The following is a 112,353-nucleotide window of genomic DNA, read 5'->3' on the forward strand; positions in this document are numbered from 1 at the left end:
CGTCGAACAGCCGCTCGTCCAGCTCGCCGGAGTCCACTGCGGCCTGGGCGTCGGACGGGACGACGTGGAGGTCGCCCCGCGGATCGGTGAAGGTGCGGAACGCGACGTTCTCCCTGCCCTTGGCCGCGCGCGCCCGGACCTTGCCGTCGGTGACGACGATCTCGTCACCGGTGAGGAGCGTGACCTTGGTGGTCAGCCCACCGGCACGCACCTCTTGTCTTTCCGGTGCCGCTGAAACAGGAACGGCTGCCGTGGCGGCAACCACGACAGCCGTCAGCCCTGCGGCGAGATGTGATCGTTTCAACGCGAACTCCCCTGGTTCACTGTGGAGGTCAATCAGCCCTCAGTGACTGAGACACTTCACAGGGTCATCGCGTTGTACGCCAGGTCACATCAACGGTTCACAGAATGGCGCTAGGTGATCGGGGTGTTCGCCAGTGCCACGAGGGTTCCCACCACCAAGGCCGTCGCCACGGCCGGCATGAACCAGCCCGGACGCACCCGAGCACGCCACAGCGTCCAGACGGCGACGAGCGCGAGCAGGATTCCGAACACGATGCTGCCGACGTGGCCGATGTCGGTCAGCGGCCGTGCCTCTTCGCACACGGGCGGGCAGTAGACGATCGGGAAGCCGTTGGTCAGCGCCGCCCAGCCGGCGCCGAGGATCCCGGCGCTGGCGACGCCGCTGCCGTTGCCCTGAGCGCCCGCCGTGAAGGAAATCGCCCACCAGAGCTGGATGAGCGCGACGCCGACCAGGGTTGCCGCTTCGGTCAGGCTCAGCGTGCCGTGCAGGTCGAACAGGCCGACGCCGAAGTCGATGACGATGTGCAGCACGCTGACGAACATCGTCACCAGGCCGAGCCAGAGCCAGACCGGCATCCGCCAGTCCCGGCCGGACCACGCGAACTGCTTGCCTCGCATCCGTCCACTATCAGCCATGCGAAGGCGATTTGCTCCGCAGGTCACCCGACCGCTCGGTCGACGGCCGCCTCGACGTGCAGGCGCGTCGTCGGGAACACCGGGAGCGGCACGTCGGTCTGGGTGATCAGGAGCTCGATCTCGGTGCAGCCGAGGATGATCCCCTCTGCCCCCTCGAACCGTGCGATCACGTCCTGGTAGGCGCGGCGGGACTCGTCGCGGACGATGCCGAGGCACAGTTCGTCGTAGATGATCCGGTGCACGGTGGCCCGGTCCTGCATGGACGGCAGCAGCACGCGCAACCCGTGCGACTCCAGGCGTTCCCGGTAGAACGGCTGGTCCATCGTGAACCCGGTGCCGAGCAGCCCGACCGTGGTCAGACCGGCTTGCTTGATGGCGGCCGCGGTCGTGTCGCCGAGGTGGATCATCGGGATGTCGACGGCCGCCTGCACCTGGTCGAACACCTTGTGCATGGTGTTGGTGCACAGCAACAGGAAATCGGCACCGCCCGCCTGCACGCGTGCGGCGGCCTCGGCGAGCGCCTTGCCCGCGTCGTCCCACCTGTCTTCGACCTGCATGCGTTCGATCTCGGCGAAGTCCACGGAGTGCAGCACGATCTTCGCGGAGTGCAGGCCGCCGAGGCGTTCCCGCACCACGGTGTTCGCGAGCCGGTAGTACTCCGCGCTGCTCTCCCAGCTCATCCCGCCGAGCATCCCGATGGTCAGCATGCCGCCAGTCAAGCACTCCAGCGCGGGTCGCGGCCGGTGTTCGCCAGGACCTGCTCGAACTCCGACGCGTCCGCGGGCGCCTCGACGGGTGCCTTGAACACGTTCCACTCCTGAGCCATCGGGCCCATCTGCGCGACGAGGGCCGCCACCTCGGTCAGCACCTCGGGGTCGGGCTCGAAGCGCCGGCCGGTCGCCTGCGCGAGGTCGGAGGCGTGGATCGTGAGGTCGAGCAACGCCATCCCGCCCACGGTCTGCGCTGGCAGGTTCATGCTCCCGGCGATGCCCTCGTCGGCGCCCGGCTGGCCCCACGCCTCGACGAGCTTCGCCGTCTCCGCGGGGAACTGCGCGCGCCAGTCCGGGTAGGACGGTGTGTGGCTGAAGTCGGCGTCCTGCTTGGCGGCGAGCTTCTGGAACTCGACGACCACGTGCAACAGGTGGTCGAGCAGGGCGCGGACGTCGTAGTCGGCGCACGGGGTGGGCTTGGTCAGGTCGTCGTCGCCGATGGCGGCGATGACGGGCAGCGCGTGGTCACGCGCCCGGTCGAGGAGAACGCTGAGCTTCATGGGGCCGACGCTATTCGCGCGCGGGTTTCGCGTTCTTGAAAAAACGCGCCAACCTAGGATCTGCGCTGTGCAGGGGCCACGGCGTGACACTCGGGGGATCGTGGACGCGCGCGAGCTGTTCGCCCGCGTGCGGTTCCGGCGTCGACTGCCGTGCGCCGAGCTGCGGCCGTACCTGGAGCACTACTGGCTGATCGACGGCAACCTCGACGCGCCGTACACCTCACACGTCGTGCCGCACCCGTCGGTGAACATCGTCTTCGAACGCGGCCACGCGCATCCGGAGCTCGCCGGAGTGGGGCTCGGGTTGTTCAGCCGGGTGCTGGACGGGCGGATTCGCGTGGCGGGAGTGCAGTTCCGGCCCGGCGGGTTCCGGGTGTTCCGTCCAGAGCCGGTGTCCGAGTGGACCGGGCGGCACGTGCGGCTGACCGGCGTTCCCGCCGATTCCGTGCTGGACCTGGAGGACGAGGACGAGCGGGTCGCCGCGCTCGATGAGTTCCTGCTGAGCATGGGACCGACGCCTGATCCGCAGGCGACGCTCGCGATGGACCTCGTGCAGCGCATCCGGGAGAACCGGGAGATCCGCAAGGTCACCGGTTTCGCGCGGGCCGAGGGCGTGTCGGTGCGGACGATGCAACGGCTGTTCGCGGACTACGTCGGGGTGAGCCCGAAGTGGGTCATCCTGCGGTATCGCATCCACGAGGCGCTGGAACGCGCCGAGTCCGAGGTGGAGTGGGCGAGGCTGGCCGCCGATCTGGGGTACAGCGACCAGGCCCACCTCGTGCGCGACTTCACCCAGACCGTCGGCGTCTCCCCCGCGGCGTACGCGCGGGCGCTCAGCTGAAGTACTCGCCCAGCTCGACGAGGATGCCCTCGGGCCCGCGGACGTAGCAGGTCCTGAGCACGTCCTGGTAGGTCTCGACGTTCCGCACCACCTCGGCGCCGTGCGGCCGGAGCCGGGCGAGGGTGTCGTCGAGGTCGTCGACGACGAACGCGATGTGCCGCAGGCCGAGGGCGTGGATCGGAGCGTGCGAGCTGCCGTCGATGCTCCGCGGGGTCTCGAACTGGCTGAACTCGATCCGGTACCGGCCGTCCGGGGTCTGCAGCATCGCGATCTCGCTGCGCGAACCGTCGAGTCCGATGACTCCGTCGACGAACTCGCCCTCCATGTGCGCCTTGCCCTCCAGCTCCATGCCGAGCTCCTCGAAGAACGCGACGGCGGCGGCGAGGTCGGTGACGGTGATGCCGACGTGGTGCATGCTCTTGATGGTCATGCCCCGGGGACGTCGCCGCTTCCCGGGTTTCGACGTCGGAAGTGGTCCAACTTCGCGACCGCGTTGTGGCTCTGCTTTCTGGACCGCTTGGGCGGCACAGTGATCGGCATGAGCCTCGCCTTCCTGATCACCACGCTGATCGCGGTCGCCACACCCGGCACCGGTGTCCTGTACACGTTGTCGGCCGGGCTGGCGCACGGGCGCAGGGCGAGCGTGATCGCCGCGTTCGGCTGCACGCTCGGGATCGTGCCGCAGGTGGTCGCCACCGTCACCGGCCTGGCGGCCCTGCTGCACGCGAGCGCCCTGGCGTTCGAGATCGTGAAGTACCTCGGCGTCGCCTACCTGGTGTTCCTCGCGTGGAGCACCTTGCGGGACAAGAGCGAGCTCGTGGTCTCCACCGACGCGCCGAGAGCGTCGGCGTCGAAGATCATCGTCAACGCCGTGCTGCTGAACGTGCTGAACCCCAAGCTCACGATCTTCTTCGTGGCGTTCCTGCCGCAGTTCGCCACCACGCCGGCCGAGATGGTGCGGCTCAGCGCGGTGTTCATGGCGCTGACGTTCGCGGGCTTCGTGGTGTACGGGCTCTTCGCCGCCTCGATGCGCGACCAGGTGCTGTCCCGGCCGCGGGTGATGGTGTGGCTGCGGCGGTGCTTCGCCGCGTCGTTCGCCGCCCTCGGGGTGAAGCTCGCCCTCACCTAGTCGCAGGCGGCGGCACGCTGGAGCAGCAGGGTCTTCTCGCGTTCGTTGCGGGTCAGCGAGGCGGCCTTCTCGAACTCGGCCTTCGCCTCCTGCGTGCGGCCGAGCTTGACCAGGAAGTCGCCGCGGACGCTCGGCAGCAGGTGGTAGCCCTGCAACGCCTTCTCGCCGGCGATCTCGTCGACCAGCGCGAGCCCGGCGGCGGGCCCGTACGCCATCGACAACGCCACCGCGCGGTTGAGCTCGACGATCGGCGACGGCGAGATCTGCGCGAGCACCTGGTAGAGCGAGGCGATGCGCTGCCAGTCGGTGTCCTCGGCCTTGCGGGCGCGGGCGTGACACGCGGCGAGAGCGGCCTGCACGTAGTACGGACCGGGCGGCTGGTTGAGCGCCTCGGCGCGTTCGAGGGCCTTGAGGCCGCGGCCGATGAGCAGCCAGTCCCACTTGCCGCGGTCCTGGTCGAGCAGCAGCACCGGCTCACCGCCAGGACCGGTGCGGGCCTTGGAGCGCGACGCCTGGATCTCCATCAGCGCGACCAGGCTGTGGACCTCGGCCTCCTTCGGCGCCAGCTCCGCGAGCACACGCCCGAGCCGCAGCGCCTCCGCGCACAGCTCCGGGCGCATCCAGTCGTCGCCCTGGGTGGCGGAGTAGCCCTCGTTGAAGATCAGGTAGATCACCTCGAGGACGGACGCGAGCCGCGGCGCCAGCTCAGGCCCCTCCGGCACCTCGAACGGCACACCGGCGTCGGCCAGTGCCTTCTTGGCGCGCACGATCCGCTGGGCCACCGTCGAGTCGCTGACCAGGAACGCGCGGGCGATCTCCTCGGTCTTGAGGCCGCCCAGCATCTTCAGCGTCAGCGCGACCCGCGCCTCGGTGCCCAGCACCGGGTGGCAGGCGGTGAAGATGAGGCTCAGCAGGTCGTCGCCGATCTCGTCCTCGATGCCCTCGCTGGCGTCCGGCGTGGCCTCCTGGATCTCCCGCCCGATCTCCTCGACCTTGCGGTTGAAGTTCTCCCGCCGCCGGATCTGGTCGATCGCCCGGCGCTTGGCCGTCGTCATCAGCCAGGCGCCGGGGTTCTTCGGCACACCTTCGACCGGCCACTGCTCCAGCGCCGCCACGAGCGCGTCCTGGGCCATCTCCTCGGCCAGGCCCACGTCGCGCACGTACCGGGCGAGCGCGGCGATGACCTTCGCCGACTCCATCCGCCAGACGGCGTCGATGGTGCGGTGCACCGAGGTGGTAGCCCCCATGGAGGCATCAGACCACAGCCACCTCCCGTATTTCCACGACGCACGCCGGAAGGGGGATGCGCCGGACGCGTTCCACCGCTTCCTCCTGGTCGCGCACGTCGATCAGCCAGTACCCGGACACCCCGCAGGCGTGCGGCACCAGGTCGCCCGCGTCGAGCAGCACGCCCGCTCTGAGCAGGGCGTCCCGGTACAGCGCCGCCAACGGCTTCGGGCTTCTCACGAACACCATGAACCGCACCGGACCTCCTCGGTCTCGCTCCCCTTGCAGAGACGTCGAACGAGGAGGTGCCGAAATCGACGCGGAGATCACCGGTGGCGATCAGCTTGACGTGGTGAAGTCCGCGACGTGATCCCGTGCCCACTGCGCGAACGTCCGGTACGGCTTGCCGGTGACGGCTTGGAAGTCCGGCTGCACCACGAACTCGTAGTCGGCGAAGTCGTCCGGATCGCCACCCTCGTACCCACCCAGCCCGAGGATGTAGCGAGCGATCTCCTCTGGCCAGCCGAGACTGACGTAGTAGGCGAGCGCCTCTTCCACGGTGACGTCGACGAACCGCAGCTCACGCCCGATCGCCTCGCCGATGGCCGTCGCCATCTGTCGTTGCGTGAGCTGCGGCGGCCCGGACAGGTTGTAGGCCTTGCCCGCGTGCCCGTTTTCCAGCAACGCCTTCACGGCCACCTCGGCGATGTCGGCCTCGTGGATCGGCTGGCCGAACGCGTCCGGGTCGGGGTGCACGATCGTGCCGTCCGCGCGGATCGACGGCCCCCACAGGTCGATCTTGTTGGCCGCGAACTCGCCGGGCCGCAGGTGCGTCCACTCGGCACCGGACGCCTCGACGGCCTGCTCGACCGGCAGGTGGTGGCTGGTGTCGTACCCGTAGGTCACCGCGCCCGACGACAGCGTCACGATCCTGCGCACCCCGGCCTTGACCGCGCGGTCGACGACCTCCTGCGCGGTCGGCGGGTGGGCGAACAGGTAGAGCTTCTCCACGCCGTCGAACGGGATGCTCTCCGGGTCGTCGAGGTCGCCTTTCACGGTCCGCACCGGAAGATCGGCCTTGGCCGGGTCGCGGGTCATCGCCCGCACGTCCGCCTTGCCGGCGAGCCCGCGCACCACCAGCCTGCCGACGTTCCCCGTCGCGCCGGTCACCAGGATCGTCATCGCAAGCCCCCTTCGATTCCGTCCAGCAGCTTCTCGAGCCCGTAGTCGAACGAGCTCCGCACGGTGTCGGCCAGCGTGCCGCCGGTGTCGTAGGCACCGGCGTTCCACAGGCTCGTCATCGTCGGATAGCGCTCGACGTCGAAGTAGTCGTCCCAGAACAGCTGCCGCGCGCTCCACCACGAGTCACCGGACTCGCCCGTCTTCCGCTCCAGCTGTTGATCGTCCACTTCGGACGCGGCCGCGCCGTGGACGAACCCCTCGATCGCCACGTGCGCCACCGTCACCTGCCGAGGTTCGAGACCGGAGTCGGCCAGGGCGGCCAGCACGAACTCCTGTCCGTCCATCAGGCCCGGCCCGAGCGGCGGGCGCACCATCGACACGTCACGCATCCACGGGTGTGCCTGGTACACCGCGCGTGTGCGGTCGGCGTAGTGCTTGATGCGCTCACGCCAGGTGCCCTCCGGCGTGAGGTCGCGCTCCTGCAGCACGGTGTCCGCCATCAGGTCGATGAGCTCCGCCTTGCCGGGCACGTGCGTGTAGAGCGACATCGTTCCGACGGTCAGTTCCTGCGCGACGCGGGCCATCGACATCGCGCCGAGCCCCTCGCGGTCGGCCACCGCTATCGCCGCGCCGACGATCTGGTCGACGCTCACCTTGGGCTTCCTGCCGACCGGTTTCGGTTCCGGCGGCGAGCGCCAGAGCAGCGCGATCGTCCTGGCCGGGTCTCCCCCGCCGCTGCGTTCGGCGGCCATCCGTCCACCCCATTTCCGTAGGCCATACGGAAACAATACCGTATGACGTACGGAAATGGTGGGTCAGTTGTTGTACCAGGTGACGTGGACGCTGGTGGGGGTCTCTTTGCTCAGGTCAGCACACACCTCGTGGGCCACGACGAGGCCGATCCGCCGGCACCAGTGCTCGGAGCGCGGTACGTAGCCGCGGGACGCGAGGTGCGCGCGCACCACCTCGGGGGCACGGTCGCCGGTCGCGTCGAGCGTGCGCCAGCAGTTCCCGGAGCCGCACCCGGCGTCACCCTCGACCACCTGCAGAGCGGCCGGCCCCGGCAGCACGCCTTCGTCGCGGGGCTTGCTCTCCATGTTCATGATCCCCAGGAAGGCGGCGCCGACGAACCCGAGCACCACGTAGCCGGCGATCGTGAAGGCGCTGACCATCGCCGGGGCCGGTCGCGCAGCGCGCGGCAACCGCTCCACCGCCAGGCCCGCAACCGACAGCACCGCCGCCATCACGGAGTAGACCCAGTAGATCTCCAGCGCCGAGGGCACCCACGGCCCGGTCCACCCGAGCCCGCGCGGCACCACGAACCACACCAGCAGCGCCAGGATGGCCAGCCCGACGACGACCCCGGTCCGCCACGAGCGGGCCAGGGCGCACCACACCAGGATCGGGAACAGGCCGAACAGGTTGGCGTCCCTGGATGTCGCGACCACCAGGAATGCCAGCGCGACGAGCACGCCCCGCCACAACCGCTCACGCTGCTCGTTGATCCACACCGGGCCAGTATGCGGAAACGCCGCCCCCTGGGGGACGGCGTTTCCTCGTGGTGGTGGGAGCTGGACTCAGGAGCGCCAGGCGAGGGTGGTCAGCATGTCCTTGCCGCGCTCGGCGCTGCGGGGGTGGCTGAGCACGTCGTAGCGACCGGCCACGAGCTGGGTGGTCGAGGCGAAGTCGCGGCGGCCGCGCTGCGCCGAGTAGCGCATGGCGGCACCGGCCAGGCCGAAGACCGTACCGACGACCAGGCCCGTGATGATCGGGGCGAGGGCGCCACCGGTCGAGAACAGGCCCAGCAGCAGACCGACGAACAGACCGAACCAGGCACCCGACGCGGCACCGGCGCCGAGGACGCGGCCCCAGGTCAGGCGGCCCGTGACGCGTTCGACGATCATCGGCTCGACGCCGACGATGGTGACGTCGGCGACCGGGAAGTCGTTGTCCGCCAGGTGGTCGACGGCTCGCTGCGCCTCTTCGTAGGTGGCGTAGGAACCGATCGGCCAGCCCGAGGGCGGCGTGGGCAGCGCGTTGACGCCTGCGGCGTTGCCGGCTCCTGCGGTGAACGGAGTCGCGGTGGTCATTTGTGCAACACCTCCGATATGCGATCCCCTTATGTCCAGTACTACGAATGAGTGCCCGCGGTTGTTCCCCGAATTGAGCTGATGTGACTCAGCTCCCCCTCGGTGAGCGTGATGTCCAGCGATTCCAGCGTTTTCTCGAGGTTTTCAACCTGAGAATTCTCAGGTTTCTCACCGGCGTGCTCGATCGTGATCTCCGAACCCACCAAACGGCGGCTCAGGCCCGGTTCGAGACGCATGACGACGAGCTGGCGGCTGAACGGCGAGCGCTCGTGCGTGGCGACGTAGTAGTTGGCCATCCGGTAGTCGACAGGCAGCTGTTCGACGTCGTCCTCGAACGCGTGCATGCGTTCCCAGCCGTTCTCCACCTGCTTTTCCAGCACCCACAGGCGACCCTCGCGCCGCAACCGGTGCGGCCATCCGGCCTGGTCCACGACGGCGCCGTCCACGAGCGGCATCGGGTGCAGCATTCCCGCGCCGAAACCGACGTCGACGAGCTGGTCGTCCACGATCGACATGAAGTGGGTGCGCGGCCCGGTCTTCACCCTGGCCATCCGCCTGCGAACCTCGTAGCCGAGGCGTTCCAGCACCGCCGTGAACAACAACTGGTGCTCGTAGCAGTAACCACCGCGGCGGCGGCCGACCATTTTGGCCTGGATGTCGACGAGGTCCAGCGACGGCACGAGGCCGAGCATCACGTCGATGTTCTCGAACGGGATGGCGCGCACATGCGCTTCGTGCAACTCCGTCAACGAACTCGACGCCGACGCCCCGGTGCGCCCGAAGTACGCGTCAAGGTCGACCAAGTCCGTCTGCCACATGCAGTTCCCCCTAACCTTGTTGCCATTCCTCCTTCGTCAGCGCGTATTCGACCTCTCCGTATTCCGCGCCGGGAAGCGGCTCGTCCCAGTCGACGTGGAACGTGCGGACGTGCCGCAGCCCGCACTTCTCCATCACGCGCCGCGACCCGGCGTTGACGGCCATCGTGGTCGCGACGACCCGCTGCACCTCACCGGTCGTGAACCCGCGCTCGATCAGTGCTTTCCCGCCCTCGGTGGCGTAGCCGCGGCCCCAGAACTCGCGGTGCAGCCGGTAGCCGAGCTCGACCACGCCCTCGCCGACCGGCTTGAACTCGAACCAGCCGACGAAGCGCCCGGAGGCCTTCTCGACCGCCGCGTGAAAGCTCGGGCCGAGGTAGTCCTCGACCGGAGCGGGGTCGAGGAACCGCATCACCTCGGGGTCGGCGTGCAGCCGGCGCAGTTCGTCCACATCGGACGGCTGAAGTGGCCGCAGCGTCAGGCGTTCCGTTTCCACACCGGCATCTTGGCCCGCGTGTCCACCGGTTTACCGGGTCGGTGTGATCGTCTCCAGGATCGCGCCGCCCGCGTCCCGCACGACGACACGGGCGTCGGGGTGCTGGTCGATCAGCGGTGCGGCCAGGACGAACGTGCCGTTGCCGATCGACGCGGGAACGTCGGCCATGCCGGGCCGGGTGTAGGTGATCGACGCGACGCGCGGGTCGGTCACCAGCCCGACGGCCGCGCAGGACGAGCTGGCGGAGTGAGCGACCTCCCCCGGCTCCCTCCCCTGCTGCGTCCTGAAGTCGTAGAACACCCGCACGGACGCGACGGTGGTGCCGGCGACCTCGTCCATGCCGTCCGGGTCGCGCACGTCGTAGACGCTGCCGCGCAGCGGCCCACCGGCGTCCAGGCAGTACAGCAGCAGGTCGCCGAACCGGCCGAGCACGACCGTGTCGGTGACGCTGACCTTGACCGTCAGGCCGTGGGCGAACTGGCCGGGATCCGGGATCGGCCGGTCGCGCAGGCACTCGGCGAGCTTCTGCGCCTCCGGTGTGCCGCGATCGGCGGGCGGCAGCGGCCGGTCCGTCACCGACGGAGCCGGTTTCGGCACACCGCGCACGGCGGACTCCTCGCCGTTGACGAGCGCCTTCGTGCCGTTCTCGGCGCGCAGGTAGCCGTGCGGGGCGAGAAACAGGCCGTCGACGAGCGCGGGCGAGGTGTTGTTCCACTCCGGCTCGGCCATGCGCGACAGGCTGAGGAACTTCACGTCCGGCGACACGAGCCCCGCCATCGCCCCCGTCGGCGAGGTGAACAGGATCTTCACCTTGCGGCGGCCCACGTCGAGCTGTGCGGGGTCCGGGTCGGAGATGGTGGTCGTGGTGGCGGTGTTGGCGCAGAAGAACACGCCGGTCGGGCCGCGGAAGGCGGTGAGGACCGTGCCGTCCTTGCGGCTGGTGGCGATGGTCTGCCACTGCGCGGCGGGCGGATGCGCCTTGGCTGCGGCGACGCACCTTGCCAGCGCGTCCGGGGCCACCACGCCGCGTTCGACGTGGTTGACGACCGCGCGGTCCTTGCCGGCGAACTCGCCGTTCTGCTGGTAGGACGGCCCGGCGACCTCGGCGGATTCGCCGAACAGCGCCTGGGACGCGACGACGGCTCCCGCGGCGAGCACGCTCACCCCCGCGGCGATGAACAGCGGGGCCCGGTTGCCGGGTGCGGGGTTCATGCCCTCGGCGAGGCGGCGGCGGGCGCGCAGGCGGACGTCGTCGGGCAGGGTGCGGTTCTCGGGCAGCTGGTCGATCACGGCGTGTCCTCGGAGGTCAGTGCGCGGAGGTGGGCGCGGGTGCGGGAGACGCGGGCGCGGACGCTCGACTCGGCGATGCCCAGCAGCGTGGCGGCGTCGGCGGTGGAGACGTCGCCGAGCAGGCAGAGCTGGGCGATCTCGCGTTCGGACCGCGGCAGTTCCGCGATGGCGGCCACCACCACGGCCAGGCGGCGCTGGGCGTCCGTGCGGTCGGCGACGTCGTCGGCGTGGTCGCGCTCGTCCTGCGGGACGAGCTTCGCGACCAGCCGCAACGCCCTGCGCGACGCCCGCCGCTCGGTGCGGGCGCGGTTGGCGGTCACGGTGTAGAGCCAGGGCAGGGCGGAGTCGCGCACCAGCCGGGCCTCGCCGCGTTTGCGCCACGCCGTCAGGAACGTGGCGGACAGCAGGTCCTCTGCCTGCGACCAGGAGGCGGTCAGGCGGTAGGCGTAGTTCCACACCGCCTCGGCGTGGCGTTCGAACAGCTCGGTGAACGCGGCGTGGTCGCCCTGCGCGATCAGGTCCCACAGCTGCGCGTCCGGCGGCGGCCCCACGTCCGCACGCTCGGTCGTCTCAGTCATCACACTCCGCCTGGGGCCGTCACCGCCCAGTGTGCTGCGTGACCTGGGTCACGGCGTACCAGGGAGTAGCCCCTCACGGCAGGGGGACACGACGGCGATGGCAAGATCTTCGCGTGCCGATCGAGCAGCAGCCCGGCAGTGTTGAGCCGGAGACCCAGGTGTTCGCGAAGATCACGACCGAGGAATCCCCAGCAGCGACCATCCCAGCCACCACGCCCGCAGATGCTCCCGCGCCGCCCAGGCAGGCGCCCGCACGCAAGCCGAAGTCGCTGACCCGGCGGATCGCCCGGCGGATCCTCGGCCCGACCCTGATGACGAAGAAATAGCCTCGGCTAGCGGTCGGGGACCTGGCCCAGACCGCCGCAGACGCGGCAGGCGGTCCGGTCCTCGTTCAGCCCAGAACCAAGGCAACGGCTGCACTCCTTCACAGCGGAACAGTGTCCGCTTCTACTCCGAGTGGACGCAGCCGCCAAGCAGGGACCGTCACGGCAATAATGGGTGACCCCCATCGTTCACGCTCGGTGATCAGGCCGGGGTGGACGGTCCCGCCGGAATCTCGTTGGCACGTGCGACATTGCCTGCGACATTTCCCTGGACGACACCTCTGGCGTCCCCGTGCGGCAGCTTCCACCAGCCGGAACAACCACGGGGACACGGGTGCGACATCTCGTGCAGCACAAGGCCTTCCGGGCCGGGAACGGGTTGTTGCCAGGTCATGGTCCCCGTGCCCGCGCACAGCAGGCAAATGTCCGATTCGCACTCCACGCAACGTAGTTACTCCACACGGGACACTGAGAGCAATCGCTGGATCGAGGGGAGATCACCGATGGCGGTGGCAGTCGTGACGGGAGCGGGTTCCGGCGTGGGTCGTGCGGCGGCGCGAACCCTGCTGGGGGCGGGTTTTCAGGTGGCGCTGGCCGGTCGGCGCGAGGACGTGCTGCACGAGACCGCCGAGGGTTTCGCCGACAGCACCCTGGTCGTGCCGACCGACGTGTCGCATGAGGACTCGGTCGTCGCGCTGTTCGAGGCCGTGGTCGCGAAGTGGGGCCGCGTGGACGTGTTGTTCAACAACGCCGGCACCAACGTCCGCGCCACGCCGATCGAGGAGTTCAGCCTCAGCGCGTGGGAGAAGGTCGTCGGCGTGAACCTGACCGGGCCGTTCCTGTGCGCCCGTGAGGCGTTCAAGGTGATGAAGACCCACGGCGGCGGCCGGATCATCAACAACGGCTCGGTCTCGGCGACCGTGCCGCGCCCGCACGCGGTGGCCTACAACGCGACCAAGCACGCCATCACGGGCCTGACCAAGTCGCTGTCGCTGGAGGGCCGCGCGCACAACATCGCGTGCGGGCAGATCGACATCGGCAACGCCGCGACGGAGATGACCGAGCGGATGGGCCAGGGCGTGCTGCAGGCGAACTTCGAGATCAGGCCGGAGCCGACGTTCGACGTGCAGCACGTGGCCGACGCGGTGCTGTACCAGGCTCAGCTGCCGCTCAACGCGAACGTGCAGTTCATGACCGTGATGGCCACGAGCATGCCCTACATCGGCAGAGGCTGAGCCTGGTAGAGACCACCGCCGCGTTCCAGCAGGCCGAAGTCCACCAGGTAGCGGCGGATGGTCACGTGGTCGAGCTCTCCCCCGTCGCACCACGCCTGCAGCCGCTCGTTGATCTCCTTCTCCTCGTAGTACGTCCGCGGCACGAAGGCCTTCGACGCGACGTGCTCCAGAATCTTGCGGCGGCGTTCCGGCGCGACCGGCAGCGAGATCAGCTTGTCGCCGCGCACGAACGGCGCGAGCCCGTCGGCGGGCATCTGCTCGGTGAGCGTGGCGGCGAGCGGCTTGAGATCAGCCGGCCGGGCCGGGTCCCCCTCGACCAGCCCGGCCTCGCGGAGCTTGCGCAGCGCGACGCCCGCGTCCTTGACCTTGAGCCCGGACGCGGCGGCGACGTCGCTCAGCGTTCCCGCGCCGAGGACGACAGCGGCGTAAGCCCGCAGCCTCGACGGTTCGGCCAGCGCGCGCACAACGGTCTCCGGAGTGGTCATGTCTGCGAACCTAACGCCGCCGTCCATCCGTTTCAGCCGGTTTTTCAGCGTGACGGCGCGCCCTGCCACTCGCTCATCTGCCCACCAGTCCTTCGGCCATGGTGTCGAGCAGGTAGGCGTCGAAGTCCGGCTCGCCGGGCTCCAGCACGTGCCGCACCCACGCGCGGCGTTCGTGCTCCAGCGGCGGCAGCTCCCACACGCAGCCGATGAGGTCCTTCGGGATGACGCTGAAGTGCGTGAGGTCCGGATCGGTCGAGCCGAGGAACGGCTGGTCGCCGGACACCGCGGTGCGGCAGTGCAGGACGTTGTCCCAGACCCAGTTGTAGGCGTTGAGGTACATGCCAGCGGCACTGCGGTGCAGCACGGTGACCGTGGCAGGCGGGGTCGGGTCGGCGAAGTCCGGGTAGATCTTCGGCAGGAACGCGTAGGCGGCCGCGCGGACGTCGTCGGTGATCGCGAGGCCGGGAGTGACGACCTCGTAGCGTTTGACGTGTCTGCCCGCGATGACCAGCGGTTCCTTGACCGCCAGCTGCTTCTCGTAGAAAGCCATGCGTCGAACATATGAGCTATCACTGACACCTTGTGGCAGTGTGTTCGCGTGCGTGCGAGCCGGTTGGTGTCGTTGTTGCTCCTGCTGCAGACGAAGGGGCGGATGACCGCGCAGGCGCTGGCCGACGAGCTGGAGGTGTCGGTCCGCACGATCTACCGGGACGTGGAGTCGCTGCACGCCGCCGGGGTGCCGCTCTACGGCGACGCGGGCCCGTCCGGCGGCTACCAGCTGCTCGACGGCTACCGCACGCGGCTGACGGGCCTGACCGAGCAAGAGGCGGAGTCGCTGTTCCTGGCGGGGCTGCCGGGCGCGGCCGCGGACCTGGGTCTTGGCGAGGCGGTGTCGGCGGCGCAGCTGAAGCTGATGGCGGCCCTGCCGTCGTCGATGCGCGACCGGGCCTCCCGCATGGCCGAGCGGTTCCACCTCGACGCGCCCGCCTGGTACTACGACGCGGAGCCCGCGCCGTTCCTGGAGCTCGTGGCGGACGCGGTGTGGAGCTCGCGGCTGCTGGAGGTCACGTACCGGCGGTGGCAGGCGCCGGAGGAGGTGACGCGCGTGTTGCGGCCGTTGGGGCTCGTGCTGAAGGCGGGCCGCTGGTACCTGGTCGCTCTGGGCTCGACGCGGATCTCGACCTACCGGGTGTCGCAGATCCAGGCCGCTCGCGTGCTGGACGAGACGTTCGCACGGCCGGAGGGGTTCGACCTGGCGGCGCACTGGGCGGCGTCGCTGGAGGACTTCCAGGCGCGCCAGTTCACCGGTGAGGCCGTGATCCGGTTGTCACGGCGGGGTTTCGAGTCGTTCGCGTCCCACGTGCTGCCCGCCGTGGCGCGGGCGGCCGAGGAGTCCGCTGTGGACGATGGCGGGTGGGTGCGGGTGACGATCCCGATCGAGTCGATCGGGCACGCGACGGGCATGGTGCTGCGGATGGGCGGCGAGGTGGAGGTGCTCGCGCCGGACGAGCTGCGCTCGCGCGTGACCGAGGTGGTGCGGCAGCTGGCGTCGATCTACCTGCCGTAGCCGAACCGGGCGAGGTGGTGCCAGAGGTGCTTCACGACCTGTGGCGCCGCTTCGGCGGTTTCGAGGATCCGCGGGTCGATGAACCCGTCCTCGGCGATCCGCAGTCCCAGTGCGACGGACTCCGGCGAGCGGTACCCGGCGTTGCGCTGGAGTTCCTCCGTGGACAGCCGGAAGCCGTCGTGCCACTCGACCGGGCACGGCAGGTCGGAGTTCCCGGTGAAGCTCGGGTCCAGCACGAGAGCCTCGACGTCGTCGAGCGTCACGGGCCCGTGGACGTGGGCCTCGATGTAGTTGTCGAGCGGGTCGCGGTCGTCGGCGTCGGCGAGCTCGATCAGCGCGAACCGCTGGGCGGTGCCGAAGTCGACGGGGTCGAAGACGCTGTCCGGGTAGCAGAACGTGGTGCGGTCGAGGACGGCTTCCTTGAGGCGCAGGTGCGCCGAGCCGAACCTGGGCGCGCCGCCCTGTGGCAGCCGCCGGTGGTTCAACGCGCCGTACTTGGGGCGGTCGGCGGGATCCGCGTTGTCGTAGGCGCCGCCGAAGAGACGGCTCTCCCACTCCCAGCGGGCGCCGCCGGGGTGCGCGGTGAGGCCGCCGTTGCTGGTGCCGGTCTCGAACTGCGACCGGTACACACCGTCGCGGACCAGGGCGTCGAGCACGCCACGGCCGGGGTGGAAGTTCAGCGTGACGCGCAGGTCGCGCGGCATCGGCCCGCCCGCCGACCGCGCGTTGACGTGCGCGATCGCCTGCTCACAGTTCACGGACCACCTTGCACGGATTGCCGACGGCGAGCACGCGCGGCGGGATGTCGCGGGTCACGACGCTGCCCGCGCCGATCACCGCGTTGTCGCCGATGGTCACGCCCGCGCAGACGATGACACCGCCGCCGAGCCACACGTTGTCGCCGATGGTGATCGGTGCGGCGGTCTCGAAGCGCTGCCGGCGGGCCTCGTGGTCCTCCATCGGGTGCAGGGCGGTGAGCAGCTGGGCGCGCGGGCCGATGGAGACGTCGTCGCCGATGGTGATCGTCGCGCAGTCCATGAGGATCGCGTCGTAGTTGAGGAAGCTGTTGGCGCCCATGTGGATCTGGTAGCCGTAGTCGCACTGGAAGCGCGGCATGACCCACGAGCCCTCGCCGATGGACCCGAAGAGCTTCTCGATGACCGCGTGCGAGCGGGTGGCGTTGAACTCGTCCACGAGCTGCTGCGCGCGGCGGCGTTCGGCGACGAGCTCGGCGTCGGAGTCCCGGTAGAGCTCGCCGGTCATCATCTTCTGCTTCTCGGTGATCACCCGTCCAGAGTGCCCGAACGCAGCAGCGCGCGTGCTCTGTTCGCGGCGATCTCCATCAGCGCGGTGAGTTCCGCGGCGTCGAACCCCGGTGGCGGCTCGACGGCGAGCACCACAGGTGTGGTGGCCGGAAGTCCTGGTTTCGCGGGCGGCTGACCTGCGGTTTCAACCGGAACCACCACAGGTGTTCTGGTTCCGACGGGCCCGGCGACGCGCTGCTGCAGGGCGTCGAGGAGTTCCTGTTCCGGTTTTCCCTTCAGCAGCAGCAGGACGAACGGGTCGGCGTCGAGCAGCCAGCCGACCTGGAACGCGAGCGCGGCCGCGTGCCGGCACGGCAGTTCCCAGCCCTCGCAGTCGCAGTCGGGTTCGAGGTCGCCGATGCCGGGCAGCAGGTCCACACCGGACTCTTCGGCGGCCTCGACCAGCGAGCGGGGCATGTCGTTGTCCAGCAACGCGGCGATGTGGCCCGCCTGTTCGGCGACGCGGTCGAGGAACCGTCCCCATTGGACCGCCGTGAGCACCGGCACGTGGACCGTGGTGCTGTAGACGGTGTCGTCGTCGTGGACCTGGGCGTGCAGGCGGCCGGGGCTGACGGTGATCGGGCCGACGACGCCGGCATGGGCGTAGCGGCGTCCGAGGCGCAGCAGTGTCGTGTCGAGGGCGGTGTCCTCCAGGGCCTTCACCCAGGCCTTGCCCCACCACGTGGTGGCGACGCGGCGTTTCACCTTGGGGAACGCGGCGAATCCGCGTGCGGTCATCAAGAACTCCTGAGCTGGACCAGGGAAGCGAGTTCGGCGTCGGTCAGTTCGGTGAAGGCGGCCTCACCCGAGTGCAGGACGGCGTCGGCGAGGTCGCGTTTGTCCTGCAGGAGTGCGGCGATGCGTTCCTCGACGGTGCCTTCGGTGACGAGTTTGTGGACCTGGACGGGCCTGGTCTGGCCGATGCGGTAGGCGCGGTCGGTGGCCTGGTCCTCGACCGCCGGGTTCCACCAGCGGTCGAAGTGGATCACGTGGTCGGCCCTGGTGAGGTTGAGCCCGGTGCCGGCGGCTTTCAGCGACAGCAGGAACACCGGGGCGCGGCCCTGCTGGAAGTCGTCGACCATCTGCTCGCGCTGGGGCACGGGGGTGCCGCCGTGCAGGAAGCGGGTGGGGTGCTTGATGTGCTGTTCGAGCAGGCGGGCCATGCCGACGTACTGGGTGAAGATCAGCACGGAGCCGTCCTCGGCGACGATCGTGGCGAGGAGTTCGTCGAGCAGGTCGAGCTTGCCGGACGTGCCCTGCAGCGTGGCGTGGCCGAGGTAGTGCGACGGGTGGTTGCAGATCTGCTTGAGCCCGGTCAGCAGCTTGAGCACGAGGCCGCGCCGGGCCATGCCGTCGCTGGACGCGATCTGGTCGAGGATCTCCCTGGTCAGTGCCTCGTAGAGCGCGGCCTGCTCGGCGGTGAGCGAGACGGGCAGGTCGGTCTCGGTCTTCGGGGGCAGTTCCGGTGCGACGCCGGGGTCGGACTTGCGGCGGCGCAGCAGGAACGGCCGCACGACCTTGGCGAGGGTGTCGTCGGGTTCTGGCCAGCGGGTGCGGAACGCGCGGTGCGTGCCGAGCAGGCCCGGCGTCGTCCAGTCCAGGACGGCCCACAGTTCGGACAACGAGTTCTCGACCGGTGTGCCGGAGAGCGCGACGCGGGCGGCCGCGGGGATCGAGCGCAGTGCTTTGGCGGTGCCGGAGTGCGGGTTCTTGACGTGCTGGGCCTCGTCGGCGACGACCATGCTCCAGCTGTGGTTGCGCAACGTCTCCGCGTCCAGGCGCATGGTGCCGTAGGTGGTCAGCACGATGCCCGTGTCGGCGAGTGTCCGTTGTGGACCGTGGTAGCGGGTCACGGGGGTGCCCGGCGCGAACCGGTGGATCTCGCGTTCCCAGTTGCCGAGCAGTGAGGCCGGGCAGACGACCAGGGTGGGGTGCTCGTGCTGCCGGTGCAGGTGCAGGGCGATCAGGGTGATGGTCTTGCCCAGGCCCATGTCGTCGGCGAGGCACGCGCCGAGGCCGAGGCCGGTCATGTGGGCGAGCCAGCGCAGGCCGTGCAGCTGGTAGTCGCGCAGGGTCGCCCGGAGCGCGGCGGGTGCCTCGATCTGCGGGATGGTCGTGATCGCGGTGGTGAGGCTGTGCGGGGCGACGGCGACGGGTTCGCCGTCGATGATCGCGGTGCCGGTGAGGGCGGCGGTCACGGCGTGGACGGCGGTGATCGGGGCGAGCTGCTGCCGTGCCTTCTTCCTGAGCTTCGGGTCGACGAGCACCCACTGGTCGCGCAGCCGCACGACCGGCCGGCTGGCTTCGGCGATGACGTCCATCTCGGCGTCGGTCAGCGCCGCGTCGCCGAGTGCGAGCTGCCAGTGGAACGTGAGCAGGTCGTCGGCCTTGAACTTGCCGCTCGGTTCGCCGATGACGGCTTTCGCGGACAACGACGTGGTGAGGTTCTTGGGCCAGTGGACCTCGATGTCGGTGGTGAGGAGCTCGGCGACCTCGTCGTCGGTGAGCTCGGACTGGTCGAGCAGGCGGTGCAGGGGTGGCCAGGTGGCGCGGCCGATCGCGCGGATGGCGTCGAGCTCGCGCCCGGATCCGCGCACGTCGCGCGGGTAGGGGTCGGTGATGCCGCGGACCTGCACGATCGCGCGGAACCGCAGGTCCTCGGTCGTCTCGATGCGCAACGACAGCCTGATCTGCTCGTCCGCCCACGCCTTGAGCTCGGGCACCTCGCGGGGTTCGGCACCGGCGAACGGCCCGGAGCCGGTGCGGGGCAGCGCGTCGGCGACGGCGTCGAGGAACTGGCGCAGCTCGTCGTAGTCGCCGTGTGCGGCGAGCCGGCGCAGGTGCAGTTCGTCGGCGTGGTCGAGCGGGCCGATGCGCCACGTGTCGTGGCTTCCGGCGGTCACGCTCGGCACGATCCGGCCGCGGGCGACGAGGTTGAGCGCGGTCGCGGTGGCCACTCCCCAGTAACCGTCGTCGTTCAGCGCGTCCGGCAGGGCTTCCAGCAGGGGTTTTCCGTTGAACAGGCCGAGTCTGGGCGGGTCGGCAGGCGCGAACATACTATGTACCGTACACCATACGGTACGGTAGGGTCACGTCCGTGATCGAACACACGGGCAGTGGTGATCCCGCGCGGACGCTGGCGTTGCTGTGGCGCACGCAGGAACGCACGAGCCGCAAGGGCAAGCCGGACCTGAGCGTGGACCGCATCGTGCAGGCGGGCATCGCGCTGGCCGACGCCGACGGGTTGAAGGCGCTGTCGATGCGCCGCGTGGCCGAGTCGCTGGGTGTGGGGACGATGTCGCTCTACACCTACGTGCCCGGCAAGGGCGAGCTGATCGACGTCATGGTCGACACGGTGCAGGCGGCGACCGGCCGCGAGGTGGTCGAGGGCTGGCGCGAGCACCTGACGTACGTGGCGCGCGAGAACCTGGCCCTCTACCGGCGGCACCCCTGGTTGTTGCAGGTCGCGCCGTCTCGCACGGTGCTGGGCCCGCAGGTGGCGGCGAAGTACGACTTCGAGCTGCGCGGCCTGGACGGCATCGGCCTGTCGGACGTGGAGATGGACTCGGTGCTGAACCTGGTGCTGGGGCACGTGCAGAACTCGGCGCGGGGGCTCACGGCGGCCGCGGTGACGGAGAAGGAGACCGGGCTGACCGACCAGCAGTGGTGGGACGCGGCGGTTCCGTTCCTGATGACCGTGTTCGACCCGGCCCGCTACCCCGTCGCGTCGCGGGTCGGCAACGCGGTCGGCGAGGCGCACCAGAGCGCGTTCAGCCCGGAGCACTCGTTCGAGTTCGGGCTGTCCATGATCCTCGACGGCATCGCCCAGCTGATCGCCACGCGCTCCCACCCTGCTTCCTGACCGCACGGGACCCCGCGTACTCCACGGCGGCGGCTATGGCGGTGAGGTGGCGGGCGGTTACGGGCTCATGACACCCGCGCGGGATGCGCCGGTAATTCCCGCGCGGTGTCCCTCAACTGCCTACAGTTACGCCACGCGCCGTGGTGACGATCACCGCGACGCGTGGACAGCACCGCCACAGGGAGGCCCGCTCGTGGTGATCGACTCGCAGCCGCGGCAGGCGCTGGTGCGCCGGGTCACCGGTCTCGCGCGGTCGACACCGGGCCGGTTGAGCCTGATCGTCGTGGTGCTGGTGGTGGCGAGTCTGGCCAGCGGGTGGCTGTCGACGTGGAGCGTGAACCGGCAGGAACGGGCGCTGGAGGACCTCGCCACCCGGTCGGAGCCGCTCGCGCACGCGGCGCAGGAGGTCTACCGGGCGTTGCAGGACGCGGACGCGACGGCCGCGAGCGCGTTCCTGTCCGGCGGGCTGGAGCCTCCGCGGCTGCGCGAACGGTACGAGGCCGACATCGCCCAGGCCCAGGCCGCCCTCTCGGTGGCGACGGCCTCCTCCCCCGACCTGACCGCGACGCTGTCCGCTCAGCTGCCGGTCTACACGGGACTGATCGAGACGGCGCGCACGAACAACCGGCAGGGCTTCCCCGTCGGCGCGGCGTACCTGCGCGAAGCCTCGGGGCTGATGCGCACGCAGCTGCTGCCGTCGGCCCGGGAGCTGTACCGGGCGGAGACGGACCGGGTGGCCCGCGCGCAGGACGAGGCGACGTTCCCGTGGGGTTCGGTGCTGGTGGCGCTGGCGTTCGTGATCGCGCTGGTGCTCACCCAGCGGTATCTGACCCGCAAGACGAACCGGCTGCTCAACATCGGCCTGCTGGTCGCGACGGCGGCGGCGGTGCTGTCGCTGCTGTGGGTGACGACGGTGTCGGTGCTGGTGATGAACGACGTCGCGGACTCGCGTACGGCGTCGCAGAAGGCCGACGTGCTGGCGCAGGCGCGGATCGCGACCCTGACCGCGCGGGGCGACGAGACGCTGACGCTGGTCGCGCGGGGCGCCGGTCAGACCTACGAGAAGAGCTTCGTCGAGGTCTCGGAACGGCTGGAGGGGCAGCTCGAGGAGGCCAAGCGGCTGGAGGACACCGAGGCCGTCGACCAGGCGATGCGGCACTTCCGGCAGTGGCAGCAGGTCCACCAGCGCATCCGCGAGGCCGACGACGCGGGTCAGTACAACGACGCGGTGGCGTTGATCGACAACCCGTACTTCGACTCGCTGGACCAGGACCTGGTGCGGGCGATCGGCGAGGCGCGGCAGGACTTCAGCGACGAGGTGGCGGTGGCGCGGGGGTCGCTCGCGGGCACCGTGGTCGGTGTGCTGGTGCTCGCGGTGATCAGCGCGGTGGGATCGACGATGGGATTGTGGCAGCGGCTCAAGGAGTACCGGTGAGACGACTGGCGCTGGTATCGATCATGTTGCTGAGCGCGTGCTCGGCGGGTCCTGCGCCCAGCGAGGTCGTGCCGCGCAGCGCCGCGGCACCGCAGCCGGCGGGCGCCAGCACGGTCACGGCCGCGCCGAGCAGTTCGGCGGGCCCTGCGCCGTCGTGCGACGCGACGGCGAGCCTGCGTCCCGGCCCGTTGCCGCCCGCGGGGCAGATGCCGGCGGGTTCGAACATGGACCGGATCCTCAAGCGCGGCCGGTTGATCGCCGGGGTGGACCAGAACTCCTACCTGATGGGGTTCCGCAACTCGTTCACCGGCGAGATCGAGGGCTTCGACGTCGACGTGGTGCGGCAGATCGCCAAGGCGATCTTCGGCGACGAGAAGAAGGTGCAGTTCAAGGTCGTCACCTCGGCCGAGCGGATCCCGGTGCTGCAGCGCGGCGAGGTCGACCTGGTCGTGCGGACGATGACGATCACCTGCGAGCGGCTCCAGCACGTCGACTTCTCGTCGGTCTACTACCAGGCCGGGCAACGGGTGCTGGTGCGCCGCAACTCCGGCATCACCGGCGTGGACAGCCTCAAGGACAAGAGGGTGTGCGTGGCGTCGGGGTCGACGTCGCTGGGCAACGTGGTGAACCGGGTGAAGACGACGGTGAGCGTGCCGAACTGGACGGACTGCCTGGTGATGCTGCAGCAGGGGCAGACCGACGCGATCTCCACCGACGACACGATCCTGGCGGGTCTCGCGGCGCAGGACCCGTACACCGAGGTGGTGGGGTCGCGGTTCACCGAGGAGCCGTACGGGGTGGGTGTCCCGAAGGGGCAGGAGGACCTGGTCAGGTTCGTCAACGGCGTGCTGGAACGAATGCGCGCCGACGGGTCGTGGAACGGGATCTACCGGCGTTGGCTGAGCACGCTGGGCCCGGCACCAGCGCCGCCCGTCGCTCGTTATCGGGACTAGGGCCGTGGAGGGGTCGCGACGATGAGTGAAGAACTGGATCTGCCCGAGACAGGGCCCGCGACGTCACCGGGAACCGCACCCTGGTCGGTGTCGCAGGAGGTCTCGCGGTCGAACTCGGGCCGCTCGCGCCGGGGCAGCGCGCGGTCGATGAGCCGCGGCAGGCTGGGAGCCGGTCTGGTCGAGGTGCCGCGGGTGCCGTACCGGGATCCGAAGACCGCGGTGCTGCAGAACCCGGAGGTGCCAGAGGCCAAGCGGTTCTGCTCGAAGTGCGGCAAGAAGGTCGGGCGGCGTAAGGACGGCAAGCCCGGCAGGGTGGAGGGCTTCTGCCCGCAGTGCGGCCACGCGTACTCGTTCACGCCCAAGCTGGAACCGGGTGAGGTGCTGCACGACCAGTACGAGGTGCTGGGGTGCCTCGCGCACGGTGGCCTTGGGTGGCTGTACCTGGCGCTCGACCACGCGGTGAGCGACCGGTGGGTGGTGCTGAAAGGCCTGCTCGACTCGGGTGACGCCGATGCGATGGCGGCGGCGATGGCGGAGCGGCGGTTCCTGGCCGAGGTCGAGCACCCGAACATCGTGAAGATCCACAACTTCATCCGGCACGAGGACCGCAAGACCGGCAAGACCGTCGAGTACATCGTGATGGAATACGTCGGCGGCGAGTCGATCAAGGACATGATCACGAAGCGGCGGCGGGAGGGCCGCGGCGACGAGGCGTTGCCGCTGGCGCAGGCGATCGCGTACGTGCTGGAGATCCTGCCCGCGGTCGGCTACCTGCACGGTGTGGGGTTGTTGTACTGCGACTTCAAGCCGGACAACATGATCCATACCGAGGAGCAGCTCAAGCTGATCGACCTGGGCGCGGTGCGGCGCATCGACGACCACCACTCCCCCATCTACGGCACGATCGGCTACCAGGCGCCGGAGATCGGCACGATCGGGCCGTCGGTGTTCTCCGACATCTACACCGTCGGGCGCGCGCTGGCGGTGATGAGCTTCCCGTTCGACTTCCGCGGCCGCTGCAAGGACCGGCTGCCGACGGTGGAGGAGGAACCGCTGCTGGGCCGGTTCGAGTCGTTCCACCGGCTGCTGCTGCGGGCCACGAACCCGAACCCGGAGCTGCGGTTCTCCAGCGCGGAGGACATGGCCGACCAGCTCACGGGCGTGTTGCGCGAGGTGCTGGCGATCGAGGACGGCGTGCAGCGGCCGGGCCCGTCGCGGCAGTTCACCCCGGAACGGCGCCGGTTCGGCGTGGAGGGCGCGCTGGACCTCGCCGAGGTGGCTGTGGCGCTGCCGGCGCCGAGCGTGAGCACCTCCGACGCCGCCGCGTCCTGGCTGGCGACGGCGACGACGTCGGATCCGGCCGGTCTGCGCAAGGCACCGGAGCTGACCGTGGAGGTGCGGCTGCGGATCGTGCGGGTGCTGATCGAGTCCGGCGACACCGAGGCGGCGCTGCGCGAGCTGGAGGCGCTGACGACGCCGTCGATGTTCGACGAGTCCGAGCTCGACCCCGAGGACTGGCGGCCCGACTGGTACCGAGGTCTCGCGGCGCTGACGGACAAGCGGCCGCAGGACGCGCTGGGGTTCTTCGACGCGGTGTGCTCGGCCGTGCCCGGCGAGGCGGCGCCGAAGCTCGCGCTGGGCGTGTGCTGCGAGGCCATCGGCGATCTGAAGGCGGCGGCGGGCTGGTACGAGCTCGTGTGGCGCACGGACCACGCGTACGTGTCGGCGGCGTTCGGGCTGGCGCGCGTGTTGCTCGCGTGCGGTGACCGGGCGCGGGCGGTCGAGGTGCTGCTGTCCGTTCCGGACACGTCCTCACAACATCTCGCGGCGCAGATCGCCGCGGTGCGCGCGCAGCTCGGCCACGGTGATGCCGAGGACCTCGTGGCGGCCGGGGAACGGTTGCACGCCTTGGACATCGACCTCCATTCGCACACGCAGCTGTCGGCGGAACTGCTGGAGGCGGCGTTCGACTACGTGACCCGCAATCAGGCCGCCGAGGGCAGGGTGCTGGACTGTGCACTCTCCGAACACGAGCTTCGGCTGGGTCTCGAGCGGCGCTACCGCACGCTGGCCCGGTTCGCGGCCACGCCGGAGGAACGGATCGCATTGGTGGACCGCGCGAACGCGGTAAGGCCGAGGACGTTGGTTTGATGGACACCCTGAAGTGCCCGGAGTGCTTCGCGCCCGTAGCGCCGGAGGACCGGTTCTGCGAGGCGTGCGGGCGCAACCTGCTGGTCCGCCGCACGCCGCTGGGCGGGCCGACCGGTCCCGCGCAGGCCTCGTGCATCCTGTGCGGCTCGCCGGACATCGACGACGAGGACTACTGCACCCAATGCGGCCGGCACCAGCCGTCGGCACGCGACCGGGTCGAGTACACCCTCGGCGCGGTGTCGGGCGTGTCGGACCGGGGCAAGCGGCGGGCGCGCAACGAGGACTCGATGGCGTTCGGGCACGTCGCGGGCAAGGGTGTCGCCGCTGTCGTCTGCGACGGTGTGGCCTCGTCCGAGCGGGCCGAGCAGGCGTCGCAGGCCGCTGCCGACGCGGCGGTGGACGTCCTGCTGAACGCGTTGATCGACACCGCGGACCCGGAGCAGGCGATGGTCGACGCGGTCGCGGCGTCGTGCTTCGCGGTCGAGCAACTGGTGGAGAACGAGCCGGTCGAGGCGGGTGGCCGGGGTGTCGCGCCGTCGTGCACGTTCGTGTCGGTGCTGGTCACGGAGAAGTCGGCGACGATCGGGTGGGTCGGCGACTCGCGCGCGTACTGGCTGTCCGACGAGGGCTCCAAGCAGCTCACGACGGACGACACGTGGGCGGCGCAGCTGGTCGCGGAGGGTGTGCTGACCGAGGAGCAGGCGCGTACGGACCGTCGTGCGCACGTGCTGTCGCGGTGGATCGGCGCGGACGCCGGGCAGGTGGTGCCGCAGGTCGTGACGATGCAGCCGACCTCGCCGGGCGTGTTCCTGCTCTGTTCGGACGGGCTGCACAACTACCGGCCGCAGCCGGAGGACCTGCAGTCGTTGCTGCCGTGCGGGCCGGAGGAGTTCGTGAAGGTCGCTCTCGAGGCCGGTGGCCACGACAACATCACGGTCGTGCTGGTGCCGTTCGCTCCCGCTCAGTGATGGAAGCATGGTCAACATGACCTCCGTGGACATCACCACACGCGACGGCACTGCCGACGCCTACCTGACCGGTCCCGCCGGCTCTGGACCGTTTCCCGCCGTGCTGCTGTACATGGACGCCTTCGGCCTGCGTCCGCACCTGCGCACGATGGCCGACCGCCTGGCGTCGGCGGGGTACGTCGTGCTGGTTCCCAACGTCTTCTACCGGGCCGGACGGGCGCCGGTGGTCGAGCTGCCCGACTACATCGACCCGGCGGCACGTCCTGAGCTGTTCGAGCGGATCATGCCGCTGCTGAGGTCGTTGACGCCGGAGGCGCTGATGCGCGACGCCGAGGCGTACCTGCGTTTCCTGGCCGACTCGCCGCTGGTGGCGGACGGTCCCGTGGGCATCACCGGTTACTGCATGGGCGCGGGTCTGGCGTTGCGCACGGCGGGCACGTTCCCGGACCGGGTCGCCGCGGCGGCGGGCTTCCACGGTGCGAACCTGGCCACCGAGGCCGGTGACAGCCCGCATCTGCTGGCGGACCGGATCACGGCGGAGCTGTACTTCGCGCACGCCGATCAGGACGCCGCGATGCCGCCGGAGCAGATCGAGCGTCTGGAGAAGGCGCTCGCCGAGGCGGGTGTGAAGCACCGGTGCGAGGTGTACGCGGGTGCGCGTCACGGCTACACGCAGGCGGACACGGCCGCGTACGACGCCGAGGCCGCGGAACGCCACTGGGACGCGTTGCTCGATCTGTTCTCCCGGACGCTCACCCCGTAGAGTGATCGCGCCGCCGCCCTCCGTTACGTTTTGGAGGCGTACGGGATGGGCACTGGTAGGCGTTCGTTCCTGTTGGGAACGGCGGGAGCACTGGCCGCGGCGGGCACGGCTTCGGCCGCTCCCGGCGGGCTGACGTGGGTGCTGACGAACAACGTCGGGTATGAGGCCGAGGGGCCGAAGCGGGCGGTGATCGCGTGTTCGACGCCGGGCGTGCACCGGTTCGAGCTGGCCGAGCACGGCAGCGGCAGGGTGGTGCATCGCGGCACGGCCAAGCACGTCGGGCCGGTGGCGGACTGGAAGGCGAACCAGTTCCCCGCGGTGCCGTCGTTCTACTCGGTCGCGGACTTCTCAAACTTCACACGTTCTGGTGAATTCGTGCTGTCAACGGACGGTGGGGTGTCGCGGCCGTTCGTGATCGAGCCGCTGGTGCTGGAGCGGCGGACCTTGCCGCACGTGGTGCGGTTCTTCAAGGACTCGCGGTCGTTCGGCGAGTACGACCGGGTGGACCGCTCGCTGCCCTACGAGCCGGATCCGTCGATCAGGGTGGACGCGCACGGCGGGTGGTACGACGCGGCGGCGGACTGGTCGAAGCACTTCACGCAGCTGTCGAGGTACTCGTTCTGCAACACCCTGCAGCTGCCGTTGACCGCGTACGTGCTGTGGGCGGCCTATGACGAGCTGACGCGGCGGGCGAACCCGGATTTCCGGCACCTGCGGGAGCTGCTGCACGACGAGGCGGTGTACGGGGCGGACTACCTGGTGCGGGTGCAGATGCCGGGCGGGTCGTTCTACGGGTCGGTGCGGCAGCCGCAGGACGACGACATCGGCATCGACCCGGCGAAGCGGTTCCTGCGCAAGGGGCCGCTGAACTACCGCGAGGGGTGTGGGGTGGCGATCGCGGCCCTGGCGCGGGCGGCACGCGGCACGGTGGACGGGGAGTTCCCACGGTCGCGGTACCTGGCCGCGGCAGAGGCGGCGTTCTCGTTCTTGCAGGCCAACAACGTGCGGTTGACCAACGACGGCAAGGAGAACATCCAGGACGACTACAACGTGCTGCTCGCCGCCGTCGAGCTGGTCAAGACCTCCCCGAAGCCGGAGTACCGGGCCGAGGCGGACAAACGGGCGGCCGCTCTCGTGGCGCGGTTGATGCCGCGCGGGCATTTCCGGGCCGATGACAAGGATCGGCCGTACTTCCACCCGTCGGACGCGGGCATGCCGGTGGTGGCGTTGCTGGCGTACTCGTCGATCGCGGGCCCGGAGGTGCTCGCGGCGGTGCGGAGGTCGCTGGAGTTCGAGCTGTCGATCACCGGCGCGGTGCCCAACCCGTTCGGGTACGCCCGCCAGGCGGTGCAGACGGCGGCGGGTGAGCGGTTCGACGGGTTCTTCTTCCCGCACGACGCGGCGGGCACGTGGTGGCAGGGCGAGAACGCGCGCCTGGCGTCGCTGGCAACGGCGGCGAGACTGGCGGCCGGGAAGTTCGACGCGGCGTTCGCGGCGCGGTTGCGGTCCTACGCGGCGGACCAGCTGAACTGGATCGTGGGCTGCAACCCGTTCGACGTGTGCATGCTGGAGGGCAGCGGGCGGACGGCGCCGATCTACCTGGAGTACCCGGACGGATCGGCCGTCGGGTCGTGGCGGTGGATCCGGGCGGCGGGCGGGATCGTCAACGGGATCACCGGTCGTGCCGCGGACGGGCGTGGGATCGAGTGGGATCCGGGGGTGGCGTCGTCGGGTCCGAACACGGACTGGCGGTGGCTGGAGCAGTGGATCCCGCACTCGACGTGGTTCCTGTACGCGGTGGCCGCGGGCTCGCGATGAGGTCGAGCAGCGTCATCGCGTCGTGGTCGGGGGTGCCGGGCGTGGCGAGGTAGACGACGAGGCGCTGGCCCTGGCCGCGGTTGAGGGTCAGCGCCTCGTGCGACAGCGTCATTTTGCCGACCTCGGGGTGGTAGGTGGTCTTCTCGCCGTCGCCGATGGTGCGGACCTCGTAGCGTTCCCAGAACCGGTTGAAGTCGGGGCTCTTGACGATCAGCTCGCCGACCAGCGAGGCGAGGTCGGGCGCGTCGGGGTCGGTGCCGGCGATGGCGCGCAGCTGGGCGACGCACGCCTGGGCCTTCTGCTCCCAGTCCGCCCACAGGTCGCGGGCGGCGGGGTGCAGGAACGTGTAGCGGATGGTGTTGCGCTGGCGTTCGGGCCAGTCCTCGATGCCGTGCAGCAGCCGCAGCCCGCCGGGGTTGGCGGCGAGCAGGTCGTTGGTGCGGCTCACGACGTAGGCGGGGTTGGGCCGCAGGGTCTCCAGCAGCCGCAGCATGGTGGGGCGGACGCGGCGGGAGGGCAGTGGGCGGGGTTCGGGTGCCTGCCGTGCCGCCTGGGCGGCGAGTCCGCGCAGGAAGTCCCGCTCCTCGCAGTTGAGGCGCAGCGCACCGGCCAGTGCCTCGACGACCGCAGGGCTGGGCCTGGTCTCCTTGCCGCGTTCGAGCCGCACGTAGTAGTCGATGCTCACGCCGGCGAGCGCGGCGACTTCCTCGCGGCGCAGGCCGGGGGTGCGGCGCGGGCCGGTTCTGGCGGGCAGCCCGACGTCGGCCGGGCTGATGCCGCCGCGGCGTGCTCGCAGGAACCTCCCGAACTCGGTCATGGTCTTCAGTCTGCCAGCGGGAGGCCGTGCGTCCCTGGCCGTGTCACACCCCCTCTCGCGCACCCCTGAAGATCGCGGTCTGCTGCGCGCCCGCGATGCCGACCAGGCTTGATCAGGTGACGACTCTCGCACCACCGCACCAGACAGCGGGTCCGAAGCCGGTCCTGGCGACGGCTTTCCTGGGCATCTTCCTGATCAACCTCGACTCGATGGCGATGAACGTCGCGCTGCCGCGCATCGGGCTCGAGTTCGGCGGCAGCACGGCGGCGCTGCAGTGGATCGTGGACGCCTACCTGGTGATGTTCGCGGCACTGCTGCTGTCCGCTGGCGCTTTGTCGGACCGGGTCGGGGCGAGCCGCGCGTTCGGTGCCGGTGCCGCGGTCTTCACCTTCGCGTCGGTGGCGTGCGGCCTCGCGCCGGGGCTGGGTGAGCTGATCGGTGCGCGGCTGCTGCAGGGCGGTGCGGCGGCGATCATGCTGCCGTCGTCGCTGGCGCTGGTGCGGCAGGCGTTCCCGGACGCGGTGGCGCGGGCACGGGCGATCGCGCTGTGGACGGTGGGCGGGGCTCTCGCGATCGCCGCGGGCCCGCTGGCCGGCGGGGTGCTGACCGGGACGCTGGGTTGGCGGGCGATCTTCTTCGTCAACCTGCCGGTCGGGGTCGCCACGCTGCTGGTGCTGGCCCGCACGCCGCGGTCGCCGCGGGTGGCCCGGCCGCTCGACCCGCTCGGGCAGGTCACGGCGATCGTGGCGCTGGTGGCGCTGACGTTCGGGGTGATCGACGGCGTGCAGCCGGTGGCGCTGGGTGTGGCCGTGGTGGCGGCGGTCGCGTTCGTGCTGGTCGAGTCGCGGGTGGCGGCGCCGATGATGCCGCTGGGCCTGTTCCGTTCGCGCACGGTGACGTTGTCGGTGGTGATCGGTTTCGTGGTGAACGCCGCCTTCTACGGGCTGGTGTTCGTGCTGAGCCTGTACTTCCACGACCGGCTGGGGCTCTCGGCGATGGCGGCGGGGCTGGTGTTCGTGCCGATGACGGCGGTGGTCGCGGTGGCCAACCTGGTGTCGGCGCGGGTCGCGGCCAGGTTCGGGCCGCGGCTGCCGATCGCCGCGGGCCAGCTGATCTGCGCGGCGGCGATGGCCGCGCTGCTGTGGGTGGACGAGGGCACCGCCCTGCCGGTGATCGCGGTGCTGCTGGTTCCGATCGGGTTCGGGCTGGGCTGCGCGGTGCCGTCGCTGACCGCGGTGTTGATGGGACACATCGCGGCGGACCGGGCCGGCATGGCCGCCGGGGTGCTGAACTCGTTCCGGCAGACCGGCGGCGCGCTCGCGGTGGCGGTGTTCGGGGCGGTGGGCCTGCGGGCGGGGCTGGGTGCGGCGGTGGTGATGCTGGTGGCCGCCTCCGCCGCGGCGTGGCTGTTGCCGCGCCGATTTACCGCCGGCTAACTGCGGCGGGGCACCGTCGTGGCGTGAGATTCGTTTCTGTCGCGGCGGTGGCCGCTTTCGCGCTGGCCGGTCTGTCGTCCGGGGTGGCGCACGCGGAGTCGGCGCCGGGGTGCGGCCCGGTGACGCAGATCGGCAAGACCGCCTACATCGGTGGTGACTCCCGCAACGCGAAGGCGTCGGTGAAGCAGTTCAAGGGCTGTGGCAAGAACTGGGCGTACGTCTACGTGTGGGACTCGTTCGCGAGCCAGGTCGGTGACTTCCAGATCACGGTGGCCATGAGGGTGTCCGGTCTGGTCAAGGGCCAGAAGACCTACCCGCGCAACAAGCAGGAGGGGTGGTCGGAGGGCACCGACTCGCTGACGCAGTGCACCAGCGCGCTCGGTGCCTTGAAGGACTTCGTGATCAGCGACACCTGGCTGACCGCCGAGACCGACCAGAGGTGCTGACGATGAGGCGTTCGTTCGTGGTGGCGGCGGCACTGATCGCCGCGGTCACGCCGGAGGTCGCGCACGCGGAGTCGGCGCCGGGGTGCGGTCCGGTGACGCAGATCGGCAGGACCGCGCACATCGACGAGGGCGGTGGCCCGGTGGCGTCGGTGAAGCAGTTCAAGGGCTGTGGCAAGAACTGGGCGTACGTCTACGTGTGGGACTCGTACCACAACAAGGGCAACCGCTACTACGTCACCGCGGCGATCCTGCCCGGTTCGCAGGGGCACGTGAAGGGCGCCAACCGCGACCGCGAGGTGTGGTCGCACGGCACCGACACGTTGTCGATCTGCACGCAGGCGCAGGGGTCGCTGGTGGACAACCCGGAGTACGCGTTCTTCGCGAACACCGACAAGCGCTGCTGAAATGAGCTGATGCGCAGGGCGGTGTTGATCGCGGCGGCGGTGGTTGTCACCATCGTCGCCGTGGTCTTCGCCTTTCAGCGCAAGCTGATCTACTTCCCCTCCCCCGGCCCGTTGCCGTCCGCCGAGGAGGTTCTGCCCGGTGGGCGCGATGTGCGGCTGGTGACGGCGGACGGCCTGCTGCTGAACGGCTGGCACTTCGAGGTGTACGACGCGCCGGCGACGGTGATCGTGTTCCCCGGCAACGGCGGCAACCGGCTGGGGCGGGTGCCGCTGGCGCGGTCGTTGACCGAACGCGGGTTGTCGGTGCTGCTGTTCGACTACCGCGGCTACGGCGACAACCCCGGCACGCCCTCGGAGGAGGGCCTGACCTACGACGCGCGGGCGGCGTTGGACCTGATCGACGGCCCGGTGATCTACTTCGGCGAGTCGCTGGGCGCCGCGGTCGCCGTCGAGCTCGCGACCTACCGGGCTCCTCGCGGGCTGGTGCTGCGGTCGCCGTTCGCGTCGCTGGCGGCGGTCGGGTCGCACCACTACCCGTGGCTGCCTGTGAAGATGTTGTTGCGGGACAAGTATCCCCTGCTGGAGCGGGTGTCCGCGGTGGACGTGCCGACGGTGGTGCTGCTGGGCACGGCGGATTCGGTGGTGCCGCCGGCGCAGAGCCGTGAGGTGGCCGCGGCGGCGCGCGCGAAGCTGGTCGAGATCGCCGGCGCCGATCACAACGACGAGGTGTTGCTGTCGGGTCCGCAGGTGGTCGACGCGGTGCTGTCAGTCGGCTGACGGCGCGATCTCGCCGGAGCCTCTGCGCACGAGGGCGGCGGGGACGACGGCGTGCACGGGTGGTGAGGTGTCGCCGTCGATGCGGGCGAAGATGAGCTCGGCGGCTTTGCGGCCGATGCCGGGCACGTCCTGACGCACGACGGTGATGCCGGGTTCGAGCATGTCGGCGAGCGGGAAGTCGTCGAAGCCGATGAGGGCGACGCGGTGTTGCAGGCCGCGGGCGCGCAGCACGCGCATGGAGCCGACGGTGACGAGGTTCTGGGCGGTGAACAGGGCCGTGGGTGGTGTGCCGAGGTCGAGCAGTTCCTTCGTGGCGGTCTCGGCGAGGTCGGCGCCGTGCAGGTCGGTGCGCACGAGTTCCTCGCGCAGGGTGAGCCCGGCCTGGGCGAGGCCTTCGAGGTAACCGGTGTAGCGCTCCTGGCTGGTCCACAGGGTGCGGCGGTCGCCGAGGAAGGCGATGTCGCGGTGGCCGAGCGCGGCGAGCTGCAGGACGGCTTCGCGGGAGCTGTCGCGGTTGGTGGTGGTGACGCAGTCGGTGCCGCCGAAGGTGGGTGGCCGGTCGACGAGCACCATCGGGGTGCCGCGGTCGCGTTCCTGCTGCAGGGCGTCCTGGTGGCCGCCGGCGGCCATGACGACGACGCCGTCGACGCGGCGCGCGGACAGCGACAGCAGCAGTTCGCGTTGCAGGGAGTGGTCGTCCTCGCTGCTGCCGGCGAGCACGAGGACGCCGTTGTGGCGGGCGCGGTCCTCGACGGCGCGCAGCAGCGCGGAGTCGAACGGGTTGGAGAGGTCCTCGAACAGCACGCCGATGGTGGCGCTGCGGCGGTCGGAGCGGCGCAGGCTGCTGGCGGTGAGGTTGGGGCGGTAGCCGAGGGTGCGGGCGGCGGCGCGGACGCGTTCGACGACTTCGGGACCCGCGCCGGGCAGACCGTTGATGACGCGCGAGACGGTCTTGGTGCTGACCTTCGCCAGCGCCGCGACGTCGCGCATCGTGGGTTCGCGTCTTTCGCCTGCATGATCCATGTCCACCCACCTCGGGTAACGCTTGCGTAACGCCCGCTTGTCGCGTCTTCTCTGCGAAAGCTAGCGTCAACGATGACGTAACGGAACCCCCGGTTCTCCATCTTTCGCGTAACCGAGCCTCTCCATCAGCTCTCGCCTCACACGGCCGGTTACGTCAACGTTGACGTAGGAGGAGTCATGTCGCGCAGAGCGTTCGGGCTGACAGCGGCGGCGGTGCTGGCGCTGTCCGTGGCGGCGTGCGGGAACGGCGGTTCGTCGGGCGGCAGCACGCTGGTGGGCCTGGTGACCAAGACCGACACGAACCCGTTCTTCGTGAAGATGAAGGAGGGCGCGCAGAAGGCGGCCTCGTCCTCGGGTGTGACGGTGCAGTCGTTCGCGGGCAAGCAGGACGGTGACAACCAGACGCAGGTCGACGCGATCGAGAACCTGATCGCGTCGGGTGCGAAGGGCATCCTGATCACGCCGAGCGACTCGAAGGCGATCGTGCCGTCGGTGGACAAGGCGCGGGCCGCGGGACTCTTGGTGATCGCGCTGGACACGCCACTGGAGCCGGCGTCCGCCGCGGACGCGACGTTCGCGACCGACAACTACAAGGCGGGTCTGCTGATCGGTCAGTGGGCGAAGGCGAAGTTCGCCAAGGACGGCAAGCAAGCCAAGATCGCGCTGCTGGACCTCAACCCGAACCAGGTGTCCGTCGACGTGCAGCGCGACCAGGGCTTCCTGGAGGGCTTCGGCGTCGACGTCAAGGACAAGAACAAGATCGGTGACGAGTCCGACCCGCGGATCGTGGGCCACGACGTGACCAACGGCGACCCGGCGGGTGGCCGCACGGCGATGGAGAACCTGCTGCAGAAGGATCCCGGCGTCAACCTCGTCTACACGATCAACGAGCCCGCCGCGGCCGGCGCGTACGAGGCGTTGAAGGCGGTGGGCAAGGAGAAGGACGTCGTGATCGTGTCGGTCGACGGCGGCTGCCCCGGTGTGCAGAACGTGAAGGCGGGCGTGATCGGCGCGACGTCGCAGCAGTACCCGCTGAAGATGGCGCAGCTGGGTGTGGAGGCGGTGGCGAAGTTCGCCAAGGACGGGTCGAAGCCGCAGAACACCGACACGGGCGTCACCCTGATCACCGACCAGCCGGCCGACGGGGTCGAGTCGAAGGACTCGGCGTTCGGCCTGCAGAACTGCTGGGGCTGAGACGATGACGACTACGGCTACCCGGCCGCCCGCTCCGTTGCCGGAGCAGCGGGACCGGTCGGTGCTGACCCGGCTTCAGCACCTGTTGCACGCCCAGGCGACGATCGGGCCGGCGGTGGTGCTGCTGGTGGCGGTGATCGTGTTCGCGCTGCTGTCGGAGCGGTTCCTGACGCCGGGCAACATCTCGTTGATCCTGCAGCAGGTCGCGGTGGTGGGCACGCTCGCGGTGGGGCAGACGATCGTGATCCTGACGGCGGGCATCGACCTGTCGTGCGGGGCGATCATGGTGCTGACGTCGATCGTGATGGCGAAGGTCGCGGCGGGCACCGGGCTGCCGGGGCTGCCCGCCCTGCTGCTGGGCTTCGCGGTCGGCACGCTGTGCGGCCTGCTCAACGGTCTGCTGGTGACGAGGCTGAAGCTGCCGCCGTTCATCGTCACGCTCGGCACGCTGAACGTGTTCTTCGCGGTGAACCTCTGGTACTCGGGCAGCGCGACGATCCGCGGCACGGACATGCCGTCGTTGCTGCTGTGGACCGGCCAGACGATCAACATCGGCGGCACCCGCATCACCTACGGCTCGATCATGCTGGTGGTCCTGGTGGCGGCGATGGCGTTCGTGCTCAAGAACACCGCGTGGGGCAGGCACGTCTACTCGACCGGTGACGACCTGGAGGCCTCCCGCCTGTCCGGCATCCGGACCGCTCGGGTGCTGCTGAGCGTGTACGCGACGGCGGGGCTGATCTACGCGGTGGCGGCGTGGACGCTGATCGGCCGGATCGCCTCGGCCAGCCCGCAGGCCGGGCAGACCGACAACCTGGACTCGATCACCGCCGTGGTGATCGGCGGGACGTCGCTGTTCGGCGGCCGCGGCGCCGTGGTGGGCTCGCTGATCGGCGCGTTGATCGTCGGTGTGTTCCGCAACGGCCTGGCGCTCGCGGGCGTGGACGTGCTGTGGCAGACCATGGCGGTGGGCGTGCTGATCATCGTGGCGGTCTCGCTGGACCAGTGGATCAGGAAGGTGAAGGCATGACCACGCCGGTGCTGCAGGCCACTGGCCTGGTGAAGCGGTACGGCAAGGTGACGGCGCTGGCGGGCGCGGACCTGGAGCTGCTGCCCGGTGAGATCCTCGCGGTGATCGGCGACAACGGCGCTGGCAAGTCGTCGCTGATCAAGGCCTTGTCGGGGGCGGTCGTGCCGGACGAGGGCGAGATCCGCCTCGACGGTGAGCCGGTGTCGTTCTCCACGCCGATCGACGCGCGCAAGGCCGGGATCGAGACGGTTCATCAGTCGCTGGCGGTGTCGCCGTCGCTGGACATCGCTTCGAACCTGTTCCTGGGCCGCGAACGGCGCCGCAAGGGTGTGCTGGGGTCGGTGTTCCGGATGCTCGACCGCCAGGGCATGCGCGAGGAGGCCCGCCGTCAGCTCGACGCGCTGGGGATCATGACGATCCAGAACCCCGGCCAGGCGGTCGAGACCCTGTCGGGTGGCCAGCGCCAGGCCGTGGCGGTGGCGCGGGCGGCGGCGTTCGGCAGCCGGGTCGTGATCATGGACGAGCCGACGGCGGCGCTGGGTGTGCGGGAGTCCCGCGCGGTGCTGGACCTGATCCTGCAGGTCCGCGACCGCGGGTTGCCGGTGATCCTGATCAGCCACAACATGCCGCACGTGTTCGAGGTGGCCGACCGCATCCACATCCAGCGCCTGGGCCGCCGCAAGGCGGTGGTGGACCCGAAGTCGGTGTCGATGTCGGACGCGGTGGCGATCATGACCGGGGCGATGGAGCCGCCGGAAGCCGCCTAGGCGGTGCCGAAGGGGTTGTCGATGACGTACCGCCACCGGCCGTCCGCGCCTTTGCGGGCGACGTCGGTGGCGGTGCCCGTGGTGCCGCCGATGGTCCAGTCGACGATGAGCAGCGCGATGCCGTCGTGTTCGTAGACGTGCCTCGGCGTGAGCTCGATCGGAAGTCCTGTGGCGAGGAACCGCTGGTTGGCCTGCCGGCGTGCGGCGCCGGTGACGGTGGTGCCGGGTTCGGGGACGAACAGGCCGCCCGGTTCGTAGACGTCGTCGACGGCGTGGGCGTCTTTGGCGTTGAACGCGGCGGCGAAGGCGTGGGCCACACTGACGGGGTGGATGGTCATGGTGTGAGCGTTGCCGCTCGCGAAGTGGGTCACCAAACGGTGACCTGGGACCGGCCGACGGCGGACTGTCCGGTGGAGGTGGCGCTGGCGGCGATCAGCGGCCGGTGGGCGACGTTGATCCTGCGCGACCTGATGGACGGCCCGCGGTCGTTCTCGGCGTTGCGGGCGGGGTTGCCGTCGTTGAGCGCGAAGGTGCTGACGGAGCGGCTGGAGTCGTTGGTGGCGCAGGGGTTGGTGTCGTGTTCGCGCTCCCCCGGCTTTCCGGTGCGCACCTCGTATGCGTTGACGTCTGCCGGTTTGTTGTTGCGGCCGTTGCTGGATCAGCTGTATCGGACGGGTGAGGCGCTATTGGGCGAGGTCGCGGATCACTGACTCCAGTGGCGCGATGACGTTGCGGGAGGCCATGAGTTCCTCGGAGACGAGGACCCTGTCGTGCTTGAGGCGGCGCCAGAACTGTCCTTCGACGGGGATCTGGACGACGTCGAGCTTGAAGACGGGCCTGCGGCGGAGTTCCTGTTCGAGGTCGGTGACCAGTTCGTGGACGGAGTTCGAGAAGCTGATCCTGATGTCGTCGCGCCGCCGGGTGTTCTCCGGTGTGGTGAAGGCACCCCACTGCTGGTAGGCCTCGCGCAGCTCGACGGGCAGGCCGACCGGTTCGCGGCCGTGTCCGGTCGAGCTGCAGTCGCGCCACCACCGGTCCCAGTCCTGGACGAGTTCCGGCGGGTACAGCAGGCCGGTCAGCCGCGGGACCGGTGGCGTGAGGCGCGGTATCGAGTCGGCGGTCGGCGTGCTGATGCCGAGGGCGTCACGGACGAACAGGGCGAACGTGCCGCCGTCGCCGCTGGAGATGACCCACGTGGAATCCCCCGAGAACTTCATGCTCCACGGTAGCGGTTCACAGCGGCACGGCGTCGAGCGCCTTGTAGATGCGTTTGTCGCTGACGGTGTACCGGGTGCCGATGGTCTGGGCGAAGTACGACAGCCGCAGCTCCTCGATCATCCACCGGATCTCGTCGAGCTCGGGCGCGGGTTCGTCGGCGGGTGTCTGTGCCCGCAGCTCCCGGTACTCGGCGTGGACCTGGTGGACCTTCTCGGTCCACTCCAGGTCGCGGCGCGGGTTCTCGGGCAGCTTCTCGATCCGCCGCGCGATGCCCTTGAGGTACCGCACGAGGTCGGGCAGCCGGTCGTACCCGGTGTGGGTGACGAATCCCTTGTACACCAACGAGTTGAGGTGTGCGCGGATGTCGGCGACCGAGTCCGGCGGGCCCTTGAGCGCGGTGAGCTTCAGTTCGGCCTCGTGGGCGGCTTCGAGGACCTTGCGGACTTCCTGGACGACGACCCAGGTGGTGTCGTTGAGCGCCGCCTGGACCTTCTTCAGCTGCGCCGCGTAGGCCTTGGCGTCCCAGGCGGGTTCGCCCATGAGCCGGTCGACGGCGGCCATGATGCAGTCCGACAGCAGGGCCGCGACGCCGCCGTGGGGGTTGCGGGTGAGGGCGAGCTTGGCGGCGTTGTCGAGGTGGCGCTGCAGGTGTTTGACGGGTGAGTTGATGCCCATCAGCAGCAGTCTGCGCACGCCGCGGCGGTGGGCGTAGGCCTGGCGACCTGGGGTGTCGAGGACCTTGATCGCGACGGCGGAGCTCTGGTCGACCAGGGACGGGTAGGCGGTCACGGTGATGCCGGACTGGCGTTGCTCGATCGTGCGCGGCAGGGAGTCGAAGTCCCAGGTCGTCAGGCCGGTGCGTTCGAGGTGGCCGGCGGCCTGGCTGAGGGACTCGCGGACCTCGTCGCGCAGTTTTTCCTTCAGCGCGGCGATGTCCTTGCCCTCGGCGAGGGTGCGGTTGTGCTCGTCGACGACCTGGAAGGTGAGCTTGAGGTGCTCGGGCACGGCGTCGAACTGCCAGTCCTCGCGGTGCACGGTGACGCCGGTGAGTGCTTTGAGCTCGCGTTCGATGCCGCCGAGCAGGGACGTTTCCGCGGGGTTGATGCGGGCGAGCACGGCGGTGGCGACGTCGGGGACGGGGACGAAGTTGCGGCGGATCTGCTTGGGCAGCGAGCGGATGAGCGCGACGACGAGGTCGTGACGCAGGCCGGGGATCTGCCAGGAGAACGCGTCGTCGTCCAGGGTGGTGAGCGCCGGCAGCGGCAGCTGGACGGTGATGCCGTCGTTCTTCGAGCCCGGTTCGAAGTGGTAGCTGAGCGGCAGGGTGAGTTCGCCCTGGCGCCACTGGTCGGGGTACTGCTCGGGGCTCACGTCGGCGCGGTCGTTGACCAGCATGTCCTTGGTGAAGGTGAGCAGGTTGTTGTTCTTCTGCTTCTTCCACCACGAGTCGAAGTGGCGGGCGGAGACGACCTCGGGGCCCACGCGCTGGTCGTAGAACTCGAACAGGGTTTCCTCGTCGACGACGATGTCGCGGCGCCGTGCCCTGTTCTCGAGCTCTTCGACTTCTTCGAGCAGGGCCCGGTTGGTGTGGAAGAACTTGTGGTGGGTGGTCCACTCCCCCTGCACGAGTGCGTGGCGGATGAACAGCTCACGGCTCAGTTCGGGGTCGATGCGGCCGTAGTTGACCTTGCGGCCGGCGACGATCGGCACGCCGTAGAGGGTGACCTTCTCCAGGGCGACGACGCTGCCGCGCTTGGCTTCCCAGTGCGGTTCGGAGTACTGGCGTTTGACGACGTGCTCGCCGAGGCGTTCGGCCCATTCGGGTTCGATCTTGGCGACGATGCGGCCCCAGAGGCGGCTGGTTTCGACGAGTTCGGCGGCCATCACCCATTGCGGTGGTTTCTTCGCGAGGGCGGAGCCGGGGAAGATCGCGAACTTGGCGTTGCGGGCGCCGAGGAACTCCGTCATGGGACGGCGTTTCTCGCCCGGTGCCTGCTTTTTGAGGACGTCCTTGACGCCGATGTGGCTGAGCAGGCCGGACAGCAGGGCGATGTGGATGTTGCGGGGGTCGCCGGGCTGGTCGTTGAGGTGCATGCCGATCTGCTTGGCGACCTGCCGCAGCTGCAGGTAGATGTCCTGCCATTCGCGCACGCGCAGGTAGTTGAGGAACTCGTTCTTGCACAGCTTGCGGAACTGGTTGCCGCTCAGCGCTTTCTGCTGTTCCTTGAGGTACTGCCAGAGGTTGAGGAACGTGACGAAGTCGGATTCGGAGTCGACGAACCTCGCGTGCTGCTGGGTGGCGGCTTCCTGCTGGTCGGCCGGGCGTTCGCGGGGGTCCTGGATGGACAGTGCCGCGGCGATGATCATGACTTCTCTGAGGCAGCCGGTGGTGTCGGCTTCGAGCACCATGCGGCCCAGGCGCGGGTCGACGGGCAGCTGAGCGAGCTTGCGGCCGGTCGGGGTGAGCTTCTGCTCTCCTGCGCCCTTCTGGGCGGTGCTGATGGCGCCCAGCTCCTGCAGCAGGCCGATGCCGTCGTTGATGTTGCGCGAGTCCGGCGGGTCGATGAACGGGAACTTCGCGACGTCGCCCAGGCCGATGTTGGTCATCTGCAGGATGACGCTGGCGAGGTTGGTGCGCAGGATCTCGGCGTCGGTGAACTCCGGGCGTGCCTCGAAGTCCTCTTCGGAGTACAGGCGGATGCAGATGCCTTCGCTGACGCGGCCGCAGCGGCCCTTGCGCTGGTTCGCGCTGGCCTGGCTGATCGGTTCGATCGGCAGCCGCTGGACCTTGAGGCGGTGGCTGTAGCGGGAGATGCGGGCGTTGCCGGGGTCGATGACGTACTTGATGCCGGGCACGGTGAGGCTGGTCTCGGCGACGTTGGTCGCGAGCACGATGCGGCGGCCGCTGTGGCGCTGGAAGACACGGTGCTGTTCGCCCACCGACAGCCTGGCGTAGAGCGGGAGGATCTCGGTGTTTTTGAGGTCTTCTGCTTTGAGGGCGTCCGCGGTGTCGCGGATCTCGCGTTCGCCCGACAGGAACACGAGGATGTCGCCGGGGCCTTCGGCCTGCAGTTCGTGGACGGCGTTGATGATGCCCTGGGTCTGGTCGTCGTCCTCCTCCAGCGGCCGGTAGCGGGTCTCGACGGGGTAGGTGCGGCCGGAGACCTCGATGATCGGGGCGTCGCCGAAGTGGGCGCTGAAGCGCTGCGGGTCGATCGTCGCGGACGTGATGACGATCTTGAGGTCGGGCCTGCGGGGCAGCAGCTGCTTGAGGTAGCCGAGCAGGAAGTCGACGTTGAGGCTGCGTTCGTGGGCCTCGTCGATGATGATCGTGTCGTAGCGGCTCAGCGTCTTGTCGGTCTGGATCTCGGCGAGCAGGATGCCGTCGGTCATGAGCTTGACCAGGGTGTCGTCGCCGGACTGGTCGGTGAAGCGGACCTTGTAGCCGACGGTGTCGCCGAGCTTGGTGCCCAGCTCCTCCGCGACGCGTTCGGCGACGGTGCGGGCGGCGATGCGGCGGGGCTGGGTGTGGCCGATCTGGCCGGTGATGCCGCGGCCGAGTTCGAGGCAGATCTTGGGCAGCTGGGTGGTCTTGCCGGAGCCGGTCTCGCCGGCGACGATCACGACCTGGTTGTTCGCGATCAGGTCCTTGATGTCGTCCTTGCGCTGGCTGACCGGGAGTTCTTCCGGGTAGGTGATCTTGGGGACGGACTCCCTGCGCAGCGCGACCTTGAGTGCGGCCTCGTCGATCTGGGCGGCGATCTCCTCGGTGATCTTCTTGGCCGCGAGCGGGTCCTTGACCTTGCGTACGCCGTCGAGGCGCCTGGCGAGCCGGCGTTGATCACGCGGCATGAGCTCGGGCAGGCGTTTGTGCAGTTCAGCGAGCGGGGTGTCCATTTGCGCTCAAGGATAGTCAGGCCGGTCGAATCGTTCGCGCCAATAACCGCCCGACCCGCTCGCCGGGGTGGGGTCCCGTCCCGCCGCAGAGGCCCGGCAAAGTCCAGCGTGTAGCTGCCGAAACTGCCTTGAACGGGGCGGCGGGGCCGTCGCCCGCAGACATGGAAGCGCTCTCATGCCCATTCGTAGCACCGCCAGAGGCGGCAAAGCGGGCATATCGGATACTTCGATGCTCACGGGACCGGATGGGCGCGGGTGACGCCACCGAAGCCTCACCGGCACCAACACGACTTTGCCGGAGGTGGGGTCCCGCCGCCGGGCGCGCCTGTCTCGCGGTGTGCACTTCGCGTGGCGCTTTTCGGGGTGGTGGGCGTTGTCCGGAAAAGCGTCGTGATGGTCCGTCCGGCGGTGCTCAGGAATTGTCAGACCTCTCCGATAGCGTCGTTCACATGGATCTCGACGTCTTCTGGGACCTGCTCGACCGCTCCGCTGCCGTGACCTCTGACCAGCATGAACGCACCGTGTGGCTGACCTTGCGGCTGGCCGGGTCACCACCGGGCGACATTCTCGGTTTCGAGACGTTGTTGAGCGCGTCACGTGGCCGGGTGAACACGTTCTCACACTGGCACGCGGCCTATGTTCTGTGTGACGGGATGTGTTCCGCTGAGCAATTCTTCTCGTTCCAGTCGTGGCTGGTGGGGCTGGGCCGGTCGGTGCTGGGTTCGGTGGCGGCGTGTCCGGACGCGTTGGCGGACGTGCCGGCGGTGCGGACGTTGCTGGCGGTCGGGGCCGAGTCGTGGCCGGACGGCGCGTGGCCGTTCTGGGCCGGGCTGGGGCGGGTGGCGCACGACGCGTTCTTCGCCGCGACGGGCCGGTCGCTGGAGAACGCGCTGAGGGTCCTGGGCTGTGTGCGGGTGAGCGACGCGGGCCCGTTCACCGGTTCGGTGTGGGATCTGGACTCGCCGGTGGAGGCCGCGCTGCGGTTACCGCGGCTGTGGCAGCTGTCGGGCGGGCTGGAGGAGGCGGCCTGACCAGGCACGATCGGCGGCCGCCGAAAATTGTCAGACCCCCTCGCTAGCGTCTGCCGGCATGGACCTGAACGCGTTCTGGGCCCTGATCGAGCGGTCGGCTGCCGAGACCTCCGATCAGGACGAACGGCTGGAGTGGCTGGCAGCGGCCCTGGCGCCGGCGCAGGCGGTGGAGTTCGCGCGGCGCCTGGACGAGGTGCGGCGCCGGGTGGACACGTGGGCGCACTGGCACGCGGCGCACCTGATCTGCGGCGGGTTGTGCTCGGACGACGGGTTCTTCTACTTCCAGGCGTGGCTGGTCGGTCAGGGGCGCGAGGTGTTCGAGGCGGTGGCCTCGTCGCCGGACGCGCTGGCCGACGTGCCGCACGTCCGGTTCCTGGCCCCGCACGACCTGGAGACGTGGGCGGACGCGGACTGGCCGGACTGGGAGGGCCTCGACTACGTGGCGGCCGAGGCGTTCGGCGGCGATCTGGACTCGGCGCTGGCCTCGCTCGGCGTGGAGGTGCTGGTGTCGCCGGAGCCGCCGGGTGAGCAGTGGGATTTCGCGGATCCGGCGGAGATCTCGGCCCGGATCCCAAGGCTGGGTGCGTTGTTCGGGAAGGTGGGGGTGGCGTGATGGACGTGCCGGTGGATGTCGTGGTGTGGCGGGCTCCCGGCCCGGCGTCCTCTGCGGAGGCGGCGGCGCGGTACGCGGAGCTGCGAGCATCGCCGCTGGGCGCGTTCGATCCGGCGGTGGCGGCGTTCGTGCGCGAGCTGCGGCAGACCTCGCCTGATCCGTCGTCGCCGGTGTCGTGGAACGAGGCGCTGACGGTGGGGTCGGACGCGGTGATCGTGCACGTGGTGTGGCCGGGCCGCCGGCAGGTGCTGGATCTGGTGGCGTTGCTGGCGGCCCGGCACGGCCTGGTGTGTTACGAGCCGGCGCGCCAGGTGGCGATGTCCTGACGCAGCGCGGTCTTCGTGTCCTCTGGCGCGAAGGAGGCGTCGACGGCGTTGAGGGCGATCGCGGCGAGCGTGTCGTCGTCGAAGCCGAGCTCGTCGCGCAGCAGCCGGTACTCGTCGGTGAGCGTGGTGCCGGTGGAGGCGGGGATGTCGGTGTTGAGGGTGACGATCAGCCCGGCGTCCATGAGCAGTGGCAACGGATGAGAGGAGACGGATTCGACCAGTCCCAGCGCGACGTTGGACGACGGACACACCTCGAGCGGAACGGCGCGGTCGCGCAGCAGCGCGACGACGTCCGGGTCGTCGAGCGCCCGGAACCCGTGCCCGATCCGGTCGGCGAGCCCGACGGTCACCGCTTCGAGCACGCTCGGCGCCCCGCAGCACTCCCCGGCGTGGTGCACGAGCCCGACCCCGGCGTCTCGCGCGGCACGGAACACCGCGGCGAACGGGGTGAGCGGGTAGTCCTCCGCACCGGCCGTCCCGATGGCGACGACCTGGGGGTGCGCGATCGCGAGCCGAAGCGACTCCTCGAATCGCGCGACCGACCGCTTCCTGGGGTGGTCCACGATCACACGGCATTCGATGCCGTGGGCGGTCTGTCCTGCGGCGAGCCCGGCCAACACCGCCTCGAGCGGCATGTCCGGATCACCGAGCCGTTCCCCGTGCGCTGCCGCGGTGAACGTGACCTCGGCGTAGCGGGTCCCCTGCGCTGCTTCCTCGGCGCAGAACTCGTACGCGATCCGGCTGAAGTCCTCGGCCCGCCGCAGGCAGTCCCGCACCGCGCCGTTGTGCGCCGCGAACTGCTCGAACCCCTCGAACGGCCCGGCGTGCGCCGCCACCTCGACCCCGTGGTGGTCGGCGAGTTCGGCGAGGGTGTCGGCCCGCACCGTGCTCTCCAGGTGCACGTGCAGGTGGGCCTTGGGCAACGCGGCAAGATCACGCATGTGCGGCGACGCTACCCAAGCGCCGCCGGGCGGCGCCCACCATTTTCGGCGCGCCCGGTGGTTGGTGCCGCCCGGTGGCGGTCAGGGCTGGTGGCGGGCGGGTTCGCCGTCGGCGGACCGGGTCGCGAAGCACGCCGAGAGCGCCGGGCGCGAGGTGAGCCGCTCCGGGTTGGGGGGCGCTGCCGGTGATGAGCCGGGCCTTCTCCGGCTGAGGAGACCGGCGTGGTGGCGTGGGACGCGCCGTCCGTGCCGGGCCGCTGAAGCACGGAATTCGCCGCGACAACGGGTGCGGGACGCCGCTAGGTTCCCGGGCCATGCCTGATGTTGTGCAGACGCGCCACGGCGCGACGGTCCTGATGTGCGCGCCGGACGGTCCGCCGATCGCCGACGAACAGTCCGCTGTGGACCTGATCGGAACGTTGTGGGGCGAGGACGTGCAGTGGCTGGTGCTGCCGGTGGCGCGGTTGACCGAGGACTTCTTCCGGTTGCGCACGCGGGTGGCGGGTGCGGTGGTGCAGAAGCTGCAGCAGTACGGGTTCGGGGTCGTGGTGGTCGGGGACATCTCCGGGCACGTGGCGGCGAGCTCGGCGTTGCGGGACTTCGTGTTCGAGTCGAACAAGGGGCGGCAGCTGTGGTTCGTCGCGGATGAGGCGGAGCTGGACGCGCGGCTGAGCGCGTGACCACGGAGAAACCCCTATTGCAAGTGAGTTGCAATAGGTAGGCTCGCGGGTATGGACATCCGCCGCTCCCTGTCGAACCACTCCGGCCCGCGCCGGTCGCCGCACGAGGTGCTGCGTCGCCTCGCCGAGCGGATCGGGCCGGACGTGCGGCCCGAGGAGCCGGTGCGGGAGCTGGAGGAACGGGTCGCGGGCCTGCTGGGCAAGCAGAAGGCGTTGTTCTTCCCGTCGGGGACGATGGCGCAGCAGACGGCGCTGCGGGTGCACGCCGAGCGGACGGGGCGGCACGCGTTCGCGGGGCATCCGCAGACGCATCTGCACGTGTGGGAGAACCAGGGGTACAGCGCGGTGCACGGCCTGAGGTTCCATCCGGCCGGTGATCGCAACGAGTTGCTCACGCTGGACGACCTCAAAGCCGTGCGCGAACCGCTGGCGGCGGTCGTGTTCGAGCTGCCGCAGCGGGACATCGGCGGGCAGCTGCCGGCGTTCGAGGATCTCGTGGCGCAGACCCGGTGGGCCAGGGCGAACGGCGCGGCCGCGCACTGCGACGGCGCGCGGATCTGGGAGGCGCAGACCGGGTACGACGCGACGCTGCCCGAGATCGCGGCGCTGTTCGACACCGTGTACGTGTCGCTCTACAAAGGACTCGAAGGCACCAGGGGCGCGGTACTGGCCGGTGACGAGGCGGTGATCGGGCACGCGGCGGTGTGGCGGCGCAGGCTGGGCGGGGCGATCGTGGACGCGTGGCCGCTGGCGGCGATCGCGTTGATGGGCATGGACGAGAACCTGCCGCGGATGGCGGAGTTCCGGCGGCACGCCCGGGCCCTGGCGCGGGCGATCAACGCCGACGGGTTCGCGCACACCGTTCCGGAGGTGCCGCAGACTCCGGTGTTCCACGTTCATCTGCCGATGTCGCGGCACGACGCGCAGCAGGCCGCGCGGAACCTCGCGGCCGACACCGGGATCAAGCTGTTCCTGTACGCGCGGTCGAACCCGGATCCGCGCCGGTGCAGCTTCGAGGTCAGCGTGGGGATCAGCGCGCTGGAGTTCACGCCGGACGAGGTGGCGGAGTTGGTCAGAGGGCTGCCGTCACGGGTGTGAGAACCGTGCTGTCACCCGTTCGGACCTGCGGATTTGTGAGGCAGCTCTCAGTTCGAGCGGTTAACTCTAAACAAGATCCCCTCCGGTAGGGCTGCACCAGTCGGAGCAGCCCGCTAGGCCGTCGGCACGGTCGAACCCGGAAGTTTCCGTTGTGTTTCCACGCTGGTTGAGCTGCTCTTTTGTTCCACCATGCGGGCAAAAGCCGCTCTTCTGACCAGCGCAGCAGCTCAATTCGTGAAGCAATCTCGGATTCTGGGAGTGGCCCTTCCCATGCACTCAGAGCAATACGATCACCACGCCCGGTCATCGAGACGAAGGTCGGGCTGTTCCACGGTGGTCGACCCGGCACCCCTGTAACGCCGGACCGATCGCTCCCTGCACCGGAACAAGGAGCGTTCCATGAAGCGCAAAACCCTGGGCATCACCACCGCCCTGATGTCCGCGGCGGCCCTGGCCTCCGCGGGCACGCTCGGAGCCAACGCGGCACCGCAGCCGGTGAACCCGCTGCTGGCCAAGCAGGAAGCACTGCACGCCGCGGCCGAGCAGGCGGGGACGATCTCCTCCGCCCTCGGACTGTCCGGCGGCGAGCAGCTCGTGCCGCGCGACGTCGTGCGCGACGCCGACGGCACGCACCACCTCCGGTTCGACCGGACCCTCAACGGGCTCAAGGTCATCGGCGGCGACATCGTCGTCGCGCAGAAGGCCGGCCAGGTCACCGGCGTCACGAAGGCGACAGAGGCCTCCCTCGCCGGCCTCGACACCTCCGCGCCCGCCGCCGCCCGCTCCGACGCGAAGCTCGTGGTCTTCGCGCTCGACCACGCCCCCGTGCTCGCCTGGGAGACCGTGAAGCACAGCGTGAAGGACGACCAGACCCCGAGCGAACTGCACACCTTCACCGACGCCAAGACCGGTGAGACGCTGCTGACCTACGACGACATCCACGTCGCCGAAGGCACCGGCCAGTCCACCTACAGCGGCACCGTCGGGCTGAACACCACCCAGTCGGGCAGCACGTTCCAGCTCAAGGACCCGGCGCGCGGCAACCAGGCCGTCAACAACCTCAACAACAGCTCCGGCACCGGAACGCTGTTCACCGACGCCGACAACAAGTGGGGCAACGGCACCTACACCGACAAGGCCACCGCGGGCGTCGACGCCGCCTACGGCGCCGCCCAGACGTGGGACTACTACAAGAACGTCCACGGCCGCAGCGGCATCAAGAACAACGGCGTCGGCGCGCTCAGCAAGGTCCACTACGGCAACAACTACGTCAACGCCTTCTGGTCGGACTCCTGCTTCTGCATGACCTACGGCGACGGCGCCCAGAACCGCAACCCGCTCACGTCCATCGACGTCGCGGCACACGAGATGTCGCACGGCGTCACCTCCGCCACCGCCGGCCTCGTCTACTCCGGCGAATCCGGCGGCCTCAACGAAGCCACCAGCGACATCTTCGGCTCCACCACGGAGTTCTACGCCGCCAACAGCGCCGACGCCGGCGACTACCTGATCGGCGAGAAGATCAACATCCGGGGCGACGGCAAGCCGTTGCGCTACATGGACAAGCCCTCCAAGGACGGCCGCAGCCTCGACTACTGGTCCTCCAGCGCGGGCAGCGTCGACGTGCACTACTCCTCCGGCATCGCCAACCACTTCTTCTACCTGCTGTCGGAGGGCAGCGGCCAGAAGACCATCAACGGCGTCGCCTACGACTCCCCCACCTACGACAACCAGCCCGTCACCGGCATCGGCCGCGCCAAGGCCGAGAAGATCTGGTACCGCGCGCTCACCACGAAGTTCACCTCCAGCACCAAGTACGCCGCCGCCCGCACCGGCACCCTCGCCGCCGCGGCCGACCTCTACGGCGCCTCGTCGCCGGAGTACGCGGCGGTCAACCGGGCCTGGGCCGCGGTCAACGTGAAGTAAGGACCCGCCACAAAGAAGACCGGGGCCCGGACCGCACCCCTGCACGGTCCGGGCCCCGGCACATGTCACGGCTCCAGATCGGTCGCCGCCAGGAACGACCCGTCCATGTGGAACGGCACCGACTGGTGCTCGTGCACCACCAGCCACCGCCCCTCGCACCGCCGCACCCCCACGGTGATCCGCATCCACATCGAGAACCCCTCCGGATAACCGACCGGCACCGCCGCCATCCGCGCCAGCCCGTGCACGAACCCCACGTCACCGGACACCTCCACCGACAGGTCGCGGTGCTCGACGGTGATCGGCCCGGTGAACCCCGCCATCCACCCCGCGAGCGCCTCCGGATCACGCGCGTCCACACCGGTGTTGCGCAGCGGCGGCGCCAGCGTGAACGTCACCGCGTCCTCGGCGAACCGCGCCACGATCCGCGCCGGATCCCGCAGCCGCATGCCCTCCTCGAGCTCGGTGAACAACGCCCGGATCCCGGCCTCGTCCCGCACCAGCGTGTGAGTCATCACGAACCTCCATCAAGTCGGCTGACACACCGGTGTCGAGACACGGCCCGCGGCCTCGACATGGCGGTGAGAGGATTTTTGGCGCCAGCCAGCCACGAGCGGAGGCCGGAAGTGAAGTACCTGATCCTGATCTACAGCAACCCGAAGTCGCGGGCCGCGTGGGAGAAGCTCACCGACGAACAGCAGATGCAGTTCGGGCAGGCGCACTACGACCTCACCGACAAGCTGCGCGCATCCGGCGAGCTCGTCGTCAGCGAAGGCCTCGCCGGACCAGAGACCGGCAAGGGCGTCAGCATCCGAAACGGCGAGGTCGTCGTCACCGACGGACCGTTCGCCGAGGCCAAGGAGTACCTGGCCGGGTTCTACCTCGTCGAGGCCGACACGATCGACCAGGTCATCGCCCACGCCGCCACACTGCCCGACGCCCACAACGACGGCATCGAGATCCGCCCGATCTTCGACATGTCCACGCTGGACGACATGTGAGGACCACCGCACGCATCGAGGGCCTGCTGCGCGAACTGGCGCCGCAGGTCCTCGGTGTGCTCGTGCGCAGACACGGCCAGTTCGACGTGTGCGAGGACGCCGTCCAGGAAGCCCTCCTCGCCGCCGCCCAGCAATGGCCCGACGAAGGCATCCCCGCCAACCCCAAGGGCTGGCTCATCACCGCGGCCAGCCGACGCTGGATCGAGCAGTACCGGGCCGACACCGCACGCCGCCAGCGGGAGGAGAAGGTCGTCGCACTGACACCTCCCCCACCCGACCCCGTGCCCGCGCAGGACGACACCCTCACGATCCTCGCCCTGTGCTGCCACGAAAACCTCACGACGGCCTCGCAGATCGCCCTCACCCTCCGCGCCGTCGGCGGCCTCACCACCGCGGAGATCGCCCGCGCCTTCCTCGTACCGGAAGCGACGGTCGCGCAACGCATCAGCCGCGCCAAGCAGAAGATCAAAGGAGCCCGGTTCCGGCCACCGAAAGACCTCACCGCGGTCCTGCACGTGCTCTACCTGATCTTCACCGAGGGCTCCACCGCCAGTTCCGGCGACGACCTCGTCCGCGTCGACCTCACCGCCGAGGCCATCCGGCTCACCCGCCAGCTCCACCGCAGAAGGCCCGACGACGGCGAAGTGACCGGACTGCTCGCCCTGATGCTGCTCACCGACGCCCGACGCCCCGCCCGCACCGACACCAACGGCGCCCTCATCCCCCTGTCCGAACAGGACCGCGACAAGTGGGACCGGCAAGCCATCGCCGAAGGCACCGAACTCGTCCGGCACGCCCTCCAGACCGCGCAAATCGGCCCCTACCAGCTCCAAGCCGCCATCGCCGCCGTGCACGCGGACGCCAAAACCGCCGACGACACCGACTGGCACGAAATCCTCGGCCTCTACGACCTGCTCACCGCCATCGCACCCGGACCCATGGTCGCCCTCAACCGCATCGTCGCCGTCGCCATGGTCCACGGCCCACAACGAGCCCTCGACGAACTGTCCACACTGGACCTCGACCACCACCGCGTCCACGCCGTGAAAGCACACCTCCTCGACCTGCGAGGAGACCACGACGCCGCAGCCGGAGAATACGAGAAAGCCGCCAAACTGACCCTGAGCGTGCCGGAACAGCGCTACCTCAGGTCCCGGTCGCGCCGCCCACGGTAGCGTCCGACGACGGCTCCTCCTGCGGCGGCGCCTTCGGCACCACACCCGACAGATCCCCGCCGTTGTCGTTCACCCGCAACACGAACGGCCGCGTCTGCGTGTACTGCACCACCGAAATCGAACACGGATCCACGACGATCCGCTGAAAACCGTCCAGATGCACACCCAGCGCGTCCGCCAGCACCGCCTTGATCACATCACCGTGCGAGCACAACACCCACACCGCACCCGGCCCGTGCTCCTCCGCGATCCTCGCATCGTGCGCCCGCACCGCCGCGACAGCACGCGCCTGCACGAAAGCAAGCCCCTCACCGTCGGGAAAAACCGCGGCCGACGGGTGCTGCTGCACCACCGCCCACAAAGGCTCGTTCAGCAGATCCTTCAACGCCTTGCCGGTCCACGCGCCGTAGTCCACTTCGGACACATCCGGCTCCGCCACCGCCTCCAGCGCACGATCCGCCAGCAACGGCGCCAGCGTCTCCTCGCACCGCTGCAGAGGAGACGACACCACCGCGCTGATCGGAACGTCCTTCAACCGATCCACGAGCGCCGCGGCCTGCGCCTGCCCGCGTTCGTCCAAACCGACACCCAACGACCGACCGGCGAGAACACCGGACCCGTTGGCGGTCGAACGAGCATGTCGAAGCAGGATCACCGTGGCCACGACACCCACCCTAGATGGGCTGCAGCAACCCCATCGACAGCAGCCCCATCAGCACCAGGCCCAGCATCAGCCGGTACCACACGAACGCCGAATAGGAGTGCTTCGACACGTACTTCAACAGCCACGCGATCGTGGCATACCCCACCACGAACGAGATCAACGTCGCCACGATCATCTGCGGAACCGACGCCTGCACACCCTCACCCGAGCGCTCCAGCACGTCCGGAATCGAGAACAACCCCGCACCGAACACCGCCGGAATCGCCAGCAGGAACGAGTACCGCGCCGCCGCCTCACGCGTCAGCCCCAGGAACAAACCCGCCGTCAACGTGCCACCCGAACGCGACACGCCCGGGATGAGCGCCAGCGCCTGCGCCAGCCCCATCCCGATCGCGTCCTTCATCCGCAGCTCGTCCCGCTGATGCTTCGCCAGCTGGTCCGCCAGACCCAGCAGCAGACCGAACACCACCAGCATCGTCGCCGTGATCCACAGATTCCGCGCCGACGTCCGGATCTCGTCCTTCAGCAGATAACCGAGAACCGAGATCGGCACGGAACCGATGATCACGTACCAGGCGAGCCGGTAGTCCTTCTCCTTGCGCGCCTCCGCGCTGAACAAGCCGCGGAACCAGGCGGCGACGAACCGCCCGATGTCCTTGGCGAAGTAGATCAGCACCGCCACCTCGGTACCCAGCTGGATCACCGCGGTGAACGAGGCGCCCGCGTCGTTGCCGAAGAACAGCGTCGACGTGATGCGCAGGTGCGCACTGCTGGAAATCGGCAGGAATTCCGTCAGTCCTTGGACCAGTCCGAGGACCAGAGCCTGCAACCAGCTCAACTACCCACTCCTGCCAGATCCAGAGCTTCGGCCGCGGTGCGAAGGCCCGCGATCCCCTGCTCGAGATCTTGCAGCATCGGCGAAACGGACAGCGTGGTGACCCCCGCGGCGGCGAGCGCCTTCATCTTGTCTGCTATGCGCTCCTTCGGGCCCAACAGCGACGTCGCGTCCAGGAACTCCAGCGGAATCGCCGCCATGGCACCGGTGTAGTCACGGGCCAGGTACTTCTCCTGGATCTCCTCCGCCTCAGCCGGGAAGCCCATCCGCACCATCAGGTTGTTGTAGAAGTTCTGCTTGCGCGAACCCATACCGCCCACGTACAGCGCCGCATACGCCCGCACCGGGTCCGCACACGCCTTCCAGTCGTCACCGACGATCAGCGGCGCGGTGGGCACGACGTCGAACCCTTCGAGGGTCTTGCCGACCTTCTCCCGACCGGCCTTGATGTTCGCCAGCGACTCACCCGAGTGCTCCGGCGAGAAGAACACAGCGAGCCACCCGTCCGCGATCTCACCCGCGAGCTCCAGGTTCTTCGGCCCGACCGCGGCGAGGTAGATCGGGATCTGCTCCCGCACCGGGTGCACCGTCAGCTGCAACGCCTTGCCAGGACCGTCCGGCAACGGCAGCGTGTAGTGCTCACCCTCGTAACGCAGCTTCTCGCGGGACAGCGCCTTCTTCACGATGTCCACGTACTCACGCGTACGAGCCAGCGGCTTGTCGAACCGCACACCGTGCCAGCCCTCCGACACCTGCGGACCCGACACACCGAGACCCATCCGGAACCGGCCACCCGACAGGGTGTCCAGCGTCGCCGCGGTCATCGCCGCCATCGCCGGCGTCCGCGCCGGGATCTGGAAGATCGCGCTGCCGACGTCGATGCGTTCGGTCTGCGCGGCCACCCACGCGAGCACCGTCGGCGCGTCGGAGCCGTAGGCCTCCGCGGCCCACACCACCGAAAAGCCGAGGCGGTCGGCCTCTTTGGCCAGCTCAAGGTTCGCGGCGTCGTTGCCGGCGCCCCAGTATCCGAGGTTCAGTCCGAGCTTCACGAGCCGAGACCCTACCGGTCAGTAACACCGATTGCCAGGCTCAGCCGATGATCACCCCTTAGCATCGCGCACGTGGAACAGCGATACCTCGGCCGCAGCGGCCTCCGCGTGTCCAGAACGGCACTGGGCACGATGACATGGGGCCGCGACACCGACGCGGACGAGGCCGCCACCCAGCTCATGGCCTTCGCCGACGCCGGCGGCACCCTCATCGACACCGCCGACGTCTACACCGACGGCGAAGCCGAACGCATCCTCGGCTCCCTCCTCGGCGAAGTCGTCCCCCGCGACGAACTCGTCATCGCCACCAAAGCCGTCGCCCGCCGCACCGAAGGCCCCTTCGGCGGCGGCGCCTCCCGAGGAGCACTGCTCACCGCACTCGACGGCTCCCTGCGCCGCATCGGCGTCGACCACATCGACCTCTGGCAACTGCACGCCTGGGACGCGGGCGTACCGATCGAAGAAACCCTCTCCGCACTCGACCACGCCGTCACCTCCGGCAAGGTCCGCTACGTCGGCGTCTCCAACTACAGCGGCTGGCAGCTCGCCACCGCCGCCATGACACCCTCCGCGCACCCGCTGATCTCCACCCAGGTCGAGTACTCCCTGCTCGAACGCGGCATCGAACGCGAGGTCGCACCCGCGGCCCTGCACCACGGCATCGGCCTGCTGCCGTGGGCACCCCTGGGCCGCGGCGTGCTGACCGGCAAGTACCGCAACGGCACGCCACCGGACTCCCGCGGCGCCTCCGCGCACTTCGCCGGCTACGTCGAACAGCACCGCAACGAACGCGCGGCCCGCATCGTGCAGGCCGTCGCCACCGCGGCGGACGGCCTCGGAACCTCACCGCTGTGCGTCGCGCTGGCGTGGGTGCGGGACCGGCCCGGCGTCGTCGCTCCCGTGGTCGGAGCACGTGACACGAACCAGCTGATCGCGTCGCTGGAGGCCGAGCAGCTGACGTTGCCACCGGCGATCCGTGCCGCGTTGGACGACGTCAGCGCCATCGAGCTGGGATACCCCGAGCGCCCGATGCCCTGATGTCTGGGAGGTTTTGCTGACTTGAGCGTAGCCGGGGTCGTGGGTGCCGGCTGGGTTTGTTTTTAGTCAACACTGAAGCTATAGAGCTAAATACCCAAGGCGGCCGAACGGGTTTCACCCCACCCCTTGCGTGACCTCCGACCGAACGTCGTGGATGCTGGTAGACCACGACGTATCTCAGGAGGACCCGATCTTGCGCCGGCTCGCTGCTCTGCTCTTGACCACCGCCGCGCTGACAGCGTGCGGACAGAGCGAGGGGTCCTCCGATCCACTGCAGATCGCGGAAACGCTCGAGGCCGCCAAGCCGGCCCACTCCCCCGCCCAGAACGGAACCGTCCCCGGCGACGTCACGCCCGGCGGATCGTTCACCGAGGGCGACACCACGCTGAAGTTCCAGGTCAACGGCCGCAAGGTCGAGCTCGACCGGCTGCGCAGCGCGGTGTTCGAGATGACCACCGACGACAAGGGCGCCGAGGTCAGGGGCGCGGGCCTGCGCGCGGGCGACGGCGCCACCAACGGCGTCGCCGACCGCTACGGCCGCCTGCTCGTCGTCGACACCCGCGGCGGGGAGTTCATCGCGTTCTCCGTCAATCCGCTGATCATGCGCCAGCGCTACCCCGTTCCCGGCGGCCCGTACGGCATCGCCTACGACGCCAAGCGCGACATCGCGTGGATCACGCTCACCGAGCGCAACGAGGTCGTCGGACTCAACGTCGCCGGTGGCGAACCGACCGAGAAACACCGGTTCCCCACCGTGCGTCAGCCCAACACGGTCAGCGTCGACCAGGAGACCGGACGCGTCACGGTCACGTCCGGCGACAACGGAGGGATACAGGTGATCTCGCCATGAACGAAGGGGTGATCGACGGGGACTGGGAGTACCGGCCGCTGCGTCTGCCGCCCGGCATCTCCCGCCGCACCGCGACCACGCAGCTGGCCATCCACGCCGAGTTCGCGGGCTGGGAACTGTCCCGCACGCTGCTCTACGGCGACGGCTCCCGCAAGGTCTGGCTCCGTCGCAAGCGCCAGCCCTCGCTGCTGCCGGGCCTGATCACCTGACGGCCTCGCACTCCCCCACGAAGCCCGCCGGAAAGCCCCGCTCGAACGGGGCCGCCGCCACCGCGCGCGCGACCGCTTCCGGCGGCAACACCACCTGAGCCGACGAGCTCGCTCCCTCACGCCCTGGCGTTTGAGGCTGCATCCACTTTTCTGGAACGCACTCCTGGTTGGTGACTGAATTCAGTCAACACTGAAGCCATCGTGAGTGACGAGCTGAACGCGGGTGGAAGAATCCCTGTCATGCCTCGCCCGGAGAAACCGCTCGACCCGTTCGCCGGGCCCGTCGAACAGTTCGCCTTCGACCTGCGCAAGCTCCGCGAGAAGGCCGGCTCCCCCGGCTACCGCGAGCTGGGCAAACTCAGCCACTACTCCCCCAGCACCCTCGCCGACGCCGCCCGCGGCCAGCGGCTGCCGAGCCTCGCCGTCACGCTCGCGTTCGTCCGGGCCTGTGGGGGCGACGAGGAGGAGTGGGAACGACGCTGGCGCGAGATCGGCGCCCAGGACACCGACCAGCCCAGGACGCCCTCCCCCTACGTCGGCCTCAAGGCGTTCACCGAGCAGGACGCCGACCGCTTCTTCGGACGTGAACGGCTCGTCGGCAAGCTGCTCGGCAAGCTCGAGCACCACGACACGGTGCTGGTCATCGGCGCGTCAGGGTCCGGCAAGTCCTCCCTGCTGCGGGCCGGCCTCCTGGCCCGCGTGCACGGCGAGCTCATCACCCCCGGCACCCACCAGATTCCCCAGACCGAAGCTCTGCTGGTCGTCGACCAGTTCGAGGAGATCTTCACGCTCCCCACCGCGACGAGTTCATCGCCGAACTCACGCGCCGCGAGCACCAGACCGTCATCGGCATGCGCGCCGACTTCTACGGCCACCTCGCCCGCTACCCCGCCCTCGCCAACGCCGTCGAGGACGCGCAGGTCCTGGTCGGCCCGATGACCACCGACGAGCTGCGCAAGGCCATCACCCAGCCCGCCGTCGAGGTCGGGTGCGCGCTCGAAACCGGTCTCGTCGCCCGCCTCATCGCCGACGCCACCGGCGAACCCGGCGTCCTCCCCCACGTCAGCCACGCGTTGCTGGAGACGTGGCACCGCAAGCGCGGCAACACCCTCACGCTCACCAGCTACCACGAGAGCGGCGGCATCGCCCGCGCCGTCGCCAACACCGCCGAGAACGCCTTCACCGGGCTCGACGAACGGCAACAGGCCCAGGCCCGGCAGATCTTCCTGCGCCTGGTCAACCCCGGCGACGGCACCGAGGACACCAAACGGCACGTCAAGCGGTCCGAGCTCGCGGCCGACGAGGTCGTCGAACACCTCGCCAACGCGCGCATCCTCACCGTCGACGACGACAGCGTCGAGATCAGCCACGAGGCCGTCATCCGCAGCTGGCCGCGTCTCAAGGACTGGCTCGCCGAAGCACGCGACGACCTCCGGGTGCACCGCAGGCTCACCGCCGCGGCCGCCGACTGGGAGGCGCACGGCCGCGACCCCGGCTCGCTCTACCGGGGCGTGCCGCTCACCAGGGCCACCGAGTGGGCCGCCCGCGAGCCCGGCGCCCTCAACGCCGAGGAACAGGCGTTCCTCGACGCCAGCAAAGCCGCCGCCCAGCACGACCTCGACACCGAGAAGCGCCGCACCACCACCCTGCGCCGCGTCGTGGCGTTGCTCGCCGCGCTGCTGCTCCTTGCCACCACCGCGACCGTGTTCGCCGTGCGCGCGCAACGGCAGACCACCGAGCAACGCACCATCGCACTCGCCCAGAAAGCCATCGCCGAGGCCAACGGTCTGCAGGACCGCGACCCCGGCCTCGCAAGCCAGCTCCGCCTCGCCGCCTACCGCCTGACCGGGCTCCCCGTCGCGCGCGACAGCCTGCTCAGCACGTTCGCCGCACCCCAGGTCACCGTCGTCCCCGGCCACACCGACGCGACGTCGTACGCGCTGTTCAGCCCCGACAACAAGCTCATGGCCACCGCGGCGGACGACAAGGCGCTGATCGTCTGGGACGCCTCCGACCCCCACCACCCCACCGAGCTCGGCCGCGTCCGCGCCGGTGACAACGCCACCCACAACATGGCGTTCAGCCCGGACGGCAAGACCCTCGCCACCGCGAACTGGGACGGCCGCATCCACCTGTTCGACCTCACCGACCCGCGCAAGCCCGTCGAGAAGGCCCGCGTCACCGGCCACGACGGGCAGGTGCAGGCGGTGCAGTTCACCCCGGACGGCCGCACGCTCGTCAGCAGCGGCCAGGACAGGACCATCCGGATCTGGGACATCTCCGGCCCCGCCACCCTCGTGCGGACCATCCAGGCCCACGACCAGCTCGTGCACGGCATCTCGCTCAACCGCGCGGGCACCACGATCGCCTCCGGCTCGTGGGACGGCACGGTCAAGCTGTGGGACCTCGCGACCGGCGCTCACCTGAGCACGATCGACCCCACCACCGGCCCGTTCTCCGTGGACGCCGTCGCCTTCTCGCCCGACGGCCGCATCCTCGCCACCGCCGCCGACAACGGCGACGTGCAGCTGTGGGACGTCACCGATCCGCGCGACCCGAAGCAGATCACCGTCGCCACCGGGCACCTCTTCTCCGTCCACACGCTGGCGTTCTCCCCCGACGGCAAGTTCCTCGCGAGCGGCGGCGGCGACAAGACCACCCGCGTGTGGGACGTCACCGATCCCCGCGACGTCCGGCTCGCCACCGCACTGGCGGGCCACACCGACACCTTGTGGTCGGTCAACTTCAGCCCCGACTCCCAGCGGATGGTCACCGCCACCACCGACGCCGAGGTCCGCGTGCTCGACCTGGCGAACCTCAACTACGCGCACCACAAGCGGACGGTGTGGAAGCTCGACTACGACAAGCGCGGCCGGTACTTCGCCACCGTCTCCTCCGACGGCACCATCAAGCTGTGGCGCCCGCAGGACCGGCACGCGGAGGAAATCGCCTCCCTGCCCAAGCTCACCCCTGACGACGAGGCGATCACCGTCGAGCTTCACCCCGACCGCGACGTCCTGTTCGGCTCCACCATGGCCGGCAACGTCCTGTGGGACGTCAGCGACCGGGACCACCCCCGTGAGCTCAGCAGGGCGATCACCAGCGGCGCGACGATCGTCGTCGCGGCCTTCAGCAACGACGGCAAGACCCTGGCCGCCTCCGACCAGAACGGCACGATCGGGCTCTGGAACGTCACCGACCCCGCCAACCCGGTGAAGACCGGCAGCTTCTCCGTGCCGAAGACCGACACCGTCTGGCAGATCGAGTTCTCGCAGGACGACCGCACCCTCGTCATCGCCAACGGCAGCCGCGAGCTCCAGCTGTGGGACGTCCGCAACCCCGCGGCGCCCCGCGCGCACCCGGCTCTGCGCACCGACGACAACCCGGACCCGATCCGCCGTGGCGGCCAGGCCGGGCGTGAAGAGGTCATGACCGTCGTCATCCACGGCACCGTCATGGCGTTCGCGAACATGGGCAGCAGCGGCGCCCTCTACGACATCAGCGACCCGGCCCAGCCGCGCAGGCTCGGCAGCCTGCCCAACGACGGCGGACCGCTGCAGCGCCTCGCCTTCTCTCCCGACGGCACGATGCTCGCGGCCGGCACGACCGACGACCTGGTCCGCGTGTGGGACGTGCGCGATGCCCGCAACTCCCAGCTGCGGGCAGTGCTGCACGGACACACGGAACGGGTGTGGGGCGTGGCCTTCGCGCCGGACAACCGCACCCTCGCGACGGCGGGCGCGGACCGCACCGTCCGCGTGTGGGACATCGACGTCGAGGCCACCGCGGCCCGCGTGTGTTCGACTACGACGCCGCACCTGTCCACTCGTCATTGGGAGCACTACTTCCCCGGCGTCGAGCCGAGGCCCCTCTGCTGATCAACACCTCTCTCCTTCCCTTTCGACCACCTTTGTAGTGCGGAAACGTTGTGCGGTGTCGATGTCGGGGCGTCGTACAACAACGTCCGCGCAACGAGGGTGGCCGACTGGGTGAAGGTGATGCTTCAGTCAACACTGAAGCAATAAAATGCACCGAACTGGTTGCAGATGTGATCAGATTCCTTGTCATGGAGCTCGTGCCGCACGATGTCGGGGTCGCGCACAGCGCACTGCCGCACGACGAAACGTCCGCCCGCGCCCTGCTCGCCGAAGCCGCAGCGCAGGGCCTGCACACAGTGGTCGTCACAGCCGAGGAAGGCGACGACCGCGCCATCGCCGTCCTGCGCGAACTGCGCGCGGAATGGCACACCGAGGGCGGTCGGATCACCGCCCAGCTCGACACCGACGCCCAGGGCCAGCTGGCGCACCTGTGGAGCCTGCCGGAGGAGGGCAGAGCCGCGTGGCTCGCGGCGTTCCCCCGCCACGACGACCCGAACTGGTGGATGCACCGCCTCCTGGTGCTCAACCACCACCCGGAGTGGGCACCGCTGAAGGACTGGCTCGTCGGCGAGCACGTCCGGCTGTTCGGCCGCCCGCCCGGCCGCGCCCGCCGCTCTCCCGTCTAGGGCAGGCCGAGGGGTTTCCGCGACCGGAGCCGCCGGAACCACGGCATGGGGTCGCCGTCCTGGGCGGCCCCATCAGGGCGCACGACCGCGTACGTCAACGCGTTCACGTGCGGCACGCCCACCGCGATCAGGTTCTCGTGCCTGCCCGCGATCCACATGACGCTGGTGGCGGCGATGTTCGCCACCACGTCGAGGACGGGGGCGGGGAAGCGCACCAACGCGGGGCCGCCGGGAAGTTCCGCGATCCCGGCGACGTGGTGCCCGGCCTTCTCCGGGAACAACCTGATCGGCACCGGTGTCCAGCACTCGGCGTGCTCCACGGCGCGTTCGGCCCTCCGCTGGCGTCGCATCGACGCGAGCAACATCGGGAAGTCCAGCAGCGGGAGAGCCACGAGCGCGGCCGTGACCAGGCCGGTCGGCGCCAGCGGAGACACGCTGAGCGCGACCAGCACGCCGGCGACCACGAGGGTGACGACGAACATCACCCAGGTCGTCTTGAAGACCCAGGTCGCGTTGATCACCTGCCGCACCGCCGGGTCGTCCCGGGGACGGCCGAGCGGGCGGTCCAGCCGCTCCTTCGCCCGGTACTCCCCCGTGCCGACCTCGGCGGGCCGCATCGCCGTGAACCCGGCGGCCCTGATCATCGCCCTGCCCTCGGCGTCCGGACCGCAGACGAAGACCTCTCCCCGGTCCAGCACCATGTCCGGCAGGTCGTGGAACGAGCCCTTGAGCACGAGCCCGTCGGCCAGCAGCACGTCCCATGGCTCGTCGTCGTTCTCGGCGACCGCGGCCGGCAGGCGCCGCCACGGCCCGTCCAGCAGGCCGCTCCGCTTCGCGCGGGTGCCCGCCATCCCGATCAACGGCCCGACCACGGTCATGAGCAGCAGGAACGCCAGCACGACGAGCGCGGCCACGTTGCCGGGAGTCATCGGCAGGAAGAAGCAGACGACGAACGTCAGGACCGCGATGAGCGAGTGGATCCGTTGCTCTGCGGGCAACCGCGTGTCGCGCAGGATCAGGCGGGTGGACCAGTCGTCGATCGCGGGCACGTCGGTCCGCGGTTCGAGGTAGTTCACGACTCCCCTAGCGCGGCAGGCCGCTGAAGTCCGGCTGGCGCAGACGCTGGATCCACGGGACCGGAGCCTCGCGCGGCGTGTCGCTGTCCGGCTGGATCGCCGCGATCGTCAGCACCGGGAGCCGGGGCAGGCCCACCGCGATCACGTCACCGTGCACGCCCGCGATCCACATGGTGCCCGTGTCGGCGATGTTCGCGATGACGTGCAGGGTCGGGTCGACGAACTGGACGAGCGCGAGCCGTCCGCCCTCCATGGTCGCGAGGCCGGCCACGACCGAGCCCGGCTTCCACGGGAAGAGCGTGATCGGCACCGAGATCCAGCGCTGCGCGGCGTGCAGCCCCTTGACCGCGTCGCGGTACCAGCGGCTCAGCTCGATCAGCGACGGCAGCATGAGCAGGGAGAGGACCACGACCAGTCCGCCGACGACGAGCCCGGCCGGGGCGATCGGCCACAGGCTCATCAGCACGATCACCACGCCGATCGCCGCGGGGATGGTGGCGCCCAGCGTCGAGCGGGTGCCCGCCACCACGCCGGAGAAGGCCTTGAGGACAGCCGGGTCGTCCAGCGGACGGCCGATCTCGTGCGGTTCCGCCGGCTCCTCGGCCACGAACTCGGCAGGCCGGGTCACCTTGGCGTTCGCCGTGTCGGCGAGGCCCGCGACCCGCACCACCGCCTTGCCGTTCGCGTTCGGTCCGCAGAGGAAGATCTCGCCCCGGTCGCGTACGACGTCCCGCAGGTCGTCGCCCATGAAGCTCTCGAGCACGACCCCGTCGGGCAGCTGGACGTAGACGGCGTACTTGTCGTCGGGGTGGTTCACCACGGTCGCCGGGCACTGCCGCCACGGCTCTTCCAGCAGTCCCCTGCGCACCGGCAGGGTCTCGACCCGGTGCATCACCGGGCCGATCGCACCCAACAACAAGAACAGCGACAACACCACGATCGCCGCGATGTTGCCGACCTCCATGGGCAGGAACAGGCAGCCCACGAGCCCGGCGAGCGCCACCAGCGCGATGATCGACAGCGTGCGCCGCACGAGCCCGAGCTCCTGCAGGATGAGGCCGGTGGACCAGTCGTCCTTCGCGGGCACGTCCGTCCGCGGTTCCAGGTACTTCAGCACCAGCCCCCCAGCTATGCCTTGGCGGCCACCTCACGAATCAGGTTGGCGAGTTCGTCCGGCCGCTCCAGGGGAAGCATATGTCCGGCATCGGCCAGAACGACCGAGGTACCACCGAACTTCACCGCGTCCGTCTCCGGCACGAGCCGGTCCTCGTCCCCCACGACGGCGACGACCGCCTTCTCCTTGGCCACGGTCAGCCCTGCCTCGCGGTCGTACCGGTCCACCGCGGGCCGGAACAGCGCCACGGTCTCCGGCCACTGCCCCCACACCATGTCCGCGGTCAGCTCGACGTCCTCGTCGTTCGGCTGGTCCCCGAAGAGCCACCACCGCAGTCCCGCGGTCTTGGTGGGCTCGATCTTCTCCCGCACGGCCCGCACGATCGGCCCGAACGCCCGTTCCAGCTCCCTGACGAGCTTCCCCACCGCCTTCGGCCACGCGAGCGACGTCTCACTGCGCCCGCTCGCCGCCGTGGACACGAACACGTTGCCCAGCACCCGCTGCCGGAAGAGCCGCGGCCTGCGCTCGGCCATCGCCAGCGCCGCCATGCCGCCCATCGAGTGCCCGGCGATCACGACCTGCCCCTGCGGCACCGCGCGCTCGATCAGCTCCCCCAGATCGTCGCCGAGCTGCTCGATCGTCGCGGTCTCCTTGGTGGCCGCGGCCGACTTGCCGTGCCCGCGGTGGTCGTAGGCGATGACCTGGAAGTCCTGGCTCAGCGCCGCCACGACCTTGTGCCAGCTGCGGTGGTCGAGCGCGTAGCCGTGCGCCAGCACGACCGTCACCGATGCATCGGGGTCGCCCGTGCGCACCACGTTGAGCTCGGTCCCGTCCTCCAGCCGCACCATCGGATTCCTTTCGCCGTGTCGTCTGTTCGTCCTAACGAGACAACACGGCGAAAGGACACGGTCTAGACCCTTCCGAGCACCACATCGGGCGGGAGCTGGCCGCCGCCCACGCCCGGCACGCCGCGGAACTTGTAGGCAGAGGCCTGCCCGCCCGGCTGGATGATCCAGGCCTCCCCCGGTGCTCCTTCCGCGAGCACCTCCTGCACCGCCTCCGCGATGTCGTCCGGCGTCAGCAACGGGAACTCGACGGCGTCGAACTCCTCCTTCGCGGCACCGAGCAGCAGCGTGTCCACGAACCCGGGACACAGCGCGGTGACGACGATCCCGTCGTCGGCCAGCGCCCGCCCGGCAGCCCGCGCGTAGCCGACGACCGCGTGCTTGGTCAGCGTGTACAACGGATCCGCCGGCATGGCGGCGAGTCCGGCCAGCGACGCGGTGATCACGATCTTGCCGCCGCCCTGGCGCCGCAACGCGGGCACGGCGGCGCAGAGCCCGAACACGACGTGGTCGACGTTGACCCCGACCAGCTTCCGGTACCGCTCCACGTCCAGCGCGTCGTCCACACCGGCCTGCCCGCCGCCGACACCGGCGTTGAGGTGCACGACGTCGAGCCGTCCGAGCTCCTTCTCGACCTGCTCGACGACCGACGGCATCACCGCGGGATCCGTGACGTCACCGGCGATCGCGATGCCGCCGGCGGAGGAGGCGACGCGTTGCGCCCCGGCCGCGTCGAGGTCCACCACCGCCACCCGTGCGCCGAGCTTCGCGAGGCGTCGCACGACGGCGGCGCCGATTCCGCCCGCACCGCCGGTGACCAACGCGACCTGACCGGTCAAGTCCACAGTGGACAAAACACTCTCCTCAGCTGTTGCGCAGGAAACGGTCGAGAACCCGGACGCCGAACTTCAGCGCGTCCACCGGCACGCGCTCGTCCACGCCGTGGAAGAGCCCGGAGAAGTCGAGGTCCGCCGGGAGCTTCAGCGGGGCGAAGCCGAAGTTGCGGATGCCGAGCTGCTGGAACGACTTGGCGTCGGTGCCGCCGGAGAGCATGTACGGCAGCACGCGGGCGCCGGGGTCCTCGGCGATGATCGACGCCGTCATCGCGTCGACCAGGGCGCCGTCGAACGTCGTCTCCACCGGCGGCAGGCCGATCCACTCGCGTTCGACGTCCGGGCCGAGCAGCTCGGCGAGCTCGCGGTCGAACGCCTCCTCGCGGCCGGGCAGGATCCGGCAGTCGACGGTCGCCTCCGCCGTCGACGGGATCACGTTCGCCTTGTAGCCCGCCGACAGCATGGTCGGGTTGGCGGTGTCGCGGATCGTCGCGCCGATCATCCGCGACAGGGCGCCGAGCTTGCCGATCGAGCCCTCGATGTCGTCGTCCGGGAAGTCGAGCCCGGTGATCTCGCTGACGCCGTCGAGGAACTCGCGCACCGACGGCCGGATGATCACCGGCCACTGGTGCTGGTCCAGCCTCGTGACGGCGGCGGCGAGCTTCGCGACCGCGTTGTCGCGGTGGATCATGCTGCCGTGGCCCGCGGTCCCCTTGACCCGCAGCTTCAGCCAGCGGATGCCCTTCTCTGCGGTCTCCACGAGGTAGGCGCGAACGTCGTCCTTGAGCGTGATCGAGAACCCGCCGACCTCGCTGATCGCCTCGGTGACGCCCTCGAACAGCTCTGGCCGGTTCTCCACCAGCCACTTCGCGCCGAAGAGACCACCGGCCTCCTCGTCGGCGAGGAACGCGAACACGATGTCGCGCGGCGGCACCACTCCTTCCCGCTTGAAGTGCCGGGCGAGGGCGAGCGTCATGCCGCACATGTCCTTCATGTCGACCGCGCCGCGTCCCCACACGTAGCCGTCCTGCACGGCACCGGAGAACGGGTGCACCGACCACTCGGAGGCGTCGGCGGGCACGACGTCGAGGTGACCGTGCACCAGCAGCGCGCCACGACCGGGATCCGCACCGGCCAGCCGCGCGATCACGTTGCCGCGGCCCTTCGCGCCCGACTCGACGTAGGTGGTCTCGTACCCGGCCTCGGACAGCTTCTCGGCCACCCACTCGGCGGCCTTGCGCTCGCCCACCAGCGTCGCGGGATCACCCGTGTTCGTGGTGTCGATCCTGATCAGCTCGCTGACCAGGGTGACCGCCTCGTCCTCTGCCAGTGCCAGTGCGTTCCCCAATGTGCTCACCCCGTCTTCCTACCACCAGTCAGAAGACAGACCACCCCGTGAGAGTGGTGAATTGGTCCAGCGCGTCGACCCCGGCGACGGAGTTGCCGCGCGCGTCCAATGCCGGGCTCCAGACGCAGATCGCGCACTTCCCCGGGACGACGGCGATGATCCCGCCGCCGACACCGCTCTTGCCGGGCAGGCCGACCCGGTAGGCGAACTGGCCGGCCGCGTCGTAGGTGCCGCAGGTGAGCATCACGGCGTTGACCCGCTTCGCGCCCCTCACGCCCAGCAGGCGCGTGCCGTCGTTGCGGACGCCGTGGCGTGCCAGGAAGAGCGTCGACCGTGCGAGGTCGGCGCAGCTCATCGCGATCGAGCACTGGCGGACGTACTCGTGCAGCACGACGTCGACGGAGTTGCGGATGTTGCCGTAGGAGGCCATGAAGTGCGCGAGCGCGCGGTTGCGGTCGGAGTGGTCGAGCTCGGACTTCGCGACCTCCGGATCCACGTCCAGCGAGGGATTGCCGCTCTCCTGCCGCAGGAACTCGAGCAGCCGGTCGGAGGCGCCGAAGCCGAGGTGGTCGGTGACGACGAGCGCGCCGGCGTTGATGAACGGGTTGCGTGGGATGCCCTGCTCGGTCTCCAGCTGGACCAGCGAGTTGAACGGCGATCCGGACGGCTCGCGGCCGACGCGGGACCAGACGTCGTCGTTCTGCGCCAGGGCCAGAGCCAGCATGAACGCCTTGGAGATGCTCTGGATGGAGAACGGTGTGCGGTAGTCCCCCGCGCCGAAGACCTCGCCGTCCAGTGTCGCGACGGCGAGGCCGAAGGCGTGCGGGTCGATCCTGGCCAGTGCCGGGATGTAGTCGGCTACTGCGCCACCCGGCGTGACCTCGGCGGCAATGCGGTCCACCAGCTGTTGGAGCTCCATGCCGCCAATCCCATCACGGGACCGATCAAGCCACCGGGAAGGTGTAGAAGGCGGTGTTCTGACCGGCCTTGACCGTGCACGGGACCGTGATGGTGCCGAGCCACGTCGGAGAGCCGTCCGCCTGGCGCGGCGTGAGCTTCAGCGTCGCGTTGCCGAGCGAGATCGTGGCCGTGCCGGCGTTGGCGAGCGTCATCGCCGGAAACGTGCCGGTCGCCGTGACGTCGAACGTGCCGCCGGAGGGAACCGGGGTGTACGGAATGGTCGACACCGACGTCAGCGTCTGGGTGGCGCTGCCGTTGGTCACCGGCACGTTGCTGGTCATCGTGCCGTCGACCGACTTCGCACCGAGCCAGTTCAGCGTGGTGGTGGCGTCCTCCGACACCGTGCTCTTGACCGTGGTGTGGGACTCGGCGGTGGGCACACCGACCGTGGCCGAGTCGGGCAGGTCCGCGGAGCTGACCGTGGTCGGCATGTCCTGCGCACCGATGATCGAGAAGTTGCAGGAGTAGGTGATGTTCAGCTCGGCGGTCGCGGCCGAACTGGTGCCGGCCGTCGCCACGCTCAGCGCTCCGGTAGCCAGAACGCAGGCAGCGGCGCGTGCGAAAAGTCCGGTCTTCATCTGCAGGGACCTCCATCAGTACGACATTGAACTGCAAGAAGGCGGTGTTGCTTTACTCGTGAGTAAAGTAGTCACGAGGCATTCCGCAATGCAAGAGAAAACCCGCTTTTGTCACTCGCGTACGAATTGACCGGAAGCGATTTATCAGTCCCGATCCAATAAATAGTGGGCGCGCAGCGCGAGCTCGAGCGTGAACCGCTCCTCGGCGTCGTGCATTCGGTCGCCGAACAGTTCGTCCAATTGGTTCACCCGGTAGCGAACCGTCTGCGGGTGCACCTGCAGCCGGGCGGCCACCTCGGGCGCGCCGCCGCGTGCCGACAGCCAGACGAGCAACGTTTCGGCGAGCTTCGTGCGCTGCCGGTCGGTCAGCGGGGCCAGCGGCGCCAGCGCCCGTTCGGCCAGCTGCCGGGCCAGGACCTCGTCCGCCAGCACGGTCAGCTCGACCAGATGATCGGCGCAGTCGAGCACGGGCCGGTCCGGCAGGACCTTCTCCTTCGCGAGCGCCAGCACCCGGCGGGCGCAGGCCAGCGACTTGCGCGCGTCGGCGGGCGCGACCGGCACCCCGACCGCGGCCCGCCAGCCCGGCAACGCCCCGCGGACCCACCGCGAGACCGCCGCCGGGTTCGGCACCAGCAGGTACGGCGTCGCGTCCTCGAAGTTGACCAGCACGTCCGGCGGCAGGTCGTCGGCCGGTGCGGCAGACGGCTCAAGCGCTACCGCGCACAGTCGGTCGGGCATCGGCCAGGCCGCCGCCTGCGCCGCGTCGAGCACCGCCTGCCAGTTGCTCGCCGGATCGCCGACCAGCAGCTCCATCAGCTTGCGCCGCTTGCGTTCCAGCGTTCCCGCCGCGCTCGCCTGCGCGGCCGCGTACCCCTCGACCGACAAGCTGACGAGCTCGTCGACGTGGGCGATCATCGCCTCGCCCAGCACGGACATGAGGTGCAGCGACAGCTCGCGCCGTTCGGCGAACGCGCACACGTGCCGCCACGCCACCCGCGCACCGATCCGGTACGCCGCCTGCAGGCTGTCCAGGCTGCGCCCGGACTTGAACTCCCACGCTCCCAGCTTGCGGTGGATGTCGTCGTGCGGATCGCCGGCGGAATCCGGATCGGCGATCCTGTCGACGAACTTCACCAGCGCCTGTCGAATACCGTCGACGACGTTGTCCCTGAACTGGCTGTATTCGGGAATCGATTTCTCGATCGCTTCGAAAATGCTCACCGAGACGGGGGCGACTTCCATTCGGAGCAACGGTGCCAGCTCCCGCGGGACCGATCTGCGTGGATCGTCCAGCTGAGTCATCCTCGCGAGTGTAGGACGAAAACGAAACGCGGTCGTTCAGCCAACTGGACCAAGTGGTTCACAGGAAGAACAGCCGTGCGACGGCATCGCGTGCCACCAGAAATCCCGCGATGCCGAGGATCCAGCCGGTCGTGCTCGCGCCCTTCTCCGCGAACCACGTGCTGATGCGGGTGAGGAACGGTTCGATCCGGCTCCTGAGGGCGAGCCTGCCGCCGAGGAGCAGCACCGCCGGCACGATCATGACCAGGCAGTACCCGGCAAGCAGCAGCCCGATCTGGGCAGGGCCGAGGTCCGCGGCGCTCATCATGCCGATCGCGCCCAGGTACGGCAGCATCGTCGCGAGCTCGACGACGCCCGCCAGCACGGCGATGCCCGCGAGGGCGGCGGCCGACCCGTTGGCGTTGAGCCGGTTCTGCCACTTCCCCGTGTTGACCTTCTTCTTGCTGTCGAACCGGAAGCTGATCGCGAACAGGAACACGCCGATCACCAGCTGGATCCACAACGCGACCTTGCCGTCGAGGTGGTCGACCACCTGCGAGGCGCCGAGCACGATCAGCACGCCGACCACGAAGTAGAAGATCGTGATCGTGCCGAGGTACACGCCGAACCTGCTGAGCCTCAGGCGCCCCGGCGTGAGCATCAGCCAGATCGGGATGAACAGCGTCCCGATGCTCGTCGAGTCCAGCAGCGCCAGCCCGGCCAGCGCGGCCACCAGTCCTGGCGTCATCCGTTCCCCCAAGTTTTTAGCACGATCGTGATATTACAGGCCGCGCAACCACCGAGCCGATCACGGCGTCAAGGCGGTGATCCGCACCGCGACCGGCTGCACCCCGGACGCGCCGCACGACTCCACCTGGCGCGGGGAGATCACCGAGATCGCCGGGCGCTATCACCCGTGACGGAAATTCGCGCGCGTTCCGGGCGGCGGCCGTGCCACGGTCGTCGCATGGAAGACGAGCTGGACGAAGTCGCCCGCGCCGCGGGCTTCTCGGGCGTGGTCCGCGTGGAGCAAGACGGGCAGGTGTTCGAGAAGGCCTACGGACTGGCTCATCGGGGCTACGGCATCGCGAACACCGTCGACACGAGGTTCGCGATCGCCAGCGGCTGCAAGGGTTTCACCGCGCTGGCAGTGGTGAGCCTGATCGAGGACGGCACGCTGAGCTTCGGCACGAAGGTCCGGGACCTGCTCGGCGACGACCTCCCGCTGATCGACGACCGGGTCACCGTCGGGCATTTGCTGGCACACCGGTCCGGCATCGGCGACTACTTCGACGAAGAGGTCATCACCGACATCAACGCCTACGTCCTGCCGGTGCCCGTGCAGAACCTCCTCGACATCGAGCAGTACGTGCCGATCCTCGACGGCTACCCGCAGAAGTTCCCGCCCGGCACCGCGTTCGCCTACAACAACGGCGGTTACGTCGTGCTCGCCCTGATCGCGGAACGGGCGAGCGGCGTCGGGTACCACGACCTGGTGCGGCACCGGGTGTGCGAGCCGGCTGGCCTCGCCGACACCGAGTTCCTGCGGTCGGACTCCCTCGGCGAACGCACCGCCGTCGGGTATCTGCCGATCGACGGCGAGTGGCGGACCAACGTGTTCCACCTGCCGATCCGCGGCGGTGGCGACGGCGGGATCTACACCACGGCGGCCGACGTCAGCACGTTCTGGCGGGCGTTCTTCGACGGGCGGATCGTGTCGCGGAGGTGGGTCGCCGAGATGGTGAGACCGCACAGCGAGGTGCCGGAGGAGTCGTTGCGCTACGGGCTCGGGTTCTGGTTGCACGGGTCGACCAGCCAGGTGCAGCTGGTTGGGTGGGATGCCGGGGTGTCGTTCAAGACCGTGCACGAGCCCGATTCCGGAATCACGCGCACGGTGCTCGGCAACACCTCCGACGGCGTGTGGCCGGTGGCGCGGTTCCTCAGTGGTATTCGCCCGTGAGCATCGCGGTGGCGAGCTCGACCCGTGACCGGTAGCCGGTGCGCTGGAAAAGCCGGGTCAGCTTCGCCTCGACGCTCTTCTCCGTGGTCCTGAGCACGCCGGCCAGCTCGCGGTTCGTCAGTCCCTCCGCGACGAGCGAGGCGAGCAGCCGTTCCTGTTCGGCCGTCGTCGCCGCACGGCCCGGCACCACGACGCCGTGCTCGCGCATGAGGTGCCGCAGGACAGCCCTGGGCAGCAACGCGTCCATGGTGCCGAACAGCTCGTAGGCCTCCAGCATCGTCCGCGCGTCGCCGAGTCCGTGCGAGGCCAACGCGGTCAACGTCAGCGCGGTCTCGTGGGGCTGGTCGCGTTCGGCGACGAGCCTGCGCACCTCGGCGGCCGCGGACCTGTCGTGCCAGGTCACCGCGCGGGCCAGCAGGTGGTTGCGGTGCGCGCGGCCGGTGTCCATGGTCCCGGCGATGTCCGCCAGCCGTTCGACCCGGAACTCGGCGTCCTCCCGGTCGCCGTCCTCCAGCGACATCATCGCGAGCCGCAGTTCCAGCTCGTCCGTGCCCATGACGATCGCGTGCTGCGCGGTGAACGCGAGCCCGCGCTGCAGCACCTGACGGCTCTTGTCCCGTGCGCCCAGCACCAGTTCGAGGTCCGATTCCGGCACGTCCAGCAGGTGTGCCAACACGTTCTGTCCTGCGCGCGCGTCGGCGATGACCTCGCGCGCACGGGTCAGTTTCGCGCGCGTGATGAGCATCGTGGCCAGGTCGCGTGCCAGCGCCGTGTGCGCCGCGACCTGGCCGAGGGTCGACCCGGTGACGAGTGCTTTGCGGGCGTGCCCGAGCGCGTCGTCCCACCGCCCCTCGGCGACTTCCAGCAACGCGAGGTCGGCGGCTTGCCGCGGCTGGTCCGCGAGCATCCGCTCGGCGCGCTTCGACTCCCCGATCAGCATCAGGCACCGCGCCATCGCGGCCCGCAACGACGGCCGGTGCCGGTCCACCGAGTAGAGCGGGCACACGCCCGGATCGTTGATGACGCGCTCGAACTCGGCCATCCGCCCGGACACCAGCGCCGAGCTCATGCCGAAGATCTCGCCGAACGTCACGGTCGCCGCGTTGCCCAGCCGCCACATGGTCCGCGTGCTGGCGAGCAACGTCGCCGCTTCGTCCCAACGGTCCGTGTAGCACATGGCCACCGCACGGCCGATGAATCGCGCCGCCGTGCCACCGGGAAGCGAGCGCCAACTGCTGTCGGCGACCTTGCGCAGTGCGGCCCTGTCCCCCGACGCGCACATGCCGACGAGCCGGATCAGGTGCAGCTCCTGCGTTTCGTGCGCGGTGAACTCGTCCGGCAGCTCGAGTGCGGCGTCCACACTGGCCATCGCGGAGATGAAGTCGTTGTGGGCGGCGCAGGCGACGGCGTGCATGAACAGCGCCTCCGCGCGTTGCGCCGGGTTGGTCGCCCGGCCGGCGGCCGCGCGCAGCCAGCGCCGGGCGGCCGGGTCGCGCAGCACGGCGGCACGACCGGCGGCGAGCAGCTGCGTGGCTGCTTTCTCCGCGTCGGCGAACCCGCCGGCGTCGATCAACCGGTCCGGGAGGTAACCGGGGTCCGCGCAGAACGCCCTGCCCTCCCAGATCGCGCTCACGGCGCGCCATCCGAGGTCGTGGCGCTCATACGGGCCGAGACTGGCCGCGAGCGCGTTGGCGAGCACAGGGGCGCGGAACCGCCAGCCGTCGTCGTGCTTCGTCAGCACGCCGGCGGCCTCCAGTTCCGGCAGCGCGCTCGTGTCGCCGAGCAGCTGTTCCGCCGCCGGGCCGAGCGGATGCAGGATCGCCATTGCCTTCGCGGTCTGCCACGCCGCCTGCCCGAGCAGCCGGATCCGTTCGACCGCGGGATGGCGGTGGCCGGTGCCGCGCGGCTCGTCCACCAGGTAGGCGGTGCGGTCGATGATCCTGAGCGCACCGCCGCGCAGGTACCCGTCGACCGCGAGATCGATCAGGCCGGGCACGCCGCGGCTGTCCCGGTGCAGCGTGCGCACCAGGTCGGGGTCCCCGGACACATTGAGCAGGCGGGTGAACATGTGGCTGACCTCGGCCCGGTTCAACGGCGAGAGCGGCACGATTTCGGTCAGCGCGCTGGCCTTCAGCGCGTCGGAGAGATCCGTGTGGTCGGGGCGCACGGGCGTGCGGTAGCTACCGACGACACAGGTCGCCATCTGGGGCAACGCGTTCAGAAGAGCGCGCAGCACGTCGTGGCTGAGGCGGTGCAGGTCGTCGAGGAACAGCACCGGTGGCCGCGACCAGCGGGCCAGTTCCTCCCGCACACGGGCGACCACAGCCTGGGGGCGGTTGTGGTCGGCGCGCAGCAGTGGCACGTCTGCTGTGCGCACACGCTGATGTTCGAGCGTGTCCCGGACCTCGTTGAGCAGGGCGGTGCGGCCGATGCCCGCGGCTCCGGTGACCAGCACCAGCCGCGTGCTCCCCGACAGCAACGGCCACACCACGCTCGTGTGTGCGTCATCTCTGGCGATCAGGTTGTCGGTGTGGCTCAGAGTTCCCGTCATCCGGTGGCTCCTCGGTCGTCGAGCCTGCCTGCCAGGCTCGCGGCCGCCAGTTCCACGCGCGACCGGACGCCGGTGCGCAGGAACAGGCGGGTCAGGTGGTGCTCGACGGCCTTCTCGCTGACCTCCAGCTCCGTGGCGATCTGGCGGTTCGTCTGCCCGGCGCGCACGAGCTCCACGATGCGCAGCTCGGTGTCGGTGAACCCGCCGGGCGTCGCCGTCCTGCGCGGTGCGTTGACACCGAACTTGCGCATCAACGCGGAAACCCTGGCGGGCAACAGGAACGACGACCCGCCCTCCTTCGCGATGGCGTGCAGCTCGCGCACCACGTGCCGGGGGTCGTCGCAGAACTGGGCGAGGATCGTGCACGCCCACAACAGGTCCGGCCGGTGACCTCGCTGCCGCACGACGTCGGCGCCTCTGGCCGCCTCCGCCGGGTCGCCGTGGAGCAAACCCTTGGCCAGCAACAGGACCTGCAGCGTGCAGCGGCAGTCGTCCTGCCGGTGCAGCTCGGCGATCTCGGTCATCAACGTTCGAGCGATGGCCATGTCGCCGTTGCGCAGCGCGATCTGCAACGCCAGCAGCATCAGCCTGCCGACGCCCGGCCTGACGTTCGCCCGTTTCGCGCGTTGGAGCGTGCGCCAGGCGAGGTTGACCGCGGCCTGCGAGTCGCCGGCGCGGTGCAACAGGCCGCACTCGACCATGGCACGCAAGGGCGCGTAACGGACCGCACGGCTGATCTTGGCGAGCCACGCGAAGGCCTGCCGGTGCTCGCCGCGCGCCGAGTGCATGGCGGCGGCGAGCACGCGGCCGTGGTGGTGGGCGGGCATCGGGCGTTTGGTGAGTTCGAGCTGACGCACTCCCTGCAACGCGGCCGTGAAGTCGGCGTTGGCGTAGTCGCGGAGCACGCGTTGGTAGAGCTTCAACGGGCCGTGATCCGGGGTGCGGTACCGATGGCCGAGCACGAGTTCCAGGACCGTGGCGACGTCACCGGCCGTGCCCGCCTCCGCGATCTCGTCGAAGCGTTCTCTGGCGTGGTCGTCGCGGACGAACCTCAGTGCCGTGCGGCAAGCCTGCGCGTCGAACCGCAACGCGTGGTAGATCGCGTTCAGCTCGGCGTTGGTGATGACCGTTTCCTCGTCGTGCGTGTTCATCGGCAACGGCGTCCAGTCAGGACGTTCGCCGAGCCACCACCGCGCGAGCGCCGTGGCGGGACCACCGGTGACCGCGGGCTGTTCGCCGTTGAGCAGCAACAGCATCGCGGCCGCGTCGGTGTTCGTGTCGTCGCCGATCCGCTCCTTCAGAACGGTCGCCAGGAGCTCGTCCTGGCCGGTGCCGATGAGCACGGCGAAGGTGAGGAAGAACAGCCGGCCGCACGGCTTGTCCCCGGCGGCGGTCATCCTGACCGCGGCGGCGAGCCAGCGGCCCGCCCGTTCCGGATCGCCGGCCTGGATCTCCAGCGCGCGATCGGCGAGCCAGCGGGCCCGTCGTGGCGCGTCGGGGAGGTCCGGTCCGGCGAGCGCGACCAGGTCGGGATCGGCGGTGTCGGCGGCGAGGGCGACGTGCATCCGGCGGACCTCGTCCTCGCCGGCCTGGTCGATGATCGCGTTCGCGAGCGCCGGGCAGAGGACCTCGAGGTCCGCGGTGAGCACGCCGCGTTCGACGAGCTCGTCCAGTGCGCGACCGCAGGCGTCCAGGTCTTCCTTGAGCAGCGTCAGGTCGGTGACGTCGATGCCGCGGCGCACGACGCACAGCAGCGCCACGCGGTGGGCGAGGCCGTGGACGTGCTCGAGCAGCGGGTGGCCCTGCGGCAGGCTGATCCTGTCTCCGGAGAGGAAGAGCCGGTCGCCGACCGACATCAGGGGAAGCGCGCCGAGGGTCGCGAGGACCGTGCCGGGGTTGCCGTAGAGCGGTCCGAGCGCCGTTCGCAGGGCCTCGACCACGCTGTGGTCCAGCGGCTCCCGTGTGGTGATCAGCTCGGTCACGACATCGTGTGACAACGTTGACAAATCGATGATGACGTCCGCGACCTCGGCCAGCTCGGCGTGATCCCGGCAGACGGCGACGACGAGGCAGCCGGGCATGCGCATCGCCGTCGTCGTGAGGACCGGGTCCTGGAGCCGGTCCGCGTCGTCGATCAGCACGACGGCGCGTGCTCTCGGACGGTGGCTGACCACGGTCACGCCTTCGGCCCGCCACATCGCGGCGGCCTGGCGCAGCAGCGTGGTGCGTCCGCTTCCCGGCTCACCGCGCACCACGGCGAGACGTCCGCGTGAGGCGGAGGCCTCGAACGCGGCCCGCAGCGCGGCGAGCTCCCCGTGGCGTCCGCGCAGCACTTCCTGCACGTGACGACTCCCCTCGGCTCGGACGGGATCCGGCGGGCCCCTGCCACCCGCCGGATCCCGGTGGTGGCCGCGCCCGGCTCGGGCGGCGGCGAAGCTGGACCGGGTCGGCCACTGGGGCGAGATTAGGTGAGAGCGCGACCGTCGCGAGTGGACGCGGGGAAACCCCTCAGATGGCGAGCATGACATCTGTCATGGGTTTCTGATGTGTCGCGACACTGCCTTCGAGTGCCATTTCCCGAGATCGTGGGCTTATGACGGCGATCGAGGTACGGGGGCTGACGCGCCGGTACAGCGGGGGTTTCGAAGCTGTGCGGGGCGTCTCATTTGATGTGGAGCGGGGCGAAATGTTCGCTTTGCTCGGCACGAACGGTGCGGGAAAGACCTCGACGGTGGAGGTTGTGGAAGGGCTCTCACGTCCGGCGGAGGGCACGGTTTCGGTGCTGGGGCACGATCCGTTCCGGGAGCGCTCTCTCGTCCGGCCGCGAGTGGGCGTGATGCTGCAGGAAGGCGGTTTCCCGCCCGATCTCACCGTGACGGAGGCCACAAAGATGTGGGCAGGGACGCTGACTTCCCCGCGTCCCGTTGATGAAGCGTTATCGCTCGTTGACCTGACACATCGGGCTTCGGTGCGGGTGAAGCAGCTCTCCGGCGGTGAACGACGGCGGCTGGATCTGGCGCTCGCGTTGCTCGGACGGCCCGAGGTGTTGTTCCTGGACGAGCCGACGACCGGACTCGATCCAGAAAGCCGGCGCAACACGTGGGAACTGATTCGCGGACTTCTGCGCGAGGGCGTCACCGTGCTGCTGACAACGCATTATCTGGAGGAGGCACAGGCGTTGGCCGATCGGCTGGCGATCATGCACCGCGGCCGGATCGTGGCCCAGGGAACGGTCTCCGAGGTCGTGGACGCGTATCCCGCTCGCATTTCGTTCGTGCCGCCCGCGGGGATTCCGCTGCCGGTCGTGGTGTCGGAGGACGGTTCGGGGCGGGTCACCGTGCGGACCAACAATCTGCAGGAGACGTTGCACGAGCTCCTGGCGTGGGCTCATGCCCATTCGGTGGAACTGTCCGGTTTGGACGCCCGGTCGGCGTCGCTCGAGGAGGCGTTCCTGGCGATCGCGGAGGAGGCGGCATGAGGGCCACGGCTGTCGGGCAGGCCGAGCTGAAGTTGTTCTGGCGCAACCGCACGGCGCTGTTCAACTCTCTCGTGATGCCGGTGTTGATCGTGCCGTTGCTGATGTCCGTGGACGCGGACGGCGTGCCGTTGATCGTGGGGCTGACCGGCTTCGTTCTGCTGATGGCGGTCTACTACAACCTCGTCACCACGTTCGTCGCACGACGTGAAGAGCTTGTCCTTAAACGTCTCCGCGTCGGCGAGCTGACGGATCCGGAGATCCTGTTCGGCGCGTCCCTGCCGTCCGTTGTGGTGGCTTTGGGGCAGATGGCGTTGTTCGCGGTGATCGTCGGGGTGATAACGGGTGTCGCCCTGCCCGCGCGGCCGTGGTTCCTGGTCGTCGGTGTCGTCGGCGGCGTGACCGTCTTCGCGCTGCTGGCCGCCGTGTCGTCGGCCTTCACCCGGACCGTGGAGATGGCGCAGGTGACGTCGCTGCCGGTGCTGGTGGCGTGCCTGCTCGGCTCGGGCCTGTTCTTCCCGCTGTCGGTGCTGCCGGACGGCGTCGCGACGGTGCTGCGCCTGCTGCCGTTGAGCCCGGTGCTCGACCTGCTGCGGGCCGGCTGGTCGGATGGCCCCGTGCTGCGTCCGCTGATCGTCCTGGCGGTGTGGATCGCGCTCGGGACCTACGCTGTACGACGCTGGTTCCGCTGGGACCCTCGGAGGTGAGCTTGCTCGGCTGGTGGCGGTCCCGTGGCAACGCGGCGCGGTTCGACCTGTTCGTCCGCGCCACGTTCTACCTGAGCTACCTGGTGCTGCCACCGCTGCTGTTGATCAGCATGGCCGAGGAGGTCGGCACGGCCGCCCTGGCCGTGATCTCGGTCGCCGCACTGGGCCACCTCGCGCTCAGCATCGCGCTGGTCCACTACGGCATCGAGCACCACCTCGGCAAAGCCCCGTTCCCGCGACAGCTGCTGACGATCTTCCTGGCCTTCACCACCGTCCTGCTGATCAGCGGCGAGCTCGCGTTCCCGCACCCGACCCCCGGCAAGCCCGACGGCCCGGCCGACGGCATCACCCTGATCGTCCTGATCCTGACGGTCACGACCCTGTCCGCGGTGGTCCGCCCCCGCACGGTCGTCCTGGCGTGCGTCGCCGGCGGTGCCTACGTGGCCCTGACCGCCTCACCGGGCCGCACGATCTACACCTTGGCGATGCTGCTGATCATCGCCTTCGCCTTCCGCACCACCCTGTGGATGCTGGGCCTGGTCTGGGAGCTCGACCGCTCCCGCGAGGTCCGCGCCAGCCTCGCCGTGGCCGAAGAACGCCTCCGCTTCGCCCGCGACCTGCACGACGTGGTGGGCCGCAACCTCTCCGCCGTGGCCCTGAAAGCGGACCTGGCCGCCCAGCTGGCCCGCCGCGGCCGCCCCACGGCCATCGACGAAATGCTGGAAGTGCGCCGCATAGCCCAGGAGTCACTCGACGAACTGCGAGCCGTGGTCAGCGGCTACCGCACCGCCGACCTCTCCGTGGAACTGGCAGGCGCCCGTTCCCTCCTGGCCTCCGCGGGCATCGACTGCCGCGTGATCGGCGAGGTCGACGTCTCCGACGAGCCCGCGGCCGCCCTGGGCTGGGCCGTCCGCGAAGGCGTGACCAACGTCCTGCGCCACAGCGAGGCCAGCACGTGCACAATCACGTTGCGCGGCAAGGTGCTCACCATGTCCAACGACGGCGTGGCATCATCCGACTTCCGCTTCGGCAGCGGCCTGAAGGGCCTCCACGAACGCATCTCGGCCCTGGGAGGCACAGTGACCGCGGCGCCGGAAGCTCCCCACCGCTTCGTCCTCACCGTGGAGCTCCCGTGATCCGCATCCTCCTGGCCGACGACGAACACCTGATCCGCGGCGCCATGGCGGCCCTGCTGTCACTGGAAGACGACCTCCAGGTGGTGGCCCAAGCCGCCACGGGCGCAGAAGCCCTGGCCACGGCCCGCGTGGTCCACCCAGACGTGGCCGTGATCGACCTCCAAATGCCCGACCTCGACGGCGTCTCCGTGGCCAGGGCCCTGTCGTCAGAACTCCCGTCGTGCTCCACGATGATCGTCACCAGCCACGGCCGCCCAGGCCACCTGAAACGAGCCCTGGCAGCAGGCGTCCGAGGCTTCCTCCCGAAAACGGTGTCGTCCGACGTGCTGGCCACCGTGGTCCGCACCGTCCACTCGGGCGGCCGCTACGTCGACCCGGCCCTAGCCGCCGAAGCCATCAGCGCAGGCGACAGCCCGTTGACCCCACGAGAAGCCGACGTCCTGGAACTGGCCCTCGAGGGCGCCCCGATCGACGAAATAGCCCGCCGCGCCTCCCTGTCCCCAGGCACAGTCCGCAACTACCTCTCCTCAGCCGTGGGCAAAACCGGCGCGTCCAACCGCCACGAGGCAGCCCGCACAGCCAGAGCCCGAGGCTGGATCTAACCCTCGTCCCACCACCGAAGAACCCGCATGGCACACAGGGTGAGCCACTTGGACGGCTCCCCTTCCGCCACATCGATCTCGAACCACACCCGCCCAGGATGCCGCCCGTCCTGCAACCAGGTCCAGTCCGCCTGCCTCTTGGCCCTGATCATCCCAATGGCCTCAGCCATCCGCGGATCCCGCCGCCCAACCTGCCGAAAGTAGTCCGCGGCGTTGAGCACGCTGTACCCCCACCGAAACGGCGACCGGAACTGCCCAACCCACTCCCCCACAACCTCCCCGGTGGACAACCGCCGAAACAGCCCCCGCTCCAGCAGGTACTCCTCACCGGCCCGCCTGACCTCACTCATCCCGCCATGCGCAAGCAGCCCTTTGAGCGCGTTGAGCGTCGAGTGAAACGAAGACCTCCTCGCCCCCTCAACCCACTCGCAGTTCCACCCACCGTCCTCAAGCTGATGCCGCGCAAACCACCGGGCAATCCCGTCAACATCGGCCCCGAGCCACACCCCGTTGGCCAACGTCCAAGCGTTGATGCAGCAGTCGACCTCCCCACCCCAGTAGGGCAGCCCTTGGTACTCCCACCGACAGTTGGCCTCCAACAACTCAACCGTCCCCTGCAGCACCCCGGCGTCCACCCCCCACTCCCGCAAGGAGTTCAACGACCAGGTAGTAGCCGTCCACGGCTGCCCACCTTCGTCCCCACGAAACCCGCGCGGAAAGAACGCCCCGCCGTCCCACATCCCATCGGCCCCCTGCTCCGCAAGCAGCCGAGCCCCAAACCCCTCAACGGCAACCCGAGCCCGCGTGGCCTCCCAAACCTCCGGCGGCGCACCCACCAGGTCCCGCTCAACCTGCCACCGCAGGGCCGGGTCAGAGTCGAGCAACCACTCGATCAACTCCCGCACGCCGCGACTCTAACCCGCCCAGCCACCACCCACCCTCCAGCCGCCCACACACCCCGCTGAGTCGCACCGTGGCATCACGTACGTCATCGCTTGAACCCCTGCTCTGACCAGCGCAAACACCCGCGCAGCACCCCGATTTTGGCGTGCGGCGACGATCATGTAATCTATGCACACACCACGGCGCGAGCCGCGGCAGAACTGAATACGTCCGGGTGGCGGAATGGCAGACGCGCTAGCTTGAGGTGCTAGTCCCCGCAAGGGGGTGGGGGTTCAAGTCCCCCCTCGGACACTGGCTTTATCCCTACCAACGGGCCGGATGCTCGCATCGAGCATCCGGCCCGTTGCGTTGTAGACGATTTCTACATTGAGCGCCTCATACAGTCTTTGCAGCTCGTCGGGGTTTGCCTGCCTGATTACCTTCTTCACGTCGCCGAGCGAATCAATCATGGCGTGGATCTCGGCCGCGCTTCGCCCGACGCGTTTCGGCACCCCGCTCAGCTCGGCTTGAGCCGCCGCGCGCTTCTCCTGTGCCTCGTTCATTGCCTCGACAAGTGCGGACGGGTCGATCCCTGCCGCGATCGCGTCCTGGAATCGTCGCAGCTTCGCTTCCGCGTCGGCGAGACGCTTCCTCGCGGCAGCGTGGTCCGGCGTGCCGGTCTCGCCGTTGTCCTGGGACGCGACGAGAGCCGCCACCGTGTTGTCGACGTTCATCGGATCGAAGAGGTGATCAATCCACTTGTTGAAACGCTCCATCGCCGCAGACTCGGGCAGGTACACGTTCGTCGGGTGTCCCTTCAACGCGGGCGAACCCGGCACCATCGTCCGAAGTGCACAGCGGTAGTAGGTCCTCGGACCGCGCGGTGTGCCCTCCATCCGACGACTGCAATAACCGCACTTCACGCGTCCCCGGAGCGGGTAAACACGCTTGGTCCGCTTTGGTCCCCTCACCAGCTTCTTTCCGGCCGAGAATCCACCGGCAGCGCGCGACCGGCGAAGCAACTGCGCTTGAACGAAGTCCTCGACCTCGATGACGGTCGGATGTGCTTTCTTCCGAGAACGGACCACCCGATCAGGAGCAGCCTTGCGGAACCGCACTACGTGACCCGCGCCGACGTCCTCCGGGTCGAGAAGCATCTCTTGACGCGTCCAGCGCCCGAAGAACGCAAAGCCGGTGTAGCGCGGGTTCTCCAAGATGGCTCGAACTGTGCTGCCCTGCCACCCGTCAGCGAGCCGATGCCGGTTCTGGTCCGGCCGCCTCGCTGACGGGCACGGAATGCCGTCTCGGTTGAGGCCGTTCGCGATGGCTCGGTCTCCCATCTCCCCGGTCAGGTACTCGGCGAAGATCCGCCGTACGACCGCCGCGCTCGGCTCGTCGATCGCCAGCACGCGCAGCCGGTAACCCTCTGCCGCCTTCCTCGGGTTCGGGTGCGGTCCGGCGTCGACGACCGTGTACCCATACGGTGCGCGTCCGCCCTGATGCCGTCCCTCGTTGACGACCTGAGCATCCATCGCCGCCCGAACGCGTGCCTGCACGTGCTGACGCTCCGACTCGCTCATGCCGCCGAGCACGCTCATGAGCATCTTGTGGGAGGGGTTCCGCGAGTCGAACTTGCCGCCGAGTTCCGGCACCCACAGATCCACGCCGTAGGCGGCGAACTTCGGTGCGATCAACGAGAACTGGTTCCCGAACCAGCACCGCGTCCCTTCGCCGACCACAACCGCGTTCCAGCCTCGGTTCTTATCCTTCAGCGCTGCCAAAAGGCGTGACGCTTCCGGCCGCCGCTCCCACGGCACCGAACGCGACTGACCGACGTCGAAGAACTCCTCGACGATGACGCCGCCCAACGGTTCGACGAACTTGTGGGCGTTGCCGTACTGCCAGCCCCGTGACGTTTCCGGGTCTTGGTTGTCCTCGGTTGAACACCGACCGAGGAACGCGAGCGGTCCGATACCGTCGCCGACCGCTTCGACGACCTCGACGCCGAGCAGGTCGTCGAACGCCGCCCACGGGTCTTGACTGATTTCAACAGTCATCTGCCCTCCCTTCCCGAGGCGCGTCGAGCGCCTCGACCTCGGTGACTCTGATCAGTACTTCTAGCAGTATGCGACTTACCTCCCTGGTGAGGACAGGTAGTTCAGCGGGTGGGTTGAATCTGAGTTCGCCGCTCGGCGGCTCGTCGGCGATCACGATCGCACCCCGGCAGCGTCGCCCGACGTGCCGATTTCATCATTGGAAGCGATGCGCTCGACCGCCGCGCGCAGGTCGGCTGTCAGGTAGCCGCGTACACGTCGGGTGCCCTCATCGGTCGGGACGTACTGGCGTGTCGGCCGACAACCCAGCTCGCCCATGTCGACGCCGAGCGCGGTCACCTCGACTTCGAGCGCCTCGGCGAGTTCAGCGGTCGGCACGAAGTCTCGTGAGTTCACCTCGTCGCCGAGGTAGTCGACGACCGACGCGAGCGGTTCGGGTAGTTCGACCTCGGCAAGGCTCGCCACGGTGCCGGTTCCAATAGCCTTGACCGCCTCTGAGCGGTCGAGCATCGGTGGGACGTTCCGCCCTGCCGCGTGTCCGCTCAGCGTCCCTTCGGCCTCCCGCAGGGTACGGCCGCGCTCGCAGATCTCCCGCCAGTCCTCGTTGGGCATGTAGTAGGTCCGCACGGTCAGCGCGAGCACGTCGGCACCGGCTTGGGTCTCGCCGTCTGGCCGCAGGATGCCCACGCCGCGATGGGACGGGAGTAGACGGCTGCTGTCGTATCCGCGCGTGTTCATCTGTTCGCCGAGAATGATGTTGCTGTCGCGGAAGTCCATGACGCGCAGGGCGAAGCGGGAGCCGAGCACGGCGCGAAGCTTGGTCGGGATGGTCTTGCTGTCCGGTCGCTGTGTCGCCAGAACGAGGATGATCCCTGCGGCCGGCGCCTTCTTCGCGAGCCACGTCAGAAGCTCGCCGATGTACTCCCCCGCCGTTAGCTTCTTCCCTTGCACCTCAACGGGAGTTCGGTCCTCCAGTGCGATGTGGACCTCGTCCACGATGAGCGCCGTGATCGGCATGGCCAACGACTGATCACGGGACATGTCCGGCGTCACCTTCGACTCGGGACAGGTCACGTCGTCGAGGTCCTGCATCCGCCGGTAGCGGTTCTGGACGTCGGCGACCAACTCGACGAGCCAGTCCAGGAACGCGAGCACGTGTTCGGCGTCGTCACCCGCCATGAACCGATGGGCGACCTTCTCGGCGGCTTTCCAGTCCTTCCCGTTCTTGAAGTCGGCTACGTACAGCCGAACGTGCGGGTCCAAGATCAAGCCCGCGGCCGCCAGTCGTTCGGCCATTGTCTTGCCCTGTCGGGGAAGCGCGCCGATCAGAAGCGATGTCCACACCAGTGGCAGCGTGATCCGCCTTCCGCGCGCGTCGGTGCCGAACGGCACCGGCCGCCACGCGTCCCACCGCTCGACCGCCAGCAACGGCGTGCGGATCGGCGGCTTGGCGTACGGGTCCTCATCGGCAACCCACATCGCGACGCGTCCGGCGTGCCCGCCGTTGCCTCGTACGCGCTCGACACTGAGTTGGATCTCGTCGACCGCCAGAGCCGACGCGAGGTCTTCCCGATGCTTCACGACGTCGGCCGCCTTGCGGGTGGCGGGGAGATCGACGGTGACCGCCCATCCCCCGCCCTGGTGCTTCGCTCGCTCGACGAGCCGCAGGCTCTCGTCCTTGCCGATCAGCTTCGCGTCACGGAACGCGTCCACCAAGATCTGTGGGTCCATCGTCCACGCGAGCGAGCGTGGCCCGGCGAGAGCAGCCTTTCGCCCTGGGTTGCCGTCCTTCTGCCTGCCGAGGATCGCCAACGCCGCCGAGCCGACGACGCCGGCAATCCACAGCACCCGATGCCCGTAGACGAGATCGAGGATCGCAAGGGACACAACGGAAACCGCGACCACGACGCCGGTCACCTTCCACCGGAACAACGTCAGTCCCCGGATCTCCGCGAACTTGTCCGCCAACTTCTCCGACTGCTCCGCAGCCTCGCGGTAGTCATTCACTCGCACCCATCGCCGCCAGCCGCGTACGGCGACCACCAGACCGCGAAAGGTCGCTCGGACGAAGCGGAGCGGCGACCGGACCAACCACGAGACCCCGTCCTTCGCCGCGTAGCCGAGCGCCTGCCTCGACTTCAACGCCGCCGGAACGAAACGCGAACGCTGCCACCAGCCGATGACGCGATGAGCCGGTGGCGGTTGAACCGCGTCCGCCTGGTCGTCGACGAGTTCACCTTCGAATACCGGTCCCACCGGCACCATCTCGCCGTTCACGACTGCACCTCAGCGTTCAGCGCCGCAGCCAGCCTCGACGACAGACCACGCGAACACTGCGTCACCTCACGCACCCACGCAGGCGTGACCGTCACGTCCGGTGTTCGAGCCGCCCTGGCAATCGCGAGGTAGTCCGCGAACGACGTCCTCGGATTCGCCCGCTCCTGCGCTGTCCGTCGAGGACTCGGCGGAGCCTGCGGTTCCGCCTGCCCTGCCGTGAACGCGGCGACCGCCGAGCCGAGCTTGTCTCGAAGGTCGGTCACCGCCTCGGCGGCGACGAACACGACGAGCGGCGGCACCGAGTGCAGCACCACCAGCGCAGCCGATCCGGCCGCGTACGCACTCCAGGTGTTCATGACGTACGTCGCGCCGAGCGTGAACCACTTCGCCGCCCGCACCCAGCCACCCATGCGGACGCCGTGCCGGGCGGTGACCTGCTCGGCCCGAAGGATCGCCAGGAGCACCAGCGACACCATCGGGTCGAGCAGCCACGCCGCGCACCAGGCAAGCGACCACACAGGAGAACCGGCCGCTGCGAACTGCTGAACGTTGGTCATCGTGAACGCCAGCCCGAGCAGGATGCCGGTCCAGCACAACCGATCGACCTGCACCGCCACGCGCTCGATCGGCTCGCTCATCGCCGTTCACCGCCTCGGCGACGCGGCTCGTACGTCGTCACGGTCAGCGCCTTGGTCAGCGTGTACGACGCGAACAGCGCGGGAACGGCGAGCACCGCGACGAGCAGCCAGCCGCTACCTCGTTGGGTGATCACGATCCACTGCGCCACGACGATCAGCGCGGCGTTGAACAGCACCCGCCCGGCGAGCGAGACGAACCGTGCGCCTGTGCGTGCCGCGCTCGCCGCCGCTTTCGCCCGACGGGACGCCATCCGCCAGACGAGCACCAGCACCAGGAGCGCGCCGACGCCTGCCATGACTTGAGTCGGGGTGAGAGTGAGAGCGTTCATGAACGCGGCCCCCTCTCGAAACGGTCACCGCGTCGGAGCCAGTGCGGGTACAGCTCCCGCCGGTCGTCATCGGTCAGCGCACCCCACACACCAGTGGTGTCCTCACCAGCCGTCCGCAGCTCCAGTTCCAGGCACTCGTCCCGCACCGTGCACCCGGCACAAGTGCGCTGAGCCAGTTCACGGTCGGTCAGCTCCTCACCGGCGTCTGGCGGTTCGTTCGTGAACGCCCACATGCACAGGCCGTCGCGCTCGACAACCTCGGCAAGCTGGTCGGTCGGCACCCAACGCAGGCGGTCCAGTGACCACGCGATGCCGATCAGTCGGTCGTCAGTCACGGAGCACCCCTGGACCGGCGCTTGCGAGCAGCGGCAGAAGCGCACTCACGGGGATGACGACCTGGCCGTGCCGACGTTCGGTGCGCAGCTTGCCGAGCCGGATGGCCCGGCAGACCTCGGAACGGTCGACACCGAGGACCCACGCCGTCTCACGGATCGTGTGAGCGGAAGTAGACAGAGAAGTACGCATGAGGAATAACCTTTCTAAGAGAATGATGATTTCAATATCGTGAGTGTTGATATCAGCACTCGTGAAGGCGTGCTTGATCGCAAATGGCGTGTGAAACGCCGTGTCACGCCGCAGCGCGCGAAACAGTGACTAATCTCAGCGCCGAGGGCGGAGCGCGGAGGAATACGTGTCGGAGGATTGGGCGGCAGTCGCCAAGGCGATCAACCAGCGCGTGAATGAGCTGGGATTGCAACAGAAGGAACTCGCCAAGCGGTCGCACGTGTCACTCGCGATCGTCCGCGAGGTCCAGCACCACCTCGTGGAGCGCCGGCGGAGCCCTCGAACCCTGGAATCCCTGTCCACAGCGCTGGGTTGGCACCCGCAGCACCTGGACGCAGTGCTGCACGGCCGCACGCCTCCGGCCATCGACGACCCAGTGGTCGATCTCGCCGACACGCTGTGGTCGCGAATCGACCGGGTCGAAGAACGGCTCGAAGACATCACCGACCGGCTTGACGCTCTGAAATCCGACGTCGCTTCCGTTGCGAACCAGCTCGCCGAAGTCGCGAAGCATGTCCGCGGCCGCCGGTAGCTGACTGTTTCGGCTGGTTGAGCTGCTGTTTTCCATGGCACTAATTCCACTGCGGAATGGCGCCGGGGCCCACACAACAGCCACACAAAACCACCACAAGTTCCCAGCACATCGCGCTCCGGGGGTAGCGACATGAGCTTGTCGAACGGCTGGACTGGCGCCGATGCATGCGCGTTGCAGGACGCGCTACGACTCAGTCAGGAGGCGTTCGCCGAACACCTCGGCGTCCACTCGCGCACAGTCGGCTACTGGCACAAGAAGCCCACCTCACGGCCGAACCCGGAGGTCCAGCAGGTCTTGGACGTGGCGCTTGAGCGCGCATCTGACGAGGTGAAAGCACGCTTCGCAGAGGCTCGCGCAGGCTCACCGCCCGCCGCGACCGCCGCAACGTCCGAGGCCGAACAGCGACTCGCCGCCGATCCGAACATCGTCGCCGCACTCGACTGGCTCGACGAGCGTGCCGCACGCGAACCCGGCACGGCTCGCCGTGCGGTGGCGTCGCGCCTGGCTCAGGTGGACGTGAATTCGTTGCGGGACAGGGGAAGTCGGCGCGGACGCGTCGACCAGCACGCCGTCGCTGACGCACTCGCGACCTACTACGGTCGCCGCTCTGACGGCTACGGCAGGTACGCCGCCACGTTCGGCCACGTCGAGGCCAACACGAGCATCCTCACCCGCTCGGACTGGCTGGACCTCGATTGTCCGATGGACGCCAGCCATGACCGGCTCGCGCTCGTACGGACTGCGGGAGACGTACCGGTCTCCCTCGACGAGCAGGCGTTCGACCAGGCCGTCCAGCGCCTCGCCGAATCGCTGACGCTCGGCGTCCGGTTCATCAACATGCCCCTCTACCGCCTGCTGAGCGCGGACATGGGTCCGCAGTCGATCGGCGGCACGGTCGGAGTCACCTCGTTCGCCGAGTACATCGTGACGATGGATCTTCTGGAAGGTGAGCTGGTCGACGCGCTGACCAGCGGCACCGAGACGTGCACTCTCCCCCTCCGGGACCGCTACCTACCGGACCTCGACGCCGTGCTGGACGTCGGCGGACGTCTCACCGCCGGCGGCACGCTCGCGCTGTGTGCGTTCGCTCGACCAGCTGACCCGTTCCGCGGCCCGGCAGACTACGTTCTCCTGGTGCAGGAGCGCTCAGGTCACGTCATCAACGCCGCGCGTCGGCTTGCCGTGATCCCGAAGGGCTTCCACCAGCCGCTGACCGACTTCCGAGCGGACGCTCAGGTTGGCGCCACGATGCGCCGAGAGATGGAAGAAGAGCTGTTCGGCCGCCACGACATCGACAACACGGTGGGCGACCAGCGCAGCGCGGACCCGATGCACCCGAGCCGCCTTTCCGAGCCGATGCGTTGGCTCCTCGGCGAGCCGGGCCGTCTACGGATGGAGTGCACGGGTTTCGGCCTGAACCTCGTCAGCGGGAACTTCGAGTTCCCTCTCCTGATCGTCGTTGACGACGAGGAGTTCTGGCAGCGGTACGGCGGACTGATCGAAGCCAACTGGGAGACCGCGAACCTTCGCCAGTACTCCAGTGCCGATCCCGAGCTCGTCGAGGAGCTTGCTGCCGACGTGGCGTGGAGCAATGAGGGCTTGTTCGCGCTCCTGCAAGGGCTTCGCCGACTCAAGGAGATCGGCGGTAGCCGCGTGAACGTGCCAGCGATCGAATGGGAGATACGGTGACCGCGAACTGGAGCCAGGGCAACGCTGCAGAGGACGGAAGCGCCACGCGCGGCTGGCTGGTCGGGCACTTCATCGACCCGTCAGAGGGCGTGCGATCCTCAAAGGACGTTGAGGTCAAGTGGTTCAATCACCCGGCCGGTGACAAGCGTGTCGAGTGGACCTCGGACGACCAGCGAACGACCCTGGTTCTCTTGGTGCAAGGGAACTTCCGCGTTGACCTCACCGAGGGCAGCGCGACGATGACGCGCCAAGGTGACTACGTCATGTGGGGTCCCGGTATCGACCACTCATGGGAAGCCATCGAGGACTCGGTGGTCATGACGGTTCGCTGGCCATCCCAGACGTGATCAGTCGCTGAGCCTCCACTCAATCGGTGGCAGGCTCACGCGGTCGCCGCCGATCTCACGTAGCCGACGCAGACCCTGGAGCAACGCGAACAGCCCTTCGTTGCTCCAGGTCTCCTGTGTGATCAACTCGCTCACCAGGTCGCCGTCGAGGCTGGAGTACAGCCGCAAGCCGGAAGCCTCCCAATTGGCCTCGATGTGGCCACCGAACCGACGCCAGAACTCCTCGTCGTCGATCACGACGAGACTCGCGAACTCATAGTTCCCGCTGACGAGGTTCAGCCCGAAGCCGGTGCACTCCATCCGCAACCGCGCCGGTTCCTCGGCGAGCCACTTCATCGGCTCAGACCATCGCGCCGGATGCATCGGTGCCACTGCCGGACGCGCGTTGCCAGCAGTCGCGTCGACATCGTGACGGCCGAACAGTTCCTCCTCCAACTCGCGTTGCAGAGTCGCCCCGATTGCCGTCTCGGCGCGGAAGTCTGTAAGGGGCTGATGGAAGCCCTTTGGGATCACCGCCAGCCGTCCAGCCGCGTTCAGCACTCGACCAGACCGCTCCTGGACCAGTAGGGCGTAATCCGAAGAACCGCGGACTTGATCATATGGCCGAGCGATCGCACACAGGGCCAGAACACCGCCTGCGCACACACGGCCCGATAGATCCTGCACCGCGTCGATGCTTGGCAACTGCTTGTCTCTCAAGGGAAGTCGGCCTGCGAGATCTCCTGCCACGATCGCATCGGTCAGCTCTCGTTCGAGCAGATCGGCGGTCAGCGCATACTCGACGAACGGCACAACACCTACACGGCCGCGAACACGCCGGTGTCCGGCGTCAACGTGCAGCAGCCGATAAAGCGGCAGGTTGGCGAAGCGGACCCCTAGCGCGACAGACTCAGCAATCCGCGATGCCGCCGTAACCCCCTCGAAGTCCTCCAGCGAACTGCACTGGCGGGCGTCATCGGCAAACGTCAGCCGATCGTGTGAGCCATCGAGTGGGCAGTCCAAGTCGAGCCATTCGGCACGGGTCATGATGCTGGTCAGGATCTCGGCGGTAGCACAAGTCGCCCGGTAAACACCGTGCACGCCGTAGTAGTCGACGAGCGCGCGAGCAAGCGCTGTACGCCCCACCGTGGCTCGACGCGCGCCCACATCCAAGAACCGCCCCTGGTCCAGTTCCGCGAGTCGCGCGCGCACCTTTGACCGACTCGTACCTGGCAGCCACCCTGTCCGGGCGTCCAGCCAGTTGAGAGCCACAGCCAACTCGGACTCCTCGCGCGGCCATCGCCGAGGTTCATCCTCGGCAGACGACCGTGGTGCCCCCAGCAATTCATCGACACTCACGCCGAAGATCCGTTCGAGCAGCCGCGCAGTCACCGGCTGAACCGGCCCAAGCGGCCCACCGTTCGGCATACGGCCAGCGATCAACCGTTGCAGGTGTCGAACGCTGATCGTCCCCGGCTCGCCGTGCTCGCGTGCGAACTCCTCGGCGTAGTCAACGAACTCCTGGAGAGTGAGACGACGGCCCCGGATCAACTGCTCCAGCAGCGTGCGGAACTGCGGTGCAGCCTTCTCCGGCGTTGAACGCCCCATGTCGCCACCAAGTCGTTCTCGTGTCGTTCCGCTGATCCAGCGCTGACAGAAACCTGATTTTAGTCACAGCTGAGCCAGTTCAGAGCCAGCAACGAAGACCGCCGGCGGTGACCACCACTTGGAACCGACACAACGAAGGCCACGCCATGGACTGGACGTCATCCACCCCGTACAGCCGAGAACTCGGCGACGAACTACGCCGCTTCCGTGAGACCTGTACTCAGCACACGGGGGCAGGACTGGCTGAACTGCTCGGCTGGGACGCGAGCAAGGTCTCCACGATCGAGAAGGGCAAGGCCCGTGCTACCGACCTCGATCTGGCCCAGTACCTCACGGTGTGCGGCAAGGCCCGAGATACCATCGACGAGTTCACCCGCCGGTACCGTCGCGCATTCGACCTCTGCTTCGCGCAGGAGCTAGGCGAAAACCGCACTCTGATGCTGGCCGAGCGCACGGCCGACACCATCACGGGCTACAGCCCCATGAGCGTTCCCGACCTACTCCGTACGGCAAGCTACGCGGAACAGTCATTGCGACTCACAGGCACCTCGGCAGACGACATTCAGTCTGCGGTCGACTCCCAGCTGAAACGCCAGGCCATCCTCTACGCCCATAACCGGCCTGACATCACGTTCTACGTGGCAGAAGCTGCCGTGCGCTGCCAGCACTTCGAGCGCAACGTAGCGAGGGGACAGATATCGCACCTCATCCGTACGGCAAATATCCTGCGGATCATTCCCACCGGCAGCATCGCATTGCTCAGCGCAGCCTTCACGCTGTACGAGTACGACAAGATGCCAGCCGTCGTGTTCACGGAGACCCACGTCGCGAACGTGTTCCTTCAAGACAAGTACTCCGTCGGACGATGCAGGTCCGCGTTCGACGTGCTGGACTCAGCAGCGTTGAACGCGCCCCAATCGCGAGAGCTGCTGATCCAGATACTTGACGAAGAGCACCCCATACAGCCGGAAAGTGCAATTGCCACCGACGCGCCTTCCGAATGGGTGAGTTGAGGTGTCAAGGAAGGCCTCCGCGTTCCCGTACAAGGGGTTCAAGTCCAACCTGCAACATCGCGCAGTAGCGCGAGCCCTCGCGTCATGGCGAGAGGAATCCGGGAAGAGCCTCAAGGAAGCCAGCGACGCGGCCAAGTGGTCAGTCGCAAAGACCTCCATGATGCAGAATGCCGCATACCCGATCTCCGAGTTCGACGTGGCGATCCTTGCACTCGTTTACGGCATTGAGGACGACAAGCGTGCAGCCGTTTACCACGGAGCGCAACGCGCCCGTGACCCACAAGCCTACGATCGACTGCCCGGCGCCGAACCGTGCATCGGATGGGTCTACGGCGAGATCGCTGTTGAAGCGAGCCATCTCCGCATTGTCGCCACCGACGCATTCCCCTATGTCGTGCGGACTGAGGGTTACGCGGACGCGGTACAGAACTACTGCGCAGACAGCACCACTCTGTGGCAGCGCCACCAGTACGGCAGCACCGTTCGCGAACACATCACCCGCAGGTTACTCCAGGAAGAATCGCTACATCTGCACTTGGTCGTAAGCGAAACGCTCCTTCGATGCGTGGTCGGCAACGCACTTGTCATGGTTGACCAGCTGCTATGGCTTATGGAGCTGACACAGCGCCCTAACATCAAAATACAGGTCACACCTAATTCTGTTGGCAGGTTGGCCGCGGCAAGTCCGTTCAGCATCATGACGTTTCGCGAAGACAGGTTCGACGACGTCGTCTACATCGAGAACCCTCACGGCTCCACGTGGCTCGAAGCCCAGGATGCCCTGGAGCCGTACGCATCTATCTTCGACAGACTCGCGACAAATGCGCTCTCTACCGATGACACGGTCGAGTACATCGCCGAGGCCGCGCACCTGCTCCAGGCGACGAACGCAGAGGTGTAGCTCCTTGTAGAATCAGCGCAGCTCAAGGTGCATATCGATGGCAGTTCGATCCCCAGTCTCAGAGTTTTTAGGTCGGATGCTCACACCGAGCGTCCACCCTTCGTCGTTGCAACCTTACGACTCGATCGAGATTTCATGAATACTGTCTAGCTCCATTTCAATGGACGTTCCAGAACTCGGGACAACCTTGAACTTTGTTACCCCGTCCTCGGTATCACCCTCTACCAGCTCAGCACGCGGAACATAGACCGAATATCGCCCAAGCTCCAAGTCGTGGCCAGCGATTCGCGTTGTAAGCAAATCCCCATTTGATGCCCGCAGGGATCCCGGAGATTCCCTAAAGGCTTCTCGAATCACATCAGGGTTCGGGGATTCGAGATTAATATGGGAGCCTTCCATTGCCACTCGCTTGCCATTCAGAAGGTCTATAACACGCTGCGATTCCTTCACGTCACGTTGCGTCCAACGCCGCGGCATCGGGAAGGATTCCCCCAGTCGAGATTGAATCTCGTTGAGGTTTACAGCGAACTGCACGACGTCGTCTGCAACCCATAGTCTATCTGGGACAGGAACTGGCTTCGTGGTCAAGTCACCGAGTGATACAGAAAGAAGATACGGAGGCAAGGCAAACCGTTGAAACCTAAGGATCGGCAGCACTGCACCAGGTAGTAGCGGCCTTGACCAGGTAGCCGTCAGATTCAATGCAAATCGCCGTTCCGCAGGGATAACCTTCAGTTGGACCTCAAGTACGCCCAGCAGATCGTTTCCGCGCAATGTGACACCTTTTGTTCCAGCAACACGAGTGAGCCACTGGATCGGAAGGCTCGCTACACGACGGCCGGAAGGATCCTCAAGCATCAGACGGCCACCAATATCTACCTCCTCCTCATTAGCTGGACCGATTTTGAGGTGACCAGACCCGAGGTTTCCCCCGAATCCGTGCGGGGCCGAGATCACCACATCACGAACTTGACTTGGCAGTAACTCGATCTCGTCACCCCACTCCAATGCAGCACCGAGACGCTCCAGTATGTCAGGCTGCTCGTCGCCCACCACTACGGTGAACTGCAAGGTGATTGGGCTATCCTTTTCGGCATCTCGATACTTCGGCCGCAAGATCGTATCAACAATCCTCCCATCTTTAACGGAAAAATCCACACGATAGAAGGGGTTTGATTCGTTGATTTTTCGGCGAGGAGTTCAATGCGCGGACTAGCGGCACCCATGCCGAAGACGGTCGCCTCCGCAATGACAGCCTGCTCATCCTTAAATTCGCGAAGAAGATCCAGAAATTCTTCTTCAGCACTCATAAAGTGCCTGACTATTGAAGGATAGCTAGCAAGGTTTGCTTCGAGCCAGTCACCGCCCCTCCAATAAAGCGGAAATGGATATCCCGAGGCAAGGTCATCAAACCAATCCCTCTCGGTCCGATTCGGGATCATGGGCGTTACGAGCGTCCAAGAAGCAGGGTCCGATTTAGCCGCAGCGTCCAGGCTTGCCTTGATCTTACCCTTTCGAGTCTTCGATTCCGAGAGTCGATTCAGATAGTACTTCGACTGCCAGATATGTAGTTCATCCCCAACTCGGAGCTGGTGATCGCGCCCACCATCCCCGCCTCTTCCATCGATTCTCTCAGAGTCTTTATGGAGAGTACTGAGCAAGGTGCTAATAATCTTCTCAAAGCGCTCTCCGCTCCCAACACTTTTCCAGTCAATCCCATCCCTCACTTACTTCACTACCCCTTTCACCCTTTCTAGCCGCCGCATACAACTCGATCCACCGCAAGAACCTGCCAGTGTTGTTTTCCCCAATGATGTACTCGCCAGAAGGCAAGATAGCCATTCCAAGATCCGTGGCCACTACACGCAGAAAGTCGCCTTCAGCAGCGATTAGCTTGGTACGAAGAAGGTTTCCGCGCACCTCAGCGGGCGACACTCCACGCCCCTGAAGCCACGCATGCATTTCCGGGTTTTCCAGATTGTAGGACCCCTCTTGGCAAATTCGTTGAACTACCACAAACTCTTCTGCGGAAATAAATTCAGGTTGCCAAGAGTTCATCGGTGGAGCACTACTGAGTTGCGCCTCAGATCCTCCCACAAAGTAGGCGTGCCATCCGGCCGAAGTACCCTGCCCAAGCAGCAGCGGATGGAACAGCTCCAGGTCAAGGTCTTCTCCCCAGAGGTCAGTAATGTCGTAAAGTTCATCTATCCGGTACCAAAGAACTTCAAGCAACACAATTAGCGGGTTTACCGGCGAAGAACAGTAGAACGGCCACCACTCTCCAGGAATCAATCCCGGAACGCTCGGGCCGTCAGCGAGTCGCCCCACGTATGGGCGGCCGTTCATCTTGGCAAGTGAATACTTACCAGAGATGATCAACTGCGGAAGCTCGGCTGGACTATAAGCCCTAGTTCCTAGATTCTCCTCAAGCAGGTTGACTAGTCCGTCTCGAAACGCCTCCTCGGTCGCATATCCATGCAAACCGATCACGATTCGAATCACTGCCGTCTGCTCTTGCAGCAATGTTTGAAGAATGCTGCTATCTCCAACAGAAAGGCTACCCAGATTATCGACCGGCGCCACTCGGCCCGTGATCTGAGCGAAAGTTTTGAGAGCCGATCCGACGTCTGTACTCCCAATGTCCGGATCGTCTTCCAGATTATGTTCAAGCACTCGCACCGACTGCAGCTGCTCCAGCGCGTCACTCATCTCGCTTTTACGAAGCGTCTTCTTTACCTCAACGACCGCGATCACATCTTTGATGTTCCACTCGTAGGAATCAGTGAAGGGTATTTGAACTCCTTGCCCCCTCACAACCATGCAGTCAAGTTGTCCGGATCGGTTTCCAAGTCCATCTACAGCGAATCCAGTTACAACCCGCAGGTCTATTCTTCCCGGAATTGCCTTTCGCAGAATCTCCGCCGAGAGCCCCTCATACATGTCACCAATCGTTGGGGCGTGAGTCACGTCGCTCGCTGCAAGTAGCGGCAGCGAATCATCCACAATTTGCGCGAGCAGATCAGCGACGGTCCGGATCATCTTCACCTACCTGTGTCACGTCAGGACTAGAAGCACCAACGGACTAGCCGACGCCACCTGTGCTCCCAGTCACAGCACTGTAGGCGACGTCGCCGGCCTACATGGGCTGCGCCACGGTGTCGGCCACATGTTCAGATGCCGGCTGAGCTGGCTGAGATCGGTGAACCGGCGGGTGTGCTGCTTGATCGACCGCGTTCAAGCAACACAATGTTCAGATGACCACATCCATGGCTCAGCAGGCGTCGACCGCAGACTGGATTGCGGCGATCGGACAAGCGGCGGGCGCCTTGTTCACTGCAGCCGCCGTGGCCGTCGCACTCGGAATCGCGCTTGCTGATCGTCGGCGTCTTCGGCGTGAGGAAGACGAGCGTGGGAAGCGCAACGCCCGCATGGTGCTTGTACGGGGGACTGGTTCACATCCAGTTGGCCAGGACGAACACGGCTACCAGAGCGAGCTACGAATCTACTTCACCAACCATAGCGACCGGCCAATCTTTAACGTCTATGCCGAAGCCTGGCCTGTAGGCACTTCTCTTGACGAGCAACCCCGGTGGGCCGTGCACTCCGAGGTCGTGCTGCCCGGACAGCCAGCAGAGCCCACTGAGTACTTCGCGATGAAGGTGACCACCAAGGAGCCGCCGCCAATCTCCATCGCAGCGTGGCGCCTCCGCTGGACCGATGTCGACGGTCGCCAGTGGTACGGAGATGAACCTCGCCAGGTGCAACCACTTCCGTTCTCAGGACAACCTCCAGGGCGCTACACGGGTCGCGCCGCGGAGGCAACTCCCACCAAGGCGTCACGTGGTTGGCAGAAGCTGATCCAGAGGATCAACCGGTCAGACCGTTCAACGTGAAGTCCGCGCCACCAGTAGCGCCCAGCTCCCCTTGCCCGCGTGGGCGGCTCGAACGCCGGTACCCGCTCTAGTTGTCCCGTCCCACCCGAACCCACACCTCGGAAGCAGCAAGATGGCCAGCGACGGCAAACGGGACGGGGTTGACCACCCCGTCCCGCCTTCACGAATCAGCCTATCTACGCAGGTAGATACAGATATCCTGCTGTCCCCTTGCTCCTCTCGGCCGCTTCGGCTTGTGGGACGGCCGGGACATGTCGCGCAGCAGACCTCACGCCAGTTCGAGCCGTAGGGATAGAGCGCAAGTCGCTCCTCGGACACCAAAATGTCGCAAATTTGCGACGTCCACGTGGCAGGTGCTCAAGTCCACTTGAGCACCTGTTTTGCGTTTCCGTGCCACCTGCAGGTGGCGTTCGATGACCATTTCCTACATCCGCCCGATCGTTCCGGACCCCGCGCCAGGAAAAGTGGCGGCCACCTCCGCCCGCAGTGTTGGTCAACCTCTCCCGCTCATCGCCATCCCCGCATCGCGGCCGCCGCGGCTGACGAACGTGCTGTACCGGATGGCCGCCGTCGACCACCGCGGCCGCGTCGCAGACCGCCACATCACAGCCGCGTTGGACTGGAACGCCGGCACCCGGCTCAGCATTCGCGAACACGACGGCCTCTTGGTCGTGACCGCGGATCCGCACGGCGTCTTCCAACCCACCAAAGAGGGCTATCTCCGGCTCCCCGCCGACGCCCGCCGCGCCGCTGGCTTGGGCTCCGGGGACCGGGTCCTCCTGACGGCCCACCTCGACCGCCAGACGGTCACGGTGTTCCCACCCATCGCACTGGACCAGTTGCTGCTTCCGGCACTGCCGGGTGGTGAGGACGCATGACCGGCGCACCGACGCAGGCTGAACTGGACGCCGCGCGCCTGGTTCTCGACCGGATGGGTGTGACCGCCGAGGACCTGCTCAACTCGGTCAAACCGCCAGCCCCGACCTTTGCCGAGTACATCCCGGTCGTGGCCACAGCCGTTGGCGATGGCACCCGCCGCGCCTACAGCCCGTACTGGAACCGCGTGCTCGAGCAGTGGGCGGACATCTCGCTCAGCGACCGCACCCCAACAGATATCCAGCGGCTCGTCCAGCACATCAAGGCCAATCTCACCGTTCGACGTAACACCCGGAACGGCAACTCCGCCGCCGAGCACCTCATCGCCGCCCTGCGCTGCCTCTACCGCCACGCCGTCAACGACGAACTCATCGACGAACGTTCCAACCCCGCCGCCAAGGTCCCCAAACCCCGGCGACAGCCCAGCAATCGACGGGCGTTGTCAGGCAAGCAGATGGACCAGCTCAACGACGTCGTCTCGACGACCGGCAACGACCCCCAACTCGACTCGCTGATCATCCGGTTTCACACCGAAACCGCCGCCCGACGCGGCGGCGCCCTGGCACTGCGTCCCAGAGACCTCGACGAGGAGCAGTGCATGGTCCACCTCCGCGAGAAAGGCGAAACCTCCCGCTGGCAGCCCGTCTCCCCCACCCTGATGTGGCACCTGCTCCAGCACGTCGAACAGCGCGGCGCACCCATGAACGGCCGCCTGTTCCGCTACGCGGACGGCCGCCCGATCACCTACCACCGCTACGACAACCTCTGGAGCCGCGTCGGCGAAAACCTCGCCTGGGCGGGCAAGCAAGGCGTCAGCACCCACTGGCTCCGCTACACCACGCTCACGTGGGTCGAACGGCACTTCGGCTATGCCGTCGCCCGCGCCTATGCCGGACACAACGACACCAACACCGACGCGGGCAGCACTACTACCTACGTCCGCGCCACCCTCGAGGAGATTGCGACGGCACTGGCCGCGCTCACTGCGGCCGCGGCCAGGTCGTGGAAGACAAAGAGTGGTGCGAGCTCGAAGGAACCTGCCCGCTGGTCAGTGCCGTTGTGCCAGTTCCACAGCGCGACCAGGTCGGGATGCAGTGGTTCGGGCAGGCGCGAACTCAGCTCGATGTAGGCCTCCGGCGTCGCTCCCGGCCTCAACGAGGCGTAGGTGCCGGGGGCTTTGCGCTGGATGAGCTCGCCGAGTTCGGTGAGCCTTGCTCGCAACGCTCATCGCTATCCTCTGACCTCGATTTCGTCGATCAGTGTCCATGCGGTGCCGCCGTTGACGCGTACTTTGACGAACCTGGCGTTTCTCGGCGAGTCGAGGATCGACCTGTACACCTTCGTCTGCATGCGCGCGCTCACCGCCGGCGTGGTGATCGCGTCGAGTGAGACGAAGCCCGAGTTCGGCGAGCCCGACACCAGATATTCGACGCTTTCCGGGAGGAAGGCGTAGTCCTGTCTGACCTGGAACCACCGGCTGGTGATCTCCTTGATGGGCTTGCAGCGCCGAGGTCGATAGTGAACCGGTGTTCGGGCTGCTGCCCAAACGAACGGTCTACCGTGCTCCGAGCTCCGGCGGACGCTGCCACTCATCGCTGCCGGAGTAGTTCATCCACATGTCAAGGCCGTCGCCGCCCACCGTGACGAACCACGAGCCGTCGTCCTGCTTGATCAGCCGGCGAACCCTCTTACCCTCGACGAGCACAACAGCTCGAACGCCCACTCGTACCAGACCGGCTGCCGCGCCTCGGCCCACACGTGGAACACCTCGACGTCTCCGGCGGCCAGCTTCAACGCCAGTGGCCCTTGCGGCGATCCATCCTTGCCGTGCCACGTGACGACCGGCGGCGATCCCCAGTCCAGATCGATGCTGAAACGCCGGGGTTCGACGGAGGCACCACCGGTGCCGCGGGCCAGAATCGCACCGCGGGTCACGGGCACCGCGCGATGCACGTGCACAAGGATGTTCTCAATGACAACCGCTGCATCCACCCTTGCCTGCAAGGTGATCTTCAGCGGCGTCCGGTACGCATCGAACGCGTTGTGCGCGCGAACCCATGTCGACCAGGTGTCGCGATCGGGAGGGATCTGGCCGCTCAGCCGCAAAGGGTCGTCGATGTAGACGGTCTCGCCGACCCAGTCCGGCATTCCAGCCCAGATGATCGACCTGTCGCGCTCGCAATGCGTGATCAGCGGATCGACGTTCCAAGTTCGTCGCGAATGCTTCTCGAGCCAGGCGATGTGCGGGCGCACCAGAGCTCCGAGCGGCGCGCCGACCGCAACTCCCAGCAACGCGCCGACGATGAGCAGCTGCACCCTCCGACCCCACCGCCTATGCACCGGACTCGGATGTCGGCCACCATCAACAAGCCGATAGCCATGCGGTGGCCGACCACCCAGGAAACGCCCCTACAGCCGCGTCTGAGACCGCATCGCCGCCAGCACCCGCTGCCGCGCCCTCGCCACCTCACGCTGCGCCTGAGCACCCAGCAACACCATCAACGCCTCATGCACCAGTCTCCCGAGTTCCACTGGGCCGCCCGCTTCTGGCAGCCATACCTCGATGTCCAGTGCGTTCAGCCGAGCCACGACCTCGCGGAACTGATCACCGTGAAACGCACGTTCGTACTCACCGACTACAACTGCGTCGAAGTCACGATCAGGGCCCGCGGCAGCCGCCAGCAACGCCGTGGCTTCCGGACGGTCCAGCCACGACCACCGCCGCGACACGCCCACATCGAAGAACTCCGCGACGACAGAGCCGACACCCTCGATCAACTCATCCGACACGGCTCGCTGCCACGCACGCGACGTCTGCACATCCTGAAACGTGCTCGTCGACATCCGGCCGTAAAACGCAAAGCGCAGGCCAGGCTCCTCAGACGGTGCCGCTGGACGGCGACGTCCCGTCAACGCGGCAACCAGTTCGGCGTTCGTCAACGTGGCCACAGACAGCTCCCTCGGTCAAAACCGAGACCCAGCTGCCAAAGGCATCGTGACGACGTCCTGTCCATCTCCACCCGAACAGACCAAGAGCGAGCCACACTAGATATCGGGCCAGCTCCCCATCACGGCAAGCCAACCCAGATGTCACCTAACGGTGCAGCAGACCCGGCCGGCAGCCGGGCTAACGGTGTTTGTGGCGAATGCCGTTGCGTGCTTCGCGAGTAAGACAACAGCGGAGAGTCAGCTGGTCTTGCGGACCAGGTTGGTGTAGCCCGCCAAAGCGAGCGTGGCCAGACCCCACACCGCAAGCTGTACGCCCCAGATCGCCACGGTGAAGGCTTGCCCTCGTCTGGACGTGGTGTCGAGGTCACAACGCCCACGCACGCCAGTCGTCGCTAAGGGCAGGCCTCGGTCCAAACCAAGACCTACAAGTTCGACTGAAGAGCACGGCACTCCAGATGCGGCGGCCCCAGCGCCAGCAGGTAGAACACGTTCCGCGGCATGGTGGCCAGGGCGAGTGTTGACCTGGCCAGCCCACCACCCCATCGCCCCGGCCACGATGAAGACCAAGAGGAGGGCTGCCGCCGTACGGCGGGCTCGATAACCGTATCCGGCCAGCAAACCCCACAACCAATGGAACGAGCGGGTCAATCGCCCGGTGAGTGCATCAGGGCTGCGGCGGCGCAAGTCATCCTGCTGGGCAATAAGTATCCGGCGAACGTTGCTGTCGTGCCCGGCGGCCCGTTCAACAGCAGCCAAGCTCTGATAGGCCGAAGCGTGATACGCAGGAGTGTGGCAACGAATCAGATGCAGCCACTCCCGCCAATCCGTCCCCTGACCGAGAGCTGCGTACGAAAGACCGTCGAGTCGTACCCGTCGTAGGTGCTCACATGTGGCGCCCTGTCCACGATCAGGACAAACCAGGCCTGGTGGAAGCGACATCGTGGTCTTGACTTCCATCTCCCACAAGTTCAGCAAGACGGCACCAGGCTGAGCGACAACCTTAAGGTCAACCACTCCGCCACCGAACCCGTCGACACGGGCGCGAATTAGATTGACAATGCCATCCTCGTCGTCCCCGATGAGTCGGATACCTCCGCGTACGAATAGGAGACCGTCAATGTGAATGCGGCTGGCAGACACAGCAGGACCACCAGAGGCGGAAACCTCCATATCCTCCAGGTAGACATCGCCAGCGATGTGGGCGCCGGTTAGGTTGATTGCACCGCCTACGCCGCGTCCGGCAATCCTGCCTCCCCTACGTATGTACAGTCCGCCCTCGACGCGGATGTTGCTGGCGTTCAGAGCGACGCCAGACGGGCTAATGACCTCTACATCCGTCATCTCGAAGTCGGCACCGATATGGGCGCCGGTCAGGTCGACCGTCCCACGCTCACCAGATCCAGCGATCCGAACCCCATCCCACAGGAGCAGCGGGCCGTTGACACGAATGCCATAAGCGTCGATACCGGCGCACTGGCTGGCCTGGATCACCAGGTAAGGCAGCGTTGCGCACTTGGCCCGGATCTGCTTGTCAATCGCACAACCATTCAGCCACAGTCCCGCGACAGCGTGGACCATGTCGAGGTCTAACTCACCAACGATCCGCGCTCTCGCCAACCGCACTCCACGCGGGTCCAAGTCGCCACGGCGACCAAGTAGTAGTTCCCGGATCAGCTCAGCTCGCACCAGACGGCTGCGAGCCGTGCTGGCGGCCAGTCTGCCAACGTCCATCTCGCCGCAGTCCAACCAGTTCCCGTGGCAGGCAGCCTCAACGAGCTGCTGCTCACGGTCGGAAAGATCGGCAAGTAACTTAGTCGGCGCTGGCTCAGTCACCTACGGATCATGCCTGTATTCCAGGAGAGCCCGCAGGACTTCCACAGATCGCCGCCCTGATCACCGAGCCTCAGGCCGGGGTGCGGTCGCTGGCCGACATCGCGAATCCGGCGGCGGTGTGCGCCTACGTCACCGAGTTGGCGGAGGTCTCCAACGCTGGCGAGCGCTACGCCTAGTCCTCCGGGTGCCGCTGGCCACCTGGCCAGCGCTGAGCCGCACCTGTTGCCGCACAGAACGCAGGGGACTTGCAGGAAGGTGCCGAGTTGGAACAAGGTCACGTGCATGACGGCGCAAGCGAGACCCGCTGCGCCACAGCACACAACGCGTCAACCCGACGCTCACCAGCGCGTGCACACCAGATGCGAGACACACGGAAAGTGCACACCTAAGCCGCGACGTCGCCGATCACGCCGGGAAGTGCATCGTGCGGTCGGCAAGAAGACTCGACACCGTCCACAAGAGCGTCCGCGCACGGGTCGAGCACGCCATGCCGCACATGAAGTCCTGGAACATCCTGCGCAACTGTCGCTGCAAACCCGACGGCGTCTGGCACACCACCCGAGGCGTCGCCCAGATGCGCAACCTGGCCATGACGCCCTGAACGATCACGACGACAGATGATGTCGCTGCCACACCTGCCCGCCAAGAAGCTTGATCATTACGGGACAACCTTTAGCACGGGCACAACGGGAAAACAGCGGTTCCAATGATCTCGGAGACGAGTTAGGGCAAGGTCGTCATGGTCAGAATGCCAATGCGCTTTCACCGTTCTGCAAGTCGGCGCGACAACCCCCCTAACTCCTGTTCCCTGGGCACCATGGAAGGCCGCACCAGCCATCTTCACGGTCGCCACCGCGGTTCCAGGCCGGCACGGTCCTGCGTGCGGTGAAGCGCCCCGACCGCGAAAATCTCAGCGAGCACGCGTGGTCACCAAGAGGGCGCCGTGTTGCCATCGGCATCGAGCCCCAGAGTGAGCAGGGCGTCATCCTTCCGCGCCTGGGCCAGCGCAGCCCACGCCGACTCGCTCGAGCCGTACCCCTGCCAGTCCGACGTCATGTTCACCGCGCACAACGCCAGCCGATCGGCTTCGGCTCGGTTTCCTCGTTCGGCGAGCTCACGGCTGAGTTGCTCCAGGCCGTCAGAAGATCCCGCCTCGGCCGCGCGGTACGCCAGTACCTCCGCCTCCGCGAAATCTCCGCGTTTCGCGTGGTAACCGGCCAGCGTGGCGTACGCGTCGGCCACCTCGTACATCGTCCCTTCGAGGTCGTCGTCGGCGTGGCTCACGGCGACGTTCACCTCGGCGGGCTCCGGTTCGTCGCTGGGTGCGGGCCGCATATCCGTGTGGAGATAAGCGACCAGGTGTTCCTCGTCCAACCTTCGCAGAACGAATTCCAGCTCGCGTACGACCGTCGCCGAATGGGTCTGCGCGAACGCAGCCAGCCGGCGCGCGATCACTTCATGATCGTGGATGTCCGTCGGAGCGTGACCGAGATCGATTCCCACCTGGTCCAGGACAACCTTGATGGCAGAGGGGTAGTCACGAAGGCTGATCCGCGTCAGTGCCACCCGCAAGGCCTCCTCGACGCTCTTCGGCAGACCGACACGATCGAGCAAACGTGCTGCTTGCGGCTTTCTGTCATGCTGCGCCCACCGGTCCGCGAGTTCCACAGCCGCCTGCGAATGACCGGAGCCCAACAGCACGAGCGCCACTTCCTCCGCTTCGTCGTGATCATCCACCTCGTCCAGTTCGAGAGCGAACCGCGTCATCGCAGCGGCTCTCATGTGATCAGGCAGGCTGGCGACCATCGCTCGTGCCTCTCCTTGGTCTTCTATGGCACGCCATCCCGCAATCGAGACCACGGCCTTCCACGAGCCCAGCTCCACTGCCTTTCGCGCGAGCGCCTCAGCGCCTTCGCTGTCTCCTGCCCGTTCCAGGGTTGTCGCGAGTTCGTCGAGTGCGTCAACGTCGCCGCCTTCAGCAGCTTCCCAGAGCAGCTGTTGCACGAAGGGGTCGTGCTCGCCACCGCGTCCGCGACGCCACATCGCCAGCGACTTCAGTGCGTCCGCGTACCCCAGTTCCGCCGCGCGTCGCGCCAGGGTCTCCGCTTGTTGCCGCGCTCCCTTCCGCTCGCAGTGCATTGCGATCGCGTACAGGCCCTCGCCGCCGACCTCCGTACCGACCGCCTCGTACAACCGGGCGGCGATCTGCATTCGAAGCCGCGCCGCCGCGCTTTCCGCGAGTCTCACGCGGTTGTCGGTCCTAAGATCACTCTCCATCGCCGCGGTCCAGAAGCCCTCGGGTGGAAACTCGAATATGCGGCTCGTGCGCCCCTCTTCGTCGAGGACGTCGTCCAAGCGGTAGCCGAGGGCGCTTAGGCGCAGAACCGGTTCGCTGGCGACGCCGGGAGCGATGAGGTCCGCGATCGCTGTGCCGAACCACGACGGATCATCAGCCGACTGCTCGGCTTCCTCGGAGTTCAGGTAGCAGCGTGCCGCAGCGCTCAGGAAGTCCTCGGACAGGATTTCCTCATGCCCGAGGCGGCGGGCGTCCATGGCCGCGTGGATGATCGCCTGTTGTGCGGGGCAAGCGGTTTTATACCGGCGCAACAGCTCTGGAGCGCCGGCGAGGTACTGGGTGACGTTGGTGCCGGTCGCACGGTTCGCTGCTGCTGCGAGTAGTCGGTCCCCTGATCTCCGCGCCTCGGCCACCTCCGCGTTGGTGAAGGTGTCGGGAACTCTCACGTAGCCGCCCTCGATCAGTCGCCGGGCCGCGACCAGCTCGTCTGATTTCTCCGGTGCTGGTTTTGCCGTGATCTGCGCCCAGTACCGGTGCCACAGCGTCGCCATCACGAGCACCGGACCGCGGGTTTCGTCTGCCAGGAGCTCCCGTAGTGCTGTCGCGATCGCCGCTCGCAGAGAGGGATCCGGTTCCAATAGGTACCGCTGCGCCTCGTTGAGCCAGACCACCGTCCGCGGGCCCACCCGACCGAGCTCGTGGAGAAAACGCCTGGGCGGCAGCGGGTTCACCGCCGGCCACACCTGCCAGCCGGACTCGGCGAGGCTCGTCGTGGCGGGCTCCATCGGGACGGGTCGGTGCAGTGCCTCGTACAGAGCCCTGGTCTTTCCCGCTCCGGATATGGCGACGAGGACGGCGATCCCAGACTTGGCCTGGGGCCCCATGGCGTCTTCGAGCAGTTCGTTTAGCCGCGCGTCATGCGCACGGAACCGGTACTCGGAAAGTTCCAATGGCGTGTGAACGCTCGAAAGCGTGCCATGCACCTCCAGCGCACCCGCGTCGAGTTCGCCGATTGGTACTCCAACATGCCCGCGAGCCTCGAGCGCTGCGACCTCCGCCACTTCCCGCAGCGGCACCACCGCGGACGCGTCGAGCACGTGGGTGCTCGGTACCAGCAGCTTCCACCCCCGCTTTCGGCTCTTGATCAGAGTCGACGCCGAGACGTGCTGCCAATAGCACGTGGAGCTCTCGTTGTCGGCCAGCACGACGATGACCGGGATCGAATGGCTGAGCCAGTACTCGACGTGGTCTTGGTCCGGTCGGAACCACCAGCCGCCCTCGGCCGGGGACTCGAACCAGCTTCGGCCGCTCTTGATCTGCACGGCCAGAAGGAGACCGAGCGACTTGCCGTCTTCGACGATCTCGAAGTGTGCATCGATGCCGAGGTCTTCCTCTCCCGGCTCGCGGAACACCCAGTGCAGGTCCCGACGGCGAGCTCGGTCAGCGCCACGCCGACTCGACTGATCCTCGAACTTTCCGTACGGCGGGTCACGAAGCCGGCGCCGCTGCGACGGGCCGGCCGATCTCGGCCTTGGTCAGTTGCCCCGCGCGGTGGACGCAGCCGTCGTGGAACGCGATGCGTGCGTTGGCCGCTGTGCCGTTCCGCCAGATGCGATCAGCAGGCTCCGCGTCCCCCGCAGTGCGGATGCCGCAAGCGAGGGCGGGCAACCAGGTGCTCCCCGAGATGTCCGCAGAGCACTGTCCCTGCGCGATTCCGTACACGAGGATGATCTCAGCCACGCTCCGTAGTATGGCGAAACTTGGCCGTCATTACGGTGCACACCGCAATCTTGATCGCCTGAGGGGGCGCCTGGCGCTGGTGCGGGGTCGCCGTCCGCGCGCACACCTCGGTGCGGTGCTCACATCGAAGCTGGGAAGGTGTTCGCCCGCCCTGCCCGGAGGGCCGGTGCTGGTACGACCGAGTGCTCTTGAGCTCGCCGGCGCGCTGCCTCGTGGCCAAGGACAGCTTGGTGCTCGATTCGCAGTGGGCCTTGCTCGTAGGGACGTCCCGTACGTTGGCAAGCGCTGGGTCAACCAGCTCGCCGAATATGACCGTGACCAGGGCATTTCCTACTGGACGAAGAACTACCGCACCGGGATCGAGCTCGAAGATCTCGAGGCACTCAACCGCCGCTTCCCTTAATACCACCCGATCTTCACGCTCGGCAAGGCCGTGTGCATGCCGAAAACTACGTCCATGCAGCTCAAGGCGCATGGTGATACTCGTGGATGCCTCATCCGAGAAGATCACGTCGGTCTATGATGAGGCGTTAGGCTGAGGCCGGTCCTGCAGGGTGTGGCGCGCCAGCGAGCGATCGGCGGGCTCGGTGCTCGCTGTACTGTCGCTCGTACTCACGCAGCCCCGTGCGTGCCGAAAATTACGTCCGCACAGGTTAAGCGGCATGCCGATACTCGTGGAGGACTCCGCCGAGACGGTCCCGTCGAAGTACCGCAAGGCGTTCGCTCCGGTCAGTTCCAAGGGGCTGGGGCCGGGCTCGCAAGGGTGCTGCGGCGGCGAGGGATCGGTGGGCGCGGTGCTGGTTGTAGTGCTGCTCGTACTCACGCAGCGCGTGCCGTAGATGCGCCTCGTTCCAGATCAGTGTGCGGTCCAGGAGCTCGCCGCGCAGCGACTTGACCCAGCGTTCCATGACCGCGTTCATGCGGGGCACCCGCACGCCGCTCAGAATCGTCGGATCCCAGCGCCGACGAGGATCTCGTCGATCAGTGCCGGGTACTTGCCGTCGCGGTCGCGAATAAGGAACCTGATCCGCGCGACGTATCCAGTGTCCTCGAGGTCCATGAGCAAGTTTCGGATCGCCTGGGTGACCCAGGCATGGGTCGGGTGTGCGGTCGTGCCGACTACCCATACACGCCGACTGGCGTGGTGGATAACGGCGAGAATGTACTGGCGCTGACCAGCCAGCGTGACCGGCTCGACGAAGTCCATCGCCAGAATCGCCTCCGCCTGCGAACGCAGGAACTCCGCCCAGGTAACGGTCGTCCGGCGCGGGGCCGGATCGATGCCGGCGGTTTTGAGGATCTCCCACACCGTCGATGCGGCGATCGCGACACCGAGCAGCGTGAGCTCATCGTGGATACGTCGATACCCCCACGAGGGGTTCTCGGCCGCCAGGCGCAGGACAAGACGGCGGATCGAAGCGACAGTGCGCGGACGCCCAGGCCGACGGTTCACGCTCATGCAGACATGGCGGCGCGTCAGCAAAGTCGCGATGCCACCTCAGCACCGTATCCGGACTGACCAACAACCGGAGCCGACGCAACGTCGCACGGGCCAACGGCACAAGCAAGGCTGCGGAGCAACGCCCTGTCCTCAGACCGCAATAGTGGGCGCTGATCGCCGAGTTGCCGGTGCAGGACCGCGAGTTGATGGCGTAGCGCGAGGACCTCGACGTCCTTCCCACGATCGGTCATGCGCAGAAGCCACAGCGCGGCGAAGGCTTGAGAGACAGCGAGGTAGGCGAAGCGGACCAGCACGGCCGCGATCATGCCGGATGATGACCGTTACCCAACGATGCCCGTTGACCTGCACGGACGTATTTCCCGGCACGCACAACGCGGCACCAATGTCCCCTGCCAGCGATACGACGACGTTCCTCAATGCGACAGAGAATGGAATAACATTGCTCACTGATTCAGCTTCTCGACACCAGCCCATATGACCGTCCGAGTACTGGGCATGTCCAGCACGTTGGGTCAGCTCGAGACCTTCGAGAGCGAGACCGCTGCGGACAGCGCTCTGGAAGGCGCCACTCCAATCGCGGAGAGCCTGCCCCCATCGAGGGAACCGAATTGCACGCCGAGCGAGACCGCCCTCATCCTGGTAGCATCCGCACCCCATTTCACGCACCAGAGGAGCATCAAGTGACCTCGGTCAGAGTTTCTTTCGCCAGCGCACAGGTGGACGAGAACGCACACACCGCACGAGAGCTTCTCGACAGCAAGGGCATCTGTATCCAACTCGAACACGGCATCGAGCTCAGGGTGGCCCGCTGCTACTTCGAGCGCCATTTCGACCTTACGCAAATAATCGTGGAAGCCCTAGTCACCGTTCCCGTCGACGTGGCCGCCACCGCAGCGGCGGCTGCGATCGGAGGGTTCGTCAAACGTCGTTTCCGCGGAAAGGTGAAGCCGATCTCAGTCGAGACGGACCCCGACGGAAAGCTCAACACTGAGGAGCAGGAACAGCTGATCAGACTTCTGTTGGAGAGGCTGGAGACAGACGACCGCCCTGACGACACAGAGAACGGTGAGACCAAGGAGTCCGCGTGATCTTCGCCCGCGCGGCCGCACAGGTTCTCATCGAGCTCGGTATCGACATAACCGCCTTCGAACATGATCCGGCCAACAAAGAATACCGGAGCCGGGTTCACGACGCGTTCTTCGGCAGGCCCGATGATCACCCACCCGACGAGCATGTCGTCGCGGAGGTGCTGAGGCACGAGCAGAGGTCCGGTCACCACCTGTTCGACATGTCGAACCTGGGACCGTCCTTCGCTCAGGGGGATATCGCGACCACGTTGATGCTGACCAGACAGACCAAGTCCGCTTTGCTGATGTTCAAGAAGATCTTCCTCCGGCACATCGATTTCTCAAATTATATCGAGCGCCTACTGGTCGTCGTACCCAGCACTCACCAGGACGCGTACGTTCACCCGTTCCGCGACCAGCGCTACATCGTGCTGCCTTACGGACTCGTTCAGGCCTTGGAGTTCGTCAACGAGACTTTCCTCATCTCTGATCTTTTCAAACAGTACGGAGACGACGACGGCTTCGACAGCTTGGCTATGCCGGTTGTGCGCCAAGTCAACGAGTTGAGGCATGGCGTACTGGAGAACGCGCGACACACACCGGTCCTGTTTCCCTCACTCGCGGCTGCGCTTTCCAACCTCCAACTGCTCGACGCCCTGTGCAGCCGCACGTTCGCGACATTGTTCGTCGTCGCACACGAGGCCGTACACGCTGAAGAACGGCACGATGTCCTGTTCGACCCGCTGAACGACGCTCATCCCGCCGCGGCAACGGTGCGCATGTTCGTCGAAGGCTGGTCGGTATCACCCGGCACCGCGTTGGAGCTGAGCACGGACGAACGTGCCTACTTCTTGTTCGACCCAGTCGGCGCATGGACAAACATGTCAGCGGCGATCGCCACATACTTTCTCATGCTCGGCAAGGCGCGCTACCGCGACAAGGAGAAGCTAGCGGTGGTGGGCGCCCGTGTGCGGAACCTGTCCGACCACCACCTCGGAAGCGGTAACGCGGCGACGTTCGGCGTTGGCGGAGTCATGATCGCCGAGATCGAGAAGTTGTTCGACAAGTGGCTCGGTGCGGAACGCCCCAAGCCGTCTGATGACTACAAGGCGTGGTGGCGCGAATACCTGTACCTAGGCCCGAAGGTTCAGCGCTACCTCATGACGAAGATCGCGACGGCAATCCAGGAGAAGAAGTTCCCGACGCCGATGTCCACCGCGCTTGCAAAAGATCGTCCCCTGCACGACCCGTTCGAGTTGCACCGCGAACCCCCTTCGCTGACGAAGGTCGACGACGCGCTCGCGGTGCTGACGCAGAAGCTCGACCAACTGAGGCCCTCAACGGGGTCGCCGATCGAGGAAAGGGCGGCGTTCGCGGCCGGGCTTGACGGGGTGTCCAAACTAGCGGCCGGGCTCGGCCAGTGGGACGTGGCCATCACGTGGTCAGCTGAAGCCGTGCAGCTGCTCAGGGTGCTCGCTGCCGAGGACCCACAGAGGCTCACCGACATGCTGGGGCTCGCGCTGATCGGCTACAGCGCGGTGCTCAACATGTCGGTACAGGATCCCAAGGAGAAGCAGTGCCGTCAGACCGAGATCGTCCGGACGACTCTCGAGGAACTCAGGACGGACATCACCAAGGGCATGATGCTGATCGCCGAGAGGTTCAGGGCCGAATTCAGGATCGAGGAACGGCTGTCCACTTGTGCTGAGGCGATTGAGATCTTTCGCGAGTTGAGCGCGAAACACGGCTCGACCGATGATCTGCGCAATCTCATCGGTGCACTCGGCAATTACGCCGGTGTGCTGCTTGACGATCACCGGCACGACGAAGCTGAAGCGGCTGCAGAGGAAGTGGTGCAACGTTGCCGAGAAGCAATCTCTGACATCAGCTTTCTGCCAGATCTCGCACGATCGCTGTACACCGCGGCGTTCCTGATGGCCAAACGCAAAGACGGTACCCGGAAGGCGGAAGCCGTTGCAGCGCTGAAGGAATCCGGAGCCTTGTACGTGCGGCTCGTGCTCTCCAGTCAGGGCGATCATCTCGGGGTGTTGACTGAGGTGATCAAGCTCCTGGAAGAACTTGGCGAACCGGAGGCAGCCGCCAGATTCATCAGGGCCGTGAAATCACGCTGAGACGGAGCCAGGAAAGCGTGCAGGAATACAGACTGCGGATCGCCCGGCTAATCGCCGACCAGCCGGGCGATCACCCCCAGGTTATGAGGCGAGCGGAACATCACCTCCGAGCCCCACAAAGACTTTCCGAGTAGCCCTCGTGCGGTGTGTGATCAACTTCGGTTGGCCAGGTGGTGCGTCCGTGTTCGTGGTGCAGTAGGACCACTGCAGCGGCGACGATGCTGTGCGTGCTGAAACTACGTCCATGCAGGCTAAGCAGCATGGCGATACTCGTGGATGACTCCGCCGAGACGGTCTTGCTGACCTACGGTGAGGCGTTCGATCTGGCCAGGTTCGAGAGGCTGCAGCCGCGCCCTCAGGGGTGCTGCGGTGGCGAGTGATCGGTGGGTCCGATGCTCGTTGTAATGCCGCTCGTACTCGCGCAGCGCGTGCCGTAGGTGGGTCTGACTCCAGATCAGCGTGCGGTCCAGCCGTTCGGTGCGAAGGGTCTTCACCCAGCGTTCAATGATGAAGTTCATGCGGGGCATCCGAACACCGGTCAGCACCGTCGCAATTCCAGCAACGCCGAGGATTTTGGCGATCAACTCTGGGTATTTGGCGTCGCGGTCACGAATGAGGAACCTGATCTGCGCGAGGTATCCGGTGTCGTCCAGGTCCATGAGCAGGTTGCGGATCACCTGGGTAACCCAGGCATGGGTCGGGTGTGCGGTCGTGCCGAGTATTCGTACACGCTGGCCGGCGTGGTGGATGGCGGCGAGAATGTACTGGCGCTGCCCGGTCAGCGTGACCGTCTTGATGAAGTCCATCGCCAGGATCGCCTCAGCCTGCGAACGCAGGAACCCGGCCCAGGTAACGGTTGCCCGACTCGGCGCCGGATCGACGCCCGCCGTCTTGAGGATCTCCCACACCGTGGAGGCGGCGATGTGACACCCAAGAGCGCGACTTCACCGTGGATGCGTCGATAACCCACGAAGGGTTCTCAGTTGCCAGACACAGGACGAGGCAGCGGATCGAAGCGACCGTACGCGGACGGACGTCCAGGTCCTCTGTTCACGCTCGCACGGGCATGACGGCGCTTCATCAGATCGCGATGCCACCTCACCACCATGTCCGGGCTGACCAACAGCCGGAGCTGGCGCAACCTCACGCGAGCCAGGGGCGCGAGTAAAGCGGCGAGCAACACCCTGTCCTCTGGCCGCAATCGTGGGCGCTGATCGCCGAGCCGCCGGCGCAAAACCTCGAGCTGATGACGCAGAGCGAGAATCTCGACGTCCTTGTCCCGATCGGACATGCGCAGCAGCCACAGCGCGGCGAAGGCATGGGAGACGGCGAGGTAGGCGAAGCGGACCAGCACGGCCGCGATCATGCCGGATGACGACCACAAACCATCAACGCCTCCTGACCTGCACGGACGTATTCGTCGGCACGCACAAGGTCGAAAACCGATGCACTTCGCAGCCTAAGACGCGCGTCCCGATCGTAGCTCAAGCGTCTCTTCAGTCGCGCCGATATCCGTACCGGGTGCCGGCGGTCTCGTTGGGCCATGTCGCACAATGGTTTATTCGTGCGCCTTCTACGCGGACATTGCCTCGCGGCGGCGTGGTCCGGCGTACCGGTCTCGCCGTTGTCCTGGGACGCGACGAGAGCCGCCACGGGATTCACCAGAATCCCGTGAGGTAATTCATATTTCGGCCGTCTTTGCCTCACCGCGGTGGCGCCCTGTCCCTCGACCACCGCGGGCGGTTTGCCCTTCCGCGACTTGTGGAGCGTCAGCCATCCGTTCCACCGGGTGGGTTTGGCGAGGCATTCCCGGACGCGGTCCGGGTCTGCGGTCAGTGCGGCGTGCGCCCCGACGGCGCACACGGCTTCCCCTCTGTGACTTCGTGGCGTGTGGTGGTGGAGCCGGGAAATGTTCAGGGTGTGGGAGGCGCCGTCGGTCGGAAGCTGGCCGTCGTGCCGGCGGCGAGGACGGCGACGACCACGCCGAACCCCACGCTGGCCGTCCGCAGGCCGACCAGCTGCACGGCCAGGCCTTCCCCCACGATCGGTGCGGAGATGGCGATGTAGGCGACGACGAAGAAGCTGGATGCGACCTCGGCGCGCCGGTCGGGTGGGCTCGTGGCGGTCAGCAGCGCGAGGGCGGTGCGGAAGGTGGTGCCCTGGCCGAGTCCGGCGAGGGTGGTGGCGACGAGCTGGAGCGGGAGCGACCCGGCCGCGAGGGCTCCTGCGAGCACCAGCGCGCCGAAGGCAAGGGTGGCCGATCCGACCGGTAGGGCGTGCGCGCGCAGCCGGGGGACGAGGACGGTCTGGCCGAAGGTCGACACCGCGAGCAGCCAGCAGACCAGAAGGCCGGCCGGGACGGCGAGCAGGGTGCGCAGGAACAGCGGTGTCACGGCGGTGAACAGGCCCAGCACGGCGAAACTGGCGAAACCGGCGATCGTGGCCTTGGCGAAGGTCGTCCGCATCGCAGCGGGCACCGTCAGGCGTGTGATGCGCAGTTCGCGCGGGCTGCGGGCGGTGACGGGCTCGGGCATCGCCCGGATGCCCACGCCCACCGCGACGACCAGCAGCAGGTGGAGCAGGAGGGCAGGTGCAGCGGGGCGGGTGCGTACTGCGCCAGCAGACCGGACACGAGCGGTCCCGCGCCGAGCCCGCCCATGTTGGCCACCGCCGCGATCAGGGTCGCGCGACCGCGGTCATCGTCGGAGTCCACGAGCGTGGCGGTCGCGGTGCCGGTGAAGATGCCCGCAGACAGCCCGGACAGCAGTCGTGCCGCGATCAGCAGGCCGACGTCGTCCGCGAGGAGGAACAGGACTGTGCTCAGCACGGCGCACGCCAGGCCGGGGAGCAGGGTGCGCCGTCGCCCGATCACGTCCGACGAGCAGGAGCGCGGCCAGGACGCCCACCGCGTAGGCGGCGAAGACCACGGTCGTGGTGAGCGTCGAGAAGCCGATCGCCCGCTGGTAGAGCGGGTACAGCGGAGTGGGCAGCGTGGTGCCGGACATCGTGACGGCGAAGGCCTCCGCGGCGGCCACCGAACGGAAACATTAATGGATACGTTGTTCCCGATATTGTCGGGTACGGCAAGCCCGGACATACTGGGGCGCGTGCCACCATCCCCGAACAGCCGCGGCGCGACCTCGACCGGCCGAC

Annotated in this window: 112 protein-coding genes, 1 tRNA gene and 4 pseudogenes (2 of these 117 only partly in view); 54 read left to right on the forward strand and 63 right to left on the reverse strand. The window is 68.0% G+C overall.

Annotation, left to right across the window (positions count from 1 at the left end):
• The 4 genes from IEZ09_RS01140 to IEZ09_RS01155 all read right to left on the reverse strand — a co-directional run.
• Nucleotides 1-211: the beginning of a S8 family serine peptidase gene (locus IEZ09_RS01140; protein WP_229812140.1), read on the reverse strand. The gene continues 2,849 nt to the left of window position 1, outside the view; the window shows 211 of its 3,060 coding nt (coding positions 1-211); it begins with the start codon at nt 209-211; its stop codon lies beyond the left edge, outside the window.
• A 203-nt stretch (nt 212-414) separates the two neighbouring features.
• Nucleotides 415-921: a hypothetical protein gene (locus IEZ09_RS01145; protein WP_189251612.1), complete on the reverse strand. Its 507-nt coding sequence runs from the start codon at nt 919-921 to the stop codon at nt 415-417.
• A 41-nt stretch (nt 922-962) separates the two neighbouring features.
• Entirely contained in the window at nt 963-1,646 is a 684-nt protein-coding gene (locus IEZ09_RS01150; RefSeq protein ID WP_189251613.1) for an aspartate/glutamate racemase family protein, read from the reverse strand.
• An 8-nt stretch (nt 1,647-1,654) separates the two neighbouring features.
• A complete protein-coding gene (locus tag IEZ09_RS01155; protein WP_189251614.1) occupies nt 1,655-2,209 on the reverse strand; it encodes a TIGR03086 family metal-binding protein in 555 nt (184 codons plus the stop codon).
• A 67-nt stretch (nt 2,210-2,276) separates the two neighbouring features.
• Here IEZ09_RS01155 and IEZ09_RS01160 point away from each other — a divergent pair, with 67 nt between their 5' ends.
• Nucleotides 2,277-3,050: a helix-turn-helix domain-containing protein gene (locus IEZ09_RS01160; protein WP_229812141.1), complete on the forward strand. Its 774-nt coding sequence runs from the start codon at nt 2,277-2,279 to the stop codon at nt 3,048-3,050.
• On the opposite strand, the gene IEZ09_RS01165 is transcribed toward IEZ09_RS01160, so the two are convergent.
• Nucleotides 3,043-3,480 (reverse strand): VOC family protein, encoded by a 438-nt coding sequence (locus tag IEZ09_RS01165; RefSeq protein ID WP_189251616.1) that lies wholly within the window; start codon nt 3,478-3,480, stop codon nt 3,043-3,045. The two genes, IEZ09_RS01160 and IEZ09_RS01165, sit on opposite strands and share 8 nt — an antisense overlap.
• A gap of 108 nt (nt 3,481-3,588) precedes the next feature.
• Between IEZ09_RS01165 and IEZ09_RS01170 the strand changes: the two genes are divergently transcribed.
• Entirely contained in the window at nt 3,589-4,179 is a 591-nt protein-coding gene (locus IEZ09_RS01170; protein WP_189251617.1) for a LysE family translocator, read from the forward strand.
• On the opposite strand, the gene IEZ09_RS01175 is transcribed toward IEZ09_RS01170, so the two are convergent.
• The 10 genes from IEZ09_RS01175 to IEZ09_RS01220 all read right to left on the reverse strand — a co-directional run bounded on the left by IEZ09_RS01175 (nt 4,176) and on the right by IEZ09_RS01220 (nt 11,857).
• Nucleotides 4,176-5,426 carry an RNA polymerase sigma factor gene (locus IEZ09_RS01175; RefSeq protein ID WP_189251618.1) on the reverse strand — a complete coding sequence of 417 codons (1,251 nt, stop codon included), beginning with the start codon at nt 5,424-5,426 and terminating at the stop codon, nt 4,176-4,178. The two genes, IEZ09_RS01170 and IEZ09_RS01175, sit on opposite strands and share 4 nt — an antisense overlap.
• A gap of 7 nt (nt 5,427-5,433) precedes the next feature.
• Entirely contained in the window at nt 5,434-5,664 is a 231-nt protein-coding gene (locus IEZ09_RS01180; protein WP_189251619.1) for a YciI family protein, read from the reverse strand.
• An 81-nt stretch (nt 5,665-5,745) separates the two neighbouring features.
• Nucleotides 5,746-6,588 (reverse strand): NAD(P)H-binding protein, encoded by an 843-nt coding sequence (locus tag IEZ09_RS01185; RefSeq protein ID WP_189251620.1) that lies wholly within the window; start codon nt 6,586-6,588, stop codon nt 5,746-5,748.
• The gene (locus IEZ09_RS01190) at nt 6,585-7,340 is read right to left on the reverse strand and encodes a TetR/AcrR family transcriptional regulator (RefSeq protein ID WP_189251621.1); all 756 of its coding nucleotides are present in this window, start codon (nt 7,338-7,340) and stop codon (nt 6,585-6,587) included. The genes IEZ09_RS01185 and IEZ09_RS01190 overlap by 4 nt, the downstream gene beginning before the upstream one ends.
• Nucleotides 7,341-7,403: 63 nt before the next feature.
• Nucleotides 7,404-8,099 (reverse strand): hypothetical protein, encoded by a 696-nt coding sequence (locus IEZ09_RS01195; RefSeq protein ID WP_189251622.1) that lies wholly within the window; start codon nt 8,097-8,099, stop codon nt 7,404-7,406.
• A 66-nt stretch (nt 8,100-8,165) separates the two neighbouring features.
• Nucleotides 8,166-8,678 (reverse strand): YflT domain-containing protein, encoded by a 513-nt coding sequence (locus IEZ09_RS01200; RefSeq protein WP_189251623.1) that lies wholly within the window; start codon nt 8,676-8,678, stop codon nt 8,166-8,168.
• Nucleotides 8,679-8,719: 41 nt separating this feature from the next.
• The gene (locus IEZ09_RS01205; protein ID WP_189251624.1) at nt 8,720-9,496 is read right to left on the reverse strand and encodes an arylamine N-acetyltransferase family protein; all 777 of its coding nucleotides are present in this window, start codon (nt 9,494-9,496) and stop codon (nt 8,720-8,722) included.
• Nucleotides 9,497-9,506: 10 nt separating this feature from the next.
• Nucleotides 9,507-9,989 (reverse strand): GNAT family N-acetyltransferase, encoded by a 483-nt coding sequence (locus IEZ09_RS01210; protein WP_189251625.1) that lies wholly within the window; start codon nt 9,987-9,989, stop codon nt 9,507-9,509.
• Between the two features lie 30 nt (nt 9,990-10,019).
• Nucleotides 10,020-11,279, reverse strand: a complete 1,260-nt coding sequence (locus tag IEZ09_RS01215; RefSeq protein WP_189251626.1) for a hypothetical protein — start codon at nt 11,277-11,279, stop codon at nt 10,020-10,022.
• The gene (locus tag IEZ09_RS01220) at nt 11,276-11,857 is read right to left on the reverse strand and encodes an RNA polymerase sigma factor (protein ID WP_189251627.1); all 582 of its coding nucleotides are present in this window, start codon (nt 11,855-11,857) and stop codon (nt 11,276-11,278) included. The genes IEZ09_RS01215 and IEZ09_RS01220 overlap by 4 nt, the downstream gene beginning before the upstream one ends.
• A 113-nt stretch (nt 11,858-11,970) precedes the next feature.
• Between IEZ09_RS01220 and IEZ09_RS01225 the strand changes: the two genes are divergently transcribed.
• Entirely contained in the window at nt 11,971-12,183 is a 213-nt protein-coding gene (locus IEZ09_RS01225) for a hypothetical protein (RefSeq protein ID WP_189251628.1), read from the forward strand.
• A gap of 500 nt (nt 12,184-12,683) precedes the next feature.
• Nucleotides 12,684-13,415 (forward strand): SDR family oxidoreductase, encoded by a 732-nt coding sequence (locus IEZ09_RS01230; protein WP_189251629.1) that lies wholly within the window; start codon nt 12,684-12,686, stop codon nt 13,413-13,415.
• On the opposite strand, the gene IEZ09_RS01235 is transcribed toward IEZ09_RS01230, so the two are convergent.
• On the reverse strand, nt 13,397-13,900 hold the full coding sequence (locus IEZ09_RS01235; protein WP_189251630.1) for a DUF2087 domain-containing protein: 504 nt from the start codon (nt 13,898-13,900) through the stop codon (nt 13,397-13,399). The two genes, IEZ09_RS01230 and IEZ09_RS01235, sit on opposite strands and share 19 nt — an antisense overlap.
• A 73-nt stretch (nt 13,901-13,973) precedes the next feature.
• Complete coding sequence (locus IEZ09_RS01240) at nt 13,974-14,450, reverse strand: hypothetical protein (protein WP_189251631.1); 477 nt, start codon at nt 14,448-14,450, stop codon at nt 13,974-13,976.
• A 48-nt stretch (nt 14,451-14,498) separates the two neighbouring features.
• Here IEZ09_RS01240 and IEZ09_RS01245 point away from each other — a divergent pair, with 48 nt between their 5' ends.
• On the forward strand, nt 14,499-15,467 hold the full coding sequence (locus IEZ09_RS01245; protein WP_189251632.1) for a helix-turn-helix transcriptional regulator: 969 nt from the start codon (nt 14,499-14,501) through the stop codon (nt 15,465-15,467).
• Here the strand turns inward: IEZ09_RS01245 and IEZ09_RS01250 are convergent.
• From IEZ09_RS01250 to IEZ09_RS01265, 4 genes are read right to left on the reverse strand one after another with little or no spacing between them, the layout of a single operon-like run.
• Nucleotides 15,455-16,171 (reverse strand): DUF3626 domain-containing protein, encoded by a 717-nt coding sequence (locus tag IEZ09_RS01250; RefSeq protein ID WP_189252169.1) that lies wholly within the window; start codon nt 16,169-16,171, stop codon nt 15,455-15,457. The two genes, IEZ09_RS01245 and IEZ09_RS01250, sit on opposite strands and share 13 nt — an antisense overlap.
• A 43-nt stretch (nt 16,172-16,214) precedes the next feature.
• Entirely contained in the window at nt 16,215-16,733 is a 519-nt protein-coding gene (locus IEZ09_RS01255) for a sugar O-acetyltransferase (protein ID WP_189252168.1), read from the reverse strand.
• A 17-nt stretch (nt 16,734-16,750) separates the two neighbouring features.
• Nucleotides 16,751-17,509 carry an SWIM zinc finger family protein gene (locus tag IEZ09_RS01260; RefSeq protein ID WP_189251633.1) on the reverse strand — a complete coding sequence of 253 codons (759 nt, stop codon included), beginning with the start codon at nt 17,507-17,509 and terminating at the stop codon, nt 16,751-16,753.
• Nucleotides 17,509-19,827 carry a DEAD/DEAH box helicase gene (locus tag IEZ09_RS01265; protein ID WP_189251634.1) on the reverse strand — a complete coding sequence of 773 codons (2,319 nt, stop codon included), beginning with the start codon at nt 19,825-19,827 and terminating at the stop codon, nt 17,509-17,511. Before IEZ09_RS01265 ends, IEZ09_RS01260 begins: the two co-directional genes overlap by 1 nt.
• A gap of 41 nt (nt 19,828-19,868) precedes the next feature.
• Here IEZ09_RS01265 and IEZ09_RS01270 point away from each other — a divergent pair, with 41 nt between their 5' ends.
• The 7 genes from IEZ09_RS01270 to IEZ09_RS01300 all read left to right on the forward strand — a co-directional run bounded on the left by IEZ09_RS01270 (nt 19,869) and on the right by IEZ09_RS01300 (nt 28,721).
• Entirely contained in the window at nt 19,869-20,633 is a 765-nt protein-coding gene (locus tag IEZ09_RS01270; RefSeq protein ID WP_229812143.1) for a TetR/AcrR family transcriptional regulator, read from the forward strand.
• Between the two features lie 193 nt (nt 20,634-20,826).
• Nucleotides 20,827-22,068 carry a GlnX family signal transduction membrane protein gene (locus tag IEZ09_RS01275; protein WP_229812144.1) on the forward strand — a complete coding sequence of 414 codons (1,242 nt, stop codon included), beginning with the start codon at nt 20,827-20,829 and terminating at the stop codon, nt 22,066-22,068.
• A 23-nt stretch (nt 22,069-22,091) separates the two neighbouring features.
• Complete coding sequence (locus IEZ09_RS01280) at nt 22,092-23,021, forward strand: glutamate ABC transporter substrate-binding protein (RefSeq protein ID WP_189252171.1); 930 nt, start codon at nt 22,092-22,094, stop codon at nt 23,019-23,021.
• A gap of 21 nt (nt 23,022-23,042) precedes the next feature.
• Nucleotides 23,043-25,172, forward strand: coding sequence for a serine/threonine-protein kinase (locus tag IEZ09_RS01285; protein WP_189251635.1), 2,130 nt, complete (start codon nt 23,043-23,045; stop codon nt 25,170-25,172).
• Nucleotides 25,172-26,140, forward strand: a complete 969-nt coding sequence (locus tag IEZ09_RS01290) for a PP2C family protein-serine/threonine phosphatase (protein WP_189251636.1) — start codon at nt 25,172-25,174, stop codon at nt 26,138-26,140. Before IEZ09_RS01285 ends, IEZ09_RS01290 begins: the two co-directional genes overlap by 1 nt.
• Nucleotides 26,141-26,156: 16 nt before the next feature.
• Nucleotides 26,157-26,903: a dienelactone hydrolase family protein gene (locus IEZ09_RS01295; protein ID WP_229812147.1), complete on the forward strand. Its 747-nt coding sequence runs from the start codon at nt 26,157-26,159 to the stop codon at nt 26,901-26,903.
• A gap of 45 nt (nt 26,904-26,948) precedes the next feature.
• Nucleotides 26,949-28,721 (forward strand): glycoside hydrolase family 9 protein, encoded by a 1,773-nt coding sequence (locus IEZ09_RS01300; RefSeq protein ID WP_189251638.1) that lies wholly within the window; start codon nt 26,949-26,951, stop codon nt 28,719-28,721.
• Between the two features lie 16 nt (nt 28,722-28,737).
• Here the strand turns inward: IEZ09_RS01300 and IEZ09_RS46120 are convergent.
• A pseudogene (locus tag IEZ09_RS46120) lies at nt 28,738-29,538 on the reverse strand (helix-turn-helix domain-containing protein); the annotation flags it as partial.
• Between the two features lie 116 nt (nt 29,539-29,654).
• Here IEZ09_RS46120 and IEZ09_RS01305 point away from each other — a divergent pair.
• From IEZ09_RS01305 to IEZ09_RS01320, 4 genes are read left to right on the forward strand one after another with little or no spacing between them, the layout of a single operon-like run.
• Nucleotides 29,655-30,974: an MFS transporter gene (locus IEZ09_RS01305; protein ID WP_229812148.1), complete on the forward strand. Its 1,320-nt coding sequence runs from the start codon at nt 29,655-29,657 to the stop codon at nt 30,972-30,974.
• A gap of 23 nt (nt 30,975-30,997) precedes the next feature.
• The gene (locus IEZ09_RS01310) at nt 30,998-31,420 is read left to right on the forward strand and encodes a hypothetical protein (RefSeq protein ID WP_189251640.1); all 423 of its coding nucleotides are present in this window, start codon (nt 30,998-31,000) and stop codon (nt 31,418-31,420) included.
• Between the two features lie 2 nt (nt 31,421-31,422).
• A complete protein-coding gene (locus IEZ09_RS01315) occupies nt 31,423-31,824 on the forward strand; it encodes a hypothetical protein (protein ID WP_189251641.1) in 402 nt (133 codons plus the stop codon).
• Nucleotides 31,825-31,833: 9 nt separating this feature from the next.
• Nucleotides 31,834-32,601, forward strand: coding sequence for an alpha/beta hydrolase (locus tag IEZ09_RS01320; protein WP_189251642.1), 768 nt, complete (start codon nt 31,834-31,836; stop codon nt 32,599-32,601).
• On the opposite strand, the gene IEZ09_RS01325 is transcribed toward IEZ09_RS01320, so the two are convergent.
• Nucleotides 32,590-33,624 (reverse strand): LacI family DNA-binding transcriptional regulator, encoded by a 1,035-nt coding sequence (locus IEZ09_RS01325; RefSeq protein WP_189251643.1) that lies wholly within the window; start codon nt 33,622-33,624, stop codon nt 32,590-32,592. The two genes, IEZ09_RS01320 and IEZ09_RS01325, sit on opposite strands and share 12 nt — an antisense overlap.
• A gap of 177 nt (nt 33,625-33,801) precedes the next feature.
• Here IEZ09_RS01325 and IEZ09_RS01330 point away from each other — a divergent pair, with 177 nt between their 5' ends.
• From IEZ09_RS01330 to IEZ09_RS01340, 3 genes are read left to right on the forward strand one after another with little or no spacing between them, the layout of a single operon-like run.
• Nucleotides 33,802-34,818, forward strand: coding sequence for a sugar ABC transporter substrate-binding protein (locus IEZ09_RS01330; RefSeq protein ID WP_189251644.1), 1,017 nt, complete (start codon nt 33,802-33,804; stop codon nt 34,816-34,818).
• 4 nt (nt 34,819-34,822) lie between these two features.
• On the forward strand, nt 34,823-35,848 hold the full coding sequence (locus tag IEZ09_RS01335; protein WP_189251645.1) for an ABC transporter permease: 1,026 nt from the start codon (nt 34,823-34,825) through the stop codon (nt 35,846-35,848).
• Nucleotides 35,845-36,615 (forward strand): ATP-binding cassette domain-containing protein, encoded by a 771-nt coding sequence (locus IEZ09_RS01340; protein WP_189251646.1) that lies wholly within the window; start codon nt 35,845-35,847, stop codon nt 36,613-36,615. Before IEZ09_RS01335 ends, IEZ09_RS01340 begins: the two co-directional genes overlap by 4 nt.
• Here IEZ09_RS01340 and IEZ09_RS01345 read toward each other — a convergent pair.
• Nucleotides 36,612-36,953, reverse strand: a complete 342-nt coding sequence (locus IEZ09_RS01345) for a DUF4440 domain-containing protein (protein WP_189251647.1) — start codon at nt 36,951-36,953, stop codon at nt 36,612-36,614. The two genes, IEZ09_RS01340 and IEZ09_RS01345, sit on opposite strands and share 4 nt — an antisense overlap.
• 39 nt (nt 36,954-36,992) lie before the next feature.
• Here IEZ09_RS01345 and IEZ09_RS01350 point away from each other — a divergent pair, with 39 nt between their 5' ends.
• The gene (locus IEZ09_RS01350; RefSeq protein WP_229812149.1) at nt 36,993-37,325 is read left to right on the forward strand and encodes a winged helix-turn-helix transcriptional regulator; all 333 of its coding nucleotides are present in this window, start codon (nt 36,993-36,995) and stop codon (nt 37,323-37,325) included.
• On the opposite strand, the gene IEZ09_RS01355 is transcribed toward IEZ09_RS01350, so the two are convergent.
• Together IEZ09_RS01355 and hrpA are read right to left on the reverse strand one after the other, a co-directional pair.
• Entirely contained in the window at nt 37,299-37,832 is a 534-nt protein-coding gene (locus tag IEZ09_RS01355) for a hypothetical protein (RefSeq protein WP_189251649.1), read from the reverse strand. The two genes, IEZ09_RS01350 and IEZ09_RS01355, sit on opposite strands and share 27 nt — an antisense overlap.
• Nucleotides 37,833-37,848: 16 nt before the next feature.
• Entirely contained in the window at nt 37,849-41,730 is a 3,882-nt protein-coding gene (hrpA, locus tag IEZ09_RS01360) for an ATP-dependent RNA helicase HrpA (protein WP_189251650.1), read from the reverse strand.
• A 449-nt stretch (nt 41,731-42,179) separates the two neighbouring features.
• Here hrpA and IEZ09_RS01365 point away from each other — a divergent pair, with 449 nt between their 5' ends.
• From IEZ09_RS01365 to IEZ09_RS01375, 3 genes are read left to right on the forward strand one after another with little or no spacing between them, the layout of a single operon-like run.
• Nucleotides 42,180-42,761, forward strand: coding sequence for a DUF4240 domain-containing protein (locus tag IEZ09_RS01365; RefSeq protein WP_189251651.1), 582 nt, complete (start codon nt 42,180-42,182; stop codon nt 42,759-42,761).
• Between the two features lie 58 nt (nt 42,762-42,819).
• A complete protein-coding gene (locus IEZ09_RS01370; protein ID WP_189251652.1) occupies nt 42,820-43,374 on the forward strand; it encodes a DUF4240 domain-containing protein in 555 nt (184 codons plus the stop codon).
• Nucleotides 43,374-43,700 carry a hypothetical protein gene (locus IEZ09_RS01375; RefSeq protein ID WP_189251653.1) on the forward strand — a complete coding sequence of 109 codons (327 nt, stop codon included), beginning with the start codon at nt 43,374-43,376 and terminating at the stop codon, nt 43,698-43,700. Before IEZ09_RS01370 ends, IEZ09_RS01375 begins: the two co-directional genes overlap by 1 nt.
• Here IEZ09_RS01375 and add read toward each other — a convergent pair.
• The gene (gene add, locus IEZ09_RS01380; protein ID WP_189251654.1) at nt 43,667-44,641 is read right to left on the reverse strand and encodes an adenosine deaminase; all 975 of its coding nucleotides are present in this window, start codon (nt 44,639-44,641) and stop codon (nt 43,667-43,669) included. The two genes, IEZ09_RS01375 and add, sit on opposite strands and share 34 nt — an antisense overlap.
• A gap of 314 nt (nt 44,642-44,955) precedes the next feature.
• Between add and IEZ09_RS01385 the strand changes: the two genes are divergently transcribed.
• The 3 genes from IEZ09_RS01385 to IEZ09_RS01395 all read left to right on the forward strand — a co-directional run bounded on the left by IEZ09_RS01385 (nt 44,956) and on the right by IEZ09_RS01395 (nt 48,345).
• The gene (locus IEZ09_RS01385; RefSeq protein WP_189251655.1) at nt 44,956-45,321 is read left to right on the forward strand and encodes a DUF4180 domain-containing protein; all 366 of its coding nucleotides are present in this window, start codon (nt 44,956-44,958) and stop codon (nt 45,319-45,321) included.
• Between the two features lie 51 nt (nt 45,322-45,372).
• On the forward strand, nt 45,373-46,419 hold the full coding sequence (locus tag IEZ09_RS01390) for a threonine aldolase family protein (protein WP_189251656.1): 1,047 nt from the start codon (nt 45,373-45,375) through the stop codon (nt 46,417-46,419).
• Between the two features lie 399 nt (nt 46,420-46,818).
• Complete coding sequence (locus IEZ09_RS01395) at nt 46,819-48,345, forward strand: M4 family metallopeptidase (protein WP_189251657.1); 1,527 nt, start codon at nt 46,819-46,821, stop codon at nt 48,343-48,345.
• Between the two features lie 65 nt (nt 48,346-48,410).
• Here IEZ09_RS01395 and IEZ09_RS01400 read toward each other — a convergent pair whose 3' ends face one another.
• Nucleotides 48,411-48,860, reverse strand: coding sequence for a YybH family protein (locus IEZ09_RS01400; RefSeq protein WP_189251658.1), 450 nt, complete (start codon nt 48,858-48,860; stop codon nt 48,411-48,413).
• Nucleotides 48,861-48,971: 111 nt separating this feature from the next.
• Here IEZ09_RS01400 and IEZ09_RS01405 point away from each other — a divergent pair, with 111 nt between their 5' ends.
• Together IEZ09_RS01405 and IEZ09_RS01410 are read left to right on the forward strand one after the other, a co-directional pair.
• Nucleotides 48,972-49,346, forward strand: a complete 375-nt coding sequence (locus IEZ09_RS01405) for a YciI family protein (RefSeq protein WP_189251659.1) — start codon at nt 48,972-48,974, stop codon at nt 49,344-49,346.
• Nucleotides 49,343-50,521 carry an RNA polymerase sigma factor gene (locus tag IEZ09_RS01410; RefSeq protein ID WP_229812150.1) on the forward strand — a complete coding sequence of 393 codons (1,179 nt, stop codon included), beginning with the start codon at nt 49,343-49,345 and terminating at the stop codon, nt 50,519-50,521. The genes IEZ09_RS01405 and IEZ09_RS01410 overlap by 4 nt, the downstream gene beginning before the upstream one ends.
• Here IEZ09_RS01410 and IEZ09_RS01415 read toward each other — a convergent pair.
• Genes IEZ09_RS01415 through IEZ09_RS01425 form a run of 3 tightly spaced genes read right to left on the reverse strand, consistent with a single transcriptional unit; the run spans nt 50,493 to nt 53,069 of the window.
• Entirely contained in the window at nt 50,493-51,185 is a 693-nt protein-coding gene (locus tag IEZ09_RS01415) for a histidine phosphatase family protein (protein WP_189251660.1), read from the reverse strand. The genes IEZ09_RS01410 and IEZ09_RS01415 overlap by 29 nt on opposite strands.
• A 10-nt stretch (nt 51,186-51,195) precedes the next feature.
• On the reverse strand, nt 51,196-52,023 hold the full coding sequence (locus IEZ09_RS01420; protein ID WP_189251661.1) for an undecaprenyl-diphosphate phosphatase: 828 nt from the start codon (nt 52,021-52,023) through the stop codon (nt 51,196-51,198).
• Entirely contained in the window at nt 52,020-53,069 is a 1,050-nt protein-coding gene (locus IEZ09_RS01425) for an LLM class F420-dependent oxidoreductase (RefSeq protein WP_189251662.1), read from the reverse strand. The genes IEZ09_RS01420 and IEZ09_RS01425 overlap by 4 nt, the downstream gene beginning before the upstream one ends.
• 72 nt (nt 53,070-53,141) lie before the next feature.
• On the opposite strand from IEZ09_RS01425, the gene IEZ09_RS01430 reads away from it, so the two are divergent.
• From IEZ09_RS01430 to IEZ09_RS01455, 6 genes are all read left to right on the forward strand, one after another.
• Nucleotides 53,142-54,107, forward strand: coding sequence for an aldo/keto reductase (locus IEZ09_RS01430; RefSeq protein ID WP_189251663.1), 966 nt, complete (start codon nt 53,142-53,144; stop codon nt 54,105-54,107).
• Between the two features lie 193 nt (nt 54,108-54,300).
• On the forward strand, nt 54,301-54,957 hold the full coding sequence (locus tag IEZ09_RS01435; protein ID WP_189251664.1) for a YncE family protein: 657 nt from the start codon (nt 54,301-54,303) through the stop codon (nt 54,955-54,957).
• The gene (locus tag IEZ09_RS01440) at nt 54,954-55,166 is read left to right on the forward strand and encodes a DUF5703 family protein (RefSeq protein WP_112225096.1); all 213 of its coding nucleotides are present in this window, start codon (nt 54,954-54,956) and stop codon (nt 55,164-55,166) included. The genes IEZ09_RS01435 and IEZ09_RS01440 overlap by 4 nt, the downstream gene beginning before the upstream one ends.
• A 240-nt stretch (nt 55,167-55,406) precedes the next feature.
• Entirely contained in the window at nt 55,407-56,105 is a 699-nt protein-coding gene (locus IEZ09_RS01445) for a helix-turn-helix domain-containing protein (RefSeq protein ID WP_189251665.1), read from the forward strand.
• Nucleotides 56,018-59,044 (forward strand): WD40 domain-containing protein, encoded by a 3,027-nt coding sequence (locus IEZ09_RS01450; protein WP_189251666.1) that lies wholly within the window; start codon nt 56,018-56,020, stop codon nt 59,042-59,044. Before IEZ09_RS01445 ends, IEZ09_RS01450 begins: the two co-directional genes overlap by 88 nt.
• Nucleotides 59,045-59,232: 188 nt before the next feature.
• Nucleotides 59,233-59,670, forward strand: coding sequence for a hypothetical protein (locus IEZ09_RS01455; RefSeq protein ID WP_189251667.1), 438 nt, complete (start codon nt 59,233-59,235; stop codon nt 59,668-59,670).
• Here the strand turns inward: IEZ09_RS01455 and IEZ09_RS01460 are convergent.
• The 9 genes from IEZ09_RS01460 to IEZ09_RS01500 form a co-directional block, all read right to left on the reverse strand.
• Nucleotides 59,667-60,746, reverse strand: coding sequence for a hypothetical protein (locus IEZ09_RS01460; RefSeq protein WP_189251668.1), 1,080 nt, complete (start codon nt 60,744-60,746; stop codon nt 59,667-59,669). The genes IEZ09_RS01455 and IEZ09_RS01460 overlap by 4 nt on opposite strands.
• 7 nt (nt 60,747-60,753) lie before the next feature.
• On the reverse strand, nt 60,754-61,863 hold the full coding sequence (locus IEZ09_RS01465) for a hypothetical protein (protein WP_189251669.1): 1,110 nt from the start codon (nt 61,861-61,863) through the stop codon (nt 60,754-60,756).
• Nucleotides 61,864-61,874: 11 nt separating this feature from the next.
• On the reverse strand, nt 61,875-62,708 hold the full coding sequence (locus IEZ09_RS01470; RefSeq protein WP_189251670.1) for an alpha/beta fold hydrolase: 834 nt from the start codon (nt 62,706-62,708) through the stop codon (nt 61,875-61,877).
• A 62-nt stretch (nt 62,709-62,770) separates the two neighbouring features.
• Nucleotides 62,771-63,550 (reverse strand): SDR family oxidoreductase, encoded by a 780-nt coding sequence (locus IEZ09_RS01475; protein ID WP_229812222.1) that lies wholly within the window; start codon nt 63,548-63,550, stop codon nt 62,771-62,773.
• Between the two features lie 19 nt (nt 63,551-63,569).
• On the reverse strand, nt 63,570-64,886 hold the full coding sequence (locus IEZ09_RS01480) for a M20/M25/M40 family metallo-hydrolase (RefSeq protein ID WP_189251672.1): 1,317 nt from the start codon (nt 64,884-64,886) through the stop codon (nt 63,570-63,572).
• A 28-nt stretch (nt 64,887-64,914) separates the two neighbouring features.
• Nucleotides 64,915-65,805: a glutaminase gene (locus IEZ09_RS01485; protein WP_189251673.1), complete on the reverse strand. Its 891-nt coding sequence runs from the start codon at nt 65,803-65,805 to the stop codon at nt 64,915-64,917.
• Nucleotides 65,806-65,830: 25 nt separating this feature from the next.
• Nucleotides 65,831-66,424 carry a DUF6801 domain-containing protein gene (locus IEZ09_RS01490; protein ID WP_189251674.1) on the reverse strand — a complete coding sequence of 198 codons (594 nt, stop codon included), beginning with the start codon at nt 66,422-66,424 and terminating at the stop codon, nt 65,831-65,833.
• Between the two features lie 144 nt (nt 66,425-66,568).
• A complete protein-coding gene (locus tag IEZ09_RS01495) occupies nt 66,569-67,726 on the reverse strand; it encodes a PucR family transcriptional regulator (protein ID WP_189251675.1) in 1,158 nt (385 codons plus the stop codon).
• A gap of 58 nt (nt 67,727-67,784) precedes the next feature.
• Nucleotides 67,785-68,453, reverse strand: coding sequence for a GAP family protein (locus tag IEZ09_RS01500; protein ID WP_189251676.1), 669 nt, complete (start codon nt 68,451-68,453; stop codon nt 67,785-67,787).
• A gap of 219 nt (nt 68,454-68,672) precedes the next feature.
• Here IEZ09_RS01500 and IEZ09_RS01505 point away from each other — a divergent pair, with 219 nt between their 5' ends.
• Nucleotides 68,673-69,665 carry a serine hydrolase domain-containing protein gene (locus IEZ09_RS01505; RefSeq protein WP_189251677.1) on the forward strand — a complete coding sequence of 331 codons (993 nt, stop codon included), beginning with the start codon at nt 68,673-68,675 and terminating at the stop codon, nt 69,663-69,665.
• Here the strand turns inward: IEZ09_RS01505 and IEZ09_RS01510 are convergent.
• Nucleotides 69,646-72,216 carry a LuxR C-terminal-related transcriptional regulator gene (locus IEZ09_RS01510; RefSeq protein ID WP_189251678.1) on the reverse strand — a complete coding sequence of 857 codons (2,571 nt, stop codon included), beginning with the start codon at nt 72,214-72,216 and terminating at the stop codon, nt 69,646-69,648. The genes IEZ09_RS01505 and IEZ09_RS01510 overlap by 20 nt on opposite strands.
• Nucleotides 72,213-74,558 carry a helix-turn-helix transcriptional regulator gene (locus IEZ09_RS01515; protein ID WP_229812151.1) on the reverse strand — a complete coding sequence of 782 codons (2,346 nt, stop codon included), beginning with the start codon at nt 74,556-74,558 and terminating at the stop codon, nt 72,213-72,215. Before IEZ09_RS01515 ends, IEZ09_RS01510 begins: the two co-directional genes overlap by 4 nt.
• A gap of 251 nt (nt 74,559-74,809) precedes the next feature.
• Between IEZ09_RS01515 and IEZ09_RS01520 the strand changes: the two genes are divergently transcribed.
• Genes IEZ09_RS01520 through IEZ09_RS01535 form a run of 4 tightly spaced genes read left to right on the forward strand, consistent with a single transcriptional unit; the run spans nt 74,810 to nt 78,136 of the window.
• A complete protein-coding gene (locus IEZ09_RS01520; protein WP_189251679.1) occupies nt 74,810-75,694 on the forward strand; it encodes an ABC transporter ATP-binding protein in 885 nt (294 codons plus the stop codon).
• Entirely contained in the window at nt 75,691-76,398 is a 708-nt protein-coding gene (locus IEZ09_RS01525; protein ID WP_189251680.1) for an ABC transporter permease, read from the forward strand. The genes IEZ09_RS01520 and IEZ09_RS01525 overlap by 4 nt, the downstream gene beginning before the upstream one ends.
• Nucleotides 76,395-77,534 carry a sensor histidine kinase gene (locus tag IEZ09_RS01530; RefSeq protein ID WP_229812153.1) on the forward strand — a complete coding sequence of 380 codons (1,140 nt, stop codon included), beginning with the start codon at nt 76,395-76,397 and terminating at the stop codon, nt 77,532-77,534. The genes IEZ09_RS01525 and IEZ09_RS01530 overlap by 4 nt, the downstream gene beginning before the upstream one ends.
• Nucleotides 77,531-78,136, forward strand: a complete 606-nt coding sequence (locus IEZ09_RS01535; RefSeq protein ID WP_189251681.1) for a response regulator transcription factor — start codon at nt 77,531-77,533, stop codon at nt 78,134-78,136. The genes IEZ09_RS01530 and IEZ09_RS01535 overlap by 4 nt, the downstream gene beginning before the upstream one ends.
• On the opposite strand, the gene IEZ09_RS01540 is transcribed toward IEZ09_RS01535, so the two are convergent.
• The gene (locus IEZ09_RS01540) at nt 78,133-79,041 is read right to left on the reverse strand and encodes a prenyltransferase/squalene oxidase repeat-containing protein (protein ID WP_440590316.1); all 909 of its coding nucleotides are present in this window, start codon (nt 79,039-79,041) and stop codon (nt 78,133-78,135) included. The genes IEZ09_RS01535 and IEZ09_RS01540 overlap by 4 nt on opposite strands.
• Before the next feature lie 206 nt (nt 79,042-79,247).
• On the opposite strand from IEZ09_RS01540, the gene IEZ09_RS01545 reads away from it, so the two are divergent.
• Nucleotides 79,248-79,330, forward strand: a tRNA-Leu gene (locus IEZ09_RS01545).
• Here the strand turns inward: IEZ09_RS01545 and IEZ09_RS01550 are convergent.
• The 6 genes from IEZ09_RS01550 to IEZ09_RS01575 form a co-directional block, all read right to left on the reverse strand.
• Nucleotides 79,312-81,075: a recombinase family protein gene (locus tag IEZ09_RS01550; RefSeq protein ID WP_189251682.1), complete on the reverse strand. Its 1,764-nt coding sequence runs from the start codon at nt 81,073-81,075 to the stop codon at nt 79,312-79,314. The two genes, IEZ09_RS01545 and IEZ09_RS01550, sit on opposite strands and share 19 nt — an antisense overlap.
• A gap of 150 nt (nt 81,076-81,225) precedes the next feature.
• Nucleotides 81,226-83,337: an FtsK/SpoIIIE domain-containing protein gene (locus tag IEZ09_RS01555; protein ID WP_189252177.1), complete on the reverse strand. Its 2,112-nt coding sequence runs from the start codon at nt 83,335-83,337 to the stop codon at nt 81,226-81,228.
• Between the two features lie 8 nt (nt 83,338-83,345).
• On the reverse strand, nt 83,346-83,987 hold the full coding sequence (locus tag IEZ09_RS01560) for a hypothetical protein (RefSeq protein WP_189251683.1): 642 nt from the start codon (nt 83,985-83,987) through the stop codon (nt 83,346-83,348).
• Nucleotides 83,984-84,316, reverse strand: coding sequence for a hypothetical protein (locus tag IEZ09_RS01565; protein ID WP_189251684.1), 333 nt, complete (start codon nt 84,314-84,316; stop codon nt 83,984-83,986). The genes IEZ09_RS01560 and IEZ09_RS01565 overlap by 4 nt, the downstream gene beginning before the upstream one ends.
• Nucleotides 84,313-84,651 carry a WhiB family transcriptional regulator gene (locus IEZ09_RS01570; protein ID WP_229812154.1) on the reverse strand — a complete coding sequence of 113 codons (339 nt, stop codon included), beginning with the start codon at nt 84,649-84,651 and terminating at the stop codon, nt 84,313-84,315. The genes IEZ09_RS01565 and IEZ09_RS01570 overlap by 4 nt, the downstream gene beginning before the upstream one ends.
• Entirely contained in the window at nt 84,644-84,841 is a 198-nt protein-coding gene (locus IEZ09_RS01575; protein ID WP_189251685.1) for a helix-turn-helix domain-containing protein, read from the reverse strand. Before IEZ09_RS01575 ends, IEZ09_RS01570 begins: the two co-directional genes overlap by 8 nt.
• Before the next feature lie 166 nt (nt 84,842-85,007).
• Between IEZ09_RS01575 and IEZ09_RS01580 the strand changes: the two genes are divergently transcribed.
• From IEZ09_RS01580 to IEZ09_RS01590, 3 genes are all read left to right on the forward strand, one after another.
• Nucleotides 85,008-85,412 carry an XRE family transcriptional regulator gene (locus IEZ09_RS01580; protein WP_189251686.1) on the forward strand — a complete coding sequence of 135 codons (405 nt, stop codon included), beginning with the start codon at nt 85,008-85,010 and terminating at the stop codon, nt 85,410-85,412.
• A gap of 132 nt (nt 85,413-85,544) precedes the next feature.
• On the forward strand, nt 85,545-87,104 hold the full coding sequence (locus IEZ09_RS01585) for a transcriptional regulator (protein ID WP_189251687.1): 1,560 nt from the start codon (nt 85,545-85,547) through the stop codon (nt 87,102-87,104).
• Entirely contained in the window at nt 87,101-87,451 is a 351-nt protein-coding gene (locus IEZ09_RS01590; RefSeq protein WP_189251688.1) for a signal peptidase I, read from the forward strand. The genes IEZ09_RS01585 and IEZ09_RS01590 overlap by 4 nt, the downstream gene beginning before the upstream one ends.
• On the opposite strand, the gene IEZ09_RS01595 is transcribed toward IEZ09_RS01590, so the two are convergent.
• Entirely contained in the window at nt 87,452-89,038 is a 1,587-nt protein-coding gene (locus tag IEZ09_RS01595) for a transcriptional regulator (protein WP_229812155.1), read from the reverse strand.
• 107 nt (nt 89,039-89,145) lie between these two features.
• On the opposite strand from IEZ09_RS01595, the gene IEZ09_RS01600 reads away from it, so the two are divergent.
• Together IEZ09_RS01600 and IEZ09_RS01605 are read left to right on the forward strand one after the other, a co-directional pair.
• Nucleotides 89,146-90,051 carry a helix-turn-helix domain-containing protein gene (locus IEZ09_RS01600; protein ID WP_189251689.1) on the forward strand — a complete coding sequence of 302 codons (906 nt, stop codon included), beginning with the start codon at nt 89,146-89,148 and terminating at the stop codon, nt 90,049-90,051.
• A gap of 1 nt (nt 90,052) precedes the next feature.
• A complete protein-coding gene (locus IEZ09_RS01605) occupies nt 90,053-90,952 on the forward strand; it encodes a DUF5753 domain-containing protein (RefSeq protein WP_189251690.1) in 900 nt (299 codons plus the stop codon).
• Nucleotides 90,953-91,066: 114 nt separating this feature from the next.
• Here IEZ09_RS01605 and IEZ09_RS01610 read toward each other — a convergent pair whose 3' ends face one another.
• Together IEZ09_RS01610 and IEZ09_RS01615 are read right to left on the reverse strand one after the other, a co-directional pair.
• Nucleotides 91,067-92,110: a hypothetical protein gene (locus IEZ09_RS01610; RefSeq protein ID WP_189251691.1), complete on the reverse strand. Its 1,044-nt coding sequence runs from the start codon at nt 92,108-92,110 to the stop codon at nt 91,067-91,069.
• A 552-nt stretch (nt 92,111-92,662) separates the two neighbouring features.
• Nucleotides 92,663-93,991, reverse strand: a complete 1,329-nt coding sequence (locus tag IEZ09_RS01615) for a DUF6602 domain-containing protein (RefSeq protein ID WP_189251692.1) — start codon at nt 93,989-93,991, stop codon at nt 92,663-92,665.
• 215 nt (nt 93,992-94,206) lie between these two features.
• Between IEZ09_RS01615 and IEZ09_RS01620 the strand changes: the two genes are divergently transcribed.
• The 4 genes from IEZ09_RS01620 to IEZ09_RS01635 all read left to right on the forward strand — a co-directional run bounded on the left by IEZ09_RS01620 (nt 94,207) and on the right by IEZ09_RS01635 (nt 97,174).
• Complete coding sequence (locus IEZ09_RS01620) at nt 94,207-94,845, forward strand: hypothetical protein (RefSeq protein WP_189251693.1); 639 nt, start codon at nt 94,207-94,209, stop codon at nt 94,843-94,845.
• 413 nt (nt 94,846-95,258) lie between these two features.
• Nucleotides 95,259-95,723 (forward strand): hypothetical protein, encoded by a 465-nt coding sequence (locus IEZ09_RS01625; protein ID WP_229812156.1) that lies wholly within the window; start codon nt 95,259-95,261, stop codon nt 95,721-95,723.
• Complete coding sequence (locus IEZ09_RS01630) at nt 95,720-96,850, forward strand: tyrosine-type recombinase/integrase (protein WP_189251694.1); 1,131 nt, start codon at nt 95,720-95,722, stop codon at nt 96,848-96,850. The genes IEZ09_RS01625 and IEZ09_RS01630 overlap by 4 nt, the downstream gene beginning before the upstream one ends.
• A 150-nt stretch (nt 96,851-97,000) precedes the next feature.
• Entirely contained in the window at nt 97,001-97,174 is a 174-nt protein-coding gene (locus tag IEZ09_RS01635) for a hypothetical protein (RefSeq protein WP_189251695.1), read from the forward strand.
• 218 nt (nt 97,175-97,392) lie between these two features.
• On the opposite strand, the gene IEZ09_RS46125 is transcribed toward IEZ09_RS01635, so the two are convergent.
• The 3 genes from IEZ09_RS46125 to IEZ09_RS01645 form a co-directional block, all read right to left on the reverse strand.
• Nucleotides 97,393-98,037: a hypothetical protein gene (locus IEZ09_RS46125; protein ID WP_229812157.1), complete on the reverse strand. Its 645-nt coding sequence runs from the start codon at nt 98,035-98,037 to the stop codon at nt 97,393-97,395.
• Between the two features lie 93 nt (nt 98,038-98,130).
• Complete coding sequence (locus IEZ09_RS46130) at nt 98,131-98,670, reverse strand: recombinase family protein (RefSeq protein ID WP_229812158.1); 540 nt, start codon at nt 98,668-98,670, stop codon at nt 98,131-98,133.
• 237 nt (nt 98,671-98,907) lie between these two features.
• Complete coding sequence (locus IEZ09_RS01645; RefSeq protein WP_189251696.1) at nt 98,908-100,503, reverse strand: hypothetical protein; 1,596 nt, start codon at nt 100,501-100,503, stop codon at nt 98,908-98,910.
• Between the two features lie 454 nt (nt 100,504-100,957).
• Between IEZ09_RS01645 and IEZ09_RS46135 the strand changes: the two are divergent.
• Nucleotides 100,958-101,104: pseudogene (locus tag IEZ09_RS46135) on the forward strand (IS5/IS1182 family transposase); the annotation flags it as partial.
• A gap of 326 nt (nt 101,105-101,430) precedes the next feature.
• Here IEZ09_RS46135 and IEZ09_RS01655 read toward each other — a convergent pair.
• Nucleotides 101,431-104,223: pseudogene (locus IEZ09_RS01655) on the reverse strand (DUF4365 domain-containing protein); the annotation flags it as partial.
• A gap of 64 nt (nt 104,224-104,287) precedes the next feature.
• Entirely contained in the window at nt 104,288-104,539 is a 252-nt protein-coding gene (locus IEZ09_RS01660; RefSeq protein WP_189251699.1) for a hypothetical protein, read from the reverse strand.
• A 262-nt stretch (nt 104,540-104,801) separates the two neighbouring features.
• On the opposite strand from IEZ09_RS01660, the pseudogene IEZ09_RS01665 reads away from it, so the two are divergent.
• Nucleotides 104,802-104,942, forward strand: a pseudogene (locus IEZ09_RS01665) (lysine 2,3-aminomutase); the annotation flags it as partial.
• Nucleotides 104,943-105,192: 250 nt separating this feature from the next.
• Here the strand turns inward: IEZ09_RS01665 and IEZ09_RS46140 are convergent.
• Nucleotides 105,193-105,459 (reverse strand): integrase core domain-containing protein, encoded by a 267-nt coding sequence (locus tag IEZ09_RS46140; protein WP_308427921.1) that lies wholly within the window; start codon nt 105,457-105,459, stop codon nt 105,193-105,195.
• Between the two features lie 20 nt (nt 105,460-105,479).
• Entirely contained in the window at nt 105,480-106,022 is a 543-nt protein-coding gene (locus IEZ09_RS46145; protein WP_229812159.1) for a helix-turn-helix domain-containing protein, read from the reverse strand.
• 659 nt (nt 106,023-106,681) lie between these two features.
• On the opposite strand from IEZ09_RS46145, the gene IEZ09_RS01675 reads away from it, so the two are divergent.
• Entirely contained in the window at nt 106,682-107,089 is a 408-nt protein-coding gene (locus IEZ09_RS01675; protein WP_189251700.1) for a hypothetical protein, read from the forward strand.
• Nucleotides 107,086-109,200, forward strand: coding sequence for a hypothetical protein (locus IEZ09_RS01680; RefSeq protein WP_189251701.1), 2,115 nt, complete (start codon nt 107,086-107,088; stop codon nt 109,198-109,200). The genes IEZ09_RS01675 and IEZ09_RS01680 overlap by 4 nt, the downstream gene beginning before the upstream one ends.
• Before the next feature lie 251 nt (nt 109,201-109,451).
• Here IEZ09_RS01680 and IEZ09_RS46150 read toward each other — a convergent pair whose 3' ends face one another.
• The 4 genes from IEZ09_RS46150 to IEZ09_RS46165 all read right to left on the reverse strand — a co-directional run bounded on the left by IEZ09_RS46150 (nt 109,452) and on the right by IEZ09_RS46165 (nt 112,072).
• The gene (locus IEZ09_RS46150) at nt 109,452-110,108 is read right to left on the reverse strand and encodes an integrase core domain-containing protein (protein ID WP_229812160.1); all 657 of its coding nucleotides are present in this window, start codon (nt 110,106-110,108) and stop codon (nt 109,452-109,454) included.
• A 71-nt stretch (nt 110,109-110,179) separates the two neighbouring features.
• Nucleotides 110,180-110,566, reverse strand: a complete 387-nt coding sequence (locus tag IEZ09_RS46155; protein WP_229812161.1) for a hypothetical protein — start codon at nt 110,564-110,566, stop codon at nt 110,180-110,182.
• 547 nt (nt 110,567-111,113) lie between these two features.
• Entirely contained in the window at nt 111,114-111,734 is a 621-nt protein-coding gene (locus IEZ09_RS46160) for a hypothetical protein (RefSeq protein WP_229812162.1), read from the reverse strand.
• Nucleotides 111,680-112,072, reverse strand: a complete 393-nt coding sequence (locus IEZ09_RS46165; protein WP_229812163.1) for an MFS transporter — start codon at nt 112,070-112,072, stop codon at nt 111,680-111,682. The genes IEZ09_RS46160 and IEZ09_RS46165 overlap by 55 nt, the downstream gene beginning before the upstream one ends.
• A 235-nt stretch (nt 112,073-112,307) precedes the next feature.
• Here IEZ09_RS46165 and IEZ09_RS01695 point away from each other — a divergent pair, with 235 nt between their 5' ends.
• Nucleotides 112,308-112,353 carry the start of a TetR/AcrR family transcriptional regulator gene (locus IEZ09_RS01695; protein ID WP_229812164.1) on the forward strand. The gene runs 650 nt beyond the window's last position, so the window shows 46 of its 696 coding nt (coding positions 1-46); the start codon lies at nt 112,308-112,310; its stop codon lies off the right edge, out of view.

Origin of the sequence: Lentzea flava (assembly GCF_014648475.1) — a bacterium.
Classification (GTDB): Bacteria; Actinomycetota; Actinomycetes; order Mycobacteriales; family Pseudonocardiaceae; genus Lentzea; species Lentzea flava.

Bases quoted from the DNA above. Each gene is read 5' to 3' on its own strand.
- IEZ09_RS01145 (WP_189251612.1), bottom strand. From the start codon at position 921: ATGCGAGGCAAGCAGTTCGCGTGGTCCGGCCGGGACTGGCGGATGCCG.
- IEZ09_RS01150 (WP_189251613.1), bottom strand. From the start codon at position 1,646: ATGCTGACCATCGGGATGCTCGGCGGGATGAGCTGGGAGAGCAGCGCG.
- IEZ09_RS01155 (WP_189251614.1), bottom strand. From the start codon at position 2,209: ATGAAGCTCAGCGTTCTCCTCGACCGGGCGCGTGACCACGCGCTGCCC.
- IEZ09_RS01165 (WP_189251616.1), bottom strand. From the start codon at position 3,480: ATGACCATCAAGAGCATGCACCACGTCGGCATCACCGTCACCGACCTC.
- IEZ09_RS01170 (WP_189251617.1), top strand. From the start codon at position 3,589: ATGAGCCTCGCCTTCCTGATCACCACGCTGATCGCGGTCGCCACACCC.
- IEZ09_RS01175 (WP_189251618.1), bottom strand. From the start codon at position 5,426: ATGGGGGCTACCACCTCGGTGCACCGCACCATCGACGCCGTCTGGCGG.
- IEZ09_RS01185 (WP_189251620.1), bottom strand. From the start codon at position 6,588: ATGACGATCCTGGTGACCGGCGCGACGGGGAACGTCGGCAGGCTGGTG.
- IEZ09_RS01190 (WP_189251621.1), bottom strand. From the start codon at position 7,340: ATGGCCGCCGAACGCAGCGGCGGGGGAGACCCGGCCAGGACGATCGCG.
- IEZ09_RS01200 (WP_189251623.1), bottom strand. From the start codon at position 8,678: ATGACCACCGCGACTCCGTTCACCGCAGGAGCCGGCAACGCCGCAGGC.
- IEZ09_RS01205 (WP_189251624.1), bottom strand. From the start codon at position 9,496: ATGTGGCAGACGGACTTGGTCGACCTTGACGCGTACTTCGGGCGCACC.
- IEZ09_RS01220 (WP_189251627.1), bottom strand. From the start codon at position 11,857: ATGACTGAGACGACCGAGCGTGCGGACGTGGGGCCGCCGCCGGACGCG.
- IEZ09_RS01230 (WP_189251629.1), top strand. From the start codon at position 12,684: ATGGCGGTGGCAGTCGTGACGGGAGCGGGTTCCGGCGTGGGTCGTGCG.
- IEZ09_RS01235 (WP_189251630.1), bottom strand. From the start codon at position 13,900: ATGACCACTCCGGAGACCGTTGTGCGCGCGCTGGCCGAACCGTCGAGG.
- IEZ09_RS01240 (WP_189251631.1), bottom strand. From the start codon at position 14,450: ATGGCTTTCTACGAGAAGCAGCTGGCGGTCAAGGAACCGCTGGTCATC.
- IEZ09_RS01250 (WP_189252169.1), bottom strand. From the start codon at position 16,171: ATGCCGCGCGACCTGCGCGTCACGCTGAACTTCCACCCCGGCCGTGGC.
- IEZ09_RS01255 (WP_189252168.1), bottom strand. From the start codon at position 16,733: ATGATGACCGGCGAGCTCTACCGGGACTCCGACGCCGAGCTCGTCGCC.
- IEZ09_RS01260 (WP_189251633.1), bottom strand. From the start codon at position 17,509: ATGACCGCACGCGGATTCGCCGCGTTCCCCAAGGTGAAACGCCGCGTC.
- IEZ09_RS01265 (WP_189251634.1), bottom strand. From the start codon at position 19,827: ATGTTCGCGCCTGCCGACCCGCCCAGACTCGGCCTGTTCAACGGAAAA.
- IEZ09_RS01280 (WP_189252171.1), top strand. From the start codon at position 22,092: ATGTTGCTGAGCGCGTGCTCGGCGGGTCCTGCGCCCAGCGAGGTCGTG.
- IEZ09_RS01285 (WP_189251635.1), top strand. From the start codon at position 23,043: ATGAGTGAAGAACTGGATCTGCCCGAGACAGGGCCCGCGACGTCACCG.
- IEZ09_RS01290 (WP_189251636.1), top strand. From the start codon at position 25,172: ATGGACACCCTGAAGTGCCCGGAGTGCTTCGCGCCCGTAGCGCCGGAG.
- IEZ09_RS01295 (WP_229812147.1), top strand. From the start codon at position 26,157: ATGACCTCCGTGGACATCACCACACGCGACGGCACTGCCGACGCCTAC.
- IEZ09_RS01300 (WP_189251638.1), top strand. From the start codon at position 26,949: ATGGGCACTGGTAGGCGTTCGTTCCTGTTGGGAACGGCGGGAGCACTG.
- IEZ09_RS01315 (WP_189251641.1), top strand. From the start codon at position 31,423: ATGAGGCGTTCGTTCGTGGTGGCGGCGGCACTGATCGCCGCGGTCACG.
- IEZ09_RS01320 (WP_189251642.1), top strand. From the start codon at position 31,834: ATGCGCAGGGCGGTGTTGATCGCGGCGGCGGTGGTTGTCACCATCGTC.
- IEZ09_RS01325 (WP_189251643.1), bottom strand. From the start codon at position 33,624: ATGGATCATGCAGGCGAAAGACGCGAACCCACGATGCGCGACGTCGCG.
- IEZ09_RS01330 (WP_189251644.1), top strand. From the start codon at position 33,802: ATGTCGCGCAGAGCGTTCGGGCTGACAGCGGCGGCGGTGCTGGCGCTG.
- IEZ09_RS01335 (WP_189251645.1), top strand. From the start codon at position 34,823: ATGACGACTACGGCTACCCGGCCGCCCGCTCCGTTGCCGGAGCAGCGG.
- IEZ09_RS01340 (WP_189251646.1), top strand. From the start codon at position 35,845: ATGACCACGCCGGTGCTGCAGGCCACTGGCCTGGTGAAGCGGTACGGC.
- IEZ09_RS01345 (WP_189251647.1), bottom strand. From the start codon at position 36,953: ATGACCATCCACCCCGTCAGTGTGGCCCACGCCTTCGCCGCCGCGTTC.
- IEZ09_RS01355 (WP_189251649.1), bottom strand. From the start codon at position 37,832: ATGAAGTTCTCGGGGGATTCCACGTGGGTCATCTCCAGCGGCGACGGC.
- hrpA (WP_189251650.1), bottom strand. From the start codon at position 41,730: ATGGACACCCCGCTCGCTGAACTGCACAAACGCCTGCCCGAGCTCATG.
- IEZ09_RS01365 (WP_189251651.1), top strand. From the start codon at position 42,180: ATGGATCTCGACGTCTTCTGGGACCTGCTCGACCGCTCCGCTGCCGTG.
- IEZ09_RS01370 (WP_189251652.1), top strand. From the start codon at position 42,820: ATGGACCTGAACGCGTTCTGGGCCCTGATCGAGCGGTCGGCTGCCGAG.
- IEZ09_RS01375 (WP_189251653.1), top strand. From the start codon at position 43,374: ATGGACGTGCCGGTGGATGTCGTGGTGTGGCGGGCTCCCGGCCCGGCG.
- add (WP_189251654.1), bottom strand. From the start codon at position 44,641: ATGCGTGATCTTGCCGCGTTGCCCAAGGCCCACCTGCACGTGCACCTG.
- IEZ09_RS01385 (WP_189251655.1), top strand. From the start codon at position 44,956: ATGCCTGATGTTGTGCAGACGCGCCACGGCGCGACGGTCCTGATGTGC.
- IEZ09_RS01390 (WP_189251656.1), top strand. From the start codon at position 45,373: ATGGACATCCGCCGCTCCCTGTCGAACCACTCCGGCCCGCGCCGGTCG.
- IEZ09_RS01395 (WP_189251657.1), top strand. From the start codon at position 46,819: ATGAAGCGCAAAACCCTGGGCATCACCACCGCCCTGATGTCCGCGGCG.
- IEZ09_RS01400 (WP_189251658.1), bottom strand. From the start codon at position 48,860: ATGACTCACACGCTGGTGCGGGACGAGGCCGGGATCCGGGCGTTGTTC.
- IEZ09_RS01440 (WP_112225096.1), top strand. From the start codon at position 54,954: ATGAACGAAGGGGTGATCGACGGGGACTGGGAGTACCGGCCGCTGCGT.
- IEZ09_RS01445 (WP_189251665.1), top strand. From the start codon at position 55,407: ATGCCTCGCCCGGAGAAACCGCTCGACCCGTTCGCCGGGCCCGTCGAA.
- IEZ09_RS01450 (WP_189251666.1), top strand. From the start codon at position 56,018: ATGCGCGCCGACTTCTACGGCCACCTCGCCCGCTACCCCGCCCTCGCC.
- IEZ09_RS01455 (WP_189251667.1), top strand. From the start codon at position 59,233: ATGGAGCTCGTGCCGCACGATGTCGGGGTCGCGCACAGCGCACTGCCG.
- IEZ09_RS01470 (WP_189251670.1), bottom strand. From the start codon at position 62,708: ATGGTGCGGCTGGAGGACGGGACCGAGCTCAACGTGGTGCGCACGGGC.
- IEZ09_RS01485 (WP_189251673.1), bottom strand. From the start codon at position 65,805: ATGGAGCTCCAACAGCTGGTGGACCGCATTGCCGCCGAGGTCACGCCG.
- IEZ09_RS01490 (WP_189251674.1), bottom strand. From the start codon at position 66,424: ATGAAGACCGGACTTTTCGCACGCGCCGCTGCCTGCGTTCTGGCTACC.
- IEZ09_RS01495 (WP_189251675.1), bottom strand. From the start codon at position 67,726: ATGACTCAGCTGGACGATCCACGCAGATCGGTCCCGCGGGAGCTGGCA.
- IEZ09_RS01500 (WP_189251676.1), bottom strand. From the start codon at position 68,453: ATGACGCCAGGACTGGTGGCCGCGCTGGCCGGGCTGGCGCTGCTGGAC.
- IEZ09_RS01505 (WP_189251677.1), top strand. From the start codon at position 68,673: ATGGAAGACGAGCTGGACGAAGTCGCCCGCGCCGCGGGCTTCTCGGGC.
- IEZ09_RS01510 (WP_189251678.1), bottom strand. From the start codon at position 72,216: ATGACGGGAACTCTGAGCCACACCGACAACCTGATCGCCAGAGATGAC.
- IEZ09_RS01520 (WP_189251679.1), top strand. From the start codon at position 74,810: ATGACGGCGATCGAGGTACGGGGGCTGACGCGCCGGTACAGCGGGGGT.
- IEZ09_RS01525 (WP_189251680.1), top strand. From the start codon at position 75,691: ATGAGGGCCACGGCTGTCGGGCAGGCCGAGCTGAAGTTGTTCTGGCGC.
- IEZ09_RS01550 (WP_189251682.1), bottom strand. From the start codon at position 81,075: ATGACTGTTGAAATCAGTCAAGACCCGTGGGCGGCGTTCGACGACCTG.
- IEZ09_RS01555 (WP_189252177.1), bottom strand. From the start codon at position 83,337: ATGGTGCCGGTGGGACCGGTATTCGAAGGTGAACTCGTCGACGACCAG.
- IEZ09_RS01560 (WP_189251683.1), bottom strand. From the start codon at position 83,987: ATGAGCGAGCCGATCGAGCGCGTGGCGGTGCAGGTCGATCGGTTGTGC.
- IEZ09_RS01565 (WP_189251684.1), bottom strand. From the start codon at position 84,316: ATGAACGCTCTCACTCTCACCCCGACTCAAGTCATGGCAGGCGTCGGC.
- IEZ09_RS01575 (WP_189251685.1), bottom strand. From the start codon at position 84,841: ATGCGTACTTCTCTGTCTACTTCCGCTCACACGATCCGTGAGACGGCG.
- IEZ09_RS01585 (WP_189251687.1), top strand. From the start codon at position 85,545: ATGAGCTTGTCGAACGGCTGGACTGGCGCCGATGCATGCGCGTTGCAG.
- IEZ09_RS01595 (WP_229812155.1), bottom strand. From the start codon at position 89,038: ATGGGGCGTTCAACGCCGGAGAAGGCTGCACCGCAGTTCCGCACGCTG.
- IEZ09_RS01615 (WP_189251692.1), bottom strand. From the start codon at position 93,991: ATGATCCGGACCGTCGCTGATCTGCTCGCGCAAATTGTGGATGATTCG.
- IEZ09_RS01620 (WP_189251693.1), top strand. From the start codon at position 94,207: ATGACCACATCCATGGCTCAGCAGGCGTCGACCGCAGACTGGATTGCG.
- IEZ09_RS01625 (WP_229812156.1), top strand. From the start codon at position 95,259: ATGACCATTTCCTACATCCGCCCGATCGTTCCGGACCCCGCGCCAGGA.
- IEZ09_RS01630 (WP_189251694.1), top strand. From the start codon at position 95,720: ATGACCGGCGCACCGACGCAGGCTGAACTGGACGCCGCGCGCCTGGTT.
- IEZ09_RS46140 (WP_308427921.1), bottom strand. From the start codon at position 105,459: ATGAACGCGGTCATGGAACGCTGGGTCAAGTCGCTGCGCGGCGAGCTC.
- IEZ09_RS46155 (WP_229812161.1), bottom strand. From the start codon at position 110,566: ATGATCGCGGCCGTGCTGGTCCGCTTCGCCTACCTCGCCGTCTCCCAT.
- IEZ09_RS46160 (WP_229812162.1), bottom strand. From the start codon at position 111,734: ATGCCCGAGCCCGTCACCGCCCGCAGCCCGCGCGAACTGCGCATCACA.